102 protein-coding genes, 7 tRNA genes and 6 pseudogenes are annotated in these 114,323 nt (G+C 61.9%); 43 read left to right on the top strand and 72 right to left on the bottom strand.

The features are described from left to right. Positions 1-28 precede the first annotated feature (28 nt). From tcyN to REH34_RS22405, 4 genes and pseudogenes are all read right to left on the bottom strand, one after another. Positions 29-781 (bottom strand): L-cystine ABC transporter ATP-binding protein TcyN, encoded by a 753-nt coding sequence (gene tcyN, locus REH34_RS22420; protein ID WP_311969194.1) that lies wholly within the window; start codon positions 779-781, stop codon positions 29-31. 14 nt (positions 782-795) lie between these two features. Further along, positions 796-1,461, bottom strand: a pseudogene (gene tcyL, locus REH34_RS22415) (cystine ABC transporter permease). Then, complete coding sequence (gene tcyJ / locus REH34_RS22410) at positions 1,458-2,255, bottom strand: cystine ABC transporter substrate-binding protein (RefSeq protein ID WP_311969193.1); 798 nt, start codon at positions 2,253-2,255, stop codon at positions 1,458-1,460. The pseudogene tcyL and the gene tcyJ overlap by 4 nt, the downstream one beginning before the upstream one ends. Positions 2,256-2,350: 95 nt before the next feature. Continuing rightward, entirely contained in the window at positions 2,351-3,352 is a 1,002-nt protein-coding gene (locus tag REH34_RS22405; protein ID WP_311969192.1) for a D-cysteine desulfhydrase, read from the bottom strand. Positions 3,353-3,496: 144 nt separating this feature from the next. Here REH34_RS22405 and REH34_RS22400 point away from each other — a divergent pair, with 144 nt between their 5' ends. Beyond that, the gene (locus REH34_RS22400) at positions 3,497-4,717 is read left to right on the top strand and encodes a putative DNA modification/repair radical SAM protein (protein ID WP_311969191.1); all 1,221 of its coding nucleotides are present in this window, start codon (positions 3,497-3,499) and stop codon (positions 4,715-4,717) included. After that, entirely contained in the window at positions 4,714-5,598 is an 885-nt protein-coding gene (locus tag REH34_RS22395; protein WP_311969190.1) for a TIGR03915 family putative DNA repair protein, read from the top strand. Before REH34_RS22400 ends, REH34_RS22395 begins: the two co-directional genes overlap by 4 nt. A gap of 56 nt (positions 5,599-5,654) precedes the next feature. On the opposite strand, the pseudogene REH34_RS30335 reads toward REH34_RS22395, so the two are convergent. From REH34_RS30335 to REH34_RS22380, 4 genes and pseudogenes are all read right to left on the bottom strand, one after another. Beyond that, positions 5,655-6,203, bottom strand: a pseudogene (locus REH34_RS30335) (methyl-accepting chemotaxis protein); the annotation flags it as partial. Positions 6,204-6,512: 309 nt separating this feature from the next. Beyond that, positions 6,513-7,385 (bottom strand): annotated as a pseudogene (locus REH34_RS30330) (cache domain-containing protein); the annotation flags it as partial. 367 nt (positions 7,386-7,752) lie between these two features. Then, positions 7,753-9,783 carry a methyl-accepting chemotaxis protein gene (locus REH34_RS22385; protein WP_311969188.1) on the bottom strand — a complete coding sequence of 677 codons (2,031 nt, stop codon included), beginning with the start codon at positions 9,781-9,783 and terminating at the stop codon, positions 7,753-7,755. A 293-nt stretch (positions 9,784-10,076) separates the two neighbouring features. After that, positions 10,077-10,607 carry a DNA starvation/stationary phase protection protein gene (locus REH34_RS22380; RefSeq protein ID WP_311969187.1) on the bottom strand — a complete coding sequence of 177 codons (531 nt, stop codon included), beginning with the start codon at positions 10,605-10,607 and terminating at the stop codon, positions 10,077-10,079. Between the two features lie 253 nt (positions 10,608-10,860). On the opposite strand from REH34_RS22380, the gene REH34_RS22375 reads away from it, so the two are divergent. From REH34_RS22375 to REH34_RS22355, 5 genes are all read left to right on the top strand, one after another. Further along, entirely contained in the window at positions 10,861-11,076 is a 216-nt protein-coding gene (locus tag REH34_RS22375) for a YgdI/YgdR family lipoprotein (protein ID WP_226503423.1), read from the top strand. 255 nt (positions 11,077-11,331) lie between these two features. Continuing rightward, positions 11,332-13,128 carry a di-heme-cytochrome C peroxidase gene (locus REH34_RS22370; protein ID WP_311969186.1) on the top strand — a complete coding sequence of 599 codons (1,797 nt, stop codon included), beginning with the start codon at positions 11,332-11,334 and terminating at the stop codon, positions 13,126-13,128. 11 nt (positions 13,129-13,139) lie between these two features. Then, a complete protein-coding gene (locus REH34_RS22365; protein WP_311969185.1) occupies positions 13,140-14,315 on the top strand; it encodes a catalase family protein in 1,176 nt (391 codons plus the stop codon). Between the two features lie 88 nt (positions 14,316-14,403). Then, complete coding sequence (gene gcvA / locus REH34_RS22360) at positions 14,404-15,288, top strand: transcriptional regulator GcvA (protein ID WP_226503420.1); 885 nt, start codon at positions 14,404-14,406, stop codon at positions 15,286-15,288. Positions 15,289-15,362: 74 nt separating this feature from the next. Further along, a complete protein-coding gene (locus REH34_RS22355; RefSeq protein WP_226503419.1) occupies positions 15,363-15,827 on the top strand; it encodes an Lrp/AsnC family transcriptional regulator in 465 nt (154 codons plus the stop codon). A gap of 181 nt (positions 15,828-16,008) precedes the next feature. Here REH34_RS22355 and REH34_RS22350 read toward each other — a convergent pair. Both REH34_RS22350 and REH34_RS22345 read right to left on the bottom strand, forming a co-directional pair. Further along, positions 16,009-16,085: transfer RNA gene (locus tag REH34_RS22350), tRNA-Asp, on the bottom strand. Positions 16,086-16,104: 19 nt separating this feature from the next. Continuing rightward, a tRNA-Val gene (locus REH34_RS22345) sits at positions 16,105-16,180 on the bottom strand. Between the two features lie 161 nt (positions 16,181-16,341). Between REH34_RS22345 and rdgC the strand changes: the two genes are divergently transcribed. The 6 genes from rdgC (at position 16,342) to REH34_RS22315 (ending at position 20,703) form a co-directional block, all read left to right on the top strand. Beyond that, a complete protein-coding gene (gene rdgC / locus REH34_RS22340; protein WP_311969184.1) occupies positions 16,342-17,262 on the top strand; it encodes a recombination-associated protein RdgC in 921 nt (306 codons plus the stop codon). 83 nt (positions 17,263-17,345) lie between these two features. Further along, the gene (locus REH34_RS22335) at positions 17,346-18,317 is read left to right on the top strand and encodes a bile acid:sodium symporter family protein (RefSeq protein WP_311969183.1); all 972 of its coding nucleotides are present in this window, start codon (positions 17,346-17,348) and stop codon (positions 18,315-18,317) included. 115 nt (positions 18,318-18,432) lie between these two features. Then, entirely contained in the window at positions 18,433-18,747 is a 315-nt protein-coding gene (sugE, locus tag REH34_RS22330) for a quaternary ammonium compound efflux SMR transporter SugE (protein ID WP_226503416.1), read from the top strand. Between the two features lie 170 nt (positions 18,748-18,917). Then, complete coding sequence (locus REH34_RS22325) at positions 18,918-19,055, top strand: hypothetical protein (RefSeq protein WP_226503415.1); 138 nt, start codon at positions 18,918-18,920, stop codon at positions 19,053-19,055. A 108-nt stretch (positions 19,056-19,163) separates the two neighbouring features. After that, positions 19,164-19,352 (top strand): hypothetical protein, encoded by a 189-nt coding sequence (locus REH34_RS22320; RefSeq protein ID WP_226503414.1) that lies wholly within the window; start codon positions 19,164-19,166, stop codon positions 19,350-19,352. A 148-nt stretch (positions 19,353-19,500) separates the two neighbouring features. Beyond that, positions 19,501-20,703: an MFS transporter gene (locus REH34_RS22315; RefSeq protein WP_226503413.1), complete on the top strand. Its 1,203-nt coding sequence runs from the start codon at positions 19,501-19,503 to the stop codon at positions 20,701-20,703. On the opposite strand, the gene arfB is transcribed toward REH34_RS22315, so the two are convergent. From arfB to REH34_RS22280, 7 genes are all read right to left on the bottom strand, one after another. After that, positions 20,700-21,113, bottom strand: a complete 414-nt coding sequence (gene arfB, locus REH34_RS22310) for an alternative ribosome rescue aminoacyl-tRNA hydrolase ArfB (protein WP_226503412.1) — start codon at positions 21,111-21,113, stop codon at positions 20,700-20,702. The genes REH34_RS22315 and arfB overlap by 4 nt on opposite strands. A 108-nt stretch (positions 21,114-21,221) precedes the next feature. Beyond that, positions 21,222-22,514, bottom strand: coding sequence for a 23S rRNA pseudouridine(2605) synthase RluB (gene rluB / locus REH34_RS22305; protein ID WP_311969182.1), 1,293 nt, complete (start codon positions 22,512-22,514; stop codon positions 21,222-21,224). Positions 22,515-22,699: 185 nt separating this feature from the next. Beyond that, positions 22,700-22,894 carry a DUF1289 domain-containing protein gene (locus REH34_RS22300; RefSeq protein WP_226503410.1) on the bottom strand — a complete coding sequence of 65 codons (195 nt, stop codon included), beginning with the start codon at positions 22,892-22,894 and terminating at the stop codon, positions 22,700-22,702. 6 nt (positions 22,895-22,900) lie between these two features. After that, positions 22,901-23,968, bottom strand: coding sequence for an SMC-Scp complex subunit ScpB (scpB, locus tag REH34_RS22295; protein ID WP_226503409.1), 1,068 nt, complete (start codon positions 23,966-23,968; stop codon positions 22,901-22,903). A gap of 11 nt (positions 23,969-23,979) precedes the next feature. Beyond that, positions 23,980-24,678 carry a ScpA family protein gene (locus REH34_RS22290; protein WP_226503696.1) on the bottom strand — a complete coding sequence of 233 codons (699 nt, stop codon included), beginning with the start codon at positions 24,676-24,678 and terminating at the stop codon, positions 23,980-23,982. A gap of 122 nt (positions 24,679-24,800) precedes the next feature. Then, complete coding sequence (locus REH34_RS22285; protein ID WP_226503408.1) at positions 24,801-25,430, bottom strand: L-threonylcarbamoyladenylate synthase; 630 nt, start codon at positions 25,428-25,430, stop codon at positions 24,801-24,803. A 13-nt stretch (positions 25,431-25,443) separates the two neighbouring features. Then, positions 25,444-26,301: a PHP domain-containing protein gene (locus REH34_RS22280; RefSeq protein WP_311969181.1), complete on the bottom strand. Its 858-nt coding sequence runs from the start codon at positions 26,299-26,301 to the stop codon at positions 25,444-25,446. A 69-nt stretch (positions 26,302-26,370) separates the two neighbouring features. Here REH34_RS22280 and REH34_RS22275 point away from each other — a divergent pair, with 69 nt between their 5' ends. The 5 genes from REH34_RS22275 to REH34_RS22255 all read left to right on the top strand — a co-directional run bounded on the left by REH34_RS22275 (position 26,371) and on the right by REH34_RS22255 (position 30,111). Further along, positions 26,371-26,955, top strand: coding sequence for a septation protein A (locus REH34_RS22275; RefSeq protein WP_226503406.1), 585 nt, complete (start codon positions 26,371-26,373; stop codon positions 26,953-26,955). Position 26,956: 1 nt separating this feature from the next. Then, entirely contained in the window at positions 26,957-27,256 is a 300-nt protein-coding gene (locus REH34_RS22270) for a YciI family protein (RefSeq protein WP_226503405.1), read from the top strand. Between the two features lie 21 nt (positions 27,257-27,277). Beyond that, complete coding sequence (locus tag REH34_RS22265; protein ID WP_226503404.1) at positions 27,278-27,955, top strand: response regulator transcription factor; 678 nt, start codon at positions 27,278-27,280, stop codon at positions 27,953-27,955. Positions 27,956-28,224: 269 nt separating this feature from the next. Continuing rightward, positions 28,225-28,674 (top strand): LTXXQ domain protein, encoded by a 450-nt coding sequence (locus REH34_RS22260; RefSeq protein WP_226503403.1) that lies wholly within the window; start codon positions 28,225-28,227, stop codon positions 28,672-28,674. A 90-nt stretch (positions 28,675-28,764) separates the two neighbouring features. Further along, entirely contained in the window at positions 28,765-30,111 is a 1,347-nt protein-coding gene (locus REH34_RS22255; RefSeq protein WP_226503402.1) for a HAMP domain-containing sensor histidine kinase, read from the top strand. A gap of 19 nt (positions 30,112-30,130) precedes the next feature. On the opposite strand, the gene REH34_RS22250 is transcribed toward REH34_RS22255, so the two are convergent. Then, positions 30,131-30,685: a nitroreductase family protein gene (locus REH34_RS22250; protein ID WP_226503401.1), complete on the bottom strand. Its 555-nt coding sequence runs from the start codon at positions 30,683-30,685 to the stop codon at positions 30,131-30,133. 98 nt (positions 30,686-30,783) lie between these two features. Here REH34_RS22250 and REH34_RS22245 point away from each other — a divergent pair, with 98 nt between their 5' ends. After that, the gene (locus tag REH34_RS22245) at positions 30,784-32,238 is read left to right on the top strand and encodes a TrkH family potassium uptake protein (protein ID WP_311969180.1); all 1,455 of its coding nucleotides are present in this window, start codon (positions 30,784-30,786) and stop codon (positions 32,236-32,238) included. Here REH34_RS22245 and REH34_RS22240 read toward each other — a convergent pair. The 5 genes from REH34_RS22240 to recQ all read right to left on the bottom strand — a co-directional run bounded on the left by REH34_RS22240 (position 32,195) and on the right by recQ (position 39,062). After that, a complete protein-coding gene (locus REH34_RS22240; protein WP_311969179.1) occupies positions 32,195-33,259 on the bottom strand; it encodes an AraC family transcriptional regulator in 1,065 nt (354 codons plus the stop codon). The genes REH34_RS22245 and REH34_RS22240 overlap by 44 nt on opposite strands. Positions 33,260-33,341: 82 nt before the next feature. After that, positions 33,342-33,635 (bottom strand): SelT/SelW/SelH family protein, encoded by a 294-nt coding sequence (locus REH34_RS22235; protein WP_311969178.1) that lies wholly within the window; start codon positions 33,633-33,635, stop codon positions 33,342-33,344. Next, on the bottom strand, positions 33,635-36,268 hold the full coding sequence (locus REH34_RS22230; protein ID WP_311969177.1) for a FimV/HubP family polar landmark protein: 2,634 nt from the start codon (positions 36,266-36,268) through the stop codon (positions 33,635-33,637). Before REH34_RS22230 ends, REH34_RS22235 begins: the two co-directional genes overlap by 1 nt. 131 nt (positions 36,269-36,399) lie before the next feature. After that, positions 36,400-36,831: a MarR family transcriptional regulator gene (locus REH34_RS22225; RefSeq protein ID WP_226503396.1), complete on the bottom strand. Its 432-nt coding sequence runs from the start codon at positions 36,829-36,831 to the stop codon at positions 36,400-36,402. Positions 36,832-36,932: 101 nt separating this feature from the next. Continuing rightward, positions 36,933-39,062, bottom strand: coding sequence for a DNA helicase RecQ (gene recQ, locus REH34_RS22220; RefSeq protein WP_226503395.1), 2,130 nt, complete (start codon positions 39,060-39,062; stop codon positions 36,933-36,935). A gap of 255 nt (positions 39,063-39,317) precedes the next feature. Between recQ and REH34_RS22215 the strand changes: the two genes are divergently transcribed. The 3 genes from REH34_RS22215 to REH34_RS22205 all read left to right on the top strand — a co-directional run bounded on the left by REH34_RS22215 (position 39,318) and on the right by REH34_RS22205 (position 42,831). Continuing rightward, a complete protein-coding gene (locus tag REH34_RS22215) occupies positions 39,318-39,905 on the top strand; it encodes a YecA family protein (protein ID WP_226503394.1) in 588 nt (195 codons plus the stop codon). 287 nt (positions 39,906-40,192) lie between these two features. Further along, positions 40,193-40,783, top strand: coding sequence for a transglutaminase-like cysteine peptidase (locus REH34_RS22210; protein ID WP_226503695.1), 591 nt, complete (start codon positions 40,193-40,195; stop codon positions 40,781-40,783). Between the two features lie 89 nt (positions 40,784-40,872). Then, positions 40,873-42,831: an EAL domain-containing protein gene (locus tag REH34_RS22205; RefSeq protein ID WP_311969176.1), complete on the top strand. Its 1,959-nt coding sequence runs from the start codon at positions 40,873-40,875 to the stop codon at positions 42,829-42,831. A gap of 77 nt (positions 42,832-42,908) precedes the next feature. Here REH34_RS22205 and REH34_RS30325 read toward each other — a convergent pair. Further along, positions 42,909-45,698: pseudogene (locus tag REH34_RS30325) on the bottom strand (type I secretion C-terminal target domain-containing protein); the annotation flags it as partial. A 474-nt stretch (positions 45,699-46,172) separates the two neighbouring features. After that, positions 46,173-48,428 (bottom strand): annotated as a pseudogene (locus REH34_RS30320) (retention module-containing protein); the annotation flags it as partial. Between the two features lie 519 nt (positions 48,429-48,947). Here REH34_RS30320 and REH34_RS22195 point away from each other — a divergent pair. The 3 genes from REH34_RS22195 (at position 48,948) to REH34_RS22185 (ending at position 53,963) form a co-directional block, all read left to right on the top strand. Continuing rightward, positions 48,948-50,306: a TolC family outer membrane protein gene (locus REH34_RS22195; protein ID WP_226503391.1), complete on the top strand. Its 1,359-nt coding sequence runs from the start codon at positions 48,948-48,950 to the stop codon at positions 50,304-50,306. A gap of 109 nt (positions 50,307-50,415) precedes the next feature. Beyond that, positions 50,416-52,602 (top strand): type I secretion system permease/ATPase, encoded by a 2,187-nt coding sequence (locus REH34_RS22190; RefSeq protein ID WP_311972137.1) that lies wholly within the window; start codon positions 50,416-50,418, stop codon positions 52,600-52,602. A 2-nt stretch (positions 52,603-52,604) separates the two neighbouring features. After that, a complete protein-coding gene (locus REH34_RS22185; protein WP_226503390.1) occupies positions 52,605-53,963 on the top strand; it encodes an HlyD family type I secretion periplasmic adaptor subunit in 1,359 nt (452 codons plus the stop codon). A gap of 162 nt (positions 53,964-54,125) precedes the next feature. Here the strand turns inward: REH34_RS22185 and REH34_RS22180 are convergent, their stop codons facing one another. Next, positions 54,126-55,088 carry a zinc-binding dehydrogenase gene (locus tag REH34_RS22180; protein ID WP_311969174.1) on the bottom strand — a complete coding sequence of 321 codons (963 nt, stop codon included), beginning with the start codon at positions 55,086-55,088 and terminating at the stop codon, positions 54,126-54,128. Between the two features lie 139 nt (positions 55,089-55,227). Here REH34_RS22180 and REH34_RS22175 point away from each other — a divergent pair, with 139 nt between their 5' ends. Both REH34_RS22175 and REH34_RS22170 read left to right on the top strand, forming a co-directional pair. Beyond that, the gene (locus REH34_RS22175) at positions 55,228-57,309 is read left to right on the top strand and encodes a carboxy terminal-processing peptidase (protein ID WP_226503388.1); all 2,082 of its coding nucleotides are present in this window, start codon (positions 55,228-55,230) and stop codon (positions 57,307-57,309) included. 222 nt (positions 57,310-57,531) lie between these two features. After that, positions 57,532-59,292, top strand: coding sequence for a bifunctional diguanylate cyclase/phosphodiesterase (locus REH34_RS22170; RefSeq protein WP_311969173.1), 1,761 nt, complete (start codon positions 57,532-57,534; stop codon positions 59,290-59,292). 67 nt (positions 59,293-59,359) lie between these two features. Here the strand turns inward: REH34_RS22170 and REH34_RS22165 are convergent, their stop codons facing one another. The 16 genes from REH34_RS22165 to REH34_RS22090 form a co-directional block, all read right to left on the bottom strand. Next, positions 59,360-59,914, bottom strand: coding sequence for a DUF1285 domain-containing protein (locus tag REH34_RS22165; protein ID WP_311969172.1), 555 nt, complete (start codon positions 59,912-59,914; stop codon positions 59,360-59,362). Between the two features lie 73 nt (positions 59,915-59,987). Next, positions 59,988-60,590, bottom strand: a complete 603-nt coding sequence (locus REH34_RS22160; RefSeq protein ID WP_226503385.1) for a DUF4823 domain-containing protein — start codon at positions 60,588-60,590, stop codon at positions 59,988-59,990. Positions 60,591-60,722: 132 nt separating this feature from the next. After that, complete coding sequence (locus REH34_RS22155) at positions 60,723-61,358, bottom strand: TetR/AcrR family transcriptional regulator (RefSeq protein WP_226503384.1); 636 nt, start codon at positions 61,356-61,358, stop codon at positions 60,723-60,725. A gap of 360 nt (positions 61,359-61,718) precedes the next feature. Further along, the gene (locus REH34_RS22150) at positions 61,719-62,498 is read right to left on the bottom strand and encodes a TatD family hydrolase (protein WP_226503693.1); all 780 of its coding nucleotides are present in this window, start codon (positions 62,496-62,498) and stop codon (positions 61,719-61,721) included. 24 nt (positions 62,499-62,522) lie between these two features. After that, positions 62,523-62,879 carry a PilZ domain-containing protein gene (locus REH34_RS22145; RefSeq protein WP_226503383.1) on the bottom strand — a complete coding sequence of 119 codons (357 nt, stop codon included), beginning with the start codon at positions 62,877-62,879 and terminating at the stop codon, positions 62,523-62,525. 122 nt (positions 62,880-63,001) lie between these two features. After that, entirely contained in the window at positions 63,002-63,985 is a 984-nt protein-coding gene (locus REH34_RS22140) for a DNA polymerase III subunit delta' (RefSeq protein ID WP_311969171.1), read from the bottom strand. Beyond that, positions 63,978-64,610: a dTMP kinase gene (tmk, locus tag REH34_RS22135; protein WP_311969170.1), complete on the bottom strand. Its 633-nt coding sequence runs from the start codon at positions 64,608-64,610 to the stop codon at positions 63,978-63,980. Before tmk ends, REH34_RS22140 begins: the two co-directional genes overlap by 8 nt. Beyond that, positions 64,607-65,755, bottom strand: coding sequence for an endolytic transglycosylase MltG (mltG, locus tag REH34_RS22130; RefSeq protein ID WP_311969169.1), 1,149 nt, complete (start codon positions 65,753-65,755; stop codon positions 64,607-64,609). Before mltG ends, tmk begins: the two co-directional genes overlap by 4 nt. Positions 65,756-65,758: 3 nt before the next feature. Beyond that, positions 65,759-66,574, bottom strand: coding sequence for an aminodeoxychorismate lyase (gene pabC / locus REH34_RS22125; protein ID WP_311969168.1), 816 nt, complete (start codon positions 66,572-66,574; stop codon positions 65,759-65,761). After that, positions 66,574-67,818 carry a beta-ketoacyl-ACP synthase II gene (fabF, locus tag REH34_RS22120; RefSeq protein ID WP_226503378.1) on the bottom strand — a complete coding sequence of 415 codons (1,245 nt, stop codon included), beginning with the start codon at positions 67,816-67,818 and terminating at the stop codon, positions 66,574-66,576. The genes pabC and fabF overlap by 1 nt, the downstream gene beginning before the upstream one ends. A 113-nt stretch (positions 67,819-67,931) precedes the next feature. After that, complete coding sequence (gene acpP, locus REH34_RS22115; protein WP_016973676.1) at positions 67,932-68,168, bottom strand: acyl carrier protein; 237 nt, start codon at positions 68,166-68,168, stop codon at positions 67,932-67,934. Between the two features lie 196 nt (positions 68,169-68,364). Next, complete coding sequence (fabG, locus tag REH34_RS22110; RefSeq protein ID WP_226503377.1) at positions 68,365-69,105, bottom strand: 3-oxoacyl-ACP reductase FabG; 741 nt, start codon at positions 69,103-69,105, stop codon at positions 68,365-68,367. Positions 69,106-69,121: 16 nt separating this feature from the next. After that, the gene (gene fabD, locus REH34_RS22105; RefSeq protein ID WP_311969167.1) at positions 69,122-70,060 is read right to left on the bottom strand and encodes an ACP S-malonyltransferase; all 939 of its coding nucleotides are present in this window, start codon (positions 70,058-70,060) and stop codon (positions 69,122-69,124) included. A 127-nt stretch (positions 70,061-70,187) separates the two neighbouring features. Further along, the gene (gene plsX / locus REH34_RS22100; RefSeq protein ID WP_311969166.1) at positions 70,188-71,198 is read right to left on the bottom strand and encodes a phosphate acyltransferase PlsX; all 1,011 of its coding nucleotides are present in this window, start codon (positions 71,196-71,198) and stop codon (positions 70,188-70,190) included. Positions 71,199-71,202: 4 nt separating this feature from the next. Further along, positions 71,203-71,385 (bottom strand): 50S ribosomal protein L32, encoded by a 183-nt coding sequence (gene rpmF / locus REH34_RS22095; protein ID WP_003179396.1) that lies wholly within the window; start codon positions 71,383-71,385, stop codon positions 71,203-71,205. Positions 71,386-71,398: 13 nt separating this feature from the next. Next, positions 71,399-71,926 carry a YceD family protein gene (locus REH34_RS22090; protein ID WP_311969165.1) on the bottom strand — a complete coding sequence of 176 codons (528 nt, stop codon included), beginning with the start codon at positions 71,924-71,926 and terminating at the stop codon, positions 71,399-71,401. 95 nt (positions 71,927-72,021) lie between these two features. Between REH34_RS22090 and REH34_RS22085 the strand changes: the two genes are divergently transcribed. Then, on the top strand, positions 72,022-72,600 hold the full coding sequence (locus tag REH34_RS22085; RefSeq protein ID WP_311969164.1) for a nucleoside triphosphate pyrophosphatase: 579 nt from the start codon (positions 72,022-72,024) through the stop codon (positions 72,598-72,600). Positions 72,601-72,722: 122 nt separating this feature from the next. Here REH34_RS22085 and REH34_RS22080 read toward each other — a convergent pair whose 3' ends face one another. Genes REH34_RS22080 through rluC form a run of 3 tightly spaced genes read right to left on the bottom strand, consistent with a single transcriptional unit; the run spans position 72,723 to position 75,414 of the window. After that, on the bottom strand, positions 72,723-73,730 hold the full coding sequence (locus tag REH34_RS22080) for a S49 family peptidase (protein WP_311969163.1): 1,008 nt from the start codon (positions 73,728-73,730) through the stop codon (positions 72,723-72,725). A gap of 51 nt (positions 73,731-73,781) precedes the next feature. Next, the gene (locus tag REH34_RS22075; protein ID WP_311969162.1) at positions 73,782-74,468 is read right to left on the bottom strand and encodes an HAD-IA family hydrolase; all 687 of its coding nucleotides are present in this window, start codon (positions 74,466-74,468) and stop codon (positions 73,782-73,784) included. Continuing rightward, positions 74,458-75,414 carry a 23S rRNA pseudouridine(955/2504/2580) synthase RluC gene (gene rluC, locus REH34_RS22070; RefSeq protein ID WP_226503371.1) on the bottom strand — a complete coding sequence of 319 codons (957 nt, stop codon included), beginning with the start codon at positions 75,412-75,414 and terminating at the stop codon, positions 74,458-74,460. The genes REH34_RS22075 and rluC overlap by 11 nt, the downstream gene beginning before the upstream one ends. A gap of 747 nt (positions 75,415-76,161) precedes the next feature. On the opposite strand from rluC, the gene rne reads away from it, so the two are divergent. Continuing rightward, positions 76,162-79,566, top strand: coding sequence for a ribonuclease E (gene rne / locus REH34_RS22065; protein ID WP_311969161.1), 3,405 nt, complete (start codon positions 76,162-76,164; stop codon positions 79,564-79,566). A 62-nt stretch (positions 79,567-79,628) separates the two neighbouring features. Here the strand turns inward: rne and REH34_RS22060 are convergent, their stop codons facing one another. From REH34_RS22060 to REH34_RS22020, 9 genes are all read right to left on the bottom strand, one after another. Continuing rightward, complete coding sequence (locus REH34_RS22060; protein ID WP_311969160.1) at positions 79,629-80,210, bottom strand: NTP transferase domain-containing protein; 582 nt, start codon at positions 80,208-80,210, stop codon at positions 79,629-79,631. Between the two features lie 26 nt (positions 80,211-80,236). After that, on the bottom strand, positions 80,237-81,253 hold the full coding sequence (gene murB, locus REH34_RS22055; RefSeq protein WP_311969159.1) for a UDP-N-acetylmuramate dehydrogenase: 1,017 nt from the start codon (positions 81,251-81,253) through the stop codon (positions 80,237-80,239). Then, the gene (locus REH34_RS22050) at positions 81,250-81,714 is read right to left on the bottom strand and encodes a low molecular weight protein-tyrosine-phosphatase (protein WP_311969158.1); all 465 of its coding nucleotides are present in this window, start codon (positions 81,712-81,714) and stop codon (positions 81,250-81,252) included. The genes murB and REH34_RS22050 overlap by 4 nt, the downstream gene beginning before the upstream one ends. Beyond that, positions 81,714-82,478, bottom strand: a complete 765-nt coding sequence (gene kdsB / locus REH34_RS22045; RefSeq protein ID WP_311969157.1) for a 3-deoxy-manno-octulosonate cytidylyltransferase — start codon at positions 82,476-82,478, stop codon at positions 81,714-81,716. Before kdsB ends, REH34_RS22050 begins: the two co-directional genes overlap by 1 nt. Beyond that, on the bottom strand, positions 82,475-82,660 hold the full coding sequence (locus REH34_RS22040) for a Trm112 family protein (protein ID WP_226503365.1): 186 nt from the start codon (positions 82,658-82,660) through the stop codon (positions 82,475-82,477). Before REH34_RS22040 ends, kdsB begins: the two co-directional genes overlap by 4 nt. 33 nt (positions 82,661-82,693) lie before the next feature. Then, complete coding sequence (lpxK, locus tag REH34_RS22035; protein ID WP_311969156.1) at positions 82,694-83,704, bottom strand: tetraacyldisaccharide 4'-kinase; 1,011 nt, start codon at positions 83,702-83,704, stop codon at positions 82,694-82,696. Beyond that, on the bottom strand, positions 83,704-84,129 hold the full coding sequence (locus tag REH34_RS22030; RefSeq protein WP_311969155.1) for a biopolymer transporter ExbD: 426 nt from the start codon (positions 84,127-84,129) through the stop codon (positions 83,704-83,706). Before REH34_RS22030 ends, lpxK begins: the two co-directional genes overlap by 1 nt. After that, positions 84,126-84,749: a MotA/TolQ/ExbB proton channel family protein gene (locus tag REH34_RS22025; protein ID WP_409373159.1), complete on the bottom strand. Its 624-nt coding sequence runs from the start codon at positions 84,747-84,749 to the stop codon at positions 84,126-84,128. Before REH34_RS22025 ends, REH34_RS22030 begins: the two co-directional genes overlap by 4 nt. Before the next feature lie 81 nt (positions 84,750-84,830). Next, on the bottom strand, positions 84,831-87,059 hold the full coding sequence (locus REH34_RS22020; RefSeq protein WP_311969154.1) for a DNA internalization-related competence protein ComEC/Rec2: 2,229 nt from the start codon (positions 87,057-87,059) through the stop codon (positions 84,831-84,833). 152 nt (positions 87,060-87,211) lie between these two features. Between REH34_RS22020 and REH34_RS22015 the strand changes: the two genes are divergently transcribed. Further along, entirely contained in the window at positions 87,212-87,724 is a 513-nt protein-coding gene (locus REH34_RS22015) for a DUF2062 domain-containing protein (RefSeq protein WP_226503360.1), read from the top strand. Positions 87,725-87,761: 37 nt separating this feature from the next. Here REH34_RS22015 and REH34_RS22010 read toward each other — a convergent pair whose 3' ends face one another. The 3 genes from REH34_RS22010 to REH34_RS22000 all read right to left on the bottom strand — a co-directional run bounded on the left by REH34_RS22010 (position 87,762) and on the right by REH34_RS22000 (position 90,279). Beyond that, entirely contained in the window at positions 87,762-88,541 is a 780-nt protein-coding gene (locus tag REH34_RS22010; protein WP_311969153.1) for an ABC transporter permease, read from the bottom strand. Continuing rightward, the gene (locus tag REH34_RS22005; protein ID WP_226503358.1) at positions 88,538-89,470 is read right to left on the bottom strand and encodes an ABC transporter ATP-binding protein; all 933 of its coding nucleotides are present in this window, start codon (positions 89,468-89,470) and stop codon (positions 88,538-88,540) included. The genes REH34_RS22010 and REH34_RS22005 overlap by 4 nt, the downstream gene beginning before the upstream one ends. A gap of 185 nt (positions 89,471-89,655) precedes the next feature. Beyond that, positions 89,656-90,279 (bottom strand): glutathione S-transferase, encoded by a 624-nt coding sequence (locus REH34_RS22000; protein WP_311969152.1) that lies wholly within the window; start codon positions 90,277-90,279, stop codon positions 89,656-89,658. A 334-nt stretch (positions 90,280-90,613) separates the two neighbouring features. Between REH34_RS22000 and REH34_RS21995 the strand changes: the two genes are divergently transcribed. Together REH34_RS21995 and REH34_RS21990 are read left to right on the top strand one after the other, a co-directional pair. Beyond that, complete coding sequence (locus REH34_RS21995; protein WP_311969151.1) at positions 90,614-93,073, top strand: acyl-CoA dehydrogenase; 2,460 nt, start codon at positions 90,614-90,616, stop codon at positions 93,071-93,073. A 60-nt stretch (positions 93,074-93,133) separates the two neighbouring features. Continuing rightward, positions 93,134-93,544 (top strand): PA2817 family protein, encoded by a 411-nt coding sequence (locus REH34_RS21990; protein ID WP_311969150.1) that lies wholly within the window; start codon positions 93,134-93,136, stop codon positions 93,542-93,544. Positions 93,545-94,095: 551 nt separating this feature from the next. Here REH34_RS21990 and REH34_RS21985 read toward each other — a convergent pair. From REH34_RS21985 to REH34_RS21970, 4 genes are all read right to left on the bottom strand, one after another. After that, a tRNA-Gly gene (locus REH34_RS21985) sits at positions 94,096-94,171 on the bottom strand. 3 nt (positions 94,172-94,174) lie between these two features. Further along, positions 94,175-94,250 (bottom strand) — tRNA-Glu (locus REH34_RS21980). A 104-nt stretch (positions 94,251-94,354) separates the two neighbouring features. Then, a tRNA-Gly gene (locus tag REH34_RS21975) sits at positions 94,355-94,430 on the bottom strand. Positions 94,431-94,432: 2 nt separating this feature from the next. Beyond that, positions 94,433-94,508: transfer RNA gene (locus REH34_RS21970), tRNA-Glu, on the bottom strand. A gap of 319 nt (positions 94,509-94,827) precedes the next feature. Here REH34_RS21970 and REH34_RS21965 point away from each other — a divergent pair. Further along, complete coding sequence (locus REH34_RS21965; protein WP_226503354.1) at positions 94,828-95,601, top strand: hypothetical protein; 774 nt, start codon at positions 94,828-94,830, stop codon at positions 95,599-95,601. 55 nt (positions 95,602-95,656) lie between these two features. Here REH34_RS21965 and REH34_RS21960 read toward each other — a convergent pair whose 3' ends face one another. Together REH34_RS21960 and REH34_RS21955 are read right to left on the bottom strand one after the other, a co-directional pair. After that, positions 95,657-96,139, bottom strand: coding sequence for a GAF domain-containing protein (locus REH34_RS21960; RefSeq protein WP_226503353.1), 483 nt, complete (start codon positions 96,137-96,139; stop codon positions 95,657-95,659). Further along, complete coding sequence (locus REH34_RS21955; protein WP_226503352.1) at positions 96,139-97,026, bottom strand: ATP-binding protein; 888 nt, start codon at positions 97,024-97,026, stop codon at positions 96,139-96,141. The genes REH34_RS21960 and REH34_RS21955 overlap by 1 nt, the downstream gene beginning before the upstream one ends. Before the next feature lie 141 nt (positions 97,027-97,167). On the opposite strand from REH34_RS21955, the gene REH34_RS21950 reads away from it, so the two are divergent. Continuing rightward, complete coding sequence (locus REH34_RS21950) at positions 97,168-99,483, top strand: ATP-binding protein (RefSeq protein ID WP_311969149.1); 2,316 nt, start codon at positions 97,168-97,170, stop codon at positions 99,481-99,483. Positions 99,484-99,495: 12 nt separating this feature from the next. On the opposite strand, the gene REH34_RS21945 is transcribed toward REH34_RS21950, so the two are convergent. Together REH34_RS21945 and msrB are read right to left on the bottom strand one after the other, a co-directional pair. Continuing rightward, entirely contained in the window at positions 99,496-99,981 is a 486-nt protein-coding gene (locus REH34_RS21945) for a glutathione peroxidase (RefSeq protein ID WP_226503350.1), read from the bottom strand. Next, entirely contained in the window at positions 99,981-100,379 is a 399-nt protein-coding gene (gene msrB, locus REH34_RS21940) for a peptide-methionine (R)-S-oxide reductase MsrB (RefSeq protein WP_311969148.1), read from the bottom strand. Before msrB ends, REH34_RS21945 begins: the two co-directional genes overlap by 1 nt. Before the next feature lie 167 nt (positions 100,380-100,546). Between msrB and REH34_RS21935 the strand changes: the two genes are divergently transcribed. The 3 genes from REH34_RS21935 to REH34_RS21925 all read left to right on the top strand — a co-directional run bounded on the left by REH34_RS21935 (position 100,547) and on the right by REH34_RS21925 (position 103,786). After that, positions 100,547-101,758 (top strand): pyridoxal phosphate-dependent aminotransferase, encoded by a 1,212-nt coding sequence (locus REH34_RS21935; protein ID WP_226503348.1) that lies wholly within the window; start codon positions 100,547-100,549, stop codon positions 101,756-101,758. A gap of 172 nt (positions 101,759-101,930) precedes the next feature. Continuing rightward, on the top strand, positions 101,931-102,818 hold the full coding sequence (gene htpX, locus REH34_RS21930; protein WP_226503347.1) for a protease HtpX: 888 nt from the start codon (positions 101,931-101,933) through the stop codon (positions 102,816-102,818). 200 nt (positions 102,819-103,018) lie between these two features. Next, positions 103,019-103,786 carry a class III extradiol ring-cleavage dioxygenase gene (locus REH34_RS21925; protein ID WP_311969147.1) on the top strand — a complete coding sequence of 256 codons (768 nt, stop codon included), beginning with the start codon at positions 103,019-103,021 and terminating at the stop codon, positions 103,784-103,786. Between the two features lie 93 nt (positions 103,787-103,879). Here REH34_RS21925 and REH34_RS21920 read toward each other — a convergent pair. The 3 genes and pseudogenes from REH34_RS21920 to REH34_RS21910 form a co-directional block, all read right to left on the bottom strand. After that, positions 103,880-105,578, bottom strand: a pseudogene (locus tag REH34_RS21920) (DEAD/DEAH box helicase). 378 nt (positions 105,579-105,956) lie between these two features. Next, positions 105,957-106,658, bottom strand: coding sequence for a spermidine synthase (locus REH34_RS21915; protein ID WP_226503691.1), 702 nt, complete (start codon positions 106,656-106,658; stop codon positions 105,957-105,959). A 127-nt stretch (positions 106,659-106,785) separates the two neighbouring features. Beyond that, on the bottom strand, positions 106,786-107,022 hold the full coding sequence (locus tag REH34_RS21910) for a DUF1127 domain-containing protein (RefSeq protein ID WP_311969146.1): 237 nt from the start codon (positions 107,020-107,022) through the stop codon (positions 106,786-106,788). A gap of 93 nt (positions 107,023-107,115) precedes the next feature. Here REH34_RS21910 and REH34_RS21905 point away from each other — a divergent pair, with 93 nt between their 5' ends. The 3 genes from REH34_RS21905 (at position 107,116) to REH34_RS21895 (ending at position 109,191) form a co-directional block, all read left to right on the top strand. Further along, the gene (locus REH34_RS21905) at positions 107,116-107,970 is read left to right on the top strand and encodes a LysR substrate-binding domain-containing protein (protein WP_311969145.1); all 855 of its coding nucleotides are present in this window, start codon (positions 107,116-107,118) and stop codon (positions 107,968-107,970) included. Positions 107,971-108,160: 190 nt separating this feature from the next. Beyond that, positions 108,161-108,634, top strand: coding sequence for a MarR family winged helix-turn-helix transcriptional regulator (locus REH34_RS21900; protein ID WP_226503343.1), 474 nt, complete (start codon positions 108,161-108,163; stop codon positions 108,632-108,634). A 137-nt stretch (positions 108,635-108,771) separates the two neighbouring features. Continuing rightward, positions 108,772-109,191 (top strand): organic hydroperoxide resistance protein, encoded by a 420-nt coding sequence (locus tag REH34_RS21895; RefSeq protein ID WP_226503342.1) that lies wholly within the window; start codon positions 108,772-108,774, stop codon positions 109,189-109,191. A 95-nt stretch (positions 109,192-109,286) separates the two neighbouring features. On the opposite strand, the gene REH34_RS21890 is transcribed toward REH34_RS21895, so the two are convergent. Together REH34_RS21890 and earP are read right to left on the bottom strand one after the other, a co-directional pair. Further along, positions 109,287-109,856 (bottom strand): elongation factor P, encoded by a 570-nt coding sequence (locus REH34_RS21890; protein WP_226503341.1) that lies wholly within the window; start codon positions 109,854-109,856, stop codon positions 109,287-109,289. 47 nt (positions 109,857-109,903) lie between these two features. Further along, on the bottom strand, positions 109,904-111,037 hold the full coding sequence (gene earP, locus REH34_RS21885) for an elongation factor P maturation arginine rhamnosyltransferase EarP (protein WP_311969144.1): 1,134 nt from the start codon (positions 111,035-111,037) through the stop codon (positions 109,904-109,906). A 264-nt stretch (positions 111,038-111,301) separates the two neighbouring features. On the opposite strand from earP, the gene REH34_RS21880 reads away from it, so the two are divergent. Both REH34_RS21880 and REH34_RS21875 read left to right on the top strand, forming a co-directional pair. Beyond that, complete coding sequence (locus REH34_RS21880; protein ID WP_226503339.1) at positions 111,302-111,736, top strand: hypothetical protein; 435 nt, start codon at positions 111,302-111,304, stop codon at positions 111,734-111,736. Between the two features lie 2 nt (positions 111,737-111,738). Next, positions 111,739-112,221, top strand: coding sequence for a GreA/GreB family elongation factor (locus REH34_RS21875; protein ID WP_226503338.1), 483 nt, complete (start codon positions 111,739-111,741; stop codon positions 112,219-112,221). 5 nt (positions 112,222-112,226) lie between these two features. Here REH34_RS21875 and REH34_RS21870 read toward each other — a convergent pair whose 3' ends face one another. Further along, positions 112,227-113,150: a LysR family transcriptional regulator gene (locus tag REH34_RS21870; protein WP_311969141.1), complete on the bottom strand. Its 924-nt coding sequence runs from the start codon at positions 113,148-113,150 to the stop codon at positions 112,227-112,229. Positions 113,151-113,310: 160 nt separating this feature from the next. On the opposite strand from REH34_RS21870, the gene REH34_RS21865 reads away from it, so the two are divergent. Continuing rightward, a complete protein-coding gene (locus REH34_RS21865) occupies positions 113,311-114,051 on the top strand; it encodes a 3-oxoacyl-ACP reductase family protein (RefSeq protein ID WP_311969140.1) in 741 nt (246 codons plus the stop codon). A gap of 92 nt (positions 114,052-114,143) precedes the next feature. Here REH34_RS21865 and REH34_RS21860 read toward each other — a convergent pair. Then, positions 114,144-114,233, bottom strand: a tRNA-Ser gene (locus REH34_RS21860). Between the last annotated feature and the right edge of the window lie 90 nt (positions 114,234-114,323).

The following is a 114,323-nucleotide window of genomic DNA, read 5'->3' as shown; positions in this document are numbered from 1 at the left end:
TTCAGCGATGGCACAAACCCAGCCATCCTCAATGCGCATGCGCCAGAAACTTGCTCAAGAACTGCCGGGTCCGCTCTTCCTTCGGCGCGGCGAACAGCGCCTTCGCCTCACCCTGCTCGACTATCACGCCCTTGTCGAAAAACACCACACGGTTGGCCACATCGCGAGCGAATTGCATCTCGTGAGTGACAATGATCATCGTGCGTTTTTCTTCGGCCAGGCTGCGAATCGTGGCCAGCACCTCGCCGACCAGTTCGGGGTCGAGCGCCGAAGTGGGTTCGTCGAACAGAATCACCTGGGGCTCCATCGCCAAGGCGCGAGCGATTGCCACGCGCTGTTGCTGACCACCGGACATGCGCCGCGGCCAGGCCTCTTCCTTGCCGGCGAGGCCGACCTTGGTCAGTAGCCTGCGCCCCAGCTCAAGAGCATCGTCACGGGGGACTTTCTTCACCACGATAGGGCCTTCGACGACATTCTCCAGCGCCGTCCGGTGAGGGAACAGATTGAAGTTCTGGAACACGAACCCCACCTGCTGGCGCAACCGACGAATCAGCTCCTGCTGCCGCGCCAACGGCCTGCTGGCGTCGATCTCTATATCGCCGACCTGAATACGCCCGCTATCCGGGGTTTCCAGCAGGTTCAGACAGCGCAGGAAGGTGGTCTTGCCAGAACCGCTGGGGCCGATGATGGCGACCACCTCGCCAGGCTCGACGCGCAGGTCGATATTCTTGAGCACCGGGATGCCGTTGAAATGCTTGCTGAGCTTGTCCACCACAATCATCGCGTTGCTGCTCCTCACTGCTGGTCGTGGCGGTTGACCCGCAGTTCAAGACGATGTTGCAGGTGCGCCAAGGCGCTGGCGAGCACCCAGTAGATCAACGCGGCGCCGATGTACATGGTGAAGATTTCGAAGGTGCGCGCCGTGATCAACTGCGCCTGGCGGAACAGTTCAGGCACCTGGATAGTGGCCGCCAGCGAGGTGTCCTTGACCAACGAAATGAAGCTGTTGCCCAGTGGCGGCAAAGCCGTGCGGGCCGCTTGAGGCAGGATGGCGCGGCGCAACGTTTGCCCGCGGGTCATGCCGATACTGGCAGCGGCTTCCCATTGCCCGCGCTCGATGGAGCCGATGGCCGCACGCAGGATTTCACAAGCATAGGCGGCCATGTTCAGCGAGAAGCCGATCAACGCCGCCGGCAGCGGGTCCAGCTCGATGCCCAATTGCGGCAGGCCGTAATAGATCACGAACAACTGCACCAGCAGCGGCGTGCCGCGAACGAACGACACGTAGATCCGCGCGATCTAGCTCCAGGGCTTGAACGTCGACAGGCGCATCAACGCCAGACCAAAACCCAGCAACAGGCCGAAAAACATCCCGCCCAGGCTCAGAAAAACCGTGTAATAGGCGCCCTTGAGCAAAAAGGGCGCCGAGTCGAGCATCAGTTGCAGGCTGCTTTCGATCATTGCGTGACGTCAGCGCCGAAATACTTCTTCGACAAGGCCGCCAGGGTGCCATCCGCGCGCAGCTTGTCGATCGCCTGGTTGATTGCTGCGAGCAGTTCCGGCTCGCCCTTGCGCAGTGCTACGCCGGCTTCCTGACGGGAGAACGCAGGGCCGGCCAGGACCAACGTGTCACCGGTCTTCTTGATCAGCTCCAGCGCCGCCAGGCGGTCCACCAGAATCGCATCGATACGGCCGATGCGCAGGTCCTGATACTTGGTGGGGTCATCGTCGTAGGTCTTGACCACGGCTTGCGCCACGTTGTCGTGCAGCCATTGCTCGTAGTTGGAGCCCAGGCCTACGCCGACTTTCTTGCCGGCCAGGTCGGCGGGCTTCTCGTACTTGCCGGCGTCTTTCTTCTGGGCCAGCGCTTGAATACCCGAGACGGTATAGGGCTGGGAGAAGTCGTACTTCTGCTTGCGTGCTTCGGAGATGGTGACCTGATTGATCACTACGTCCAGGCGCTTGGAGTCCAGCGCGGCGAGCATGCCGTCCCACTTGGTTTCCTGGATCTTGACCTTGACCCCCAATTGCTTGGCCAGCGCCTGGGCGAATTCGACCTCGAAACCACTGAGCTTGCCGTTCTCGTCCTGGAAGCTGAACGGCGGATAGGTGCCCTCGACACCGACGCTGAACGAGCCGTTTTTCTGGATAGTCTGCAACTGATCACCGGCCACGGCCTGGCCCAGCATTGCCGAGCCGAGCACCACGCCCAGGCTGCCCAAGAGGAGGTTTCGACGCCAAGCGGAAAAAATCATTTACAGCCCCTTTTGTTGTGATGGGAGTCGATTTGCGGCGCCACTATAGGACGTGTCGCAAAGCACGCAAAAGAATAAAAAATTCGAGCCTTATGCTATTTATTCCAGACCTGTGGATAGGCGAAAAGTGCCGGAGCGCCGCCGGTGTGCAGGAAGATCACCGGCCCTTCTGGCAAGCGGCCTCGCTCGATGGCATCCAGCAAACCGGCCATGGCCTTGCCGGTGTAGACCGGATCGAGCAACAGGCCTTCCTGGCTCGCCAGGCACCTGATAGCCGCCAGGGTTCCAGCATTCGGCTCACCGTAACGCGGGCCGAAATACTCGTCCCACAGCTGTACATTGAAGTGCTCGGGCAAATCGACTTCCAGCAACTGGCAGGTCTGTTCGGCCAGGCGCTGAACCTTCGGGACCTGGGTCGCAGAGGGGCGCGAAACGGTCACACCGATGACCGGCAACTGCGGCAGGATTTCGCTCAGCCCCAACGCCAGGCCGCTGTGGGTACCAGCGCTGCCGGAGGCCAGCACCACAGCGGCAAAATCCAGCCCGCTGGCGCGGATCTGCTTGGCCAGCTCCAACCCGGCGCGCACATAGCCCAGGGCCCCCAGCGCATTGGAGCCGCCGATCGGCACGACATAAGGGCGCTTGCCCGCCGCACGCAGCCGATCGGCGGCGGCCAGCAATTGCGCATCGGCGGCGTCCAGGTTGTCGACGTTCTCGACCTCAGTGCCGAACAGGTCCAGCAACAAGCGATTGCCGTTGCCGAGGTAGTCGGCCCCTGCGGTATCGCCCAGGGCATTTTCCAGCAAGGCGTGGCAGCCCAGCCCGAGCTTCGCTGCCAATGCAGCCGTCTGGCGCACATGATTGGACTGCAGCGCGCCGGCAGTCACCAAGGTGTCGGCGCCCTGGGCCAAGGCATCAGCGGCCAGGTATTCGAGCTTGCGCACCTTGTTGCCGCCCATGGCCAGGGTGGTGGTGTCATCGCGCTTGATATAGACGTCGCGGCCGACCAGCGCCGAGAGGCGTTCGAGCTTTTCCAGCGCGGTGGGGGCGCCGACCAGTTCGAGGCGTGGAAAACGGGGAAGTGCTTGGCTGAGCATGGGCTGTCCAGGGTATTGATCGACGTGGGCTGCAGGCATCTGGACTATAGGCATCGGCGAGCGCTGCGGCAACTCCCGACCAGAGGCGTTGTGGGGCCCACAGCGATACTGTACTGTACATAAAAACAGTATACGGAAAATCCCATGCAGCTGATCGACAAGCTCAGCATCCTCGCCGATGCCGCCAAGTACGATGCCTCCTGCGCCAGCAGCGGCGCACCCAAGCGCAGCTCTGAAGGCAAGGCCGGGCTGGGCGCGACCGATGGCATGGGCATCTGTCACAGCTATACGCCGGATGGGCGCTGTGTGTCGTTGCTGAAAATCCTGCTGACCAACTTCTGCCTGTTTGACTGCCAATACTGCGTCAACCGACGCTCCAGCGATGTACCCCGAGCGCGCTTTACGCCTGAGGAAGTGGTGCGTCTGACGGTGGACTTCTATCGGCGTAACTGCATCAGCGGGCTGTTCCTCAGCTCCGGGATCATCCGTTCGGCGGACTACACCATGGAGCAATTGATTCGCGTGGCCAGACTGCTGCGAGAGGAGCACCAGTTCCGCGGTTATATCCACCTCAAGACCATTCCCGAGGCCGATCCGCTGCTGATCGAGGAGGCCGGCCGCTATGCCGATCGCCTGAGCGTCAATATCGAACTCCCCACGGATGCCAGCCTGCAGATTCTCGCGCCAGAAAAGGACGTGGGCTCGATCAAGCGGGCCATGGGCACCATCTACACCGGCCAGCAGACCGTGCTCAACGAGCCACGCGCGCCCCGTTTCACGCCGGCAGGGCAAAGCACGCAGATGATCGTCGGCGCCGACCTCACCGACGACAGCACCATCCTCCACAGCGCCGAATCGCTCTATGGCAATTACGGCTTGAAGCGGGTCTATTACTCGGCCTTCAGCCCCATCCCCAACAGCCCGAAAAGCGTGCCGCTGGCCGCCCCGCCGCTGTTGCGCGAACACCGCCTGTACCAGGCCGACTTTCTGTTGCGCAGCTACGGCTACCGCGCCGACGAGTTGCTCGCCGGACCGGGCGATCTGGCGCTGGACATCGACCCCAAACTGGCATGGGCGCTGGAGAACCGCAGTGTCTTCCCGCTGGACCTCAATCGCGCCGAACCGGCCCTGATCGCGCGGATTCCCGGCATCGGCATCCGCACCACCAAGCGCCTGGTCGAATTGCGCCGTCAGCGACGAATTCGCTACGAAGACCTGACCCGCCTGCGCTGCGTCCTGGCCAAGGCCAAGCCGTTTTTCATCACCAGCGACTATCACCCGCAGCAGGCGGAAACTTCCACCGTCCTGTTGCGCGAGCAGATGCGCGATCGCCCGCAGCCCCAGCAGTTGGGGCTGTGGGGATGATCAGCCTGGATTGCGATGACCTGTTCGACACTTGGCGGCAGCAGGCACGCTGGCTGCTGAGCCATCAGATCGATCCGGCCCAGGTGAGCTGGAGCACCGTGGCCGACCTGTTCGCCACCGACGAGGTGGTGCCGTCAACGCCCGGGCCCTATCAGGCGCGCATCCCGCTGGCGTTGATCGAGCTGTTGCAGACGGCAGCCCGCTATCGCGGCGACCAGCGCTGGAGTTTGCTTTACGAAGTGCTCTGGCGTGTCAGCCATGGCGACCGCACGGCCATGCTGGCGGGGGATGCACTGGGCAGTGAGTTGCATCGGCGCATCAAGCAGGTGACAAGGGAGTCCCATCACCTGCATGCGTTCCTGCGGTTTATCGAGTTGCCCCTTTCGCAGCCAGAGTCAGCTCCCACAGATCCACAGCCTATTACGGGAGCGGGCTCTGCCCACGCAACCCTTGGCCCCGAATACGTGGCCTGGCACGAGCCTGCCCACGACATTCTGGCCAGCGCCAGCGAGCACTTCATCGGGCGCATGGGGCAAAAGCGCTGGCTGATCGCAACACCTCAGGATGGCGTCTACTACGATGGCACCCAGCTCATCCACGAGCGCCGCTGCCCACCACCATGGCAGCAGTTGGCTCAGGGTGCCGAGGACCCACAGGGCGAATTGTGGCTGACCTACTACAGCCACATCTTCAACCCCGCGCGATTGAACCCCAAGGTCATGCAGGGGCACCTGCCGACACGATTCTGGAAGAATCTGCCCGAAGGCGCATTGATCCCCGGCTTGATCAGCGAGGCCCGCACCGGCAAACAACGAGACGGCCAGGCCCGGGCGATCGGGGCCCGCCAAGGCAAACGCATTGAGCGCAGCGGCAAGGGTTGAGCTGCAAGCTGCAGCCCGCAGGCTTTGAGCTCGCAGCTCGCATCAAAGCTGCGCGCTTAAAGCTTGAACTTGCGCACCACCGCAATCAGCTTGTCATTCGAAGCCGCCAGCGCCGCCGTACTTTGCTCATTCTGAGCGCCCCCGGCCACCAACTCCTCGACGATATGCCGCACCGCCACCATGTTGCGGTTGATCTCTTCACTCACTGCGCTCTGCTCCTCGGCTGCCGTGGCGATCTGGGTGCTGAGGTCATTGATGCGCACCACTGATTCGGCCATGCCGTCCAGGCCTTCATTGACTTTGGAGGTTTTGTCGACCGTCGCCTGGCAACGCTCCTTGGTGTTCTCCATGGCCACCACCGCAGCGCCTACACCTTGCTGCAGCTTGGTGAGCATTTCGTTGATTTCCGAAGTGCTGGCCTGGGTGCGCCCGGCCAAGGCTCGCACCTCATCGGCCACCACGGCAAAACCGCGCCCTTGTTCACCGGCACGCGCCGCCTCGATAGCGGCGTTGAGCGCCAGCAGGTTGGTCTGCCCGGCGATTTCGCCGATGACCCCGAGCACCGAGTTGATGCGCTGGGCATCCTGCTCCATCGCCCGCACCTTGCTGGTAGCCTCCTCCACTTCGGTGATCAGCTCGCGCACGCTGCTCGACGCGTCCTCGACCACGATCTTGGAGTGACGGGCCTTTTCGTTGGCGACCTGGGTCATGCTCGCCGTTTGCGCGGCGTTACGCGCCACGTCTTCGGCCGTAGAGCTCATCTCGGTGATGGCGGTAACGGCCTGGTCGGTCTCGCTGGCGTGCCGGGTGAGGATCCGGTTGGTGCCATGGGACTGACCACGCAACTGCTCGATGCCACCGGCGATCATCGAAGACGACTCGGACACCTCGGTGATCATCTTTTGCAGGTAGACGATAAAGCGGTTGACCGAATGCCCCACCGCGCCGACCTCGTCTTCGGCGCGGATGACGATACGCTTGGTCAGGTCGGCATCGCCCGCCGACAAGGTATCGATATTGGCCTTGAGCACCGCCAGACGCTTCATCAACTGGCCGAGGGCGAAGACGATCACCAGCAGCATCACGATCACCATAGGGATCTGCAGCATGGCCAAAGTCGTCAGCACCTTACTGCTCAGTGCCGCCAGCACCTCGGTAGGTTGCGCAACTGCCATCAGCCAAGGGGTGCCCTCGAGCGGCTGCACGAACAAGCTGTAGTCCTTGCCGTCACTGCCAGTGTAGGTGGTGTGGGTAGCGCCTGCCTTGGCGGGGGTTTTCAGGGCACTCTGCAGCGCTGCCGCAAAGGGGTACTGGCCAGCCAGGTCGCTGAGGTTCTTCAGCACGTTGTTACCCGGGATTTCCGGCTGGTTGCTGAGCACCTTGCCGTCGCTCTCGACGATCATCAGCTGGGCATGGATCTCCCGCTCTTTCTGGGCGATCAGATCGTTGAAAAAACCCAGGGTCACGTCGATGGTCGCGACGCCATAGGCGGCGCCGTCCTTGGTGATGGCCATGGCGCAGTTGGTGCGCGGCTCGGGGCTGGCGTCGTCGCGATAGGCCGCAGCCCAGTTGCACTGCCCGGCAGGCGTCTTGAGGCCACCGAGGTACCAGGACTGCTCGAAATAGTTCAGGGACTCAGGCGAGTTCCAGTGGGTGTTGACGATCAACTTGCCACTGGCATCGCGGTGGTAGAAGGTGCTGTGCTTGGCCCGGCCGGGGGTGCGTTTGTCAGGCAGTGGCCAGACGCCGCCGCCGAACACCTTCAGCTCGCCATACTGGTTGACCATGCTCGGCAACAGCCGGTCGATGCTGTCGCTGTCCAATTGCGGCACGGTTTCGGTGATGACCCGTTGCTGTGCTTGGACCCTGGCCAGCTCGGTCTTGATCACGGTGCTGACCTGCCCCGCTTCGTTGATCAGATGGCGCTCGTCGGTGGCAGTGAGGATGGGAGTGATGAACAGGTTGATGCCGACGCCCGTGAGCACGGCGATCAGCAGGACGAAACCCACGAAGGTGGCGGTATAGCGAGCTTGTATTGTTTTTAGCATGCTGGGGATATCCGCAGGATTGAAACTGTTGTCAGGTAGAGAGTGTATCGGCAACGCACGACGCTGCATGAGCGTAGCTGCCCATCAGCGCCGGACGATGCACTTCCTAGTGGCTGCCCCCGTGCGTCAGCCCTGTCAGGGTGTCGGCGATGCCCTTGGTCCGTTGCGCCGTACCGCCGGTCAGGCGGCTGGAGTCCTCCAGGGTGTCGAGCATTTCGCGCAGGGTGCCGACGGCCGTGGATTGATCCTCGATCTGTTGCGCCACCCGTTGAATCTCACTCGACAGCAGGTCGATATCGACGCCGATCTCGCCGGCATTCTTGCGGGTGATTTCCGCCAGCTTGCGCACCTCGTCGGCCACCACCGCAAAGCCCCGGCCCATCTCGCCGGCACGCGCTGCTTCGATGGCCGCGTTGAGCGCCAGCAGGTTGGTCTGCCCGGCTATCTGCTGAATGACCTGGACGATGGACTGGATACGCAAACTCGATTGCGCCAGTTCGCGCGCGCCGTTGACCGTATCGCCGGCCTGCGCCGACAGGCTCTCGACGGTGGCGCCGGCATCGGCCGCCACGCTGCTCTGGCGCTCGATGGTGCTGGTCAGGTCGTCCATCGACAAATGCAGTTCGCCCGAATAATGCTGCAGTTGATCGGCAATCTCCTGCTGTTGCTCGCTGGCCTGAGCCAGGACCCGGCCCAGGTCGGACAACCCGTTGAACACCGGCAGCACGTTTTCATCCATGCCGTGGGTATCCAGGTAGCTGGTGAAGTCCTTGCCGTTAAGCGCCCTGATCTGCTTGACCACCACGTGGTTGAGGCCGGCCAGTTTCTTGATCTGGCGGCGCAGGAAGAACGCCTTGAACTCGCCGTAATGGGCAATGAAATTGTCGACGTATTCGTCGGCGAAGCTTGCCGCCTTGGGCACCCGGAAGAAGAAAATCGCCGTCAGGGTCTGGTTGAGGTTAAGGCCCAGAATCTCGCCGAAGGTCGAGAAACCCGCCAGCGGCACGTCGCCGAAGATCCCGGTCATGCTGCCCAGGTCCTTGTCGTTGTTGAGCCGGCGCAGGATGCAGTCATTGAGGATCGCCGCCACAGGCTTGCCACCCTTGCCCTGCAAGAAGCGCTGGAAATCGCTGCGCGTCGCCTCGCGGATCGGGGTGCGCTTGACCATTACCAGCTCTTCACCCGGTGCCACGTCGCAGAACAGCTGCACCATCTGGCGGTCGTAGTCGATGCGCGCGATGGATCGCACGAACAGTTCTTCGCCTACGCGGATGGCGAACGAATATTCGGCCAGATGCCGCTCAAGAGCATCCGGCGTGCATTTGAAGGCCTCGCACAGGGCCTGCACCATGGTCTTGATATTGCCTTGGGCGTCGACGATCTGATGAATGGTGCGGTCCTCGACCGAGGCCGTCAGCACGTTGAAGCTCAGGCTCGATGCCTGGAAATTCTGGCTCTTGAACACCCCGAAGCGCACGTCGGCCGTGGTCTTGATAAAGACGATCTGCGCGTGATTCTCGTAGCTGCGCTGGCCGTCATGGATCAAGGTCTGCTTGAAGTCGCCCTTGCCACCCGCCGAACCACCGACAAACAGGCACGGGAAGCGGCCGGACTCGTACAGCGCCTCCATGAAAAACGATTCGGAGGCCGACAAGCCGTCGAAAACGATATAGGCCAGGGTGTCGCGATGATCGATGGCCGTCTGAATGCGCACGCGTTTGATATGGCCGATCAGCTTGGCGATACGTTCGCGCATGGCCAGGCGCTTGCCGCCACTGCGGATGTCTTCGCATTCGAGCGGCACCATCACCACCTCGGCCGAGGCAATCACGCTGCTGTCGAACAGTTGCAGCACCAGCCGGTCCCAACGCTCGCCGGTGGAGCAATAGAGCTGGCTGGCGCCGTTGCACAGCTCGCCCGAGGTGGTGCACAGGCTGATGACGGCGCTGGGGAAGCGTTGCTTGATGCGCCGCGCGACCTGATCAAGGTCGACGTGGGGCGAGACGAAGCCGGTGACCAGCACCGGCGTGAAGCGTAGCGCTTGCAGCTCGCGCTCCAGCTCGCCGGCGCTGCACACCACGCTGGTACTGCCCTGGGATGAGGCTTTGCTGCTGTTGAAAATATTTGAAAGCTTCATGGCCATGCTCAACGATGAAAAGGTTCGGCCCGACGAAATCGGGCCATTGACCTCTTTATCGACCTTGCATGACAGGGCTTAAGCACTGATGCAGGGTTTTATGACCTGAAGGGTGTCCGGTGCCTCTACGCCGCGATCAGTGGCCGCCTCGCGAGCAAGCTTTGCTTGCACAGCGTTGGCCGAACCTGAGCCGTACACGGGTGGCAGCCAGACTTGCTCGCAACGAACCCCGCACAACGTGCACAAAAAACCCCACTCGAAAGTGGGGTTCTTGTCATCACGCAACTACCGGATCAGATACCTACGGTCTGACCCAGGAACCACGCGCGCTCTTCAGCCTGGTCGATCCACTCTTCCAGCAGGCTGGTGGTGGACACGTCGTTGGCTTCGTCGGTGATGGTGTGGGTGGTGCGCATGAAGGCCGCCAGCGCCTGGTTGTCCTCGTGAAGCTCGGTGAGCATCTGCTCAGCGCTCAGGTCAGTGGCTTCGCTGCTGGCCAGACGCTTGATCTGTACCATCTGCTCCAGCGAACGAATGCTCGGCTGGCCGATCTTGCGTGCGCGCTCGGCGATCACGTCGGTAATGGCATAAAGCTGAGTGGCTTGCTCTTCCAGCAGCAGGTGGTAGTCGCGGAAATGCGAGCCGTGCATGTGCCAGTGGTAATTCTTGGTCTTGATGTACAGCGCGAATACATCCGCCAGCAGCACAGCGAGTTCCTTGCCAACTTCGGGTTGGTTCGAGAGGCGTGCGTCTTCGCCCTTCTCGGCTTTGTTTTTTACGGCGGACACGGTTTTCAGTTCACTTTTAACGTTGGCGACGGCCATGGTGGATCTCCAGTCGTTTGAACAAATGATGGGGAGTGATCGCGCAAGACGATCATCGCGGTCTGTAGAGTCGACCACGGCCCGAGTGAAAATGTTCAGCCGGATTTTTCTATGACGGGCATGAATTTGCGCTATGACCCTTGCCCCACCGGGGCTGGACCGGTCATCGGAGACGCTATGACGCGCTGACAGAATTATTTCTGCGCGCCGGGCTCGAATCATCTGAAAGGACATTCACCCACTGGAGCTCTTCATGAATCGCTACCTGATCCCCGCCCTGCTCGCCACCTTGGCCCTCGCCGGCTGCTCGACCCAAACCGTGGTGACCCTGCAAAACGGCAGCCAGTACCTCACCAAGGACATGCCCAAGACCAAGACCGCCGATGGTTTCTATGAATTCACCGATGTGGCCGGCAAAAAGGTACGCGTGCGCGCTGACGACGTGGCCACGGTCAAAGAAGAAGATTGATCCGGATGTGACGGCGCTCCGGTGACGTCATAGGTGGCAAAGGCCACCCATGCACGGCCGGAGCGGTCATCCGAGGTAAGAAAAGCCGCCACGGCTGAAACCCGCACTGCCCGTAAATGCGGCGATTGCAACCGGTACCAGACTCCCCCTACAGCAGCGTCGGAAAAAACCCTGCAAAAAGCAGAAAATAGCGACTTGCCACTACGACAGCACTGAGGCATAACAGCAGTTCGACTCATACAAGGATGTCTGAACTTGCACGTTATCTCCCGTGTCCTCCTGGCGCTTGGTGCGCTGGTGGTGCTGATCATCGGTGTGGTGGTCTACTACATCATCAACCCCAATCTGCCGACCTGGCAGCCCGCCGAACGCACCCGCTACCTGCCGCAGTGGAGCGCCGAGCAACGCGAGGCCTACTACTTCACCCCCCAAGGCACGCAGATCAAGGGCCTGCATTACGACTGGTTCACCCAGCTGGAAATGCCGTTTTCCGCAGAGCGCTTTACAGCCCCAGCGAATATGGGCCGCTTCGGCTTTCTGATCGATCCCCCGAGCGCCAGCAACCCGGCCCAACTGCCCGTGGGCTTTACCCGCCATCAGAATGCCAGCGACCCTGTGCAGTACCTGGACATCACCTGCGCCGCCTGCCATACCGGCGAGCTGCGCTATAAAGGTACCGCGCTGCGCATCGACGGTGGCCCGGCCCAACATGTATTGCCCTCCAGCGTGCCGACCCTGCGCGGTGGCGCCTTTGGCCAGGCGCTGGTCGCCAGCATGGCCGCCACCTACTACCTGCCCTGGAAATTCAACCGCTTCGCCCATGCGGTGCTGCAGGATCGCTACGAGGCCGAGCACGAGCAGCTGCGCAAGGATTTCAAGGTTTCCCTCGACACCTTCCTCAAGGTCGCCTGGAACGACACTCACCGGGGCCTCTACCCGACGCTCGAAGGCCCGGGCCGTACCGACGCCTTCGGACGTATCGCCAACGCCACCTTTGGTGACGCCATTTCACCCAGCAACTATCGCGTCGCCAACGCTCCGGTCGACTACCCCGAGTTGTGGGATATCTGGACGTTCGACTGGGTGCAATGGAACGGCTCGGCGCAGCAGCCCATGGCGCGCAATATCGGCGAATCGCTGGGCGTGGGCGCCACCTTGAAGTTCTTCGACGATCACGGCCAGCCACTGCGCGGCAACGATCGTTATCCTTCCAGCGTGCGCCTGGCCGACCTGCACCGTATCGAGCAGAGCCTGCAAAGCCTCAAGCCGCCGACCTGGCCCGAAGATCTGCTGGGCAAGATCGACCTGCCATTGGCCAGCCAAGGCCGGGCGCTGTTTCAGGAGAACTGCGCCGTCTGCCACGTGCCGGCGCTGGACCGCAGCGGACCGCGGCCTGTGCAAACGCTCAAGCTCCTGCCCGTGGACTACATCGGCACCGATGCCACCGCCGCCGACAACATTGCCGACTATCGTTACGACCTCAGCGCCCTGCAATGGGACAAGGCCGAGCTGGCCAAGCTGGACGTCCACCTGTACCCGGCCAACCCGACGCTGGACCTCAGCCAGCTGTCTTCGGCCAAGGGCCTGGCCTACGTGACCGCCTTTGTCGAGGACCGCGCCTATCGCGAAGCAGGCATCGACGCCGATCAGCGCAAGGTCATGGACGGCTTCGGCCTGCCCATCGGTGTACGCGAGGAGCGCGCCTACAAGGCCCGGCCACTGGATGGCGCCTGGGCCACCGCGCCGTTTCTGCACAACGGCTCAGTCCCCAACCTCTACCAGCTGCTGTCGCCGCAGGACGAGCGCGCCCGTACCTTCTACCGCGGTACCTTCGAGTTCGACCCGGCCCATGTCGGCTATCGCACCGAGGCCTTCCCTGGCGGTTTCCTGTTCGATACGCGCATCACCGGTAACCACAACAGCGGCCATGAATTCCGTGATGGCCCCCGTGGCCGCGGGGTGATCGGCCGCTTGCTTCAGCCCCAGGAACGGTGGGCGCTGCTCGAATACCTGAAAGTGCTGGGCGGGCCCCTGGAGAGCCAACTGCAATGAGAGAACGTCGGATGTTCACCCCCGCCCTGCCGAGCCCGCTGGCGCGCCTGTGGCTGCGAATCGGTCGATTGCTGATACGGCTGCTGCTGTGGCTGTTGGTGCTTGGTGCACTGGGCTGGCTGCTGGGTACGGCCTGGTACGCCTGGAAGTTTTCCGGGCCGGTGGCGGACCAGGAGCAGATCCCTGCTGACGAAGCCGCCATGACCCAGGACATCATCCAGACCGCCGTGCGCATCGTCGACCAGCACAAGGAGCAGACCCGCTACCTGCGCGACGCCCATGCCAAGGCCCACGGCTGCGTCAAGGCCGAAGTGACGGTGCCGCAGGACCTGCGCAACGACTTGCGCCAGGGTGTATTCGCCCAGCCGGGGCAGCACTGGAACGCCTGGATTCGCCTGTCCAACGGCAACGCCTACCCGCAATTCGACGCGATTCACGACGCCCGCGGCATGGCCATCAAGCTGCTCGACGTGCCCGGTACGCAACTGTTGCCCGATGCCACGGGCAGCGACGGCCAGCCGCTGCACGAGCAGGATTTTGTGATGTTCAGCCATGCCAACTTCTTCGTCAGCGACGTCGCCGAGTATCGTCAGAACATCGCTGCGCAGGCGGATGGCAAGCAGGCCATGGCGTTCTTCCCGAGCTGGGATCCGCGCACCTGGCAGCTGCGTCACCTGATGATTGCCAAGGCGACCCTGGCAGGCGCCCCGGCGAGCCCGACCTTGGCGACCTACTACTCGGTATCGCCGTACAAGTTCGGCAGTGCCAACGCCAAGTTCCGCGTTATCCCCGACCCCGCCAGCTGCCCGGCCTACAGCGTACCGGCGGAGAACACCGACCTGCCGAACTTCTTGCGCACTGCGCTGTTCCAGCAACTGTCGGCCGATCGCCAACCGGCGTGTTTCGCCTTGCAGATCCAGCGCCAGGACGCACGCCGCTATATGCCCATCGAAGACACCAGCATCGAATGGCGCGAGGCCGATGCCCCCTTCGAGACCGTCGCCCGCATCCGCGTGCCAGCGCAGGACTTCGATACCCCAGAGCAGAACCTCATGTGTGACAACCTGTCGTTCAACCCTTGGCACGGACTTGAAGCTCACCGCCCAATTGGTGGCATCAATCGCCTGCGCAAGGCGGTTTATCAAGCGGTCAGCGATTATCGCCATAGCCGCAACGCCGGTCAGTGAGCACTGGCCTTTACGCACAGGGTCATTCCGTGAGGGAATAGACCTCCAGACCCTGTAGCGAGGGGCCAGCCCCCGAAAGCGATCAACCATGTCCCGACGCCTGACCCCTTCCATGACCGCGCTGCAATGCTTCGAAGCGGCGGCGCGGCACCTGAGTTTCACCCGTGCTGCCCAGGAACTGCACTTGACCCAGAGCGCGGTGAGCAAGCAGGTGGCGCAGCTCGAAGAGATGCTCCAGCACCATCTGTTCCAACGCGTGCGCCGCCGCCTGCAGCTCACCCCGGCAGGCTCGCTGTACCTCACCGAGGTGGACAAGATCCTTACCCAGATCGACATGTCCAGCCGCTACATCCTGTCCTATGGCGCCGAGACCGAGGTGCTGCGTGTGGCCACGCAGCCGACGTTCGGCGCGCGCTGGCTGATCCCCAACCTCAAAGGCTTCGGCAAGCACTTCCCGCATATCCACCTGGATATCCGCAGCGAACTGGAGCCGTTCGACCTGTTGCAGGCGAAGGCGGATGTGGCGTTCTTTTTCGGCCAGGGCACCTGGCCGGGTGCAACCTGCCTGGAGCTATTCAGTGAAGATGTAGTGCCGGTGTGTTCCCCGGAGCTGCTGGCCGAGCGCCCGTTCGACAACCCTACGCAACTGGCCGAACAGGTGCTGCTGCAATGTACATCGCGACCCGAGGCCTGGCATGAGTGGTTCCTGGCCCAGAGCTTGAGTTCGCAGAACAGCTACCACGGGCCGCGTTTCGATACCTTCTATATGTGCATTCACGCGGCGCTGGCCGGCTGCGGCATCGCCCTGATCCCGCGCTATCTGGTCGCCGAGGAACTGCGTGAAGGTAAACTGGTGGTGCCCTTGAGCCACGTCACCCCAAGCAACGGCGCGCACTTCATGGCGTACTCCGAGCACGCGGCCGAGGTGCCGAAGGTGAAGGATTTCGTGCAGTGGATTCTGGCGCGCTGCTGAAGCCAGCCCGTGAATTGCGGCTCGAATGCGACGACGCAGCGTAAACTCTGCGCCTTAATCGATCAGGACGAACAATGGACAAATTCGATCGCGCCATCCTCGAAATCCTCCAGGATGACTGCACCCTCGCCATCGGCGCCCTCGCCGAACGCATCGGCCTGGGCACCACGGCCTGCTGGCGGCGCATTCAAAAGCTCGAAGAGGAAGGCATCCTGCGCAAACGCGTGGCGCTGCTCGATCGCTCGAAACTCAATATAGGCGTGACGGTTTTCGTGTCGATCAAGACCAATCAGCACAGTGCCGAATGGCTGCAGACCTTTCATGCGCGGGTAGCGGAGATCGTCGAGGTGGTGGAGTTGTACCGGATGGCCGGCGACACCGACTACCTGCTGAAGATGGCGGTGCCGGACATCGCCGGCTACGACGCAGTGTACAAGCAGTTGATCCAGATACCCGGGCTGTCGGATATCAGCTCCAGCTTTGCCATGGAGCAGATCAAATACACCACGGCCATGCCGCTGCGTTACCTACCCCTGTAGCGAGGAGGCTTGCCCCCGAAAATGTTGCCGACAACATCGCTGTTGCGGGCCTGCCTCTCGGGGGGCAAGCCGCCTCGCTACAGGTTCGGTGCAAAGGGAAAAAATCTGGATAAAAAAAAGCGACCGGTTAAGGTCGCTTGTTTTTTGCTTCAAGGAGTTCAGTGGGCCTTGAAGCGAGATATGGCGCAGCGGACGGGACTCGAACCCGCGACCCCCGGCGTGACAGGCCGGTATTCTAACCGACTGAACTACCGCTGCGCGATACACAAAGAGAGATTGGTGGGTGATGACGGGATCGAACCGCCGACCCTCTGCTTGTAAGGCAGATGCTCTCCCAGCTGAGCTAATCACCCTTTCACTCTCGGTGTGGCGCGCATTCTACGGACGCCCCCTACCTCTGGCAAGCACTTTTTAAAATATTTTTTTCAGGCCTTCCAAAGACTTAGAACCGGTTGGCCTGAGCGGCTACAGGGAGAATAATGCCCGCCTTGTGTATTAAGGAGAGATTCACCTCATGTGGTTCAAAAACCTGCTCGTCTACCGCCTCACCCAGGATATTCCGTTCGACGCCGAGGCGCTGGAAACCGCACTGGCCACCAAACTGGCGCGCCCTTGTGCAAGCCAGGAGTTGACCACTTACGGTTTCGTCGCCCCGTTCGGCAAGGGTGCAGATGCGCCACTGGTGCACGTCAGCCAGGACTTCATGCTGATCAGCGCCCGCAAGGAAGAGCGCATCCTGCCAGGCAGCGTCGTGCGTGACGCGGTCAAGGAAAAGGTCGAAGAGATCGAGGCCGAGCAGATGCGCAAGGTCTACAAGAAGGAACGCGACCAGATCAAGGACGAGATCATCCAGGCGTTCCTGCCCCGTGCCTTTATTCGTCGCTCGTCCACCTTTGCCGCCATCGCGCCGAAACTGGGCCTGATTCTGGTCAACTCGGCCAGCCCCAAGCGTGCCGAAGATCTGCTGTCCACCGTTCGCGAAGTGATCGGCTCGCTGCCAGTGCGACCGTTGGGCGTGAAGATCGCCCCGACCGCAGTGATGACCGATTGGGTCAAGACCCAGAAAGCCGCCGATGACTTCTATGTACTGGACGAGTGCGAGCTGCGCGACACCCACGAAGACGGCGGCATCGTCCGTTGCAAGCGCCAGGACCTGACCAGCGAAGAAATCCAGCTGCACTTGAGCACTGGCAAGCAGGTGACCCAGCTGTCGCTGGCCTGGCAGGACAAGATCTCCTTCGTGCTGGACGACAAACTGGTGGTCAAGCGCCTGCGCTTCGAGGAGTTGCTGACCAATGAAGCCGAAGAGAACGGCGGCGAAGACGATCTCGGGCAGCAGGACGCGAGCTTCACGCTGATGATGCTGACCTTCGGCGAGTTCCTCCCGGCGCTTTTCGAAGCACTGGGCGGGGAAGAGATTCCACAGGGTATCTGAAACAGACCTGACCTGTGGGAGCGGCCGGGGTCGCGCCCACATTTGAACGACCTGCTTCTATTATAAAAAGGACACACACCGCCATGCGTGCACTGGCCGCCTTGAGCCGCTTCGTCGGCAATACGTTCGCTTACTGGGTCTTGCTGTTCGCCGTATTGGCGTACTGCGAACCGACATGGTTCGTGGGCCTGAAAACCTGGATCGTACCGCTGCTGGGGCTGGTCATGTTCGGCATGGGCCTGACGCTCAAGCTGGATGATTTCGCCGCACTGTCTCGCCACCCGTGGCGGGTCGGCCTGGGCGTGGTCGCGCATTTCGTGATCATGCCGGGCGTGGCCTGGATTCTTTGCGAGCTGTTTCACCTGCCTGCGGAAATCGCCGTGGGGGTGATCCTGGTCGGCTGCTGCCCGAGCGGTACCTCGTCGAATGTCATGACCTGGCTGGCCAAAGGCGACCTCGCCTTGTCGGTGGCCATCGCGGCTGTGACCACGCTGCTGGCCCCGCTGCTCACGCCCGCGCTGATCTGGCTGCTGGCCTCGGCCTGGCTGCCGGTTTCATTTATGGACATGTTCGTGTCGATCCTGCAATTCGTGATGCTGCCGATCATCCTTGGCGTGGTCGCTCAACGTCTGCTGGGCGAGCGGGTCAAGCTGGCGGTGGAGGTATTGCCGCTGATTTCGGTGGTCAGCATCGTCATGATCGTGTGTGCGGTGGTTGCCCTGAGCCAGGCGAAAATCGCCGAGTCCGGGCTGTTGATCATGCTGGTGGTGATGCTGCACAACAGCTTCGGCTACTTGCTGGGCTACTTCACCGGCAAGCTGTGCAAGCTGCCATTGGCGCAACGCAAGTCACTGGCGCTGGAAGTCGGTATGCAGAACTCGGGGCTGGGCGCGGCCTTGGCCAGTGCGCACTTCTCACCGCTGGCGGCGGTGCCGAGCGCGCTGTTCAGCGTCTGGCACAATATTTCCGGAGCACTGCTGGCGACCTGGTTCCGCCGCATGGAGGACCCAAACGTGCCAAGCGAAAGCCTGGAGAACAAACCCGCCGCCCACTGAGGCAACTTGTCCCCGGAATCGATTTTAGGCACCATGGTCAGCACGAAGGACGACCTTCGTCGCCACAGACTTGAATCCGGGGACGACCCCATCTGCAAACGATGAGGTGTCTGTAATGTCCTGGATCATTCTGTTTTGTGCCGGCTTGCTGGAAGTCTGCTGGGCCGTCGGCCTGAAATACACCGACGGCTTTTCCCGCCCCCTCCCCACCGTACTCACCGTGTTGGCGATTATCTGCAGCGTCGGCCTGCTGGGCATCGCGGTGCGCGAACTGCCCGTTGGTACGGCCTATGCGGTATGGAGCGGGCTGGGCGCCGTGGGTACGGTCATCACCGGGGTGGTGCTGTTTGGCGAGTCGATGGCGCTGATCAAGCTGGCGAGCGTGGCCTTGATCGTGATCGGGCTGTTGGGTCTCAAGCTGGCGTCTTAGGGCCGCATGGGGGCTTGGCGCTCAATACGGCACCTCTTTCCCAGCCCTGCGGCAATTTGCCATCTAGCAGATTTAATCGACTTATAATCGCTCTGTCACATGCCCTGAGTTATCCTGTCGGCGCATTTTCGTAATATTCCGAACATTCCTTTCCCTGTGGAGCGCCCAAGATGCATGAAATCCCAAACCTCCCCTTCCCGAGCCTGCACCAGCCAGAACCCTCGGAATCCAAAGTCTCGGCCAGCCAGCAACAAGCAATGAATGCCGACTCTCGCGCTGAACCGCAGCCGGCCAAGCGCAAAGACTAGACGTCACCCTCTGGCGCAGTGTGATCCCCGGCAGCGCCTCCTGCTTTCCACTGCGCCGCAGACGCCTGCTATGCTGGTGGCTGTTTCCCAGCCTCGACAGAAATCGCCATGAACCCACCTATCGACGAACATCAGGCCGGCCTGATGATCGAGACCGCGCAACAGATGCTCGACGTCTGGCAGCGCTTGCCCGCCGCCAAGCAAAAAATCCTGCTGGCCCGCTTCGGCAGCCGCGACAAAGCGGTCGCCGCACTGGTTGCCACCCGCTTGCTGGCACCCTCGATCCCTGCGTCCTGAATCATCGCGGCGCCTGGACTGCGCCACCCGCTGACAGCGCTCGCTTAAAATAATCGTCACAAGGTGTCACTCACACCCTGCGCGACTTATCATAGCCACCTTGACAACCGCAGCTCTCCCCTTTCCGTGCAACAGAGTTGACCCCTACATGCCTGATTCCCAGCGGCCGATGCAGATCACGCTGCAAGTCGTCTCCATTGTTGTCTTCACCTTTATCGGCTACCTCAGCATCGGCATTCCGCTGGCGGTGTTGCCCGGCTATGTGCACACCGACCTTGGCTTCGGCGCGGTGATCGCCGGCCTGGTGATCAGCGTGCAGTACCTGGCGACCTTGATGAGCCGTTCGTTCGCCGGGCGCATCATCGACAATAAGGGCAGCAAACGCGCGGTATTGATCGGTCTTGGCGCCTGCGGGGTGAGCGGTGCGTGCATGCTGGTGTCGGCCTGGCTGCACAGTTTTCCCATGGCCAGCCTGGTCAGCCTGTTCTTTGGCCGGATCATTCTGGGCTTTGCCGAAAGCCTGGTGGGCTCGGGGGCGATTGGCTGGGGCATCGGCCGGGTCGGCGCCGCCCACACCGCCAAGGTGATCTCCTGGAACGGCATCGCCAACTACGGCGCGCTGGCCATCGGTGCACCAATGGGTGTGGTCATGGCCTCGCATCTGGGGCTATGGAGCGTGGGCATGAGCATTATCGTGCTGGCCGCCGTGGGGATTGCCTTCGCATGGAATCGGCCACCCGCGCCAATCGTGGTCGGCGAGCGTCTGCCGTTCATGCACGTACTCTGGAAAGTCTTCCCCCATGGCTGCGGCCTGGCCTTGGGCGGCGTGGGCTTCGGTACCATCGCGACCTTCATCACCCTGTATTTCGGCTCGCAGCATTGGGATAACGCCGCCCTGTCCTTGAGCCTGTTCGGCGGCAGTTTCATCCTTGCGCGACTGTTGTTCGGCAACCTCATCAACCGCATCGGCGGCTTTCGCGTGGCCATTGCCTGCCTCAGCGTCGAGACGTTGGGGCTATTGCTGCTGTGGCTTGCGCCCAACGCCGAACTGGCCATGGCCGGCGCGGCGTTGAGCGGTTTCGGGTTTTCGCTGGTATTTCCGGCGCTAGGCGTCGAGGCGGTCAACCTGGTGCCTGCCTCCAGTCGTGGTGCGGCCGTAGGGGCCTTTTCGCTGTTCGTGGATTTGTCCCTCGGCATCACCGGCCCGGTGGCGGGTGCGGTCGCCAGTGGCTTCGGCTTCGCCGCGATCTTTCTGGTCGCGGCAGTGGCAGCCTTGGCCGGCATGGTGCTAAGCCTGCGTTTGTTCCGTCAAAGCCAACAAGCGGCGCGCCATCCCGACGTCGCGCTCTAGAAATCCACCCGCCCGCGGCCAGCCTTGATCGCCCCGCGTTTGGTCTTGCCCTCCAGGCGGCGGGTCTTGGAGCCCAGCGTGGGCTTGGTCGGGCGACGCTTCTTCTCCACCTTGATGGCTCCCAGGATCAGCTCGCGCAGCCGCTCGAACGCATCGGCGCGATTCTGCTCTTGCGTGCGGTACTGCTGGGCCTTGAGAACGATCACCCCGTCGCTGGTGATGCGGCTATCACGCAGTGCCAGCAGGCGCTCCTTGTAGAACTCCGGCAATGATGACGCGCGAATATCGAAGCGCAGGTGCACCGCGCTGGAGACCTTGTTGACGTTCTGACCACCAGCGCCCTGGGCGCGGATGGCCGTCAGCTCGATCTCGGCATCGGGGAGGTGGACGTTGTTGGAGATTTCCAGCATGGGGGTCAGGGGCTCAGATCGCTTCAGGAAGACAGTTCGGAGTGCGTTCCACCTGCGCGCAAAAAAACGCCAGCGCTAAGGCTGGCGTTTTTTATCGCCACCCGCTGATTACTCGGGTTTCGGCTTGCGGCGGCCGAAGCCTGGGCGCTGGCCATCACCGGCGGCCGGGCCACGGCGCTTGCCCGACGGCGCGTCGGTCAGGCCGACACCGGGGCGCTTTGGCGCTGGCTTGGCAGGGCGCTTGGTGGTATCGCGTGGACGATCCGCAACCGGGGTACCACGGGTGGGTTTTTCACCACGCGGAGCCTCGGTGCGAGCCCGGTCGCCACGAGGGGCGTCAGTGCGGCTGCGATCGCCACGGGGAGCTTCGCTGCGTGCACGGTCGCCACGGGGGGCATCACCACGACCCGCATCGGTACGCCCGCGTTCACCACGCGGCGCTTCACCACCACGGGCTTGCTCGTCACGAGGCTGGCGGGCCGGACGCTCTGCAGGTGCAGCCCCATCGTGTGCCGGACGCAACTGGCGCACGCGCTCGCTACGGCCCATCGGCCGCGACGATTTGCGCTGCATACGGTCGAGCTTGTCCTTGATCTTGGTGCTGACGGTCGGCTGCAAGACTGGCGTCAGGCCGACTTCGGTGCTGAGCGTATCGACTTCGAACTGAGTCAGTTCGCGCCAGCGCCCCATCGGCAAATCGGAATTGAGGAACACCGGGCCGAAACGTACACGTTTCAGGCGGCTGACCATCAAGCCCTGAGATTCCCACAAGCGACGCACTTCGCGGTTGCGACCTTCCATCACCACGCAGTGATACCAATGGTTGAAACCATCGCCACCCGGTGCTTCCTGGATATCGGTGAAACGGGCAGGACCGTCTTCGAGGATCACGCCGTTCTTCAGGCGCAACAGCATGTCTTCGTCGACTTCGCCACGTACACGCACCGCATATTCACGGTCCATCTCGAACTTGGGGTGCATCAGGCGGTTGGCCAGCTCACCGTCAGTGGTGAACATCAACAAACCGGTGGTGTTGATGTCGAGACGGCCGACGTTGATCCAGCGACCCTCGCGCGGGCGCGGCAGGCGGTCGAACACGGTCGGACGGCCTTCTGGGTCGTCACGGGTGCAGATTTCGCCGTCGGGCTTGTTGTAGATGATCACGCGACGCACGGTCTCGGACGCTTCTTCGCGCTTGATGACCTTGCCGTCGACGGTAATCGCGTCGTGCAGGTCGACGCGCAGGCCCAAGGTGGCATCGCGGCCGTTGACCTTGATGCGGCCGGCGGCGATCCAGGCCTCGACGTCACGGCGTGAGCCTACGCCGATGCGTGCCAGCACTTTCTGCAGTTTTTCGCCGGCTGGACCGATTTCCTGATCTTGCTGATCGAGTTCACTCATCTTAAGCACCTCCCGGTGGGTCGAGTTCGGGCAGGTGCCCGAACAAAAAATCATGGTCTTGTGCGCTGCACCTGTGCAAGCAGGCTTTGCCCGCCCCACAGTGAAAAACGAAAGCGGTTTAGCACAAAAGGTCGCGAATCATACGCGCTTGAGCGGCGCTACGCATCCCAGCGTAGTGGAAATAGTCAGTGTTTCTTTTTTTTCCGCTGGCCGGTGGCCTTCATGTCGTTGAGACGGGCTATGGACAGTTCGTTCACCTCGCGGCGTTCGTCCTTTTCCATTTTCTTCCAGCCTTTACACTCGGCTTTGGTACGCCCGCAGCCGATGCAGACGTTTTCGTCGAATTTACAGATGTCGATACAGGGATTTTTAGCGTTCATGCAGTATCAGACTCGGGCCGGATCGTCCGGTTCATCTTCATCCTGATCGTCCTCGTCCTCGTCGGCAGACGACCGTTCAAGCGTCTGCTGGTACAACGCCTTGAGCGCTTCCCGTGCGGCGGCGACACTGGCCCGATGCTCGGCGAAGATCGCCGGGGAATCGCCGATCACGTTGACCGGCGCGCGGACTTCTGGCGGATCAGGCTCGACGTTGTTATCCGTGTCGGCGCCAGGCGCTCCTGCCAGGCCTGGCTCTTCAGCGCCCGGTTGGTCTGCGCGCCGTTCTTCAGCGCCTGAATCCTCAGGGTTTGGCTCGTCGGGGTTTGGCTCGTCAGGGTTTGCCTGAACCTCCTCCACACGTAAATCATCGAAATCGGTCTTGAGGCCCTGCTCCATCTCGTCCAGCTCAAGCAACAAGGTGCGGAAACTGGTTTCATCCCGCGGCGCCGCCTCGTCTTCATCCTCCAGGCTGGCATCGGCCAAGGCCTGCAAGTGTGCAGGAACGGGGGCGTCTTCGACGTCGGGCAGCGGCTCGGGCTCCATTTCGCGCAACGCGGCCAGCGGTGGCAGGTCGTCGAGATTCTTCAGGTTGAAGTGGTCGAGGAACGCCTTGGTGGTGGCGAACATGGCCGGTTTGCCGGGCACATCGCGATAGCCCACTACGCGGATCCACTCGCGTTCGAGCAGGGTCTTGACGATGTTGCTGTTGACCGCCACGCCACGTACGTCTTCGATCTCGCCCCGGGTGATGGGCTGGCGATAGGCGATCAACGCCAGGGTTTCGAGCATCGCTCGGGAATAGCGCTGCGGGCGTTCTTCCCACAAGCGGCCGACCCAGGGCGCGTATTTCTCACGAATCTGCAGCCGATAGCCGGACGCAACCTCGACCAGCTCGAACGCACGGTTGTCGCAACTCTTGCGCAGCAGGTCGAGGGCTTTCTTGAATACCGGCGGCTCGGGGCGCTCGCCTTCCTCGAAAAGTTCGTACAGGCGGTCAAGGCCCTGGGGCTTTCCCGAGGCAAGCAGAAAGGCTTCCAGCAGGGCGGCCAGTTCGCGGGGTTCATTGAGGTTCATGCATGTGCTCGTTATTCGGCTCGCGCGCGGACATGGATAGCGGCAAAAGGCTCATTCTGCACGAGTTCGATCAGCGATTCCTTCACCAGCTCGAGAATGGCCATAAAGGTCACCACTACCCCAAGCTTGCCTTCCTCTGCGGTGAACAGCGCGACGAACGGCACGAAGCCACCGCCCTTGAGGCGCTCGAGCACTTCGCTCATCCGCTCGCGGGTCGACAGCGCTTCGCGGCTTACCTGATGGCTTTCGAACAGATCGCCGCGGCGCAGCACTTCGGCCATGGACAGCAGCACTTCTTCGAGGCTGACCTCTGGCAACAGCTTGCGCGCCTTGGCTTCGGGGGCGTCGAGCTTGGGCACGATGATGTCACGACCGACGCGGCTGAGGGTGTCGATCCCTTCGGCGGCGGCTTTGAAGCGCTCGTACTCCAGCAAACGCCGCATCAGCTCGGCACGCGGGTCGCCCTCTTCTTCTTCGACAGCGGCGGAACGCGGCAGCAGCATCCGCGACTTGATCTCGGCCAGCATGGCGGCCATCACCAGGTATTCCGCCGCCAGCTCCAGGCGCACGTGCTGCATCAGCTCGACGTAGCCCATGTATTGGCGGGTGATCTCGGCCACCGGGATATCGAGGATGTCGATGTTCTGCTTGCGGATCAGGTAGAGCAGCAGGTCGAGGGGGCCTTCGAAGGCTTCGAGAAAGACCTCCAGGGCGTCGGGCGGGATGTACAGGTCGACCGGCATTTCGGTGACGGCCTGACCGTAGACCAACGCGAGTTGCAGCTGCTGGGGGATGTCTGTCAGCGATTCAGTGCTCGCCGAGGTGATATCGCTCATGCCTCGACCATGAACGGGGTCGGGTCGCCACAGCCCACGCGTACCACTTGCGGCTCGTCACCCGCCAGGTTGATCACCGTGGACGCGGACACCCCGCCGAAACCACCGTCGATAATCAGGTCGACGTGCTTCTCGAGCAACTGGCGCATTTCGTACGGGTCACTCATCGGCTCGGTTTCACCCGGCATGATCAGGCTGACGCTCATCAGCGGCTCGCCCAGTTCTTCGGTCAGCGCCAGCGCGATGGGATGCTCGGGCACCCGCAGGCCGATGGTACGGCGCTTGGGGTGCATCAACAGGCGTGGCACTTCCCGCGTGGCGTTGAGGATGAACGTATAAGGCCCGGGCGTATGCGCCTTGAGCAGACGAAACGCACCGGTGTCGACTTTGGCGAACAGTCCCAATTGCGAGAGATCGGCGCAGATCAAGGTGAAATTGTGCTTGTCATCGAGCTGGCGCAAGCGGCGCACGCGCTCGACCGCCGCCTTGTCGCCGATCTGGCAGCCCAAGGCGTAGGAGGAATCGGTGGGGAACACCACCACGCCGCCGCGACGGATGATCTCCGCAGCCTGTTTTATCAGGCGCGATTGGGGACTTTCCGGATGAATCTGGAAAAATTGGCTCACGTGCTCTTCCTGGTCAGACGACAAGTGGCTCATGTTTGAAACGCCCCAGTAACAGTGGGAGGTCTTCAGGTACTGGTCGGTAGACACCAATTTCGGCCCATTGATCCGGCGCGTGAAAATCACTGCCAGCGCTGACCAGCAGACCGAACTCCCGCGCCAGGATCGACAACACCCCGACCTGATCGGCCGGTTGCAGGCCATTGACCACTTCGATGGCATGACCACCGGCCTGAATGAACTCGGCCATCAGCCGGCGACGCTTGCTGCGGGTGAAATCATAATTCAGCGGATGGGCCAGGCTGACCCAGGCACCGGCCTCACGCAGGGTCGCCACGGTATCTTCCAGCGTCGGCCAGTGCAGCTTGACGTCGCCCAGCTTGCCGGCCCCCAACCACTTGCGAAACGCCTCGGCGCGATCCTTGACGTGACCGGCCTGGATCAGAAAATCCGCGAAATGCGGGCGTGCCGGCGCGTTGCCACTATCGCCCAGCGCTTGCTGGATGGCCCGCGCGCCTTCCATCGCCCCGGGCATGCCCTTGAGCGCCAACTTGCGGCTGATCTCTTCAGCCCGCAGCCAGCGGCCATGGTGGAGCTTGTCGATGGCGGCGACCAACGGCGGCGAGTCGAGGGAGAAGCCGTAGCCCAGCACGTGAATGGTCGCGCCGCCCCAGGTGCAGGACATTTCCACCCCACTGATCCACTGCATGCCCAGGCTGCGGGCAGCCTCGCGGGCCTCGACCAGCCCTTCGAGGGTGTCGTGGTCGGTCAGCGCCAGGCAGCGCACCCCCTTGTCGAAGGCACGGGCCACCACCGCAGCGGGCGCCAGGGCGCCATCGGAGGCAGTGCTGTGACAGTGCAGATCAACATTCATAGGTGGCGCGCTTTCTCGGTCATTGATGTTTGTTATTATGCCGCCACATCCTGGTTCTGGCTGCCTTCTGTGAAACAATTAATCGACTTCATTCCGCTGCTGCTGTTCTTCATCGTCTATAAGGTCCCGGCCCACACCCTTGAGGTAGCCGGCTACAGCCTGCAACTGGGTGATATCTACAGCGCCACCAAAGTACTGATCGCAAGCTCGGTGGTGGTCTATGGCGCGCTGTACCTCAAGCAGCGCAAGCTCGAGAAGGGCCAGTGGCTGACGCTGATCGCCTGTTTGGTGTTCGGCAGCCTGACTCTGGCCTTCCACAGCGAGACCTTCCTCAAATGGAAGGCACCGGCAGTCAACTGGATTTTCGCGCTGGTGTTTGCCGGCAGCCATTTCATCGGCGACCGCCTGCTGATCAAGCGCGTCATGGGCCATGCCCTGACCCTGCCTGAGCCGGTATGGACGCGCCTGAACATTGCCTGGATCGTGTTTTTCATCATCTGCGGCGCCGCCAATCTGTTCGTCGCCTTCACCTTCGAGCGCTTCTGGGTCGACTTCAAGGTATTCGGCAGCCTGGGCATGACCCTGCTGTTCCTGGTGGGCCAAGGTATCTACCTGTCCCGCTACCTCCATGACAAACCTGCATCCGAGGACTGACATGCTCTACGCCATTATCTCCACCGACGTTGCCGATTCCCTGGAAAAACGCCTGAGCGTGCGCCCTGCCCACCTCGAGCGCCTCAAACAACTGCAAAGCGAAGGTCGCCTGACGCTGGCCGGCCCGCACCCTGCGATCGAAAGCAACGATCCGGGCGAAGCGGGCTTTACCGGCAGCCTGATCGTCGCCGAGTTCGAGTCGTTGAAAGCTGCCCAGGCCTGGGCCGACGCCGATCCGTATATCGGTGCAGGGGTCTACCAGCAGGTGCTGGTCAAGCCGTTCAAACAAGTGCTGCCTTGAAGCCCTGCGCCTGAGTACCCCATGAGCGACCTGTTACTGATTGACGATGATGTCGAACTTTGCGAACTGCTGAGCAGTTGGTTGAGCCAGGAAGGCTTTCAGGTGCGTGCCTGCCACGACGGCGCCAGCGCCCGCAAGGCACTTGCCGAGCAGGAGCCGGACGCGGTGGTGCTGGACGTGATGCTGCCCGACGGCAGCGGCCTGGAGGTGCTCAAGCAGCTGCGCAGCGAGCATGCCGAGTTGCCGGTGGTGATGCTGTCGGCACGTGGCGAGCCGCTGGACCGGATTCTCGGCCTGGAGCTGGGCGCTGACGACTACCTGGCCAAGCCCTGTGATCCACGCGAACTTACCGCTCGCCTGCGCGCGGTGTTACGCCGCAGCCATCCGGCGGCGGCCACTGGGCAGCTGGAGCTGGGCGACCTGTGCTTCAGCCCGGCGCGTGGCGTGGTTACCATCAAGGAGCTCGACATCACCCTGACGATCTCCGAGAGCCGCCTGCTCGAAGCACTGTTGCGCCAGCCCGGCGAGCCCCTGGAGAAGCAGGAACTGGCGCAGATCGCTCTGGGGCGCAAGCTGACCCTGTACGACCGCAGCCTCGACATGCACGTCAGCAACCTGCGCAAGAAGATCGGCCCCCACGCCGATGGCCGTCCGCGTATCGTCGCCCTGCGCAGCCGCGGGTACTACTACGCGGAGTGATCGGCACCTGTCTGTCGGTGCGGGCTCTGCTCACGAATGCAGGACCTGGGCGAATACGGCGGATGCGTCCTGCCTGACACTTCACGCTGCCTGGCGATTCGCGGGCAGAGCCCGCTCCCATAGGGGGCTAGGTGGTCAGTCGTATTTGTCAGGGCTGGTCACGAGCCTCTTTACTCAAGCTTTACGCTCGCCTGACTGCTGCTGACCTTGATCTCCTTAAACTGGCCACATCCGGTACAGACACCGGCGACGAGACAAGGAGATACACCATGCGCAAGACCCTGATCGCTCTGATGTTCGCTACCGCACTGCCGACCATTGCCATGGCTGCCCCGGGTGATGGCCCGGACAAAGGCCCAGGCTTCGGCCCAGGTTTCGGTGGCCCAGGCATGGAGCATCATCGTGGCGAAGGCCCCTTCGACAAACTCGACCTGAGCCGCGACCAACGTGAGCAAATCGGTAAACTGATGGGTGAAGAGCGCCAGCACAGCCGCGAAATCGCAGACAAGTACCTGCAAAAATTGCCGGCAGCCGATCAAAAGGCCCTGAAGGACGAGATGGACGCCAACCGCACCAAGACCCAATCCGACGTGCGTGCAGTGCTCAAGCCCGACCAGCAGAAGACCTTCGACGACATGAAAAAGAAACAGGACGAACGTCGCGCCGAATGGGCCGAGTTCCAGGCCTGGAAAGCGCAGAAAGGCCAGAAGGCTCAGTAAGCGCTGACGCAAGGCTGCGCTCGGCCTTGCCCGGACATTAACCGCCCGGCCCGCTCACGCGGTGCCGGGCTTTGCTCATTGAGGTGCACCTTGCGTTCATTGTTCTGGCGCATTCTGGCCAGTTTCTGGCTTGCCATCGCGCTCGTCGCCGGCTTGTCGATACTGATGGGCTATCTGTTGAATCAGGATGCCTGGATCCTCAGCCGCCATCCGGCCATCCGCGACTTCGCCCAAACCTGGACGCAGACCTTCGAGGAGCAAGGCAAAGATGCCGCCCAGGCACTGCTGGAGCAACGCCGCCGGCAATTTCATATCAGCATCCAGGTGCTCAATGAATCCGGGGATCCGGTAGTGCCTGGCACCGTGCCGCCCCGCGCCGAGGCCATGGAAGCACGCCAGCGCAATGACAACCGAGCCGATGATCGCCCCCTCCCCTGGCGGCGCCTGGCCACCGAATACACCAGCCCGACCTCTGGCGACACCTATCTGCTGATTTACCGCATCCCCTTCCCGGAGCTGGACGAATGGCGCAAGCACAGCCTGTTCTGGCCGCTGTCGGCGTTGGCCATCTCGCTGGTGGTGCTGACCTTGTTCAGTCTGCTGGTGACGCTGTCGATCACCCGCCCGCTGAACCGCCTGCGCGGCGCCGTGCACGACCTTGGCCAGGCCAGCTACCAGCAGAACAGCCTGGCGCAACTGGCCAACCGGCGTGATGAGTTCGGCGTGCTGGCCACCGATTTCAACCGCATGGGCTCGCGCTTGCAGAGCCTGATTGGTAGCCAACGGCAATTGCTGCGTGATGTGTCCCACGAATTGCGTTCACCGCTGGCCCGCCTGCGCATCGCCCTGGCGCTGGCCGAGCGCGCCGAAGCGCAGCAGCGCGAAGCCCTGTGGCCACGACTGACCCGCGAATGCGACCGACTTGAAGATCTGATCAGCGAAATCCTCGCCTTGGCCCGGGTCGATGCCGAACACGCCAGCGCCGAAACCGTGGACGTCAATATGCTATTAGGCGGTGTGCGCAAGGATGCGCAATTGAGCGCCGCTGATATCGACGTCCGGATCGACGCTCAGCCTGGCCTGACGCTGCAAGGATGGCCGATGCTGGTGGAGCGCGCGGTGGACAATCTGCTGCGCAACGCCCTGCGCTTCAGCCCGGCGGACAGACCCGTCGAAATCAACGCCCGGCTGCGCAACGGACAGATCGAGATTACCGTTCGCGATCACGGGCCGGGGGTGCCGACCGAGCACCTGGCGCAACTGGGCGAGCCGTTTTTCCGGGCGCCCGGGCAGACATCGGCCGGACACGGCCTGGGCCTGGCGATTGCGCGACGGGCAGCGGAACGCCACGGCGGCAGCCTGCAACTGAGCAATCATCCGGCCGGGGGCTTCGTCGCGAAGCTGGAGTTGCCATTGGAGCCGCGGCCGGGGGTTTGATACGGGTGGCTTCAGCGTTCTACCAAGCCCGAACGAAGTCGCCGGTCGGCAACGGTTCCGGCACCCGCGCCGCCTTCATCGGCGTGCCCAGGTACAGGAACGCAATCAACTCCTCGCCCTCCCCCAGCCCCAGCGCCTCGGCGACATGCTCGGTATAGCCCAGCTCGCCGGTGCGCCACACCGCGCCGATCCCTTGGGCATAGGCCGCCAGCAAAATGCCATGGGCCGCGCAGGCCGCTGCCTGCAACTGCTCGTGCTTCGGCACCTTGGGATGCTCCTGCAAGCGGGCTATCACTACCACCACCAGCGGCGCGCGCAACGGCATGGCCCGGGCCTTGTCCAAGGCTGCCGGATTGACTTCACCGCCCTTGAGCGCCACCGCCTCGGCGAGTATTTCGCCCAACTGCTCGCGGCGATCCCCTTCGACGGTGAGAAACCGCCAAGGCCGCAACTGCCCGTGATCCGGCGCCCGCAACGCCGCCTGGAACAGTATTTCGCGCTGTTCGGCGCTAGGAGCGGGGGCTTCCAGACGGGGTATCGAGACCCGGTTGAGCAAAGCGTCGAGAGCTTCCATCGGTTACCTCCTGTGATCAATGAGCGGCTATTCTAACGTTTACATGGCCGGGCCCGCAGGTAGAATGGCCGCCTTTCTCCTATGCCCGAGCGGATTCAATGGCCTTGCCGACCCTCAGGATGATCGGTTTCATCATCGGTATCTTCCTTGTCACCCTGGCCATCAGCATGGTCATCCCGATGCTGACCCTGGTGATTTTCCACCGTTCCAGCGACATGCACTCGTTCCTCTGGGCCAGCCTGATCACCTTTGTCTGCGGGCTGGCGCTGGTCGCGCCCGGCCGGCCCGACAACGCGCAACTGCGTCCGCGCGACATGTACATGCTGACGGTGAGCAGTTGGGTGGTGGTGGCGGTCTTCGCCGCCCTGCCGTTTCTGCTGACCCAGCACATCAGCTACACCGACGCCTTCTTCGAAAGCATGTCCGGCATCACCGCCACCGGCTCCACTGTGCTCAGCGGCCTGGACACCATGTCGCCGGGCATCCTCATGTGGCGCTCGCTGCTGCACTGGCTGGGCGGCATCGGCTTTATCGGCATGGCCGTGGCGATCCTGCCGCTGCTGCGGATTGGCGGCATGCGCCTGTTCCAGACCGAATCATCTGATCGTTCCGACAAACTGATGCCTCGCTCCCACCGCGTCGCGCAGTACATCGTCATGGTCTACGTGGGCATCAGCGCCCTCGGTGCGCTGGCGTTCTGGCTGGCGGGCATGAGCCCGTTCGATGCGATCAACCACGCGATGTCGGCGATCTCCACGGGCGGCTTCTCGACCTCCGATCAATCCCTGGGCAAGTGGTCGCAACCGGCCGTGCACTGGGTCGCTGTGGTGGTGATGATCCTCGGCAGCGTGCCCTTCACCCTGTACGTCGCGACGCTGCGGGGCAATCGCTGGGCGCTGATCCGCGACGAGCAGGTGCAGGGTTTCCTCGGATTGCTGGTGGTGACCTGGCTGGTGCTCGGTACCTGGTACTGGTGGACTGCCAAGCTGCCATGGTGGGACGCCATCCGCCATGTCGCCCTCAACGTGACATCGGTGGTGACCACCACCGGCTTTGCGCTAGGCGATTACAGCATGTGGGGCAACTTTTCGCTGATGCTGTTCTTCTATCTGGGCTTTATTGGCGGGTGTTCTGGCTCCACAGCGGGCGGCATCAAGATCTTTCGCTTCCAGGTCGCCTACATTCTGCTCAAGGCCAGCCTCAATCAGCTGATCCATCCACGCGCGGTGATCAAGCAGAAGTACAACGGTCATCGCCTGGACGAAGAAATCGTCCGCTCGATCCTGACGTTTTCGTTCTTCTTCGCCATCACCATCTGCGGTATCGCCCTGGCGCTGTCACTGCTGGGCCTGGACTGGATGACGGCGCTCACCGGCGCGGCAAGCACGGTGTCCGGGGTCGGCCCAGGGCTGGGCGAAACCATTGGCCCGGCCGGCAACTTCTCCAGCCTGCCGGACACCGCCAAGTGGATCCTCTCCGGCGGCATGCTGCTGGGCCGCCTGGAGATCATCACCGTGCTGGTGTTGTGCATGCCGGCGTTCTGGCGTCACTGAGGGGAACCGGCGGTACTTGCCCAAGGCGCGCGCGGTATTCTCCTGGGGTGACATCGAACCAGCGGCGAAAGGCCCGGAAGAAATTGCTCGGGTCAGCGAAACCCAGCAGGTACGCGATTTCCAGCAGCGTCATGCGTGGTTGCCCGAGGTACTGCTCGGCCAGCTGCCGGCGCGTTTCATCGAGCAACGCCTGAAAACTCGTACCCTCCTCCTGCAATCGGCGCTGCAAGGTGCGCTGGGACAAGTGCAGGCTCTGTGCAACCTGTCCACGCTTGGGCTCGCCGTGAGGCATCATCCGGCACAACACCTGACGAGCCTTGTGGGTCACCTGACTCTCGGAAAACCGCGCCAGATACTCCCCTGCGAATCGATCGTGCAAGGTTGCCATGGCGGCGTTGGCGGTGGGCAGCGGTGCGTCCATGTCTTCATGACGAAACATCAGCGCATCATGGGCGGCGTTGAATTCCAGCGGCCCGTGAAACGCCTCGCGGTAGGGGCTCAGACCGACCGGTGCATCGCCCTGGATCAGCACTTTGATCGGGCGCAGCACTCGCCCGGTCAACCAGCCGCACAACGCCAGCGCCGTGGCCAGCGAGGCTTCGGCACTCTGGCGCGTGGGTGGTAACAGGTCGCCGTGTACAGTGAGGATCAGCAGGTAGCAGTCCGGCAGGCGACGAAAGATCACATCGGCCCCTTCGGCGATGATGCGCTGGTAACGCACCAGCCGCTCGAAACCGGTCGCCAGCGTGGGGCTCGACATCAGCACGTAACCGACCACATGAAACGACGCCGGGCGCACCACCTTGCCCATGTTCAGACCAATGGCCGGATTACCGGACTGCTCCACGGCCAACCGCCACAGGCGGGTCATGTCGTCCTGGGGAAAACGCGCGTCGGGGTCTTGTAGCGCGGCGAAATCCAGCCCCAATTGCTTGAACAGCGCTGCGCAATCCAGACCAGCCAGTTCCAAAGATTTGACGATGCCGGTTGCCCAGCTTGAAGAGGTCGTGCGCGCGGCCATGGGGTTTCTCTGCCGTGTCATTGCTTGGGTCTATACCGCAAACAGGGAACGGCACGCAAGGCAGCTTACTTATCGATAGAGGTCAAGTCACCTTGTCGTTATGGCCCAGATCCCGCTGCGGGTCGATTTGATCGCGCACACGCTGCTTCAGCACCTTGGCCTCGGGGAAACCGCCGTCGGCCTTGCGCTCCCAGATCTGCACGCCGTCGCAGGTGATGGCAAATGCGCCACCGCTGGCCGGCACCAGCGTCACACCGCCCAGGTCATCGGCGAAGGTACTTAACAGCTCCTGCGCCAGCCAGGCGGCACGCAGCAGCCATTGGCACTGCGTGCAGTAGGTGATGACCACCAGGGGCCTGGCGGTAGCGGTGGGCATCAGCTGATGCTCGACAGCAATTGTCGTGCAGCATGCTTGCAGGAGTCGTCACCCTCGCGCAGCAGCTCAAGCAGCAGGTCGCTGGCCTGGGAAAAATCGCCTTGCTCGATCAACCCTTGAGCTTGCTCGAGCTTTTCCGCCGATGCCTGCTGACGCTCCAGATCATCGAAGTCGACGGTCAAGGCGTCCAGTTCGGGCAGATCGGCATCGGTGATGAAACTGTCCAGAAAGGCGTTGTCCAAAGCGTCCTGATCGATCTGATGGGTGTCGGGTTGTTCATCCAGCTCGATACCCGCTTCAAGATCGACAGGCAGTTGCGGGTCGGCGAAATCGCTGAGGAACTGCTCGTCGGGCATCTCGAAGACTTCCGGCAGCTCTTTGAGATTGGAGGCGAAATCGTGATCGACTTCCGCCGGAGCGGCAGGCGCTTCAGGCGCGCTGGCCTTGGGACGCCCAGGGGTGTCGAACGGGCTGACCATGCCCCAATCGGCATCCAGTGACAGGTCGTCGAGGTTGAGCTGGAATTCATCGAAGGATTCAGGCACAGGGTCGGCGGCGGGTTCGAGCTCGGGGAGCTGGTCAAAATCGCCCAGGTCAGGGAAGTCATCGGCCAGAGCGTCGAAGCTGTGGGCGGTCGAAAGATCTGGCTCTGCAGCCGTTTCGGCGCTCGGCACCGGATCGGGGGCGTCGGCCCCCGGCGAAATACCTGCCTGCTCCTGGGCCTCGGCGGGCGGCGCAGGCTCGCGCTCCAGGGCTTGAGCCGCAGCGACACCTGCAGCAATGACCCCGGCAGCCAAAGCGGCTGTCGCGGGCGCAGGGTCCGCAGTGCTGTGGCCCGGTGCCGGTTGCGCAGGAGCCACCGGCGCCGGCGCCAGCTTGGGATAACGCGCGCGTGTCTGCTCCAGCGTGGACGCACTATAGCCACCCGCCAGCAGCAGCGCCTCCTGCTCGGCATAGCCCTGTGCATCGCCTTGCTGGCCCAGGACCTCGAGCATGCGCACGCGCAGGTCGGTGCGGTGGGGCTCGTTACTCAAGCCTTCGCGCAGGATGCCAAGGGCCTCATTGAAACGGCCATAAGCGATATAAATGCTCGCGCCATCCAGGGCGTCGGTGGCCGGACCGCTTTCGCGTCGCGCAGGCGCCTGCACGGCGGGCGTGGGAGCACCAGCCAGCGTCGGCTCGCTTTTGGTAGCACGCTCGCTGCCGTAGCGACCACCGTCGTGGAGTTGGGTTTCGGTCAGCGCCAGGACCGGCGTGCGAGCGGAGCGCACCACCACATCGTCGTTGACCGCAGCGGCCATCAGCTCGGGGGCGAGGATGGCCGATTGCTGCTGGCGGCGACGCCTTGCCAACAGCAATGCTGCCAGCAACAGCAGCACGGCGGCCAGCGCACCGGCAATCAGTAGCCAGGAGTCGTCGCTGTCCGGTACCACTGGCGCGGCAGGTGCCGGCACGGGCTTCGATACAGCGGGCCCCGGTGCGGCCTGATTGGCGCCGGGTGCAGGCTGCGCAGGAGGGGCACCCGCGGCACCTGCGGCGGACGCTGTACCTGAGACAGCGGGCGCACTCGGAGTCGCCGGCTGCGCCTGGCTGCCGGCGGGTGGTACAGCGCCTGGCGTAGCGCCTGCACGTGCCTGCAGATCAGCCAGCTGTTTATCCTTGAGCGCGTCTTGCTGTTGAATCGCCTGCAACCGGGCGTTGGCATCATCCAGGCTCTGTTGCAACTGCTGATTCTGCAGCACGGTCGCGGTCAGTTGCTCCGGTGTCTGCGCATTGGCCGCCGGCGCGCCAGGATTGCTCGGTGTAGCCCCGGCGCTGGCATCGCTGACAGGCGTGATCTGATCGGCGGGCGCGCCCGGCAATACCGCAGAATCCGGTACCCGCAAGCTTTGTCCCACTTTCAACGGGCCACGCGCCGGGTTCAGATCGCGCAGCTCCCGTACCAGCTGGTTGGGTGGTGTCGGTGTACCAGCAGCGGTCAGCTTCTTGCCGACGGTCCAGAGGGTATCGCCGGCGGCCACGGTGTAGCGCTTGTTTTCGCTGGTCGCCGGCAAGTTTGCTGCCGGCTTGGCGGCGGCCTTCGGCGGCGCAGGGGGCGGCGCCGAGGACGAGGCCGCTGCACGGGTGTAATCGGTGCCCTGGTCGGCCGAGGCAGCGCTGCCGGTCGGAATGCTCGCTGGGGTCAGGGGCACCGTACCCGCTGGGTCCAGCAGCACCGTGTAGTCCCGCAGCAATTGGCCGCCTGGCCGACTGACCTGCACCAGAAAGCTCAAATAAGGCTCGACCACCGGGCGCACGGAACTGACGTGAATGAACTTGCGATTACCCTGAAATACCGGGGTGAAACGCAGATCATTGAGAAAGAACACGCGATCGATACCAGCGCGGCTATATTCATCAGCGCTGGCCAGGCCAACGGCCAGGTCGCTGCGGTCCAGCCCTTGCGCATCGACCAGTTCGATATCGGCATTGAGCGGCTGATTCAGTGCCGAGTGCAAGCTGATCTCGCCTAGCCCCAACGCCGGCGCCAGCGCCGAATAGAACAGCGCCCCGGCAGCGACCATCGCGGCCAGAAGGGAAACCTTAGGAGCCGGAATGACCCGCCCGAAACCTGACGAAACGCGTTCTTGCATGGGAATCCCTTGAGGAAACTGCTTCCGATGACTCTTTTATAGCGTGCCGGCCTGTTTTCACCAAGCACAGAAGCCACTCAGGGCACAGGAGGCTGCCCAGGGCCAACACGACCCTGAGCGTTACTCAGGGATTACTTTTCCAGATTAGCGAGAATACGCGAATGCACACGCATCGCGATACGCAGCTCTTCTTCGTCCACGCCTTGAAACAATTCAATTCGCAGGTCGTTGGCGATGGCCTCGATCTGCTCGATGATCGGCAAGGCCGGGGGGCTCAGGGTGATCTTTTTCGCGCGACGGTCTTCGAGCACCGCCTGGCGGCTGACAAGTCCTTGACCTTCCAGGCTGTCGAGCAGCCGGGCCAGGGTCGGCCCTTCGACGCCAACGCTCTGTGCCAATTCGCGCTGGGTCGGCGCCTCGGTGAATCGCGCCAGGTGCAGCAGCACCAGCCAGCGCGCCTGGGACAGCCCCATGCCGATCAAACGCCGATCGAGCTCCGCCCGCCAGCCGCGCGACAGCTGCGCCAATTGCATTCCAAAACGATGTTGATCAGTCAACGGCATATTCGACTCACGTAGGAACATTACTAATAATTAGTGAGCTAAGCATGTCCGCAGGCATGACGCAATAGTCATACCGATATCCCTAAGCCAACCCGCCGTGATCAGACCTCGAATTCAGACTGTAGCGCGGCGCGCACACAGTACAAGACACCCTCCGGCACGCGTCCGGCAAAGAGCTCGGCGACCGCGGCCACCGGCGGCAACTCGCCTTCACCGTCGAGAAACGCATCCTGTACTTCTGCCATGAGATCTTCAGGCAAGTCCAGCGCCTGATCCAGCGACAGCTGCTGGGCGGCAATGGCTTCGGCCAGCAGGCTGTAGACGTTCTTTTCGGTGCATTTGAGCTGACCGGCAATCTGCGACGGCGTCATGCCCGCGCGGGCCAGACTGATGAGTTCGTGGCGAATGTCGGCAACCACCGGCGCCGCTTCGGCGGTGCCCCCGAGCACTTCGAGGAAGGCCTCGCCATAACGCTCCAGCTTGCGCGCGCCGACACCGCTGACGCGGGCCATGTCGGACATGCTCTGAGGTTGGCTGCGCAGCATTTCCAGCAAGGTAGAGTCCGGGAAGATGACGTATGGCGGTACACCGTGCTCTTCAGCCAGCTTGCGCCGCAACGCACGCAGAGCTTCCCACTGCTCGCGTTCGTCGGCACGCACCAGTTGGCTGGCCGGGCTGCCTCCGCCACTGCGGGCGACGGTCTGTGGCTTGAGCTCGCGACGCAGTTCAAGGGTCACCTCGCCGCGCAACAATGGCCGGCAGGTTTCACTCAGGCGCAGGCCGCCGTAGCCTTCGAGGTCGATGTCGGCCAGGCCACGTGCGACCAGCTGGCGGAACAGTGTGCGCCAATCGTGCTCGGAGCGGTCCTTGCCGACTCCCCAGACCGCCAGCTGCTGGTGACCGAAGCTGCGAATCTTCTCGTTGTCCTTGCCCAGCAGCACATCCACCAGATGGCCGACGCCATAGCGCTGGCCGGTACGGAACACCGCCGACAGCGCCTGACGCGCGGGCTCCGTAGCGTCCCAGGTCTGCACGCCGTCGACGCAGTTATCGCAGTGCCCGCAAGGGTTGGGCATGTCTTCGTCGAAATATTTGAGCAGTGCCTGGCGTCGGCAACGGGTCTCCTCGCAGAGTGCGAGCATGGCGTCGAGCTTGTGGTGCTCGACGCGCTTGTGGCGCTCGTCGCCTTCGGAGTTCTGCAGCATCTGCTTGAGCATCACCACGTCTTGCAGACCGTAGGCCATCCAGGCGTCGGCGGGCAAGCCGTCACGGCCGGCACGCCCGGTTTCCTGGTAATACGCCTCGAGCGACTTGGGCAGATCCATATGGGCAACGAAGCGTACGTTGGGCTTGTCGATGCCCATGCCGAAGGCGATGGTGGCAACCATGATCAGGCCTTCCTCGTTGAGAAAGCGCTTCTGGTTGGCCGCCCGCACATCCGACGGCAGCCCAGCGTGATAAGGCAAGGCCGGGAAGCCCTGCTCGCAGAGAAACGCTGCTACCTCGTCGACCTTCTTGCGCGACAGGCAATAGACGATACCGGCGTCGCTGCGCCGCTCGCTGAGGAACGCCAGCAATTGCTTGCGCGGCTGCTCCTTGGGGACGATGCGATAAAAAATGTTCGGCCGGTCGAAACTCGACAGGAACCGCTCGGCGTCCTGCAGGTGCAGGCGCGTGACGATTTCTTCGCGGGTGCGCTTGTCGGCGGTGGCGGTCAGGGCGATGCGCGGGACATCGGGAAACTGCTCGGCCAACTGACCGAGTTGCAGGTATTCGGGACGGAAATCATGGCCCCACTGGGACACGCAGTGCGCCTCGTCGATAGCGAACAAGGCGATCTGCAACTGGCCGAGGAACTCCAGCATGCGTGGCTGCACCAGGCGCTCGGGCGCGAGGTAGAGCATTTTCACTTCACCGCGGCGAATACGTGCGGCCAGCTCGCGCTGCTGTTCGGCACTCAGCGTGGAGTTGAGCGCGGCGGCCGATACGCCGAGTTCTTCAAGGGTGGCGACCTGGTCGTCCATCAATGCAATCAGCGGCGAAACCACCACCGCCAAGCCATCGCGCAACAGCCCCGGCACCTGGAAGCACAGGGACTTGCCACCACCGGTAGGCATCAGCACCAGAGCGTCGCCACCGTTGGCCACGCGTTCGATAATGGCACCCTGGCGACCGCGGAAGCTGTCGTAGCCGAAGATGTCCTTAAGAACCCGTTGAGCCTGTTCGAGCATGAAAAACTCCAGAAATCGCAGAACCATTCGGCCGTCAGGCTGAATGAAAAATCACCGCACTACACTAAAAAACACGTAAGCGAGCGTTACAGGAACACCGCCACGGTCACGAACCGCAGCAGTATACCCGACCCGTCCGCAGCGCAGGGCACCGCCCGCGTGACCGCTGGTAAGCCCATAGTTGGCCGCGCGGGTGGCGCGCGGGCCTTACAAAGCCTAGAATTCACCATCGTATATTCCCAAGGTAGTCATCCAATGTCCTTCGCTGAGCAACTCACCCGCCTGCAAGTCTTCCTCGACGCCGACGAGCTGCACGAAGAAGCGCTGGATTACGTGGCCGCGCATGGCTATTTGACTGCCCTGTCGATCTGCGCCGATGTGGTGCCCGATCGCGAGTGGATCGACGCCCTGTTCGCCGAAGAGCCACACTACGCCGACAACACCGAGCGCGATGCCATCGAGTCGACGCTGCTGGCCCTCAAGGCGCACATCGCCCGTCAACTGGCCAGCGACGAAGAGTTCGAGTTGCCTTGCGACCTGGATCTGGGCGACGACCCGGATGACTCCGACCTGCGCGGCTGGTGCATCGGCTTCATGGAAGGCGTGTTCCTGCGCGAAGCGGCCTGGTTCGAGACGGCGGAAGACGAAGTCAGCGAAATGCTCCTGCCGATCATGGTCGGTTCCGGGCTGTTCGACGAGCAACCCGAGTTTGCCGATATCGCCGCCGATGCCAATTTGATGGACGACATGATCGTGCAGATCCCGGAGGCGCTGACCGCGCTGTACCTGCTGTGCAACGCCCCGGACGAAAAACCGGCGATCCTCAAGCCGCGCCATCACTGATACAGCCCTTCACATATCCTGTGGGAGCGGGGTCTGCGCGCGAAGCTTGAAACGGCTTCGCCGCAGGACGCGCGCGCCCACTCCCACAAAGATCTCTCCCGAAACGCCTCCTGCCCTCCCCCGCCTGACCTAGACTCCTCTGATCTCGACCAAAGAGCGCATTCACCATGCCTCTTCACCCGCGACGGTTTTTTTCAGGAAGAAGGCTGCCGAACCGTCCCTTCGTTCGGCTCGTTGCCTTGTGCGTGGGTCTCGCTCTGTTCGGCCACCTGGCGGCCAACTGGGACATGGGCCGCATACTCGCCCTCGCCGAATCACACGGCGCCCTTGGCAGCGCTCAGGAGCGCCTGCAAGCCTGGGCGCAGCTGCTGCAAAACAGCAGCCGCCAGCCGGAGCAACAACAACTGGAAACGGTCAATCGCTTCTTCAATCAACAGCTGGGATTTCGAGATGATCTCAGCATCTGGGGCGTCGTCGACTACTGGGCAACACCGGTGGAAGCCCTGACCAAGGGCGCTGGTGATTGCGAAGATTTCGCCCTGGCCAAATATTTCAGCCTGCGCCAGCTGGGGGTGCCAGCCGAACGCCTGCGCATCACTTACGTCAAGTCGCTCAAGCTCAATCAGGCGCACATGGTACTCAGCTACTACATCAGCGACAGCAGCGATCCGTTGGTGCTCGACAACCTCATCGGCCAGATCCTCCCCGCCTCCCAGCGCCACGACCTGCTGCCGGTTTACGCCTTCAATGCGGAGGGGTTGTTTCTGATCGATCCGTTCACGGGCGCCATCACCCGCGGTGACCCCAAACAGTTATCGCGTTGGCAGGGGGTACTGAAAAAAATGCGCAATGAAGGTTTCAATATCGGTGAGGGCTGACCCCGCACCCGCAATACCGCTACAGGTTGTTCACCGTCGATGGCCGAATGCAGTCAGTGCCAGACACACCTTGCCCCGAGGAGGTATGAATGTCTTTGCTCAAACAACTGTTCCTGGCCATCTGCGTGTTTCTGGTGGTGGCGTTCAGTGGCAGTTTCATCGTCAGCCTGGAGACCTCGCGCTCGCAACTGACGGACCAGTTACGCGCCCACGCCCAGGATGCCGCCACGGCGCTGGGATTGACCCTTACTGCCAATATCGACGACCCGGCGATGGTCGAACTGATGGTCACGTCGATCTTCGACAGCGGTTACTACGCCAGCATCCGGGTGGTGAATATCAAGGATCACAAGGTCATGGTCGAACGCACCAGCGACCCCGACGATGACGACGGCGCGCCTGCCTGGTTCGCGCGCCTGGTGGACCTGCGCCCCGAGCAAGGCGCGGCGCTGATCATGCGTGGCTGGGAGCAGGCGGCCCAGGTGCAAGTGGCCAGCCATCCCAGGTTCGCCTTGGGACGATTATGGGACATGGCCCTGGGCAGCCTAGCCTGGCTCAGCGGTTGTGCCCTGCTCAGTGCGATTTTCGGCGGCTGGCTATTGCGCCGCCAGTTGCGCCCGCTGGACGACATGACGCGTCAGGCCGACGCCATCGCCCAGCGCGAGTTTCGCCTGCTCGACAACATTCCCCACACCCCGGAACTGCGCCGCGTGGTGCTGGCGATGAATCAGATGGTCGGCAAACTCAAGCAGCTGTTCGCCGAGCAGGCCGCGCGCAGCGATCGGCTGCAGGAGGAAGCCTTCCAGGACAGCCTCACAGGGCTGGCCAATCGGCGCCTGCTCGACGCGCGCCTGACCCAGGCCTTGCTGGTCACCGAGCACAACGGCCCAGGCTATATGCTGACCCTGCGCCTTGACGATCTGGCCGGGATCAATCAGCGTCTCGGCGGTCAGCACACCGATGGCCTCATACGTGCAGTCGGCGACCTGCTGCGCGAGCTGATGAGCTCCCCTCATCGCCAGCAATGGCTGCCGGCGCGCAATCGCGGTGGAGAATTCAGCCTGCTCATGCCGGGCATCACCGCTCAGGATGTCGAGCAGTTGGCCGCTGACCTGAGCCAACGGGTGGCGACCTTGTTCCCGACGGGTGCCAGCGATCACCAACCCGTGGCGCTCATAGGGATCACCGACTATCACCCGGGGCAGGCGCGGGATCAGATCATGCGCGAGCTGGACCAGGCACTTGCCATGGCCCAAGCCCAGCCACAACAGCCTTGGGCAGTGTCCAGCGATTATCTGTCCAGCGATTACCCCTATCCGCCGGCCTACTCCGCCCATGATTGGCGCGACTGGATCGATGCGGCACTCACCGAAGGCAGATTGCTGCTGTATTGCCAACCGGTGGTGGCGTGCACCGCCCCAGGCACCGTAGTGCACCGCAAGGTGCTGGCGCGGCTGCTGGACAACACCGGCGAAGCCATTGCCGCCGGGCGCTTTCTACCGTGGATTCAGCGCCTGGGCTGGTCGACCCGCCTGGATCGCCTGATGCTCGAGCATACCCTCGTGGCGTTGCAGCACCAGCCGCAACCCCTGGCCCTGAGCCTGTCCAGCAGCACCCTTAACGACCCGCTGGCGATGGCCGCCATCATCGAGACCCTCAATGCCCATCCGGCCCAGGCCCGCTGGCTGACGCTGGAAGCCGACGAGCGCAACCTGCCCGTCGCCGCCACGTTGCAGTTTCTGGCCCGGGGGATCATCGGCAGTGGATATGCGTTCGGTTTGCAGCACTTTGGCGGGCTGTTCAGCCAGATCGGCAATCTCAGCCACTTGGGGTTGGCGTACCTCAAGCTCGACGGCAGTTATATCCACGCCATCGATGTACAACCGGACAAACGCCTGTTCATCGACGCGGTACTGCGCACGACACGCAGCATCGATCTGCCGCTGATTGCGGAGATGGTGGAGAGTGCGCAGGAGTTCGAGGTGTTGCAGGAATTAGGCGTGTACGGCGCCATGGGCCGCTGGATCGGGGTGCCAGTGCCGCTTTGAAGCTGCAAGCTGCAAGCTGCAAGCTGCAAGCGTAAAGCCTGTGGCTCGCCGCTTGCAGCTTGCAGCCTGTTACTGGCCTAAACCGTATCAGCCTTCAACGAGTGATCATTCAACATGCCACTGATGATGGTCGCCGTGTCATGCCCGCTGGCAACCATCCCTCCAGCCCCGACCTGCACGCCATAATTACTGGCCACATCGACGTGCTCGAGCGAGATGGTCTGGGTGGTCTTGTCGTTGCCCAGGCTGCTGATCTCGATGGTCGACACCAATCCCTCACCGGTACCGGTCACCTTGAACTGCAGGAAATTATCCAGTGAACTGGCCACCGAGTTCTCGCCGTGCAGCAACTGCGACAGGTCCAGCGTGTCGCTGCCCAGCTTGAAGTCGGTCACCGTGTCGTGCCCGGTGTCGCCGTCCTGCCATTTGAAGGTGTCGTTGCCACCGCCGCCGGTCAAGGTATCGTTGCCCTTGCCGCCGGTGATGACGTTGTCGTGAAGATCGCCCACCAGCCAGTCGTTGTGATCCGAACCGATCAGGTTCTGAATATTCGACAGCGTGTCGCTGCCTGCCCCGACCGTATCCTGAGCGACGCCCACCTGGGTCAGATCGACATGCACGCCGGCCGTTGCCTTGGCATAGCTCGCGGTATTGTTGCCATCGCCGCCATCAAGGGTGTCGTCGCCCGCACCGCCGATCAGCAGATCGTTGCCATCATTGCCGTACAGATCATCGCCCTGGCTGCCAGCCACCAGCACGTCATCGCCCTTGCCGCCTTCCAGCAAGCTGTGGCCTTCACCGGCAATCAGTACATCATTGCCGTCGGTACCGACCAGATGGTTACCGGCCTGGTAATGAATCGCCAATGCGCCGGTGGCTGAATCGCCATGGCTGTCGGCAACGCTGTAGGTGTCGGTGTGCACCGGCGTGGTCGTGGCATGGCTGTAGTCGACGGTCAGAGTGAGTTGGTAGGTCTCAGCCTTGGTGCCTTCTGCGCCAGCCAGGTTGGTGACGTGAATCTTGTAGACGCCATCTTCGGTCGCAGTGAAATTGCCGTCCTTGCCAAGCACCGTGTAAGTACCGTCTGCGGCCGCCCAGGCCAGGCTGGCATGGCTGTCGTTGAGGCTGGACTGCAAGTGCAGCGTTTCGCCCTTTTTCAGCTCGACCGTGAGGGTGTCGGAGGCCAAAGCACTGCCCACCGCACCCAACTCGCCGAGCACGATCAACGCTGCAGTCATCGGCGCCGCATTGCGCACGGTGAACTCCGAGCGCTCGAGATCCAGCCGATTCGCCGTTGCACCGCGGAACGCCAGAGGCGTCGTCGAGGTACTGGTAAAGTCGGCTCCGCGCGCTGCGCCCCAGCCTGTATCGAAGGTTGTCGAGCTGGTCACCTGGGTGCCGGCCGCCGCATTGGCCAGCAACGCCGCCGCAGGCACGATGATGCTCGAATCGAGCACGTTGGTGATGATGGTTTCCGTCGGCGCGACCACTGGCGTATCGGCCAATACGTGCACCGTCAGGGCGTTGCTGGCCACATCGCCATTAGTATCGGTGAGGGTGAACAGCACCGTCTCGGTGAACGCTTGCGTGGCACCCACTGGTGGTGTGTAGGTATAGGCACCGGTGAGCAGATTGACCTGCAGCAAACCGCCATCCTGGGTGCTGACGGCCAACTCGTGGGCCGAGGCAATATACCGGTAGTTATCGGCCACCGCGCCGGCACCTGCGGTGACGGTATTGCTGCCATCGAAGCTGTACTTCACGCCGTCGACGCTGATCGATTTGACGAAGCCGCCGTCAGCACCGAAGCCGCCGCCATCGGTGAGCGAACCCACCACCGGCTGGCCTTGCACCGTGGCACCGAGAATATTGGGCAACTGCGTGACATCGCGCACCAGCTGTGGCGCGATGTCCTTGCCCGTGGTGCCATCGAAGGCGATCGGGTTCAGATAGTCGGCTTGAACGCTGTTGCCGATGCCGATGGCGACCGACTTGATGTCGTGCAGCTTGAGGAAATCGGTCCACACCGCCGCTTCATCGCTGTCGATGCCGTCGCCCAGATTGGGATTGGTCTGGTTGCCGGATTGCTCGCCAGTGACTTTAGGATTGTCGCTCGAGAGCGTCGGATTACCGTCGGAAACGAAGTAGGAAACGGTCTGCACGCCCGCCCCCACCAGCTTGCCATCCGCCGCGTAGGCCGTCTTCGCGCCGTCAAGCGCGTAGTCGTAGTTGGTGCCGCCGCCCGCGGTCAGGCCGTTGACAAGGCGGATGGCCTCGGCAACATCGACCCAACTGCAGCTGACCTGATGGGTCTGGTTGTTGAAGGTGGTGACTTGCACCTTCACATCGCCAATATCGGCGTATTGCAAAAGCATCTTGTCGACTGCCTGCTTGGCCAGATCCAGTCGGGTCAAGTCGGTGCCTTTGACGATATCGTTCATGCTGTTGGAAACATCGATTACCAGCAGCACATTGGCGCCAGTGGCACCGGAGGTGACGGTCGCCTCCTGAGCCACCGCGACCGGCACGGGATCGCTCTTCACGTCGATCACCAGATTGGCGGTGGTCGAGTCGCCGTCACCATCGGTCAAGGTGTAGGTGAAGGTTTCAGTCGCCGTCTGGCCACTCGCCAAGGCTTGATAAGCCGGCGAACTGGGGTCGAGGGTGTAGGTATATTTGCCGTCGGTGCCCATTTCCAGGGTGCCGAACTGGCCTTCGAGGCTGGTCACCACCTTGCCGCTTGCGTCCGTCAGCGTGACCGGATTGGCATTGGTGTCGGCGCCGACATGATCGTTGGTCAGCACGTCGCCGGCGATGCTCAGCAGCTTGGTGCTCAGGGTGCTGTCGCCCTGATCGTTGTTGGCGACGGGCGAGTCGTCCTTGATGGTGATATTGATCCAGGCCGAAGCGGTGTCGCCGTCGGTGTCGGTCGCGGTGAGCTTGAAATCGTCCGACAGCTGCGTTTCCGCCAGCGGATCAGCGCTGCCGGGGGCATTGTTGTGGCCCGGCTCGGCCAGGGTGTAGCTGTAGCTGAGCACGCCGGTGCTGGCGTTGTAACCTGTGATGGTCAGGTTGTTGCCCGACTCACCGGGCACCACCACCCCTTGGGAGTTGACCAGCACGCCATTGGCGACCACCAGCGTGGTCACGGTCTGGCCGTTGACGAGGGTGTCGATGCTCAAGTTGGCCAGGCCATCCTTGGCATCGATGTATACGCTGCTGTGGTCGGTAAGGAAGTTGGCTTTGTCGGATGCGGTATTGGTGCCGGCGGGCAGGTCGGCTTCCTTGAATTCCAGGTCGCCACCGGTGCTGCCCAGCCAGTTGAAAACCACTGCATGGTTGGCGCCGATATCGATGGTCAGGTTGGCGGTGGTGGAGTCGCCGTCGCCATCGGTCAGGGTGTACTTGAACACTTCCTTGTCGGTCAGCCCCGACGCCCTCAGCTCCTTGAACGCATCGCTACCGCTGTTCAATACATAGTCATAGGTGCCGTCGGCATGCAGAGTCAGCGTGCCGTATTTGCCCTCGACGACCTGACCATTGACGCTGAAGTCGGGATTGTCCGAGGCCTTGATAGTGACCGGGGTGGCGTTGCTATCGGCGCCGACCTTGTCGTTGGCCAGCACGGTGCCGGAGAGCTCCGGCGCCTTGTCGGTGACCAGGCTGGCGCCAACGTCGTTGCTGGCGATGGGCGCATCGTCCTTGATGGTGATGTTGATCCAGGCCGAACCGGTGTCACCATCGGTGTCGGTACCGACGAGCTTGAAGTCGTCCGACAGTTGCAGGTTGGCCAGATCGCCCGAAGCGGGCGGATTGTTCTGGACTGCCTCGGACAGCACATAGGTATAGCTGAGAATACCCGTGACTTTGTCGTAGCCGGTGACGGTCAGGATGTTGCCCGACTCACCAACGATCTGCACCGAGTTACTGACCAGATTGCCATTGGAGACCACCTGGGTGCTCTGCAACTGGCCGTCTCTATAGACCTCGATACTCAGGTTCGCCAGCCCGTCCTTGGCGTCGATGTAGACGCTGCTGTGGTCGGTCAGGAAGCTGGCCTTGTTCGGCTCGACGCTGGTGCCATTGGGCAGGTCGGCCTCGCTGAAGATCAGATCGCCGCCACTGGCATGCAGCCAGTTGAAGATCACTTCGTGGTTGGCGGCAATGTTGACGGTCAGGTTGGCGGTGGTCTTGTCGCCATCACCGTCGGTCAGGGTGTAGGTGAAGGTTTCCTTGGCCGCCAGGCCCGAGTCCTTGTACGCCTGGAATGCCTCGCTCTCAGGATTGAGGACGTAGGTATAGGTGCCGTCGGTACCCAAGGTCAGGGTGCCGTAGGTGCCGATGATGGTCTGCCCGGAAACGACGAAGCCAGGATTGAGCGCCGGGTCGATGCTGACCGGATTGGCATTGGTGTCGGCGCCGACGAAATCGTTGGCCACCACGTTGCCGGTGATCTCGGGGGATTGCTGAGTCACGGTACTGCCGACGTCATTATTGGCGATCGGGCTGTCGTCGGTGATGCGCACGTTCAGCCAGGCATCGCCAGCGTCGCCATCGGTATCGCTGGCCACCAGGTGGAAATCTTCCGACAGCTCGGTATTGCTGGTGGTTTGATTGTTCTGTTGATCGACCGAGAGCACGTAGGTGTAGTTGAACACGCCGGTGCTGGCGTTGTAGCCGGTGATGGTCAGGGTATTGCCCAACTGACCGACGATTTGCACCGTACCGTCGCCGGTGTTGCTGACCAGCACACCGTTACTGACCACTTGCACGCCATCGATGGTCAGCGAGGCCAGGCCGTCCGGCGCGACCACGCTGAACACGTCGGTGCGGGTCAGGTCGCCGCCTTTGCCTTGCGCAGTGTTGGTGCCGTTGGGCAGGTCGGCTTCGAATACCCGCTGCTCGCCGCCGTCGCGGTAGAGGTCGACGAAGGTGATGCCGTTGTCGGTAGGGGTGGTCACTGGCGGGGTATCGGGCGGGACTACCACCGGCGGCGTGACGGGCGGGACATCAGGCGGGACGATGACCGGCGGGACCACAGGCGTGGTAACGCCCGCATCGGCAGTCTGGAACAGGTCGCCCACGGGTTCTTGGGCGTTGAGCAAATCGAAGCCCAGACCAATGGTCGGGAAGCCGACGGTCGGCGAGACGCTGCCGCCGGTTTCGGTCAACAGCACGAAGCTGTGGCCGCCGCCGAGGTCGCCGGGGGGCGTGTTGGTGTATACCCCAGTGCCGGTCGGGCCGGCGGCGGTGGCTTCGAGGACTTGAGTCGGGTCGGCACCCGCAGCGATGGCTTGCTGGATCTGCTGCACTTCAGTCAGCTGCGATCCATCGGGTGCCGTAGCCTGATCATGAACGACGATGTTCGGCGGCTGGTCGCTCAACAACTGCTGGCTCAGCTGCAGGCTGCTGCCACGCCCGAGGGTGAGCTCGTTACCATTGGTCAGATGAACGGCCACTGCGCCCGCAGTGCCGGTGTCCAGTGTGTCGCCGGCGAAGAGGCGTTCGCCGTCGGCCACGGCCCGCCGCGAACCATCGCTATGAATCACGAACACCTGCCCGATCACACCTTTCACCACACCGATCAATACTGCCATTGCCATTCTCCGTTGCCACGCGCGCGTGGCAGTCAGGCTATGGGCAAGGACCGGGACAGACACAAGAGTGACAGGCACCACACGATGGCGGCCCTGTCAAAGAGTCTAACTACAGAACAAAATATGAATAAATTCAACGACATTCAGTTCAAAGATTCTTTGATCGGAATGTGCATGGCCTTACAAGAATCATGCCTCCCTGACAAAATCCTGTCGCCCTGCACTCCCTTCCCCTTCCTGGTCAGTTCCCCTGCCTTTTGCGCCACAAATATTATTGAACTTTCCAAGTTGCGCCCAACACCAAGCTGGGCGCAGTTATCAGCTGCGTCTTTGAGTTAACAATGTCGGTAAAGGTGCCGCACGTATAAGTTTATTTTCGCATAAGGCTTATTCTAATTTCGTCTTAGCGCTGGGAAAACTTGTTCTGCGATAGTGTGTTACAAGCTCCAATCAAATATCGATGGTTCTCAGTCAGATTTCTGACGCCCATTATAAGACCTTCACACGGAGAAGTACCCAATGCGCGTTTTGACCCCTCTGTGCAGCGCTATGTTGTTAGCGATGATGGGCGCCAATGTTCAAGCGATGAGCCTGCAGGAAGCGATTCAGACCACCATCGATTTCCACCCCGACCTGCAATCCAATATCCATAATCGATTGTCTGCCGACCAAGATGGCAAAGTCGCCAGCAGCGGCTACCTGCCCACGGTCGATCTGGTAGGCGGTTATGGGCGTGAACGCTCGGACAATCCAACCACCCGCTTCCAGGGCGGTCACCACACCGAAAGTCTGAATTACACCCAGTCGGAACTGCGCCTGCGTCAGATGCTTTTCGATGGTTTCAATACGCCTAACGAAAAGGCCCGCACTTCGGCCGTGTCTACCTCGCGCGCCTATTACGTACAAGGCAGCGCCGAAGACCTGGCCCTGCGCACCATCCAGGTGTACCTCGAAGTACTCAAGCAGCGCGAGCTGGTGACGCTGGCCAAAAACAACCTGCAAGCTCACTTGCGCATCAACGATCAGATCGGCTTGCGCAGCCAGCAAGGGATCGGCAGCACCGCCGACACCGACCAGTCCCGCGCCCGTCGCGCGCTGGCGGAAAACAATTTCTACACCGCGCAGGTCAACCTCTCCGATGCCGAGGCCAATTTCTACAGTGCCGTGGGGCGCATGCCCGACGAGCTGGAAACGCCCCCGTCGATCAAGGGCGAATTGCCCACCGATCTACAGGCCGCGCGCAAGGACATGATGAGCAACAACCCCTATCTGAAATCGGCGCAGGCCGACGTACAGGCGGCGGAGAGTCAATACGAAGTGGCCAAGTCACCGTTCTATCCGCGACTTGACGGCGAACTGGCGGTGGGTGCCAACAACAACATCTCGGGCGAAGAAGGCCACAACAACAGCTGGCGTGCCGGCGTGGTGGTCAATTACAACCTGTTTCGCGGCGGCGGCGACAAGGCCCGGCTGCAATCCGATGCCTACAAGATCAATCAGGCCATGGACATTCGCAACAACGCCCTGCGCCAACTCAACGAGAACATGTCGCTGAGCTGGAACGCCATGCTCAACGCCCGCCAGCAAACCCCTTATGCCCGCGAGTACGCCGAGACCACCACGCGCGTACGCGCCGCCTATCAGGATCAGTTCGGCCTCGGCCAGCGGACCCTGCTCGACTTGCTCGACAGCGAGAACGAGCTCTACACCGCCAATAGCCGTTATGTCGAAGTGCGCTATACCGAGGAATACGCGATGTACCGCGTGCTGGCCAACATGGGCGACCTGGTGGCCAAGACCCGCGTGGTATTGCCACCAGAGGCCATTGCACAGACCGAAATCAAAAGCGAAGCACAGCTCTTGCCGGAGATGCGTTGAGCGGCGCCTGTAGCGCCGCTGTAGCGAGTCGGTAGCGCCCCGCGGCGCCGCCGATTCGCGCAAAAGAAGTCCTGGCCGAAGTACCGCTGGAGTAGAACCGTTGACCACGATGCACAGCCCCACGCCCGACCCCACGCCTGAGCGTGTACCGACCGGCAGCGACCCGAGGCAGTCTTTCGACGATCCGCTGCTCGATGGCCTGCTGATTCTTTGCAAGTTGCACGGCTGCACGGTCAGCCGCGCCAGCCTCAGCGCGGGTCTGCCGCTGGCTCAGCAACGCCTGGGCAAGGATCTGCTGCCCCGCGCCGCCGCGCGCGCCAGCCTGCAGGCACGGGTGTTGCGCCGCGAGCTGGATACCATCAACGCGCTCAACCTGCCCGTACTGCTGCTGCTCAAGGAGGGCCGCTGCGCGGTACTGCGGCGCTGGGGCGAGGATGGCCGGGCGTTGATTCTGCCCAGCGAAGCCGAAGGCGGCGAACAGTGGTTGAGTCGCGACGAACTGGCCAGCGTCTACACCGGCGAGGCATTGTTCGCTCGCCCCCGACATGAACTCGAAGACCTGCGCACCCCGCTGATGCCGCGGGTCGATTCCTGGTTTCGCGACACCCTCAAGCTGTCGCGCTGGCTCTACAGCGACGCCTTGCTGGCCAGCCTGATGATCAACCTGCTGGGCCTGATGGTGCCGCTGTTCGTCATGCAGACCTACGACCGCGTGGTCCCCAATCAGGCCACCTCGACCCTGTGGGTACTGGCCGCGGGCCTGCTGGTGGGCACGTGCTTCGAGCTGATCCTGCGCGTCGTGCGTGCACACCTGCTGGACCAGGCCGGTAAAAAAACCGACCTGATCCTCTCCGCGACGCTGTTCGAGCGCATCACCGGCATGGCCATGAAGGCCCGCCCAGCCACCATCGGTGGCTTCGCTCAGAGCATCCATGACTTCCAGGGCCTGCGCGAGTTTCTCACTGCCGTGACCCTCACCAGCATCATCGACCTGCCGTTCGCGGTGCTGATGCTGGTGGTGATCGGCCTGCTGGGCGGCTGGCTGGTGATCATCCCGGTGCTGGCGTTTCCGATCACCATCATCTTCGCCTTGCTGATTCAGATCCGCCTGCGCGACACCGTGCAAAAAAGCCTGACGCTGGGCGCCGAACGCCAGGCCCTGCTGATCGAAACCCTCGGCGGCCTGGAAACCCTCAAGGCCTGCAATGCCGAGAGCGAGCGCCAGCATCACTGGGAGTCGACCCACGGCGCCCTCACCCGCCTCGACGGCCACGCCCGCGACCTCGCTGCGCTGGCCACCAATGGCACGCTGTTCATCCAGCAGTTCTGCGGCATGAGCACCATAGTCGCTGGGGTCTACAGCATCATCGCCGGCAACCTCAGCGTCGGCGCGCTGGTGGCCACCTACATGCTGGGCAGCCGCGTGCTTGCGCCGCTGGGCCAGATCGCCGGCTTGATCACCCGTTATCAACAAGCGCAGCTGACCATGCGCAGCACCGATCAGTTGATGGCCCTGCCGCAAGAACGGGACATCAAGCAACGCCCTCTCGATCGCACGCAATTGCAGGGCGGTGTCGGCCTCAGTCAGGTGGTGTTCAGCTATGCCGGGCAAAATACCCCGGCGCTCAGCGCTGTCAGTTTCAGCATCAAGCCCGGCGAACGGGTCGGCATCATCGGCCGCAGCGGCTCGGGCAAAAGCACCCTGGCGCGCCTGTTGATGGGCTTCTACGAGCCGACCGAAGGGCAGATCCTGCTCGACGGCCTCGACCTGCGCCAGCTTGATGTGGCCGACCTGCGCCAGCAGATCGGCTATGTCGCCCACGACTTGCCGCTGCTGGCGGGCAGCCTGCGTGACAACCTGACCCTGGGCGCGCGCTATGTGAGTGATGCGCGCATGCTCGAAGTCGCGCAACTGACTGGCGTCAGCGAGCTGGCTCGGCAGCACCCGCAAGGCTTCGACCGCCCAGTGGGTGAACGTGGCCAGCTGTTATCCGGCGGCCAGCGCCAGGCCGTGCTGCTGGCTCGGGCGATGCTGCTGGAGCCACCGATCATGGTCCTCGACGAACCCACCAGCCACATGGACAACAGCAGTGAAGACCTGCTGCGCCAGCGCCTGCATGCGTGGATACCGGGCAAGACTCTGCTGCTGGTCACCCACCGCACCACCATGCTCAGCCTGGTCGATCGGTTGATCGTGCTGGACAACGGCCGCATCGTCGCCGACGGCCCGAAAGAGACCGTCATCGAAGCGCTGCGCAAAGGTCGCGTCGGCACTGCACCCGCTCAGGAGGGCTGAACATGAGTCATTCAACAGGCGGCCTGCGCGGCTACCTCGACAGTTTCGGCAAGACCGGCGAACGGGAATTCATGCCCGAGCTGGCCAGCGCCGGCCTCAACGATTCGCCACGGCGCTCGCGACTCACCGTCTGGGTGGTGGCGGCGCTGATCGTTGCCGCACTGGTGTGGGCCAAGCTGGCGGTGATCGAGGAAGTCACCACGGGTGAAGGCAAGGCCATCCCTTCGAGCAAGGTGCAAGTGATCCAGAACCTGGAGGGCGGCATCGTTTCGGAAATCCTGGTGCGCGAAGGCCAGATGGTCGAAAAAGGCGACACCCTGCTACGTCTCGACGATACCCGCTACCTGTCCAACCGTGGTGAAAGCGAAGCCGATCGCTACACCTTGATGGCCCAGGTCGATCGCCTGGCGGCTGAAGCCACCGGCAAACCGTTCGTAGTGTCGGATGAAATCAAGACCAAGGCGCCGCAGGTGGCCGCTGACGAAATGGCTTTCTATACCTCGCGCCAGAGCAAGCTGGCCAGCGAACAGAACACCCTTAATCAGCAACTGGTGCAAAAGACTCAAGAGCTGGCCGAGTTCCGCTCCAAGCAGGCGCAGTACCGCAACAGCCTGGCCTTGCTGCAGCAGGAAATGGACATGTCGACGCCGCTGATCAAATCCGGCGCGGTCTCGCCGGTAGAGATCCTGCGCCTCAAGCGCAGCGCCGTGGAAGCCCGTGGACAGATGGATGCCACCAGCCTGGCGATCCCCCGCGCCGAGGCGGCCATCGCCGAGATCCGCAGCAAGGTGCAAGAGTCGACACTGGGCTTTCGCTCCGATGCCTCCAAGGACCTCAACGACAAGCGCACGGAGCTGGCCAAGATCACCGCCACCACCATCGCCATCGATGACCGCGTGACGCGCACCACGGTGGTGTCGCCGGTCAAAGGCATCATCAAGCAGATGAAGATCAACACCATCGGCGGCGTGGTTCAACCAGGCAGCGACATGCTCGAGATCGTGCCCATGGAAGACAATCTGCTGATCGAAGCCAAGGTACGGCCGCAAGACGTGGCCTTCCTCCACCCCGGCCAGAAAGCCATGGTCAAGTTCAGCGCGTACGACTACACGATTTATGGTGGGCTCAAGGCCAAGCTGGAACTGATCAGCGCCGATACCGTGACCGATGAAAAGGGCAACAGCTTCTACCTGATTCAGGTACGGACCGACCTCAATCATTTGGGCGGTGACAACAAGCCGCTGTTGATCATCCCCGGCATGACGGCGACGGTGGACATCATCACCGGCGAGAAAAGCGTGCTGGACTACGTGCTCAAGCCGGTACTCAAGGCGCGGACCGAATCGTTACGCGAGCGGTGAGTCAGCGGACTATTTTTGGCCGCCCCGGCCCTTTCGCGGGCAAGCCTTGCTCCCACAGTGCAAACAGCTCTTATGTCTTACACCTGTGGGAGCAAGGCTTGCCCGCGAATAGGCCAGCAAGACTGGCAAAAAACCCAGGTTTCATGAATCTTTCATGATCACCTAGATCAGCGTCTCATCGACGATCAACACCACCTTCCCGCTGATCTGATTACCGGCCAACTCATCGAAGGCGGTTTCGGCATCGACGATCGGGAAGGTTCGTACCACCTGCGGGCTCAAGCGCCCTTCCGTGAACAACGGCCACACATGCTGGCCCAGATCGCTGAGCAGATCGGCTTTGAACTGATCGCTGCGGCTGCGCAGCGTCGAGCCCAGCAGGTGAATGCGCTTGCCCAGCACCGCGCCCAGATCGACCTGCGCCTTGGTGCCGCCCATCAGGCCGATCATCACCCAGCGCGCATCCAGCGCCGCTACCTTGATATTCAGCTCGGCGTAGTTGCCGCCCACCGGATCGAGGATCACATCGAACGGCCCAAGGTCGCGCAACGCCTCCAGATCGACGCTGCGCACCACACCCCCTTGAGCGCCCAGAGCCTCGCAGTAGGCCAGCCGCTCGGCCGAACCGACGCTCACCCAGGTCGGGTTGCCGAACGCCTTGCACAGCTGGATCGCCGCCGAGCCGATACCGCTCGCACCGGCGTGCAGCAGCACTTTTTCGCCCGGCTTGAGCGCCGCCAGCTGGAACAGGTTGAGCCACACCGTGGCGTAGACCTCTGGAATCGCCGCCGCGTCGATCAGGCTTACGCCCTCCGGCACCGGCAACACGTGACGGCCATCGACCACCACTTCCTCGGCCATGCCACCACCGGCCAGCAACGTACAGACCCGATCACCCACCTGCCAGGACGACCCTGGCCCCACTTCGGCGATAATCCCCGAACACTCGAGTCCGAGAATATCGCTGGCGCCTGGCGGTGGCGGATAGTGACCCGCGCGCTGCAGCAGATCGGCACGATTGAGCCCCGCCGCGGCCACGCGAATCTTCACTTGACCTGCATCAAGGGTGGGGCTTGGACGCTCAACCCACTCGACATGTCCTTCAACGCCTTGCAATGCCTTCACAGTGCCTCCATAGTTGACTCATGACTGAGCCCGGCGCCTTGGCGCCGGGCTTTTCGCATTATGCGTCCGGCTTCAACGGAACCGGCGAATTCAAAGACGGCCTAATATGCGTTATCAATTGCCCCCGCGTCGAATCAGCATGAAGCATTTCTTACCCAGTTCCGCCCTCGCCCTGTGCATTGGCCTCGGCACCCTGTCGATGTCGGCCAATTCTTTTGCCGACAACAGCTGGGACAAGTTGCAGCCTGATCGCGATGAGGTAATCGCCAGTCTCAACGTCGTCGAACTCCTCAAACGCCACCACTACAGCAAGCCGCCCTTGGACGATGCCCGTTCGGTCATCATCTATGACAGCTACCTGAAGCTGCTTGATCCCTCGCGCAGCTACTTTCTGGCCAGCGATATCAGCGAATTCGACAAATGGAAAACCCAGTTTGACGATTTCCTGAAAAAGGGCGATCTGGACGCGGGCTTCACCATCTACAAACGCTACCTGGATCGCGTCAAGGGGCGTCTGGACTTTGCCTTGACGATCCTCGACAAGGGCGTCGACAAGATGGACTTCAACGGCAATCAGACCCTCGAAGTCGATCGCAAGAACGACCCGTGGCCCAAGGATCAGGCAGAACTCGACGACCTGTGGCGCAAACGCGTCATGGATGAAGTGCTGCGTTTGAAGATTGCCGGCAAAGACCCGAAAGCCATCCAGGACTTGCTGGTCAAGCGCTACAAGAATCAACTCGTGCGCCTGGACCAGACCCGCGCCGAGGATATCTTCCAGGCCTACATCAATACCTTCGCCCAGTCCTACGATCCGCACACCAACTACCTGTCGCCTGACAGCGCGGAAAACTTCGACATCAACATGAGCCTGTCGCTGGAAGGCATTGGCGCGGTGCTGCAGAGCGATAACGATCAGGTCAAGGTCGTGCGCCTGGTACCGGCCGGCCCTGCCGACAAGACCAAGCAACTGGCGCCGTCCGACAAGATCGTCGGCGTGGCCCAGGGCGACAAGGAAATGGTCGACGTGATCGGCTGGCGCCTGGACGAAGTGGTCAAGCTGATCCGCGGCGCCAAGGGCTCCGTGGTGCGCCTGGAAGTGATCCCGCATACCAATGCGCCGAACGACCAGACCAGCAAGATCGTGTCCATCACCCGCGAAGCGGTGAAGCTCGAAGAACAGGCCGCCAAGAAGTCGATCCTCAACCTCAAGCAGGATGGCAAAGACTACAAGCTCGGGGTGATCGAGATCCCGGCCTTCTACCTCGACTTCAAAGCTTTCCGCGCCGGCGATCCGGATTACAAGAGCACCACCCGCGACGTCAAGAAACTGCTGACCGAGCTGCAGAAGGAAAACGTCGACGGCGTGGTCATCGACCTGCGCAACAACGGCGGCGGTTCGCTGCAGGAAGCTACCGAGCTGACCAGCCTGTTCATCGAGAAAGGCCCGACCGTGCTAGTGCGCAACAGCGACGGCCGCGTCGATGTGCTCGAGGACGAGAGCCCAGGTGCCTTCTACAAAGGCCCGATGGCACTGCTGGTCAACCGCCTGTCCGCCTCGGCTTCGGAGATTTTCGCCGGCGCCATGCAGGACTATCACCGCGCGTTGATCATCGGTGGCCAGACCTTCGGCAAAGGCACGGTGCAGACCATCCAGCCGCTCAATCATGGCGAGCTGAAACTGACCCTGGCCAAGTTCTACCGGGTTTCCGGGCAGAGCACCCAGCATCAGGGCGTACTGCCGGACATTGCCTACCCGTCGATCATCGATACCAAGGAAATCGGCGAAAGCGCGCTGCCCGAAGCCATGCCGTGGGACACCATCCGCCCGGCGATCAAGCCCGAAACCGATCCGTTCAAGCCGTTCCTGGCCCAGCTCAAGGCGCTGCATGACAAGCGCACCGATAACGATCCGGAGTTCATCTTCATCCGCGATCGCCTGGCCCTGGCGCAGAAGCTGATGGAAGAAAAAACCGTCAGCCTCAACGAAGCGGTGCGTCGCAAGCAGCACACCGACATCGAGAACCAGCAGTTGGCCCTCGAAAACACCCGTCGCAAGGCCAAGGGCGAAGCGCCATTGACCGAGCTGAAAAAGGAAGACGAAGACGCCCCGGCGACGGATCCGAACGATTCCAAACCTGAGAACGACGCCTATCTGAGCGAAACCGGGCGTATCCTGCTGGACTACCTGCGCTTGAACACCACGGTGGCCAAGAAGTAGTGCGATGAAGCAAGCTAAATGATGGCGATCCGTCATCAAACAGTCATGAAGCTGTCGTGAAATAGCCGGGCGCCTAACAGGCGCCCGGTTTTTTTATGCCTGCAATCTCTACTTTAGACACACTCATAATCCCTGTGGGAGCGGGCTCTGCCCGTGAAGCTTCGTGGGCAGAGCCCACTCCTACATTTTTGGGAGTCGGTATCCCACATCAGTGAGGATTTCATGACCATTACCGAGCAGCTCAGCGCCTTGGGGACGATCCTGGCCCAAGGCAGCCTTCACAGCCTGTTCCAGCCCATCGTGTCCCTGTCCGAGCGGCGCATCCTCGGTTACGAAGCGCTGAGTCGCGGCCCTTCGAACAGCCCACTGCATTCGCCCATCAACCTGTTCGCCGCCGCCCGCCATGCCGGGCGCCTGAGCGAGCTGGAAATGGCCTGCCGTGAAAAAGCCTGCCGCAGCTTCAGCGAACAGCAACTCGACGCCAAGCTGTTCCTCAACGTCTCCCCCGAGTCGCTGCTCGAGCCCTTGCATCAATCAGGGCGTACCTTGTCGCTGCTGCAGCGCTACGGCATCTCGCCCAGCCAGGTGGTGATCGAGCTTACTGAACAAACCCCGACCGACGACTTCGACCTGCTCCACACGGCCCTACATCACTACCGCGCCATGGGCTTCTCGATCGCATTGGATGATCTGGGCGCGGGCTATTCGAGCCTGCGCCTGTGGTCAGAGCTGCGCCCCGATTACGTGAAGATCGACCGACACTTTATCGACGGCATCCATCAGGACGCAGTGAAGCGCGAGTTCGTCGGCTCCATTCTGCAGATGGCCCGTGCCTCACGTGCGGTGGTGATTGCCGAGGGCATAGAACTGGTCGAAGAGCTGGCTGTGCTCAGCGACATGGGTGTCGATCTGGTCCAGGGCTATTTGTTGTGCCGCCCGCAGGAAACGCCGCCCCGGGATGCCCGCAGCCTGCTGCCGCAACTGGACAGCGGCCCGCCCTCCTTGACCGAGGAGCGCCGCGACCTGTCCGACCTGCTGAACGATCAAGCGGCAGTGCCCAGCGACACGCCAACGCCCAAGGTGCTGGAGGCGTTTCGCCTGCAAGCCAACCTCAACTCGCTGGCGGTGCTCGACGACCAGCAGCGCCCGGTCGGTATCGTGCATCGGCATTCGCTGTCGGACGCGCTGCTCAAGCCCTTTGCCACCGAGCTGTATGCCCGCAAGCCGATCAGCCGGTTGATGACCGATGATTTCCTCGCCGTGGAGTTGAGTCATTCTCTGCAACAGGTGAGCCGCTTGATCACCAGCCGCGCGCGCCAGCGTATCGAAGAAGACTTCATCATCACCCAGAACGGGCGTTACCTGGGCCTCGGACGGGTGATCGACGTGCTCAAGTTGATCACCGAACTGAAGATCCAGCAGGCGCGCTATGCCAACCCGCTGACGCTGCTGCCTGGTAACGTGCCGATCCAGCAGTGCCTGACGCGGCTGTTGCAGCAAAACCAGACCGCCGCGATCTGCTATGTCGATATCGACAGCTTCAAACCCTACAACGACCTGTATGGCTACGCGCGCGGCGATGAAGTGCTGCTGTGCCTGGCGCACTGTCTGAGCGAGCGAATCGAACCCAGCCGCGATTTCGTCGGACACATCGGTGGTGACGATTTCATGCTGGTGCTCGGCTCCAGCGACTGGCGCAAGCGGTTAGGGCAGCTGTTCGAGGAGTTCCAGATGCAGTGCCGGCGGTTCTACCGCGCCGAGCACCTGGACGCGGGGTACTTCGTCAGCCATAACCGCCAGGGCGTGCGCGAGGAATTCCCGCTGCTGTCGCTGTCCATCGGTGTCGTCGATCTGCACGCTCACGATTGCCCCGAGCTGGATGCTCAGGTGCTGGCGGAAATGGCGTCGCAGGCCAAGCATCTGGCCAAGAAGGTGCCGGGATACAGCGTGCATGTGATTGACGCCGCGAGCGCTGTGGTTTGAGGCATTTGACACCGGTGCAATCTGTATATGCGCTGGCGGCGGCGAAGAGGCCCGTGAAAATTACAGATCAGTCAGGCTCTGGTCCGATAGGAAAGAACTGACCGTGGCTCCATACGCCAAGCCAGGACTGGCCGTCGATCCGACGTGTGACCGCCAGATCCACCAATTGGTAGAAGACGTTGCGATGAATCAACGCCTCCAGGTTGGTGCGCACCCGCACGTAGGGCGAAGGCTCCTGACTGGCGGCATCGATATGCACGCGTAGCGGGTGCTCGGCGTCGGCATCGCAGTGATCATCGACATTGGTGAAAAAACGCAGACATTGGTGCTCGCCCTGCCCTTCCACTTCCAGGCGGATTGCCACGAACGGCGCATCTTCGACCTGGATGCCGACTTTCTCCACCGGCGTCACCAGGAAGTAATCATCGCCGTCACGCCGCAGGATGGTGGAGAACAGCCGCACCATGGGCGCCCGGCCGATCGGCGTGCCCTGATAGAACCAGGTGCCGTCGCGGGCGATGCGCATGTCGATATCGCCGCAAAAATCCGGGTTCCACAGATGCACCGGTGCGGGCCCCTTGGCTGGGGGAATCTGCGCCAATAGATGGCTGGCGTCTGTCATCACTTGCTCCTCGAATACGCCGCTGGGGTAGTGCGCGTCATGGCCAGGGAGCAAGCGGATTGCCTGCCTTGGTCTAGCGCTCTACACCCAGCAAACGTCGAGCGTAATCGGTCAGGGGCGGCCCAAGCAAATCCTGCGGTTTTTTGTCGTACAACGTCAGAAAACCGCCTCGCAGACGAATGGTCGCGGTGTCGATCAGATAACGGGTACTGGTCTCGATCACCATCACCTGAATGACAGCGTGGTCGACGCCGAGGCGATCGACGGCTTCCTGGTCCTGCCATTCATCGGTGGTGCCGATGCGATCATCGGCATTGGCGAAGCGTGTATACAGCAGGTAGTGAGCGCCAGCTTCACGGGCCTCGTTCATGGCGTCGTCCAGGCCTTCAGGAGCACGGGCGCGACGGACCATGGGGAAGTACTGGATAAAGCCGTTGAAGGCTTCCTCCGCTACGACGTTAGGACGCGGGTAGGAGCCGCCAGGCGGTACGAAGGCGCCCTGGGCGATGAACATGAACGAGTCCGGTTGCAGACGGAAATTGGTCGAGCGCTTGGTTTCGCTGTGATCCAGCACCCCGGCATCGCTCAACTGATCGTGGGCGACCGTACCCATGTCGCTGACGCTCATACAACCGCCCAGCGCCGCGAGCGCCAGTACCAAGAGCAGATTACGCATCATTCCTCCAGAGACCGGCGACGAAAAACCGGCGAATAAGCGGCGTGATGCAGCTTTTGCGCCAGTCCGGGGAACAGAGAAGAATTTACGATGCTGCACTGGGCTCTTTTGCGCGTCAGGCCACTTTGCGCGTCAGGCCACCGGATCGCTATCGCGCTTGCGCTTGTTGCCCATGCGCACGCCGATGTCCATCAGGAACTGAAAGAATCCTTCCTGATCTTCCAGCACGTTGCTCCAGAACGGCGAGTGATACAGCGCCACCGCGCCATGCACCAGGGCCCAGGCGGCGCAATAGTGGAAATACGGCGGCACGTCTTCGAGCTTGCCTTCGTCGATGCGACCCTTGATCAGTTGGGTCAGATGCTCGAAGTTGGAGGCACGGATTGCGTGCAACTCCTCGACCATCTCCGGCACCTGATTGCCCTTCACGACTTTCTCTTCGAGGCGATCGAACAAGCGATAGCGCTGTGGATCACGCATGCGAAACTCGAAATAGGCGCGCGACAAGGACTCGCGGTCATTCTCCACGTCGGACGACAACAGCAGCTGGTTCAAATCACGCTCATAGTCGAGCATCAGCCGTAGATAGATCTCGGCCTTGGACTTGAAGTGCTTGTAGATCGTGCCTTTGCCGATACCCACAGCATCGGCGATCATTTCCACCGTGACGCTATCCTCCCCCTGCTCGAGGAAGAGCTTGAGGGCGGTATCGAGAATTTCCTGTTCGCGGCGTCGAAACTCGCGGACCTTGCGGGGTTCTTTCTGCATAAAGAAGGACTGGGTCAAAATCGAAGCGAAGTATTATGCCTGTCTGGCGTGAAATTGCACGGATCATCCGTTGATAGGAGCACTTTACGTGTGACTGGGGCGTTGGTGCTGAGCAGCAGCGCGCCTATTTCAAAATTGTTTAAAAAACGATCAATTACCACTGGCGCGGTGCCAAACCTCAACGATACTCAAGGGTGTTGACGCGTCATATCCCCCAAGTGATGTGGCAATAAAGGTGTCGATGGACCGCGCGCCTTTGTTTTACTCCTAATGGTCTTAACCCGGATTCACCCCCCAGAACCCGGGTTTTTTTTGCCTGATGGTTCGGTGTGATGGCCAACGGCTCTGCACGCGAAGCTTTTAAAGGTGCGCCAACGGGAACAGACGCTTGAAGTTCTCGGTGGTCTGCGCCGCGAAATCCTCGTAAGGCACACCTCTCAGCATGGCCAGGTACTCGGCCACCTCGCGCACGTACTGCGGCAGGTTGGGCTTGCCGCGGTACGGGATCGGCGCCAGATACGGCGAGTCGGTCTCGACCAGCAGACGATCGGCCGGCACCTGCCGCGCGACATCGCGCAGGGCGTCGGCATTGCGAAAGGTGACGATGCCGGACAACGAGATATAGAAGCCCAGGTCCAGCGCCGCCTTGGCCATGTCCCAATCTTCGGTAAAGCAGTGCAGCACACCGCCCTGTGGCAGCTGCGCTTCACGCAACAGGTGCAGGGTATCGGCGCGCGCGCCGCGGGTATGCACGATCACCGGCTTACCGGTGGCGTTGGCCGCTTGCAGGTGCAAGCGGAACGACGCCTGCTGCAGCTGCGCAGCTTCGGGCTCGTAGTGGTAATCCAGGCCGGTCTCGCCGATGGCGACGACCCGCGGGTGGTCCAGCTCGCGCAGCAGCCAGTCCAGCGCAGGGGCTTCGCCAGGTTTGAGGTCCAGCGGGTGAATGCCGACGGAGCAATCCACATCGTCATACTGATCGGCCAAGGCTTTCACCGCCGCAGCGTTGTCGGCACTCACCCCGATACAGAGGAAATGCTTCACACCTCGGGCCCGCGCGGCATCCAGCGCGCGGTCCAGCGAACCGTCGTGGGCGGTCAGGTCGAGGCGGTCGAGGTGGCAGTGGGAATCAACGAGCAAACGGCTATCGGCAGACATGGGCAACTACATCGTATGAGTGGGACGGTCGGACTTCAGCGCGCCGGCCAGGTAGGTTTCAATCTTGTTGCGCGCGGTGTCGTCGCCATCGTTGAACTGCACGCCGACACCGGCGGCGCGGTTGCCCTGGGCGCCCTTGGGGGTGATCCACGCGACCTTGCCGGCCACGGGGATCTTCTCGCCTTCATCCATCAGGTTGAGGAGCATGAACAGCTCGTCGCCCAGCTTGTAGCTCTTGCTGGTGGGGATGAACAGGCCGCCGTTCTTGATGAAAGGCATGTAGGCCGCATACAGCACGGCCTTGTCCTTGATGGTCAGGGACAGAATACCGTTGCGCGGGCCCGGATTGACTGGCTGGTTCATGCGGCTTCCTTCACTGCGGCCGGGCATCGAGGCCACGGACACGCTGGGTTGAATCGACTGAAGCAATAACGACAACTGATGGCACTTTGAATATCAGACCGCCAAAATACCACAATGCTCCGTTAGCCGTTGCCCGGCAACGCAGCCCAGGACACCAGCAGCGACTCCAGCAGCAGCACCCGATTGAGATTGGCCTTGGCGAGCACCTTCTGGCGCTGCAGCAGAATCCAGTCCTGCACGCTCAGCACCTTGTCCTGCGGGGTCTTCTGCGCCAGATACTGCACCACCTTGCGCATGTCCGCCAAGCCCAGGCCGGTTTCGTCCTCGGTCAGCTGATAACGCAGGATCAGGTTCGACCAATCGCAGAACCAGTCGAACAGCAACAACAGGGGCACCGCGTTCCAGCCTTCGGCCAGTTGCGTGGGCGAGGCCTGCTGTTTGAGCAGCTTCTTGACGCCCTCGACCACCAGTGCGCGCTGTTCGCGCACGCCCTGGGTCTGCAGATCGACAGCGGCAAGCGGCGAGCCTGCGGCCAAGGTGAGCAATTCGTCGCGCTCGTCCTGGCTCAGGGCCGGCAGCGCCTCGCCCAACCAGGCCAGGCTTTGCTCTCGGCCTGGGAGCGGGCAGGCCTGTTGCACGCAACGGCTCTTGATGGTCGGCAACAACCGGCTGGGTTGATGACTGACCAACAACAGCACGGTATTGCCGGAGGGTTCTTCGAGGCTTTTGAGCAAGGCGTTGGCGGCGTTGATGTTCATCGACTCCACCGGCTCGATGAGCACCACCTTGCGCCCGCCCAGTTGCGCGGTCTGCACCACGAAGCTGACCAGATCGCGGACCTGATCGACCTTGATGGCCTTGTCGGCCTCTTCAGGCTCCAGCACATAATTGTCGGGATGAGTACCCGCCGCCAGCAGCATGCAGGATTTGCAGGCACCGCAGGCGTCCTCGGGGAGCGGACGCTGGCACAGCAACAAGGCCATCAACCGTTCGGCCAGCGCGCGCTTGCCGATGCCCTTGGGGCCATGCAACAGATAGGCATGAGCGTGCTGGGCACGGCCCGCGAACTGCTGCCACAGCACCTGCTGCCAGGGGTATTCAGCCACGTGCCGACTCCAGCATGACCGGCACCAGGGCGTCCAGCGCCTGCTGCACCTCAGCCAGGGACTGCGAGGCATCGACGATGCGATAACGCTGGGTATCGGTCGCGGCGCGCGCCAGATAGGCGCTGCGCACGGCGTCGAAGAAGGCGCGGCCCTCTTGCTCGAAACGGTCCAGCCGGCCCCGCGCGCTCGCCCGCGCGAGGCCGACTTCGATAGGCAGGTCGAAGACCAGCGTCAGGTCGGGGTGCAGGTCGCCCTGCACGAACCGCTCAAGGGTCGCGATGCGCTCCACCGGCAAGCCACGGCCGCCACCCTGATAGGCATAGGTCGCATCGGTGAACCGATCACACAGCACTACCGCGCCGCGCTGCAGCGCCGGGCGAATCACCTGGGCAATATGCTGGGCACGGGCGGCGAACATCAGCAGCAGTTCAGCGTCGGCGTTCATCGGCTCGTCGCTGGGGGCCAGCAGCACCTCACGGATGCGCTCGGCCAACGGCGTGCCGCCGGGTTCTCGGGTCAGCACGACATCCAGGCCGGCAGCGCGCAGCTGCAGGGCAAGGTATTCGCGATTGGTGCTCTTGCCGGCCCCTTCAGGGCCTTCAAGGGTAATGAACAGACCGGTCACTTTGCGTCCTTATCTTGAGCAGTGGGGCCAGGCTCGGTGGCCTGGACTGGCAGCGCCGGGGGAGAGGCCTGATCGGCGGGCGCCTGCTCGGGTGTGGGTGCAGGCACCGGGATGGGTGCGGGGCTGGAGCGATAATCGGCACGGCGCTTGAGTTGAAACTCGCGCACGGCGTTGTTGTGGGCGTCGAGGTCGTCAGAGAACACGTGACTGCCGTCGCCACGCGCGACGAAATAGAGGCTGGTGCCGTCCTGCGGATTGAGCGCCGCATGAATCGCCTCGCGGCCTACCATGGCGATCGGGGTCGGTGGCATGCCAGCGTTGGTATAGGTGTTATAGGGCGTCGGCTGCTTGAGATCGGCGCGGCTGAGCTTGCCGGTGTAGCGCTCGCCCATGCCGTAGATCACGGTGGGGTCGGTCTGCAGCAGCATGCCGGCATGCAGGCGGCGGATGAATACGCCGGCGATCTCGGCACGCTCCTGGGGCACACCGGTTTCCTTCTCGACCATCGAGGCCATGATCAGCGCCTGGTAGGGCTCGCTGTAGGGCACATCATCGGCGCGCTGACTCCACTCCTGGGCCAACACCTCGTCGAGGCGCTTGTAGGCTTGAGTGAGGATTTCGGCATCGGTCATGCCACGGGTGAACTTGTAGGTGTCGGGGAAGAACCGCCCTTCTGGGAACACGCCAGGGTGGCCGAGCTTGTCCATCAACTCTGCATCGCTGAGGCCAGCGAGGGTCTGCTGGAGTTTTTCCTGCTTGGCCAGCGCGCTGCGCACCTGGCGGAAATTCCAGCCTTCCACCAGGGTCAGGCTGTACTGCACCACTTCCCCGCGCTGCCACACACCGAGCATGTCACGCACAGTCATGCCGGGGGTCAGGCGATACTCGCCGGTGTGCAGCGGCTGGCCTTCGAGATTGAAACGCCAATACAGGCGCAACCACCAGGCATCGCCGATCAAGCCGTCGGTTTCAAGGCGATTGAACATGCGCCCCGGCGTCGAGCCGCTCGGTACTTCCACCAGGGTTTCGTTGGCCATGACCAGACGCTGGTCCAGCGCATGGCGAGTTTTCCATGCCGCACCGCCCACCACCAATACCGCAACGATCAGCACGGTTTCGAGCAGCACCAAGAATTTACGTATCACAGATCACAGGTCCAATAGTGCACAGGCGAGGGTTTGCAGTTTACGGGTCACCGGGCCAGCCGACCAGCGAAGCGCATCGACGCCAAGCACAGGCCAGATCCCGTAGACACTGTTGCAGACGAAGACTTCGTCGGCAGCGGCGAGATCCTGCAACGTCAGGTCACACACTTTTACCTGGATACCTAGCGATTGCGCCTGCTCCAGCAGCTCGGCGCGCATAGTACCGGCAACGCCGCAGCGGGCCAGATCAGCCGTATACAGCACAGCGTCACGGATCAGGAACAGATTGCTGTAGACACCTTCGATCACACGGCCCTGCAGGTCGCACATCAGACCCTCGGCATAAGCGCTGCCCTGCCACTCATTGCGCGCCAGCACTTGCTCCAGCCGATTGAGATGCTTGAGCCCGGCCAGCAGCGGTTGTTCGGCAAGACGTGTACGACAGGGGAACAGCTGCACCCCTTCGGCACTATGGCTGGTAGGGTAACCGGGCAACGGGCTGGCTTGCAGGATGCGCCGGGCCGGCGCTTGAGGGTCGGCGGCATAGCCGCGCGGGCTGTCGCCACGGGTGAGTATCAGCTTGAGCACGCCCTCGCCCAGCGCCGCAGCGTAGGCGAGGACTTCGTCGCGCACCTGCCGCACATCGGCCACCAGTGCCAGGCGCTCACAGCCCCACTGCAAGCGCTGCAGGTGGCGGTCGAGCAGCAACGGCCGCCCGCCCCGCACGGCGATGGTCTCGAACAGACCATCACCATAGGCCAGCCCGCGGTTGTTCAGCCCGACCTGCGACTGCGCAACCCCGTCGACCCAGCTGTGCATCAACCGACGAACCGACGTAGCACCAGCGAGCCGTTGGTGCCACCGAATCCGAACGAGTTGGACAGCACCACGTCGATCGGCATTTTGCGCGCTTCGTGAGGAACGAAATCGAGGTCGCAGCCTTCGTCCGGCTCGTCGAGGTTGATGGTCGGCGGTGCGACCTGGTCGCGGATCGCCAGCACGCTGAAGATCGCCTCGACCGCGCCTGCAGCACCCAACAAGTGGCCGGTCATGGATTTGGTCGAGCTCACTGCCAGGCTGTGCGCATGCTCGCCGAATACCGACTTGATCGCTTGCACTTCCGCCAGGTCGCCGACCGGAGTCGAAGTACCGTGGGCGTTGATGTACTGCACCTCGTCCGGGCTGACCTTGGCATCGCGCAACGCGTTGGCCATGCAGCGCGCGGCACCGGCGCCGTCTTCGGGCGGCGAGGTCATGTGGAAAGCATCGCCGCTCATGCCGAAGCCGATCAGCTCGGCATAGATGGTCGCACCGCGAGCCTGAGCGTGCTCGAGCTCTTCAAGCACCAGGGCACCAGCACCGTCGGCCAGCACAAAGCCGTCACGGCCTTTGTCCCACGGGCGGCTGGCGCGTTGCGGCTCGTCGTTGCGCGTGGACATCGCCCGCGCCGCGCCGAAGCCGCCCATGCCCAAGCCGCAGGCGGCCATTTCGGCGCCGCCGGCAATCATCACATCGGCTTCACCATAGGCTATGTTGCGAAAGGCCATGCCGATGCAATGAGTACCGGTGGTGCACGCCGTGGCGATCGCGAAGTTGGGACCCTGTACACCCAGATGGATGGACAGAAATCCGGAAATCATGTTGATGATCGAGCCAGGCACGAAAAACGGCGAAATCCGTCGTGGGCCGGAATCATGCAAGGTGCGGCTGGTTTCTTCGATATTGGTGAGGCCACCAATACCCGAGCCCATGGCCACGCCGATACGCTCACGGTTGGCGTCGGTGACGACCAGGCCCGAATCGCGAACCGCCTGGAACCCGGCTGCCAAGCCGTATTGAATGAACAGATCGAGCTTGCGAGCCTCCTTGACCGAGAGATACTCCTCGACCTTGAAGTCCTTGACCGAGCCGCCGAAACGGGTCGAATAGGCAGAAAGATCCGTATGTTCGATCGGACCAATACCACTGCGGCCAGCCAGAATGCCCTGCCAGGTGCTCGACACGTCAGTGCCCAGCGGCGACAGCATACCTAAACCAGTGACCACGACGCGTCTACGCGACACAGCACTCTCCTTATTCTATTGACGACGGCGCGCCTGCCACCTAAAGAAAAAACCGCACGCCAGCAAAGGCAGTGCGGTTTTTCCGAGACAGCAAAGCGACGATTACAAAATCATTACGCCTGGTGGGCAGTAACGTAATCGATGGCCGCTTGTACAGTCGTGATCTTCTCGGCTTCTTCGTCTGGAATCTCGGTCTCGAATTCCTCTTCCAGAGCCATCACCAGCTCAACGGTATCAAGGGAATCGGCACCCAGGTCTTCTACGAAAGAAGCACTGTTGGTGACTTCTTCTTCTTTAACGCCCAGTTGCTCGGCAACGATTTTCTTGACGCGTTCTTCGATGGTGCTCATACCTTGTTTTCACTCCTAATGGACATAAGTCAGGCAGCTGGCCGGTGCGTAAGTTTATCGAAAGCGCTCGGCTTTTCAAACTGAAAGCGTCACAGCGATCTAACATTGGCCCGCTGCCCCGAATTGGGTTGCAGCTTTATAACGGATTTTTGCTCGACTCGTATGACATTTTTAGCGAAAAAATGTCGCACACAGCTTACATGTACATGCCGCCGTTCACCGGAATTGTAGCCCCGGTCACGTAACCTGCACCCTCGGAAGCCAGAAAAGCGACCACTTGCGCGATTTCCTCGGCCTGGCCCAGGCGGCCCAGCGGGATTTGCGTCAGCAGTGCTTCACGTTGTGCTTCAGGCAGCTCACGGGTCATGTCGGTGTCGATGAAACCAGGTGCCACCGAGTTGACCGTGATCGACCGGGAGCCCACTTCGCGCGCCAGAGCGCGGCTGAAACCTTCGAGCCCGGCTTTCGCGGCCGCGTAGTTTACTTGGCCTGCGTTGCCCATTGCACCCACTACCGAACCGATACTGATGATTCGGCCCCAACGCGCCTTGGTCATGCCGCGCAAAACAGCCTTGGACAGGCGGAACAGGCTGTTGAGGTTGGTGTCGATGACGTCATGCCATTCGTCGTCCTTCATGCGCATCATCAGGTTGTCGCGGGTGATACCGGCGTTGTTCACCAGAATCGCCGGTACGCCGAATTCAGCGGTGATCGCGGCCAGGGTCGCGGCAACCGACTCGTCGTTGGTGACGTTGAGTTCCAGCCCGGTACCGGTGATGCCATGCTCCTTGAGCGTGGCAGCGATGCGCTCGGCACCCGACGCAGACGTCGCGGTACCGATCACGGTGGCGCCCTGACGGCCCAGTTCAAGGGCGATGGCCTGGCCGATGCCACGGCTGGCGCCGGTGACCAGCGCAACTTTACCTTGCAAGCTCATGCAACTATCTCCTGCTTCAAGCCTGCGCCGCAACAGCGGCGGCGAAGGCGTCGGGGGTATCCAGATTGGTCGTGCTGACGCCTTCGGCGCAGCGCTTGTTGAGGCCCGCGAGCACTTTGCCCGGACCGCATTCGATCAGGTTGACGGCGCCCTGGCTGGCCAGGAACGCCACCGATTCGACCCAGCGAACCGGCATGTACAGCTGCTTGAGCAGATCGCTCTTGAGGGTCGCGACATCGGTGGCCACGCTGGCGCTGACGTTCTGCACCAGCGGGATGCTCGGCGCCTGCCAGTCGATGGCTTCGATCGAGGCGGCGAACTTTTCGGCCGCCGGGCGCATCAGCGCGCAATGCGACGGCACGCTGACCGGCAACGGCATGGCGCGCTTGGCACCGCGGGCCTTGCACAGTTCCATGGCACGTTCGACGGCGGTTTTCGAGCCCGCGATCACGACCTGTCCTGGCGAGTTGAAATTGACCGCACTGACCACTTCACCCTGGCCCGCTTCAGCGCAGGCTGCGATGACGGCGTCGTCCGGCAGACCGAGGATGGCCGCCATGCCGCCCATGCCCGCAGGCACGGCTTCTTGCATCAGCTGGCCGCGGGTTTCCACGAGTTTGACCGCATCGGCCAGACTGACGCTGCCTGCCGCGACCAGCGCACTGTATTCGCCCAGGCTGTGGCCGGCGACAAATGCCGGCTGCTGGCCGACTTCGGCCTGCCAGAGGCGCCACAGAGCCACAGAGGCAGTAAGAATCGCCGGCTGCGTCTTGTCGGTCTGGTTGAGCAACTCAACCGGACCTTGCTGGGTCAGCGCCCACAGGTCGTAACCCAAGGCCGCTGACGCTTCAGCGAACGTATCGACGACCAGCGAATGCTGGGCGCCCTGCTCGGCGAGCATGCCCAGGGACTGGGAACCTTGCCCAGGAAAGACGAATGCGAGGGATGCAGACATGAAACAAGCCCTTAATGATCGTGTCGTCACAGAGTGGACGGCCCAGCAGGCAGGCCGCGCGAAACTGACAATTGGATGGCAGTTGAAACCGGGTGGTCACATTTAAGCATTCCTTGGGCGATCATGCCTAAGGCAACCGGTCGGTGAGGCAGCCCTGGAGGCGTCGCGGCAGATCTTCGCGAATCTCCACCAAGGCGCGCTCGATGGCACTGCGAAAGCCTTCCGCACCGGCCGAGCCGTGGCTTTTGATGACTATCCCTTGCAGCCCGAGGAAACTGGCACCATTGTGCCGCGCCGGGGCCAATTCGCGGCGCAGGCGCTTGAGCAGCGGCAAGGCCACCGCCCCTGCCAGACGCGCAAACACGCCGGAACTGAACACCGCCTCGGTGCGTGCTGCAATCATGCTCGCCAAACCCTCGCTGGACTTGAGCAGCACATTACCGACGAATCCGTCACACACCACCACGTCGGCCTCGCCACGGTACAGGCCGTCGCCCTCGATATAGCCGATATAGTTGAGGCTCTGCGCGGCTTGCAGCAGCGCCGCCGCCTGCTTGACCTGCTGGTTGCCCTTGATGTCTTCGGTGCCAATATTCAGCAGTGCCACACGCGGCCGGGCAATGCCCAACGCCTGGGCCGCCACCGAGCCCATGACGGCAAACTGCAGCAATTGTTCGGCACTGCAATCAACGTTGGCGCCAAGGTCCAGCAGCTGGCAATGGCCAGTCAGGGTCGGCAGCGCCACCACCATGGCCGGGCGATCGATGCCCGGCACGGTCTTGAGTACGTGACGCGACAACGCCATCAACGCCCCGGTATTACCGGCGCTGACCATGGCCTGGACCTTGTCGTCACGCACCAGCTCCAGCGCCACTCGCATCGAGGAATCAGGCTTGCCCCGCAGCGCCACGGAAGGCTTGTCGTCCATGCCGACCACTTCGCTGGCCGCAGCAATCTGCAGACGCGAGCGATCCACACCACGGTGCTGGGTGAGCAACTGTTCAAGGAGTTGAGGTTGACCGACGAGGGTCAGGTACAGCGAGGGGTTTGCGGACAGGCAGGCGAGGCAGGCCTCGACAATGCTGCGGGGACCGAAGTCCCCGCCCATTGCGTCGATCGCGATGATCTGAGCGGACAAGTAATTACTCGTCAGCGCCCTTGTCGATCACTTTACGGCCACGGTATACGCCTTCTGGCGATACGTGGTGACGCAGGTGAACTTCACCGGTGGTTTTTTCTACAGACAGAGTGCTAGCCTCGAGAGCGTCGTGCGAACGGCGCATGTCGCGGGCAGAGCGGGATTTTTTGTTCTGCTGAACAGCCATAATTGATTAACTCCTAAACGTTTGGGTCACGCTTTAACTGCGCCAATACACTGAACGGGTTGGACCGCGTTACCTCGTCCTCGCTCGGCTCGGGCTCATCTGCTCCCGCCGGCTGCTGGCATTCTTCCGGATGATGAGCAGGCACAATGGGCAAGGCGAGCAGAAGCTCCTCCTCGATCAATGCCTGCAGATCCAAAGGATCTTCGCCCAGTTCCAGCACGTCATAGCCTGACGGCAACGACTGGGTATTCGCACCCTCCTTCACCACAGCGTAACTGCACTCGCTATGGATTGGCAGGGTGACCAGCTCAAGACAACGCTGGCAAACCATTTTGACTTCGGTGTCGATAAAGCTGTGGATGACCACGGCTTTACGTTCATCTCGTTCAAAAACGAATTTAGCCTGCACCGTACCGACATTGTCGGAAAGCGGGTCGCAGAGTCTCTCCAAATCGGCCAGCAGCAATTCACCTTGGAGGGTGGTGCCACGATCTGCCAATTTGCGCGGGTCAACGTGAGGTGGAATCGGGTCATTCAACATAGGCGCAGCATTCTAGGGACGACCCCCTCACCTGTCAAAGGAAATTCGGCCCAAGGCTGCATGCTAGAATGACCGCTCATCGTCAGGAGCCACGCATGCTGCCTTTATTACTCGCTTCCAGCTCACCTTATCGTCGCGAATTGCTCTCGCGGCTGCGCCTGCCATTCGTTTGCGCTTCGCCGGATGTCGATGAAAGCCGCCTGCCTGACGAGAACGCCAACGATCTGGTACGGCGCCTGGCGATGCTCAAGGCGCGGGCACTGGCCGCAGTCTATCCGGGGCATCTGATCATTGGCTCCGATCAGGTCGCGGTGCTCGGCGAGCAGATTCTGGGCAAGCCCCACAGCTTCGACAAGGCCTGCGAGCAACTGCTGGCCGCCAGTGGCACCAGCGTCACCTTCCTGACCGGCGTGGCGCTGCTCAACAGCCATAGTGGTGAATGCCAGGTCGACGTGGTGCCTTTCACGGTGCAGATGCGCGAGCTGGACTTGCCGCGCATCGAGCGCTACTTGCACGCCGAACAGCCGTACGACTGCGCAGGCAGCTTCAAGGCCGAGGGTCTAGGGGTGAGTTTGTTTCAGAGCACCCACGGTGCCGACGCCACCAGCCTGGTGGGGCTGCCGCTGATCCGGTTGGTGGATATGTTGCTAAAGGAAGGTGTGCAAGTGCCCTAAGGCTGGATTCAAAGCCCCTTCACGAGCAAGCCCTGCCCCCACAGCTGTAAGACTCAAGATCAGTCTGTGGGAGCGAGATTGCGCGTTCGGCAGCGAAGAAGCCAGCTCAGGCGACCGAGATCTCAGCGCAACGACGGACCGTCAAAGCCCATATACATCGCTACACGATCGGCAACGCTGGTACCGAGTTTTTTGGAGAAGCGATCGAAGGCGGAATCCTCGACGGTGAAGTCGACCATGTCCTTCTCGCCGATCACATCACGCGCCACCGAGCTGCTGCTGCCCAGACCGTCGATCAAGCCCAACTGCAATGCCTGCTCGCCCGACCAGATCAGCCCGGAAAACATGTCAGGGTTGTCCTTGTCCTTCAGGCGATCGCCGCGCCCCTGCTTGACCATCGCAATGAACTGGTTGTGCGTGGTGTCGAGCACGCCCTGCCAGAACTGCGTCTCGTCCGGCTTTTGCGGCTGGAACGGATCGAGGAACGACTTGTGCGCCCCCGAGGTATAGGCACGACGCTCCACGCCCAGCTTTTCCATGGTACCGACAAAGCCGTAGCCGGCCGCCGTCACCCCGATGGAACCTACCAGACTGGCCTTGTCGGCGTAGATATCATCGGCCGCGCTGGCGATGTAATACGCACCCGATGCGCCCAGGTCCGCGATCACCGCATAGACCTTGACCGTTGGATGCAAGCCGCGCAGACGACGAATCTCATCGTACACGTAGCCGGCCTGCACCGGACTGCCACCCGGGCTATTGATACGCAGGATCACGCCCTTGACCTTGGGATCATCGAACGCCGCGCGCAAGGCCCCGACCAGATTGTCGGCGCTGGCAGCCTCTTTGTCGGCAATCACGCCTTTTACATCGATGACTGCAGTGTAGTGGTCGCCCTTGCCTGCCGACTTTTCCATGCCACTGAACAGCGGCGTGAACATCGCCAGCACGCCCAGCAGATAGGCGAAGGTCAAAATCTTGAAGAAGATCCCCCAGCGCCGTGCCCGCCGCTGCTCCTGCACGCTGGCCAGCAGAGTTTTTTCCAGCAATTTCCAGCTGCGATCGTTTTCACGGCGTTCGCTTTGCGGCGACTGCTCATCGGCGTCGGGCGCCTTCCATTCGTCTGACATCTATCAACTACTCCTGCAGTCTTCGGGAATACGGGTACTGCGCAACGCCCTTCAGCGTTGCAATGGGAAGCATTGCCCTGGCTGCGGATCGTCGAGCCACTGCTCCAACTGGGCGAAGTGCTCGATGCTCACGGTCGGCTCGAACTCGCGCAGTGCCGATAACGGCAAGGCGCCATAGCCCACGGCAACCGAATCCATACCGGCATTGCGAGCCATTTGCAGGTCGAACGCCGAGTCGCCGATCATCAGCGCCTGATCGGCACTGACCTGGCAGTGAGCGAGGATCTCTTCCAGCATCAGAGGGTGCGGCTTGCCCCGGGTTTCATCGGCAGCGCGGGTAATATCGAAAAATTCAGTCCACTCGTTGGATTTCAACACGCGATCCAGGCCGCGACGCGCCTTGCCGGTGGCCACTGCCAGCTTGTAGCCCTGCCGACGAAAAGCTTGCAGCGACTCGCGGACCGCCGGAAACAGCGGCGACGGCTGCTCGTCCAGACGCTTGTAGACATCTGCATACTGCTGACGAAACGCCGCGACCTGCTCGGCATCCAGCGCCGGATACAGCACGCTGATGGCCTCGGACAACGACAGACCGATAATGCCTTTGACCGAGACCTCGTCCCGCTCGACATAGCCACAGGCAACGGCGGACAGATTCATCGCCTCGACGATACGGCCAATGGAATCGGCCAAGGTGCCGTCCCAATCGAAAATCAACAGCTGGTACTTACTCGGCACTCAAGCGCTCCACGGTCTTGGCCCAGACTTCATCCACCGGGGCCTGCAATTTCAGCTCACCACCATCGGGCAGCGGCACGGTCAGAGCATAGGCATGCAGGAACAGACGCTTGCCGCCGAGCTCGCGGATTTCGCGGCTGAAATTTTCTTCGCCATACTTGCTGTCGCCGGCGATGCAATGCCCGGCGTGCAAGGTGTGCACACGAATCTGATGGGTACGACCGGTGATCGGCCGAGCCTCGACGATGGTGGCGAAGTCGCTGAAGCGGCGCAGCACCTTGAACATCGTCAAGGCCTCCTTGCCCTCGGGATTGACCTCGACCATGCGCTCACCCGATCGCAGGTTGCTTTTGAGCAACGGCGCATCGACGCGCTTGAGCGCGGTCGGCCAATTGCCGCGCACCAGCGCCATGTAGCGCTTGTCGACGCCATCGCCGCGCAGGGCGGCATGCAGATGGCGCAACATGCTGCGTTTTTTGGCGATCATCAGCAGCCCGGAGGTGTCGCGGTCGAGGCGATGCACCAGTTCCAGCTCCTTGGCATCCGGGCGCATCTGCCGGAACGCCTCGATGACCCCGAACGTCAGGCCACTGCCACCGTGTACGGCAATGCCGGCCGGCTTGTTGAGCACGATCAGGGCCTTGTCTTCATAGACGATTGCGGCTTCAAGCCGTTGCAGCAGGCCCTGGGCCACCGGCACCGGTTCGTCACGCTCAGGCAGCCGGACGGGCGGCACGCGCACGATATCGCCGGCCTGCAGCTTGTATTCGGGCTTGATGCGCCCTTTGTTCACGCGCACTTCACCCTTGCGCAGGATCCGATAGACCAGAGTCTTGGGCACACCCTTGAGCGCAGTGATGAGGTAATTGTCTATGCGTTGGCCGGCATATTCCGGTGCAACCTCGATCAGGCGAACGCCGGAGGCTGGGGGATTTGTAGTCGTCATTTGCGGATGATAGCAATTTTTTAGGCAATTGAAGCACTTAATCAATGCTGCTATAGTCGCGAACGTCGCCAAAAGCGGCTGTGAAGTGGATAGGCGACATTTGATTGCCTCTTACCCACGCAGTTATCGAGGACGCGAGGCCGTCCGACGGGGCTTTCGCTTGTTTACGGGTGTCTTAGTAATCGCCAGTAGCGCACCGGAGAAGTCCGAAACACGATGGAAAACGCAGTGCAGGTTGCACGCCTTTCATCGGTATTTTCCGACGCCAGATCTTCCGCGCCGGCGTGGCCACCCGATCCAAGAGAATGTTTCGGAAACAGAGCCTTAGCCATGATGCGCCCGCTCCCGACAAGAGCGGGCGATAAAAGCCAACCCGTTGCGGATTCAGCGCACGGCAGCACCCGAATTATCAGGGATACGTGTAGGGTGGAGATGCACAACGTTCGGACCGTGTAGCACCGCGTCCCTGTCGGGAGTGGCCACAGGCCCTCCCTCATTGACCCGGGTCTTGATCAAGATGCCTGCGGGTATCCACGGCCAGAAGTTGATTCCTCCTCCTGACTGAGTGCTTTTGACACCACAGCAAGCAGGACGCGTCGTCGCACACCCTGGCCCACTGGACGTTCAGTACTGGCCAGGCCTGCCTGACACTGGAGTGGCCAACGCTCCTGACGCACCTGACACCGACCGTGAGAAGTCGTGTGTGCCGAACGCCGTTTCCGGCAGCCCGGAAACCGACGGTACTACATGAAAAGAATGCTGATTAACGCGACTCAACCCGAAGAGTTGCGTGTTGCCCTCGTAGACGGCCAGCGCCTCTACGACCTGGATATCGAATCCGGCGCCCGCGAGCAGAAAAAGGCCAACATCTACAAAGGCCGTATCACTCGCATCGAGCCGAGCCTTGAAGCCGCTTTCGTCGACTTCGGCTCCGAGCGGCACGGCTTCCTGCCCCTCAAGGAAATCTCCCGCGAGTATTTCAAGAAGGCGCCCGAAGGCCGTGTGAACATCAAGGAAGTCCTGAGCGAAGGCCAGGAAGTCATTGTTCAGGTCGAGAAAGAAGAGCGCGGCAACAAGGGTGCCGCCCTCACCACCTTCATCAGCCTGGCCGGTCGTTACCTGGTCCTGATGCCCAACAACCCCCGTGCCGGCGGTATCTCTCGCCGTATCGAAGGCGAAGAACGCAACGAACTGCGTGAAGCGCTGAACGGCCTGGTCGCCCCTGCCGACATGGGCCTGATCGTGCGCACTGCCGGCCTTGGCCGCAGCAGCGAAGAAATGCAGTGGGACCTCGATTACCTGCTGCAACTCTGGACCGCGATCAAGGAAGCCTCGCTGGATCGCTCCGCGCCGTTCCTGATCTACCAGGAAAGCAACGTCATCATCCGCGCCATCCGCGATTACCTGCGCCAGGACATCGGCGAAGTGCTGATCGACAGCGTCGAAGCCCAGGACGAAGCCCTGACCTTCATCCGCCAGGTGATGCCGCAGTACGCCAGCAAGATCAAGCTGTACGAAGACAGCGTGCCGCTGTTCAACCGTTTCCAGATCGAAAGCCAGATCGAGACCGCTTTCCAGCGCGTCGTTGAACTGCCTTCCGGTGGTTCCATCGTCATCGATCCGACCGAAGCCCTGGTGTCCATCGACATCAACTCGGCGCGCGCCACCAAAGGCAGCGACATCGAAGAAACCGCCCTGCAGACCAACCTTGAAGCCGCCGAAGAAATCGCCCGTCAGTTGCGCCTGCGCGACATCGGCGGCCTGATCGTCATCGACTTCATCGACATGACCCCGGCCAAGAACCAGCGCGCCGTCGAAGAAAAGGTCCGCGAAAGCCTCGAGGCCGACCGTGCCCGCGTCCAGGTCGGGCGCATCTCGCGCTTCGGCCTGCTGGAAATGTCCCGCCAGCGCCTGCGCCCATCGCTGGGTGAAAGCAGTGGCATCGTTTGCCCACGCTGCAACGGCACCGGCATCATCCGTGACGTCGAATCGCTGTCGCTGGCGATCCTGCGCCTGATCGAAGAAGAAGCCCTCAAGGACCGTACTGCCGAAGTACGTGCCCAGGTGCCGATCCCGGTCGCTGCGTTCCTGCTCAACGAAAAACGCAACTCGATCACCAAGATCGAAATGCGTACGCGCGCGCGCATCATCATCCTGCCGAACGATCATCTCGAAACGCCGCACTTCGAAGTGCAGCGCCTGCGTGATGACAGCCCGGAAGCGATGAACAATCAGTCCAGCTACGAAATCGCTGCCGCTGAAGTCGAAGAAGCCCCTGCTGCACCGGCATCGACCCGCACCCTGGTTCGTCAGGAAGCTGCGGTCAAGACCGCGCCAGCCCGCGGCAATGCGCCGGTACCGGTCGAAGAGGCCGCGCCAGTCGTCGCTGCCCCTGCTCCCGTCATCGCCGAGCCGAGCCTGTTCAAGGGCCTGGTGAAGTCGTTGGTCAGCCTGTTCGCTACCAAAGAAGAACCAGTGGCACCGGTCGTGGCTGAAAAGCCTGCCGCCGAGCCAGCTCCACGCCCTGCACGCAATGACGAGCGCCGTAACGGTCGCCAGCAGAGCCGTAGCCGCAACGGCCGTCGCGACGAAGAGCGCAAACCGCGCGAAGACCGCGCGCCACGTGAAGACCGCGCCCCGCGTGAAGAACGCGCACCTCGCGAAGATCGCGCCGCCCGTGAAGAGGCTCCGGCCGCTCCTCGCGAAGAACGCGCTCCCCGCCAGTCTCGTGCGCCGCGTGAAGAACGTCGTCCACGCGAAGAGCGTCCGGCTCGCGTACTGCGCGAGGCACTGGATGCCGAGCCCGCCGTGAGTGAAGAACGTCCTGAACGTGCACCGCGCGAAGAACGCGCACCTCGTGAAGAGCGTGCTCCTCGTGAAGAACGCGCACCACGCGAGCCACGTGAAGAGCGTGCCCCGCGCGAACCGCGCGAAGAGCGTGCGCCGCGTGACGAACGCGCCCCTCGTGAAGAACGTGCACCGCGCGTGCCTCGTGAAGAGCGCCAACCCCGCCCAGAGCAGACCGATGAGGTCGCTGGCGAGGAAGCACTGCCGAACGAAGAGTTGCTGCAGGACGAAAACCAGGACGGTACCGATGGCGAACGTCCTCGCCGCCGCTCCCGTGGTCAGCGTCGTCGCAGCAACCGTCGTGAGCGTCAACGTGATGCCAACGGTGATGTCATCGAAGGTTCCGAGGGCGCCGAAGAAGGTCAGGAAGAGCCAGAACGTAAGGAAGGCGAAGGCAACAACGTTGCTATCGCTGCCGCCGGCACCGCTGCTGCAGTCGTCATCGCCGAAGGCGTCATCAGCGCAAACGCCGAGGCGCAAGCGCATCAGCAGGCCGAACGTGCTACCGCCTCGACCCTGGAAAGCACCGAGCTGGCTGCGCCGGAAATCGTCGTGACGCCTACCACCGAAGTGCAGGAATCCTTTGCCTTCGCCCCGGTGGCCGACGTTCAGCCAGCAGCGGAATCCGTGACTGCCCAGCCTCAGGCTTCTTTCGAGCCTGTGGTCGAGCAGGCGCCAGTGGTTCAAACCCCTGCCGCCCCAGTACCGGTAGAGGCCGAGCCATTGGCCGATGCGGCTCCGGCCTTCGAAGCCGCTCCAGCCTTTGAACCTGCCCCGGTTCATGCGCCAGAGCCAGTGGTTGAAGCCCCGGCGGCAGAAGCTCCAGCCCGCGAGTCGTTTGCAGCCCCTGTGAGCGAAACTGTCGAAGCCCCTGCGGCCGAGCCAGTGGTGGTCGAGCCGGTGTCCGAAGTCAGCTTCACGCCGCAGGCTCAAGAGTCTGTCGTTGAAGCGCCAGCGGTCGAAGTGCACGCCAGCGAGCCCGTCGTCGAAGCCCCTGCGTTCAGCGCGCCGGCAGCTTTCGTCGAAGCCGAACCAGTGGCCCACGCCGCTGAGCCTGAAGCTATCGAGCCAGCCGCACCGGCCGCCGAGCCCGTAGTGGTCGAGCCTGAAGCTGTCGCACCGACGCCAGCCGTCGAACTGCCCAGCAATGGTCGTGCCCCAAATGACCCGCGCGAAGTACGTCGCCGCAAGCGCGAAGCTGAACTGGCCGCAGCCGCTGCCAATGAAGCCGAACAAGCAGTGACGCTCAACGCTGCGAAGGAACACGCCGAGGAAGAACGCCACGAACCTAAACCGTTCGGCTGATTTCAGGCGGTCAATGAAAACCCCCGCTACCGGAAGGTAGCGGGGGTTTTTTAATGAGCCGATTAAAGCAGATTGGCGGGAATGTCGACGTCTCGATAGATGCCAGGATCGGTGACTTGGACTTCGGTGACACACTCAGCGCTGAACAGCCGGCGGGCGCCCTGATCGCCGCGTAGCGTTTGCAACGACAGGCCAAACTTGCGGCCAAAACCAACCGGATGCCCATAGCCGGACTCCCCCGTCGCCACCGCGACACAGTCTTCGTTCATGGCCCTGGTGACCGCGTCCAGAGTCGCTGGCGCGATGAACGGCATGTCCCCCAATATCACCAGCCAACCGGACGCCTCGGCGCTGGCGGCCACCGCAGCCGCCAGGCTATCGCCCATCCCGGTCGAATCCAGCAGCAGCACTTCGCAGTCATAGGCGTGGGCTAAGGCGATGATGTCGAGATTGTGCGGGCGGGTGATGACGAGGCGACGCTCGATGCAATCACCGAGGTTGATGAGCACGTGTTCCAGGACGGGGCGCTCGATGTCGATCAAGCCGCGGCAGGGTGCCAACAGCTTGTCCTGATCATCCCCCGCCATGATGCGGAAGCGACTGCCCTGCCCGGCAGCCAGGATGATAGCGACGGGGTTGTTCATGGTTCACACCTATCATAGCGACGGGCCTAGTACAGATTAGGCTCCATCTCCAACTCGACACCAAAGCGCTCGGCGATGTCGGCCTGGATGCGCACCGCCAGCGACTGCACCTGCCGCCCGGTCGCGTGGCCGTAGTTGACCAGCACCAATGCCTGCAAGCGGTGCACTCCGGCGTCGCCCTCGCGAAAGCCTTTCCAGCCCGCCTGCTCGATCAGCCAACCAGCGGCCAACTTGACCTCATCGCCTTGGGGATAAGCGACCAGACCGGGGTAACGAACCTTCAATGCCTGCGCCTGGGCGGTCGGAATCACGGGATTCTTGAAGAAGCTGCCAGCATTGCCCAGCTCGGCGGGATTCGGCAGTTTTTCCAGGCGAATACTGCAAATCGCCTGGCTGACGTCCATGGCGGTCGGCTCGCTGATGCCTTGCTCCTGCAAACGCTGACGCACTGGACCGTAGTCCAGGTGCAACGCAGCCTCGCGGCTGAGGGCAAAGCGCACCCGCAAGATCAGCCAACGCCCCAGGTGCTGCTTGAACAAGCTGTCACGGTAGCCGAACGCGCATTCATGCCCGAGAAAGTCACGCACCTCGCCAGTCTGCCGGTCCAGCGCCGTGAGGCTATGGAACACATCCTTGATCTCGACTCCATAGGCACCGATATTCTGCATTGGCGCGGCCCCGACAGTGCCGGGGATGAGGCTGAGGTTTTCGAGCCCGACCAGCCCGAGCTCCAGGCAATGTACGACGAAGGGATGCCAAGGCTCACCCGCCTCCGCCTCGACCACCACCTGAGTGCCCTTTTCGCTGACGATTCGCACGCCGCGGCTGGCCATGCGCATCACCAGGCCTTCGCGATCACGGGTCAGCAGCAGATTGCTGCCGCCACCGATCACCAACAACGGCATCTGCCGCGCCTCGGCGTAGTGCAAGGCCTCGCGGATTTGCGCATCGTCGTGCACATCGACGAACTGCTCGGCACTCACGTCGATACCAAAGCTGTTATACGGCTTTAGGGAAAAATTATTGAGAAGCTGCAGGTTCATGACCGCCCCTGCAGTTCGCGGACCAGCCCACGGCAGCCATGCTCGATCAGATCCAGCACCTCGCTGAAACCGTCATCGCCACCGTAGTAAGGATCGGGGACTTCATCGACCGCCGCTTGATAGCGACGCAAAAACAGATCGACCTCGGCCTTGGCCCCAGCCGGTTGCAGGCGCTTGAGATTGCTCAAATTGCTCTCGTCCATGGCCAGGATGAGGTCGTACTCATGAAAGTCGTCGACACACACCTGCTGACCACGCAAGGCTGACAGATCGTAGCCACGCGCTGCGCCAGCCTGCTGTGCACGGCGATCCGGCGGCTTGCCGACATGCCAGTCACCGGTGCCGGCGGAGGCGACCTCGACGCGACGGTCGAGGCCCGTCGCCTGCAACTGGTGACGCAGCACGCCCTCGGCCGTAGGTGAACGGCAGATGTTGCCCAGGCACACGAACAGAACCCGCATCACGCCTCCAGCAAGCGCCGCACGCGCTCCAGGTCTTCAGGAGTATCGACGCCGGTGGGCGGCGCTTCGAGGGCATCGGCGACGTGAATGCGGGTGCCGTGCCAGAGCGCGCGCAGCTGCTCCAGGTTTTCGGTGTTTTCCAGCCAGCACGGACCCCAGGTCACGAAGTCCTGCAGGAACCCGGCGCGATAGGCGTAGATGCCGATGTGGCGGCGGTATGGCACATCCACCGGCAGCTCATCGCGGCTGCGCGCCAAGGCGTCGCGAGCCCAGGGCAAGGGCGCGCGGCTGAAGGTCAGCGCCAGGCCGTTCATATCGGCAGCCACCTTGACCACGTTGGGGTTGAACAGGCTGTCGATATGCTCGATGGGCTCGGCTAGCGTGGAGATTCCGGCTTCAGGATGCGTTGCCAGATTGAGTGCGACCTGGTCGATCACCGCTGGCGGAATCAGCGGCTCGTCGCCTTGCACATTGACCACGATGGCATCGGCGGCCAGACCCAGGGCCAAGGCCACTTCAGCGAGCCGATCGGTGCCCGAGTTGTGGTCGACCCGGGTCATCAGCACTTCGGCGCCGAAGCCCTGGCAAACCTCGAAGATCCGCACATCATCGGTGGCAATGACCACGCGTTCGGCACTGCTCTTGCGCGCCTGCTCCCAGACCCACTGGACCATGGGCTTGCCGGCGATGTCCTGCAACGGCTTGCCCGGCAGACGGCTTGAGGCGAAACGGGCCGGAATGACGACGGTGAAGGCAGTCGTCATTTGTCCAGGCGCTCGTCGTCGGTCAGGGTACGGGCTTCGGTCTCCAGCATCACGGCGATGCCGTCGCGAATCGGGTAGGCCAGGCCTGCGCCCTTGCTGATCAACTCGGTCTTGTCGGCGCTGAGTTTCAGCGGGCCCTTGGTGATGGGGCACGCCAGGATATCGAGAAGTTTGGTGTCCATGGAAGATCCTTGCAGGTGGGCCGCAGCCCGAAATCAGGGCGGTGTAAGGGGAGCACAGAGGCGCGACAGTTGCTGGTCGAACCAGTCGACGAAGGCCGGCGATGGCACCGCGTCGACCGCCAGGTACCACCAATCATGACCGGCGAAGGCACGACACTTGACCGCGTCCTTTTCCGTCATGACCAGTGGCAGCGCGGGCTCGAACGTCAGGGCCTGCTCGCTGAACACCGCGTGGTCGGCGAAGGCGTGTGCCAATGGGCGCCAGTGTAGCGCTTCCAGGGTATTGAAGAAACGTTGCGGATTGCCGATGCCCGCCACGGCGTGCAGTGCCTGGCCCGGTGCAAAATGGCTGAGGGGCTGGCGTTGCCCGTTGGCGACATGAACCAATGCCGTGGGCCTGAGGGTGAAGGCATAGCCGCCATCCCGATCGGCGGCCGCGCCGTTGTAGAGCACGGCATCGACGCTGTCCAGGCGCTCGCGGGGTTCGCGCAGCGGGCCGGCCGGCAGGCAGCGACCATTACCGAGGCCGCGGGCGTTATCGATCAGCACCAGTTCGAGGTCGCGGGCGAGACGGTAATGTTGCAGGCCGTCATCGCTGAGAATCAGATCCAGCGGCTCGGCGTCCAGCAAGGCTTGTACCGCTGCGCTGCGATCCGGGTCGATCACCAGCGGTACGCCGCTGCGCTGCACGATGAGCAGCGGTTCATCGCCACTCTGGTCGGCGCTGTGATCGGCGCGCACCCGCCAAGGCAACTGCGGCGGCTGGGCGCCATAACCGCGGCTCACCACGCCGACACGCAGGCCGCGCTGGCGGCAGTGCTCGATCATCCATAGGATCAGTGGTGTCTTGCCGGTGCCGCCGACGGTGATATTGCCCACCACCAGGACCGGCACCGGCGCCTTGTAGGATGGGCTCTGGCCGCTGAGAAAGCGCTCGCGCTTGCGACCGGTGATGCGCCGATAGAGGCATTCCAGTGGCCGCAGCAGCGCCAGGCCGGGATGGCCCTCGTACCAAGCGCGCAACAAGCGATCAGAAAAAGCCATCAGGGCGCGCTCTGCGCCTCGACTGTGGTCATGCTCAGGTGACTGAAACCCAGCTTGCCCGCAGCATCCATGGCGGTGATGACGGCCTGATGTGGGGCCTTGCCATCGGCACTGATGGACAGCGGCAGCGCGGTGTCGCCACCGGACTCTTTTTGCAACGCATTCATCAGCGTGCTCAGGTCGCTCTTGGGCAGCAGCTGGTTGTTCAGCGAATAGATACCGTCGGCGCTGATCGCGATGTCCAGACGCTTGCTGGCGTTGTCCGCCGGTGCGCCGGTGACGGCTTCAGGCAGATCGACCCGCAACTGGGTCTCGCGCGTGAAGGTCGTCGTCACCACAAAAAACAGCAGCAGCACGAACACCACGTCGATCAGTGAGATCAGGTTGAGCTCGATGTTCTCGCGGGAGCGGCGGCGGAATTTCACGCGTCATCCTCGTTGCGCTCGCCCTGCACCACCTCGACCAGCTTGATCGCCTCTTGCTCCATACCGACCACCAGGTCGTCGATGCGCCGTTGCAGCAGGCGGTGGAAGAACAGCGCCGGAATGGCCACGATCAAGCCCGAGGCGGTGGTGACCAGCGCCTTGGAAATCCCGCCAGCCATGACCGCCGGATTGGTCGCCATGTTGGTGCCCATGAACGAACTGAAGATGTCGATCATGCCCAGCACCGTCCCCAACAGGCCGAGCAATGGCGCCATGGCCGCGATGGTCCCGAGGGTGCTGATGTAACGCTCGAGTTCGTGAATGACCCGCGAGGCGGCCTCCTCGATGCTTTCTTTCATGATCTCGCGACCATGGCGAGAATTGGCCAGGCCAGCGGCGAGAATTTCACCCAGGGGCGAATCCTCGCGCAGCTCCTTGAGCTTGTCCTTGTTCAGTTGCTTGTCTTTCATCCAGCGCCATACCTGGCCGACCAGATGGGCCGGAGCTACGCGGCTGGCGCGCAAGGTCCAGAGGCGTTCGGCGGTGATAGCCAGGGCGACGATCGAGCTCAAAATGATCGGCAGCATCATCCAGCCACCGGACTTGACCAATTCCCACACAGTAACCACCCCCTCGAAAAAGTCCGCCACTCTATCATAGGGGGTCGTGGGGTCGAAGACCGGCACATCGCCATCGCTGCTTCAGTCATCGGTCGAGCCGCTGGGCGAGCGCCAGAATCGACGATTCTCGCGCCAGCCACGGGCGCCCGCGAAGCTCCCCAACGGCAGATGGATGGCTCCGTGCAAGGCGGTGTCATGGACTTCGAGGCCCAGTGCGGCGTAACGCGCCACGACTTCGCGATGGGGATGCCCGAAGGAATTGCCGTAGCCGCGAGGGATCAGTACGCCGCGCAATTGCAAAGCCTGCAGGAATGCCATGGAAGATGAAGTGCGGCTGCCGTGATGGGGTGCCTGCAGCCAGTGCGCCTGCAATTGTGGGCGTGTGCGCACCAGCTCGCGTTCAGCCGCAGCATCGATATCGCCGCTGAGCAATAGCCGCTCGCCGTTGGCCTCTACCAGCAGTACGCAGGAAGACGGGTTGCTCTCCCGCGCTCCCGGCCAGCGCCACAGGCTGAAGCTGACGCCATCCCACTGCCATTGCCGATCCGAGGTGCAGGCCTGAGCACCCGGTGTCTTGTCCGCCTCGCCGGCAATCACCTCGCCCACGGGCAAGCTTCGGCGCAGGCTGGCGGCGCCACCAGAGTGGTCGAGATGGGCATGGCTGATGAGCAGCTTGTCGAGCCGCTCGACGCCCAGCTTGCGCAAGGTCGGCAGGACCACGCGCTCGCCGGCGTCCATCTCTCCCAGCCGCGGCCCGGTGTCGTACAACAAGGTGTGCCCGCGAGTGCGCACCAGCACGGCGAGCCCCTGGCCAACATCCAGTTGCCAGACCTGCGCGCGACCATGGGCGATTCGCTCCGGCGGTGGCCATAGCGCCAGCAGCAGCAAAGGCACGCCCATGGGCCGCAACGGCACCCCGCTGGGCAACAACACCATCAGCGCGCCGAAGCACACCAGTGCCCAATGCCAACCCGAGACCAGCAGCGGCTGCCAGGCAGGCAGCCACTGCGCCATCCAGGCCAGCCACTGGAACAGGCCCTCGAGCAGGCCACCGGCCAGCCACAGCACCGGTTGGGCCAGCGCCGGGGCCGGCAACAGCACAGTGCCCAGCAAGGCCAGCGGCAGCACCAGCAGGCTGATCCACGGCACAGCCAGCAAGTTGGCCAGCGGCCCGCTGAGGCTGACCGGCAGCCCGAGAATCACCAACGCCGGCAACAAACCAACTGCTATCAGCCACTGCGCGCGGGTCCAGGTCTGCCACCAGGGCCAGCCCCCCAGCCGCCCCGAAAACACCAGCATCAATATCGTGACCGCCGTGAACGACAGCCAGAAGCCTGACTGCAGACTGGCCAATGGCTCGACCAGCAACACGCCATTGACCGCCACCAATAACGGCAACCCCAGGCCCAGATGCCGAAAGCGCCAGCGCCACAACAGCACCATGCCGATCATGATGCACGCCCGCCGCACCGGGACCTGGAAACCGGCCAGCAGCCCGTAGCTCAATGCCGCCATGAAAGCCAGGAGGCAGGCGCAAGGCAGCCACGGCAGGCGTTGCGGCCATAGCCCGAGCCGCGCCATTAAACTGATCAGTCCATACACCAGTCCTGCCAGCAAGCCAACGTGCTGGCCGGAAATCACCATCAAGTGCACGGTGCCGGTGTCCTGCAGGATCTGCCAATCGCTGCGCGGCACCGCCGAATCGTCACCCAGCACCAAGGCAGTCAGGCTGCCCTCCCGCCCTTGTGCGTCCACCGCCAACAGACGCTGACGTACCGTATCGCGCCAAGCGCCGGTGGCCGGTGCCAGGCGCTCGCCATCCTTGACGCTGCCCAGTGCGCCGATACGCCGCGCCAGCAACCAGGCCTCGAAGTCGTTGCCTCCCGGGTTGATCAACCCGCGCGGACGCTTGAGCTTGATCGCCAGTCGCCAACGCTCGCCACTCATCACCGGCGGGCCGTTGTACCAACTAACGCGCAACCGGGCGGGCAGTACATCGCGCCGCGACTGCAGCTGCTCGAGCTGGAAGCGCACCGTGCCGTTCTGGCTGCTGGGCAATCCGCTCACCCGGCCCTCGACCCATAGCGTGCGACCATCGAGGGCTGGCGACAACCGGTCATCCAGCGCCCATTGCGCCGAGGTGCAGGCCCAGGCGAAGCCCAACAAGGTGAAGCCCAGCCAATGCCCGTGCCTATAGACGAGCGCAAGGCCCACCAGTGCTATGACCGCGACCATCCAGATCGACGGCAGGACCGGCAGCCAGCGAATCGCCAGCAGTCCCGCCGCCATTGCGACCATCCTTGGGCGCATACGTTTGAACCTCGAGTAGCCGGTTTGAAAACTACGGGCAGCCTAAGCCAATAGCCTGTCATTGGCGCTTCAAGATTTGTCACAAAGTCTGAACCGAACCGAGCGCCGATGTGGGGCATACTGCGCGTCTTGTCACTCTCCAGGCTGCTGCCATGCCCCGCCAGTTGCTGAAACGTTACATGCCCGATCCCGCCAGCATCCGAGAGCACCCATCGCTACGCTTTCTGGGGCGCCTGCTGCACGACCAGAATCTCTGGCAGCTCAACCGTCGCTCCGTATCTCGTGCTATGGCCGTCGGCCTGTTTGCGGCGTTCATACCCATTCCCATGCAGATGCTGTTGTCCGCGAGCATGGCGATCATGGTGCGTGCACACCTGCCGATCGCCGCCGGGCTGGTGTGGATCACCAATCCGCTGACCATGGCGCCAGTGTTCTACTGCACCTATAAACTGGGAGCGTGGTTGCTGGATACGCCGCCACGACACCTGCCGGACACCTTGACCGCGGAGTGGATCAGCGGTCAATTCAGCAGCATGTGGCAGCCGTTCCTGCTGGGCTCGGTACTGACCGCTCTGGTGATGGGCGCGCTGGGATATGGGTTGACGCTGGGGTATTGGAGGTGGTGGGTGGGGCGACAGTGGCAGCGACGTCAGAGGCGGGACTAGCAGGCAAAGCCCCCTCGCCTGGGAGGGGGCTCAGGGATCAGGTCCGCATACCGCGTCCGCTCACCAACAGGCGTACGCAACCAAAATACAGCACCACCATGGCCACCAGCATAAAGGTCAACGCACTGCTGATCTTGATATCCGAGACCCCGAGGATCCCGTAGCGAAACGCGTTGACCATGTGCAACACCGGATTGGCCAGGGAGATCGTCTGCCAGATCGGCGGCAGCAAGGTGATGGAGTAGAACACCCCGCCCAGATAGGTCAGCGGCGTCAGCACGAAGGTTGGAATGATGGAGATATCATCGAAATTGCGCGCGTAAACGGCGTTGACGAAGCCGAGCAACGAAAAGATCGTCGCCGTCATGATGACCACCACGAGCGTTACCCCCAGGTGATGCACCTGCAGGTGGGTGAAGAACAGCGACAGCAGGGTCACAATGATGCCCACGATCAGACCGCGCAGCATCCCGCCCAGGGCGTACCCAATCAAGATCGTGTGTGGCGATACCGGCGACACCATCAATTCCTCGATGGAGCGCTGGAATTTGCTGCCGAAAAAACTCGAGACCACGTTGCCATAGGAGTTGGTGATCACCGACATCATGATCAGCCCCGGCACGATGTACTCCATGTATGTGAAGCCGTTCATGTCGCCGATCTGACGACCGATCAGGTTACCGAAGATGACGAAGTACAACACCATGGTGATCGCCGGGGGGAGCAGCGTCTGCGGCCAGATCCGCATGAAACGCCGAACCTCACGGTAAACAATGGTATTGAGCGCGACCACGTTGGCCGAGAATTCCGAACTCATATCGCTACCTTCGCCAGATTTTTTTCTACCAGGGAGACAAACAACTCTTCCAGGCGATTGGTTTTGTTTCGCAAGCTCGCGACTTCGATGTTCTGCACGGCCAGCTGGGCGAACAGCTCGGTGATACCAACGCTCTTGTCGACCTGCACCTCCAGTGTGTGCGGGTCCAGCAACTTGCACGGATAACCGTGCAATTGCGGGGCGACCGCAACATCCTGGCGCAGATCGAGCAAAAAGGTCTCGACATGCAGCTTGCCCAGCAGATTGCGCATGCTGGTGTTTTCGACGATGGTGCCGTGATCGATGATGCCGATGTTGCGGCACAGCTGTTCGGCTTCTTCGAGGTAATGAGTGGTGAGGATGATGGTGATACCTTTCTGGTTGAGCTCGGTCAGAAAAGTCCACATCGACCGCCGCAGCTCGATGTCGACACCCGCCGTGGGCTCGTCGAGGATCAACAACCGCGGTTCGTGTATCAGTGCCCGAGCGATCATCAAACGGCGTTTCATGCCCCCCGACAAAGACCGCGACGGCACATCGCGCTTGTCCCACAGCCCCAACTGGTTGAGATACTGCTCCGCGCGCTCCTTGGCGATCTTCGCGGGGATACCGTAATAACCGGCTTGGGTCACGACGATATCGAAGGTCTTCTCGAACTGGTTGAAGTTGAACTCCTGCGGCACCACGCCGATGGAGCGCTTGAGCGCCGCCGGCTGTTTATCCAGATCATGGCCAAAGATACTGACGCTGCCGCTGGTCTTGTTGACCAGGGTCGAGAGGATGCCGATGGTGGTCGATTTGCCGGCGCCGTTCGGGCCGAGGAGTGCGAAAAAGTCGCCTTCGGCTACATCGAGGTCAATGCCGCTGAGGGCCTGAAAACCGTTGCCGTAGGTCTTGGTAAGCTGCCGGATGGACAGAGCAGAACTCATAGAAAGTCTTTGCACCCTATTGATACAGAAGAATGACAAGGGGCTGCGCGTTAGCGATACAACCGCCGTGAAGAACGTTTCTTGTGTAGACCGAGCGACACGTTGCGCCCGGTAGATGTTGCCGAATAAGACAATGCTGACGTGGTCGACGCCACAAGTACAGTGACGCCTGTTAATAGTAGCTATCAGGTCAACGCGGTCATCACCGCCGAACGATAAGCCGGCCGGGCCTTTAGCCGCTCGTACCAAGCCTCCAGATATGGCATGGGCTTGCGCTCGATGGGCATTTCGAACCAGGCATAGGCAAAACTGCCCAGGGGAATATCGCCCATGCCGAACTCGCTGCCGGACAGATACGGCTGCGTCGACAGCGCCTGATCGACCATGGCCAGCAACTGCGTGCAAACGTCCTGCGCGGCATTGATCGCCGCCCAGTCCTGTTCGGCCGGCGGGGTCCGCAATAAACCCCAGAACACATCGCGAAACGGACCGGCGAGGGAAGAGGTCATCCAGTCCATCCAGCGATCGGCGCTGGCACGTTGGCGCAAATCGATAGGCAGCAACGCGCTGCCCTGGCCATCGCGATTCACCAGATAGCGCACAATGGCATTCGATTCCCAAAGCACAAAACCGTCATCTTCGATAACCGGTACGCGGCCATTGGGATTCATGGCTCGGTAATGTGGCTCATTGACCACTCCAAAGGCGCCCCCGGCATCGATCCGCTCGTAGGCCAACCCCAACTCTTCTGCGCACCACAGTACCTTGCGAACGTTACTGGAATTGGCGCGTCCCCAGACCTTGAGCATGCTGTTCTCCTTGTGAAGTGATCCGACCAGTGTACCCGGGTGGGGTTCAGAGAACATGCTGGGTGGCCGGCTTTCGTCTCAGCAATGCGGCGCGAACTGGTGACACTGCTGGCCGTCATCAGCCCTGGGCCTGATTTCGCATTGATCACCCGCAGAGGGTGTCATTGGCAGTGCATTGATGGCGCTGGGGGCAGTTTGCTGGTGCCTGAGGCCGTTTTGCTGATGTAGTCGGCGGTAAATACGCTCACCAGGACAAATCCCGAAACACTCGAACTCCCCGAAGCCCGCAGGGTCACTACACTGTCGCCATACCTGTCGTCACGGAGGAATGCATATGCTGCTGTTGTGGTTGGTCGTACTGGTCATCGGCCTTGCCTGGCTGGCCCATCGGCGGGTCGATACGGTGCCGGCACTGGGCATCGTCGCGGTCTATCTCATCGCTATGGGGATATTCACCCCCGGCCATAGCGCCATCCGCGCAGTGGTATTGGCGGTGCTGTGGATTCTGCTGATTGCTGCCGCAGCATTCGTATTGCTGCCCGATCTACGTCGCAAGCTTTTCAGCGCGCGGCTGTTCGCCTGGTTCCGCAAGACGCTACCACCGATGTCGGTCACCGAGCGCGAGGCGATCGACGCCGGCACCGTGTGGTGGGACGGCGAGTTGTTCAGCGGACGTCCGGACTGGCACCAACTGCTCAGCTATCCCAAGGTGCAGCTCACCGAGGAGGAACAGGCGTTTATAGATGGTCCGACAGAGGAGCTCTGCGCCATGGTCAGCGACTGGCAGATCGGCCAGGACATGGACCTGCCCCCCGAAGCATGGGCGCACATCAAGACCAACGGCTTTTTCGCCCTGATCATCCCCAAGGAATTTGGTGGTAAAGGTTTTTCGGCCTATGCCCATTCACAGGTGGCGATGAAACTCGCCACCCGCAGCGGCGACCTCGCTTCTACGGTAATGGTGCCCAACTCCCTCGGCCCGGCCGAACTGCTGTTGCATTACGGCACCGACGAACAGCGCAGCTATTATTTGCCGCGCTTGGCGCGGGGTGAAGATATCCCCTGCTTCGCACTCACGGGTCCACTGGCAGGTTCCGACGCCGGTGCAATGCCTGATACCGGCATCATCTGCAAAGGCCAATGGCAAGGCGAAAAGGTCGTCGGCCTGCGTCTGAACTGGGAGAAGCGCTACATCACCCTCGGACCGGTCGCCACCCTGCTCGGCCTGGCGTTCAAGGCCTACGACCCTGAACACCTGCTGGGCGAACAAGACGATCTCGGTATCAGCCTGGCGCTGATTCCGACCGATACACCCGGCGTGGAGATCGGCCGTCGGCACCTGCCCCTGGGTGCGGCTTTCATGAACGGCCCCAACTCGGGCAAGGATGTGTTCATCCCGCTGGAATACCTGATCGGTGGACAGGCCATGCTCGGCAAGGGCTGGATGATGCTGATGAACTGCCTGTCCGTGGGCCGCTCCATCTCGCTCCCCGCCGTAGGAACCGGTGCCGCCAAGTACACCAGTCTGGTGACCGGCCAATACGCTCGGGTACGGGAACAATTCAACGTGCCGCTGTCAGCCTTCGAAGGCATCCAGGAATCTCTGGCCCGCATCGGTGGCAACGCCTGGCTGATGGACAGCGCAAGGATGCTCACCGCCAACGCGGTCGATCTGGGCGAGAAGCCCTCGGTACTGTCGGCCATCCTCAAATACCACCTGACCGAGCGTGGCCGCGAGTGCATTACCCACGCCATGGATGTACACGGCGGCAAGGGCATAATAATGGGCCCCAACAACTACCTCGGCCGTAACTGGCAGGGCGCGCCGATTTTCATCACTGTCGAAGGGGCCAATATCCTCTCGCGAAACCTGATGATCTTCGGCCAAGGGGCCATTCGCTGCCATCCTTTCGTACTGAAGGAAATGGCGCTCGCATCTCGGGCCGATCAAGGCCAGGCGCTGGTGGAGTTCGATCAGCTGCTACTCAAGCATATCGGATTCGCCCTCAGTAACGCCGGGAGCACCGTTGCTCTGAACCTCGGCCTGGGGCACTTCGAACGACGCCCGGGCAATGCGATCAGCCAAGTGTATTTCCGCGCGCTCGATCGTCAGGCCGCTGCGTTCGCCATGCTCGCCGACCTGAGCATGATGCTGCTCGGCGGCGAACTCAAACGCCGCGAGCGCCTGTCAGCTCGTCTGGGCGATGTGCTGAGCTATCTCTACCTTGGCTCTGCGGCACTCAAGCGCTACCACGACCTCGGTTCCCCGCAGCACATGGAACCGCTACTGCGCTGGGCCATGGCAGAAAGCCTGGGCAAGGCTGAACACGCACTCGAGCAACTGATGCGCAACTTCCCAAGCCCAGTGCTGGGGTGGCTGCTGCGCCGGATCGTTTTCCCGTTCGGCCGTCGTCATACCGGCCCCACCGACAAAATGGATGCCGATGTAGCACAAGTGCTCGGCCGTGCCCCGGGTGATGCGACGCTGCAGGAACTGCTGACCGGCTGCTACCAACCGCAAGACCCGGAAGATGCCGTCGGCGCCTTGCACGATGCAGTGACGCAACTGAATGCCGCCCTGCCCCTGCACAAGAAGCTGCATCAGGCTGCCAAGGCCGGACAACTCAAGCCCGTACCGGGGCAATCGCTCATCGACACAGCTCTGGAGGCGGGCGTATTACAGGCCGCAGAAGCCCAGGCACTGCGCCTGGCGGAAGTCGCGCGGCGCAAAGTCATCGATGTCGACGACTTCAGCAAAGACGAGCTGCTCCCAACCGAAGGGCGGATTCGCTGACGACATCGGGCGCGCAGAGACTTATACTCCCGCGCCCGTTTTGCTCAAGAGGACCCCACCATGGCCACCCAAATCATCGAACACCACCTGGTGCTTCTGGATCACCTGCGTACCATTCTGGTCGCTCTGGGTGAAGCGGATCAGGTCCCGGAAGAGAGCCATGCGCTCTTCCTCGAACGCTACGACGAACTGCGCGCCCTGCTCCCGATTGATCCGATTGAAAGCCAATATCTGGGCCAGGATCTGATCTGTCAGGTGATTCAGCGTTATCCGCAGATTGCTCACTTGATCCCGCGGGATTTGCTCTGGTTCTTTGCAGGGGATTGCTTGCATTACATGCCGGATGAAGAGATCGCTTTGTATCAAGCGCTGGAAGAGCGTCGGTATGAGGCGGAGCAGGATGATGAGCCGTTTGATTGGAATCAGGAGAAGCAGCTGTTGGCGATGGCGGTGGATGGGAGCAAGCACTGACCTGCTTGTTAGTCACCCATAGCCCAGACCCTTGCGGGTGACTAACAAAAAGTGCCGCTGCGCAACGCAGCGCGCACGCTTCCAGCTATACCGCCCCTTTACTCCAGCGCTTCCTTACATGGCCCTGCTCCTGGATTAACCAGGCTGTACCAGCGGGCCAACTTCGGTAGCGGAGAATGGTCCCAGATCACGGCGGTCGTGTATGTCAGGCGAATCCTACAACTGGTTTTTTTGTAGGGCACATATGCCAAACGCTGGACACAACTGCCTTTAAACCCAACCAAGTATCTCGTCTTAAGCGCTAGGGGGGCCGGGGGGGTGGTGTATCACTCCTACCTCTGCTTTACGGCTCGAGCCAGGTATTGGCAGGCGCTCGTCGAGAGCATCACCGTGCTCGACGCCGAATCGGCTGGCCGTGTATGTAAAGAACTCGCAACTCCAAGCCACCAGCGTGACCACCACTGCCAAGCTGGTTGCCCTACGCGCAATGCCCCTTACCTGAAGCACAAACAAAAACGCCGCTCATTTCTGAGCGGCGTTTTCATTAAATATGGAGCGGGAAACGAGACTCGAACTCGCGACCCCGACCTTGGCAAGGTCGTGCTCTACCAACTGAGCTATTCCCGCAAATGGCGTCCCCTAGGGGACTCGAACCCCTGTTACCGCCGTGAAAGGGCGGTGTCCTAGGCCACTAGACGAAGGGGACACGCTAACTGTGACACATGGTGTGTGTCGCAGCGCCCAGATCCGCCTCCGAAGACTTGGTTCTGGTTTCACTCAACCCTGCCCGAGGGCAAGATTGTTTAAATATGGAGCGGGAAACGAGACTCGAACTCGCGACCCCGACCTTGGCAAGGTCGTGCTCTACCAACTGAGCTATTCCCGCAATGGCGTCCCCTAGGGGACTCGAACCCCTGTTACCGCCGTGAAAGGGCGGTGTCCTAGGCCACTAGACGAAGGGGACACACTACAACTTCACTTCCTGCTGCGCTTTGCTGTGTGCTTTACGCTGCAAGTGGCGCGCATTCTAGGGATGCTTGGGGAGGTCGTCAACCCCCTGTTATAAATTTATTTAAATCAATGACTTCGCCACGGTTTTAGGCATTATTCACGGGCAGGCCTGCCTCACCGTCCTCATACGTCGGACCAGCGGTCGCCAGCGGCATTGAGCCATTGGAACAACCAGCCGACACAGGAAGTATTAAAGCGTCCATAGACAGCGCTTTTCGGCCCACCGGCAAGCCACTACACTCAAGCCATACACACCTGACGAGGTACCAACGGTGACGCCATTAATGATCGCCCTGCTGATTCTGGCCGGGGTCGCCATTCTGATTGCCATCGGCTTTCTGAATAACGCCGTGGAAACCGCCAAGGTCGAGCGAGTGCGCCTCAAGATCGAGCTCACCGATCGCCTGCGTCGCTGTGGGCAGATAAGTGAAGCGTTCCCCGGGCAGTTCATGTCTGCGGACTTGAAGCTGCTGCTGACGCGACTGGAGCTCAATATCGTGCAGCGCAGCCTGGCGCTCGATAAAAAGAACGAGGCGCTGCTGGGTCGCCTGGAAGAACTGGAAGCAGAGATCGCCAAGGGCCCGGACATCACCATCACCAATGCCTCGCCGCCCATCATGACCGAGGCCCAGGCCAAGGAAGTCAATTATCACCTTGAGGGGTTGCACCATCAGGTGATCCGCGCGACGCAGGAAGGCTACCTGCAACAGACCGAATCACGTTTCTGGGTCAACCAGATTCGCCACGTGCTGGTGCTGTTGCACATCGAGTTCTTCAACAACCTGGGGCAACAGGCCTTTCAAGACGACCAACCAGGCCAGGCACGCCTAGCGTTCGAGCGCGGCGTGCAGTATCTGAAGAAGCAACCCGATCCGACCGCTTATAGCGAGCAGCTGGACTACATGAACAAGCTCCTCAAGCGCGCCAACAACATGGTGCTGACCAACACTCGCATACACGCCGACGACGCCAGCGAGCTGACGGCGGGCCTGAACGAACTGAATGCGGCCGAGGAGGAAGGCATGAAGAAGGTTATCTACGACTGATAATTGGGATGCACTGGACAGGGCCCGCCATCGGGCCCTTTTTCGTGAGCGGAACCTAGCAGTCGGTCAACCGCAGAAACACCTCAGCCAGCGCCTCGATACCCGCCTGATCTTCTGCGCTGAAACGCGATAGTTTCGGGCTGTCCAGATCCAGAACGCCAATCAGCCGCCCCTCCTTGACCAAGGGCACGACCAACTCACTGTTGGAAGCGCTGTCGCAGGCGATATGCCCGGGAAACTCATGCACGTCTTCGACCCGCTGAGTCTGCCGGGTCGCCGCTGCGGCACCGCAAACGCCACGACCAAAGGCAATACGCACACAAGCCACCTGCCCCTGAAACGGCCCGAGTACCAATTCTTCATTCTTGTTCAGATAGAAGCCGGCCCAATTCAAATCCTCTAGCTGGGAGTACAGAAACGCCGAGAATTGCGCGGCGTTGGCGATAAAGTCCCGCTCGTCGCTGAACAACGCCTCCAACTGCGCCTTCAGCAAGCCATAACCGGCGAGCCCCTGCCCTGCCGTATTCAAATCGATCATCAACGTTGCTCCAGCAATTGCAGGCCGACCCAGTAGCGGGCGAATTGATAGGCGCAGCGACCATTGCGGTTGCCGCGCCCGGTGGCCCAGCGCGCCGCCAGAATATCCAGTTGCTCGTCGCGTGCCCACTGCAGGCCGGCCTTTTGTGCCAGCTCGCTGATCCAGTGCTCGACCACGTTGAGGTAATGTTCCTGGGTAAACGGATAGAACGACAGCCACAGCCCGAAACGATCGGACAGCGCGATCTTGTCCTCAACCGCTTCGCTGGGGTGCAGTTCGCCATCGACATGCTTCCAGTTTTCGTTGTCGCTTTCTTTCTCCGGCACTAGATGGCGACGGTTGGATGTGGCGTACAGCAAGACGTTATCCGGGGCCTGCTCCAGCGAGCCATCGAGCACGCTCTTGAGCACTCGGTAATCACCCTCCCCAGACTCGAACGACAGGTCGTCACAGAACAGCACGAAACGCTGAGGCAGCCCTGCAAGCTGCTCGACCACCCGAGGGAGGTCAGCCAGGTGATCGCGCTCGATCTCGATCAGACGCAGGCCACTTTTGGCATGCTCCGCCAGCAGCGCGCGCACCAACGAGGACTTGCCGGTGCCGCGCGAGCCCCATAGCAATGCGTGGTTGGCGGGCATACCGGCGATGAATTGCTCGGTATTGCGCGTTAACTGCTCGCGCTGGCGATCGACACCGATCAAATCCGACAAGCGCATGTCCAAGCTAACGTCCAGCGGCAGCAGATAGCCAGTGCGCCCCTCGCGCTGCCAACGGGCCGCCAGGCATTGCTGCCAGTCGATCGACCCACGTAATGCGGGCAGCAGTGGCTCCAACCGCTCCAACACGCCTTCGGCGCGCTCCAGAAAAGCCATCAATCGAGCGTCCACACATTTTCCTCATGAAAAAAAACATATAAAAAAGCCGTTGGCACGCGCGCGCAGCGGTATTAAAAAGTCGCCGAAGCCGATATAAACTCGGTAACGGCGTAGCGCGTCTTACGCAACGGAATGGAAATCGGCTCATCCACCATGGATATTAAGTTCACCCAGCGCTTGTCTTACAAGCAGGCCAGACTGACCGTCGTCGTCGGCTTTATTCTGGGGACACTGCTCAGCTTTGCACAAATCGCTATCGATTATGCCAGCGTCAATCAGGCCATCAACCGCCAGATGCGCTCGTTTCTCGAGGTCAGCCACGATCCCGCCTCGCGCATTGCCTATACCATAGACGCTGAACTCGCCGAAGAACTGACCCGCGGCCTGCTGCGCTCCGAATCAGTGATCAACGCACGACTGGTCGACAATGATAACAATGTCCTGGCCGACGTCAGTCGCCCACGCCAGTCCACTGACTACCGGATGATCAGCGATTATCTGTTCGGCGCCGGCCTGCGCTTCGAAGAGCCGTTGTTTCTGGCCAGCATGCCGGATCAGCCGCTGGGAACGCTGTCGATCGAGGTCGACACCAATGCCATCGGCAACCGCTTCCTGACGCGCTCCGAGGTGACCCTGCTCAGCGGCTTCGTGCGCACGCTGATCCTCACCGCCATCTTGTTGGTGCTGTTCTACTTCATCCTTACCAAGCCGCTGGTCAAGGTCATCCAGGCCTTGAGCGAGAGCAATCCCCATGCGGGCAGGCCGAGCAAGCTGGAGTGCCCGCCGGGCCACCAGAATGATGAAATTGGCGTGCTGGTCAAGGTCGCCAATCAGCAGTTCGTGAGCATGACCACCGAGATCCAACAGCGCCGCGACGCCGAACAGCGCCTCACCGACTACCTCGCCGAGCTCGAAAATATCGTTTCGGCGCGCACTACCGAACTCAAGGCCAGCAACGTGCGCCTGAGCCAATCCAACGAAGAGCTCGAGCGCGCCCGCCGCACGGCGTTGGACATGGCCCAGGCGCGGGCGGCCTTCCTGGCCAACATGAGCCATGAGATTCGTACCCCGCTCAACGGCCTGCTGGGCATGATTGCGCTGTCGCTGGACAGCCCCTTGAACGCGGAGCAGCGCCAGCAACTGTCCATCGCCCACGACTCGGGCAAGGTGCTGGTGGAGCTGCTCAACGATATTCTCGACTTGTCCAAGTTCGACGCTGGGCAGCTGGAGCTTGAGCGCATCCCGTTCGACCTGGGCGCGCTGGTAGAGGACACCGCCAACCTGTTGTCCCAGAATGCCGCCCCTGGCGTCGAACTGACGTGCCTGATCCATCCGGACTTCCCGGCCCTGGTGCTGGGCGACCCTACGCGGGTTCGGCAGATCGTCAGCAATCTGTTGTCCAACGCCCTGAAGTTCACTCGTTTCGGCCGCGTCGACGTGTGCCTCACCGCGCAGGCCAGCGGTGTGCGCCTGGAGGTTCGCGATACCGGCATCGGCATCCCCCAGGAAGCCCAGATCAAGATATTCCAGCCATTCACTCAGGCTGGCGCCGGCATTACCCGACAATTCGGCGGTACCGGGCTGGGCCTGGCGCTCACCAACAACTTGTGCGAGGCCATGCACGGGCGCCTCACTATCAGCTCCGAATCCGGCTTCGGCAGTCAGTTCTGCGCCGAGCTGCCCCTGCCGACCCACACCCCGGCAACACGGCCTGCGCCGCTTGCGGGTAACGTTCTGGTCATCAGCGCGGCCGGAAGCGGACTGGCCGAGCTGCTGAACACCTTGCTGCCGCTGTGGGGCGTCAAGGTTACCCGTCAGGACCCCGATCAGAGCCTCAAGGACGTCAGCGCCGACCTGGTGATTACCGACAACCTCGATCATCTGTTCAGCCTGCGCCCTGTCCTGCGCGCGCAAATCCTGCTGGTGACCGCTTACGGCAACTTCCTGCCCACCGAGCAAGCCACTTCGCTGTCGCCGCTGCAGCAGCAAGCTCGGCCACTGGCGCGCAACGCCTTGTATCAAACCTTGCGTCGCACCTTGCTGGGCGATGAAGTGAGCGAGCCGGGCACGCGCGCAGGTCTGCCCGGGCCGCAACGCCGAGCCAATATCCTGCTGGTGGAAGACAACCCGGTGAACCAGCTGGTGGCCAAAGGCATGCTGAGCAAACTGGGCTGTGAGGTGATGGTCGCCGGGCACGGTGGCGAAGCGCTGGAGGCGCTGGAGCTGCACCACTTCGACCTGGTGCTGATGGATTGCAACATGCCGGTGATGGACGGCTACGAGGCCAGTCGGCGAATACGCCAGAGTGGCCGCTGGCCCAGGCTGCCGATCGTCGCCCTGACCGCCAACGCCATGCCCGAGGAGCGCGACCGCTGCCGCGCGGCGGGCATGAGCGACTACCTGGCCAAGCCGTTCAGGCGCGAAGAACTGATGACCCTGATCGACCAGTGGGTGCCGGACGCGTCCTGAATCCGTGGGCGATCAACGCAACAGCGCTTCGATCTCACTGGCGATTTTTTCCGGCTTGGTGGTCGGCGCAAAGCGCTTGACTCGCTGACCATCCGGCGCGATCAGGAACTTGGTGAAATTCCATTTGATGCGTTGGGTGCCCAGCAAACCGGGCGCCTGCGCCTTGAGCTTGACGAACAGCGGATGGGCCAGTTCACCGTTGACATCGATCTTGCGGAACATCGGAAAACTCACGCCGAAGTTTTTTTCACAGAATTGCGTGATATCGAGCGTATCGCCCGGTTCCTGGTGGCCGAACTGGTTGCAGGGAAAGCCCAGCACCACCAGGCCTTTGCTGCGGTAGGTCTGCCAGAGCTGCTCCAGGCCCTTGTATTGCGGGGTGAAGCCGCACTGGCTGGCGGTGTTGACCACCAGAATGGCCTTGCCGCGCCAGGCTTCCAGGGTCAGGTGCTGACCGTCCAGAGTAATGCACGGTACTTTCAACAGATCCGTGCTCATCAAGCCTCCCGCGGGACCAGGTTCAGGCACACCGAGTTGATGCAGTAGCGCAAGCCGGTGGGCGGCGGGCCATCAGGGAATACATGCCCCAGGTGCGCGTCGCAGGTGGAGCACTTGACCTCGGTGCGGATCATGCCGTGGCTGACGTCGCGGATTTCGGTCATGGCCTCGTTGCCGATCGGCGCGTAGAAGCTCGGCCAGCCGCAGCCTGAGTCGAACTTGGTCTTGGAATCGAACAGCGATGCGTCGCAGCAGATGCAGTGGTAGACGCCATCGGTCTTCTCATCATTGTATTTGCCGGTGAATGGACGCTCGGTCGCGCTGAGGCGACAGACGTTGTATTGCTCGGGGTCGAGCATGGCTTTCCATTCTTCGAGAGTCTTTTCAATCTTGCTCACAGGTACACCTCTGCAGTCGAAAAACCCGGATCTGTGTCTTTTCCACGGATCGGGTGGCACGTATGATTGCGCATCTATTGGACGTCAGTCTGTCACCCGCGTTTCACGCATTCAAATTTTCATTTTTCGGCGTCATCGCGGCGGTCTTTTCTTTTCGGGATCACATCATGCAGTTCAGCAAATCGAACAAGCTTGCCAACGTCTGCTACGACATTCGCGGCCCGGTGCTCAAGCACGCCAAGCGCCTGGAAGAAGAAGGCCACCGCATCCTCAAGCTGAACATCGGTAACCCGGCGCCGTTCGGCTTCGAAGCCCCCGAGGAAATCCTCCAGGACGTGATTCGCAACCTGCCCACCTCCCAGGGCTACAGCGACTCCAAGGGGCTGTTCAGCGCGCGTAAGGCGGTGATGCAGTACTACCAGCAGAAGCAGGTCGAAGGTGTCGGCATCGAAGACATCTACCTGGGCAACGGCGTCTCGGAACTGATCGTGATGTCCTTGCAGGCGCTGCTCAACAACGGTGACGAAGTCCTGATCCCGGCGCCGGACTACCCGCTGTGGACCGCTTCGGTGAGCCTGGCGGGCGGCAATGCCGTGCACTACCTGTGCGATGAGCAGGCCAACTGGTGGCCCGATCTGGATGACATCAAGGCCAAGATCACGCCGAACACCAAGGCCATGGTCATCATCAACCCCAACAACCCGACCGGGGCCGTGTACTCCAAAGAGGTGCTGCTGGGGATGCTGGAAATCGCCCGTCAGCACAATCTGGTGGTGTTCTCCGATGAAATCTACGACAAGATCCTCTACGACGACGCCGTGCACATCTGCACCGCCTCGCTGGCCCCGGATCTGCTCTGCCTGACTTTCAACGGCCTGTCCAAGTCTTACCGCGTCGCGGGCTTCCGCTCCGGCTGGATCGCCATCTCCGGCCCCAAGCACAACGCCCAGAGCTACATCGAAGGCATCGACATCCTGGCTAACATGCGCCTGTGCGCCAACGTACCCAGCCAGCACGCCATCCAGACGGCGCTGGGCGGCTACCAGAGCATCAACGATCTGGTGCTGCCTAACGGTCGCCTGCTGGAGCAGCGCAACCGTACCTGGGAGCTGCTCAACGATATCCCCGGTGTCAGCTGCGTGAAGCCTATGGGGGCGCTGTACGCCTTTCCGCGCATCGACCCCAAGGTGTGCCCGATCTTCAACGATGAAAAGTTCGTACTCGACCTGCTGCTCTCGGAAAAACTGCTGGTGGTGCAGGGTACGGCCTTCAACTGGCCATGGCCGGATCACTTCCGCGTGGTCACACTGCCGCGCGTCGACGACTTGGAACAAGCCATCGGTCGCATCGGCAATTTCCTCAAGTCGTATCGCCAGTAAGGCCCCGGAACAGCACCTGCAGCGGGCGCTACGCTTGTAGGAAACGTCCTCCAAAGGTGTAAGAAAATTCACCGGGACACAGTTTGAAATAGTCGGCTGGTTGAATCGTTCGGGTATCCGCCTTATATACCCGAGCACGCTACCTATTTTATCCGTGAGGAACGTAACAACCATGATGCGCATCCTGCTGTTCCTGGCCACCAACCTGGCGGTCGTGTTGATTGCCAACATCACCCTGAGCCTGTTCGGCTTCAACGGGGTGATGGCGGCTAACGGCGTTGACCTCAACCTCCATCAGCTGCTGATCTTCTGCGCTGTGTTCGGCTTCGCCGGCTCGCTGTTCTCGCTGTTCATCTCCAAGTGGATGGCGAAAATGAGCACGGGCACCCAGGTCATCAGCCAACCGCGCACGCGCCATGAACAATGGCTGCTGCAGACCGTCGAACAACTGTCGCGTGAAGCCGGGATCAAAATGCCCGAAGTCGGCATCTTTCCGGCCTACGAGGCCAATGCATTCGCCACCGGCTGGAACCGCAACGACGCACTGGTTGCGGTCAGCCAGGGCTTGCTTGAGCGGTTTTCGCCCGACGAAGTCAAGGCGGTGCTGGCGCACGAGATCGGCCATGTGGCCAACGGTGACATGGTCACCCTGGCGCTGGTGCAGGGGGTGGTCAACACCTTCGTCATGTTCTTCGCGCGCATCATCGGCAACTTCGTCGACAAGGTCATCTTCAAGAATGAAGAAGGCCGGGGCATGGCCTATTTCATCGCGACGATCTTCGCCGAACTGGTATTGGGCGTCCTGGCCAGCATCATCGTTATGTGGTTCTCGCGCAAACGCGAGTTCCGCGCCGACGAAGCCGGTGCCCGTCTCGCTGGCACGGCCGCAATGATCGGCGCCCTGCAGCGGCTGCGCGCCGAACAGGGGTTGCCAGTGACCATGCCCGATACCCTGACCGCCTTTGGCATCAACGGTGGCCTCAAGCATGGTCTGGCGGGGCTGTTCATGAGCCATCCCCCACTGGAAGAACGCATCGAGGCGCTGCGCCGCCGCGGTTGATACATCCCGGTGCGAGCGGGCCTGCCGCCGAAATCGTGTCAGCCACATTGATGTGGCTGACATACCGGATCGAGAGCAAACCTCCTCGTTACACAAGCGGTTGAATCGGATAATCCGATAGGACACTCGCAAAACTTATATTGGATTCTGATCAATCACCTGCGCCAAGATAGTCCTATCTCAACTCCAGGACCACGGCCATGCTACCCAGCCTGTTCATTTCCCACGGCTCACCTATGCTGGCGCTCGAACCGGGCGCCAGCGGCCCTGCCCTCGCAAAACTGGCCGCCGAGCTGCCGCGCCCGAAAGCGATCGTGCTGGTATCGGCGCATTGGGAAAGCCGCGAACTGCTGGTCGCCAGCGGCGAACACCCCGAGACCTGGCATGACTTCGGTGGCTTTCCACCCGCGCTGTTTGCAGTCCAGTATCCGGCGCCAGGGCAGCCAGCCTTGGCCGCCGAAGTCGCGCGGCTGCTCATCGACGCCGGCCTGCCTGCGCGCCTGGACCCTACCCGCCCCTTCGACCATGGCGCCTGGGTGCCGCTGTCGCTGATGTACCCCGACGCCGACATCCCAGTGGTTCAGGTGTCACTGCCTAGCCGTGAAGGCCCTGCGCTGCAGGCGCGGGTCGGGCAGATCCTCGCGCAGTTGCGTGATCAGGACGTATTGCTGATCGGCTCTGGCAGCATTACCCACAACCTGCGCGAGCTGAGCTGGCAGGCCGGCCCGGATCTGGCTACACCGTGGGCGCTGGAATTTCGCGACTGGATGGTCGACAAGCTCAATACCGAGGACCGTGAAGCCCTGCTGGATTATCGCCAGCGGGCCCCGCACGCGGTGCGCAATCACCCGAGCGACGAGCATCTGCTGCCCCTCTACTTCGCCTATGGTGCTGGTGAGCGCTTCAGCATCGCCCATCAAGGGTTCACCTTGGGCGCGCTGGGCATGGACATCTACCGCTTCGACTGACCGACGCTACACAGATAAACATCCAGGCATAAAAAAATCCCCGATCATCACTGATCGGGGATTTTTTGTTTCAGCTCACTGATTCACCAGGAATCAGTCTTCGCGATAACGGCGCAGCTTCAACTGCTTACCGGCAACACGAGTATCCTTGAGCTTGCTCAGTAGCTTCTCGAGGCCATCTTCCGGCAACTCGACCAGGCTGAAGCTATCGCGCACCTGGATGCGGCCGATCGCTTCGCGGGCCAGGCCGCCTTCGTTGAGGATGGCACCCAGCAGGTTCTTCGCGGCGATACCGTCGCGAGCACCCAGTGCGGTACGGCAACGTGCACGGCCTTCGCCCAAAGGCACAGGCGCGCGACGCTCACGATCACCACGCTCAGGACGATCACCCGAGGTGCGTTCGCGAGGAGCGCTGGTCGGAACCAGTGGCTGCTCCTTCTCGACTGCACCCAAGGTCAGCGCTTGGCCATTGGTGGCCTTGCGCAGCAGCGCAGCGGCCAAGGCACGCGGGCTGCAACCGATATCAGCGGTCAGACGATCGAGCAGATCACCGTGAGTCTCTTCAGCATCGGCAACCAGCGGCGCCAGGCTGTTGGTCAGTTTCTTGATGCGGGCATCGAGAACGGCCTGAGCATCTGGCAGGCGAACTTCGGCAACCTTTTGACCAGTTACACGCTCGATCACTTGCAGCATGCGGCGCTCACGTGGAGTCACCAGCAACAGAGCGCGACCTTCGCGACCGGCACGGCCAGTACGGCCGATACGGTGCACGTAGGACTCTGGATCGTACGGCATGTCGACGTTGAACACGTGAGTGATGCGCGGTACATCCAGACCACGGGCAGCGACGTCGGTAGCGACGACGATGTCCAGACGGCCATCCTTGAGGGATTCGATTACACGCTCACGTTGATTCTGGGCGATGTCACCGTTCAGCGCGGCAGCCTTGTAGCCTTTCGCTTCCAGCGCACTGGCGAGGTCAAGGGTGGCTTGCTTGGTGCGCACGAAGGCGATCAGCGCGTCGAATTCTTCCACTTCCAGCAAACGCAGGACAGCGGAGGTCTTCTGGTCAGCGTGAACCAACAGGTGAGCCTGCTCGATCGCGGTAACGGTTTGCGTCTTGGTCTGGATCTTGACGTGTTTCGGGTCTTTCAGGTGACGCTCGGCGATTGCACGGATCGACTGCGGCAAAGTTGCCGAGAACAGTACGGTCTGGCGAGTTTCAGGCATGGCCTTGAAGATGACTTCCAGGTCATCCATGAAGCCCAGCTTGAGCATTTCGTCGGCTTCGTCGAGGACCAGGTGATTAACCGTGGCCAGGACTTTTTCATCACGACGCAGGTGGTCACACAGACGACCCGGGGTCGCGACGACGATTTGCGCGCCGTTGCGGATGGCTTTCAACTGCGGGCCCATCGGGGCGCCGCCATATACTGCAACCACGGTTACGCCAGGCATCTGCTTGGCATAGGTTTCGAATGCGGTTGCTACTTGCAGCGCCAACTCGCGGGTCGGCGCCAGGATCAGGGCTTGCGGCTCGCGCTTGCTCGGGTCGATAAGGCTCAGAATAGGCAGAGCGAAGGCGGCAGTCTTGCCGGTACCTGTCTGTGCCTGGCCGATCATGTCATGACCGGCGAGAATGATCGGGATCGATTGATGCTGAATAGCCGAAGGCTCTTCGTAGCCAGTCGCGACGACGGCTGCAACAATAGTGGGGTGAAGTCCGAGACTGGCGAAGCCGCCGGTTTCCTGGGTCATGGGTCTGCCTCTAAGTGCATCCGCAAAGACCCATGCTCCAAAGCTGCGCATGCCGTGTAAGACTCGAGAGTCACCCTGGCAGCTTTGTCGGCGGGGATTTGCGAAAACGATTGAATGAAAGAATCGTCAGGGAGATGTTCGCAATGCGAACACAGCAAAAGCTGTGTGTCGGTGTATTGCGCTACCTGAACGCGGCCCTGTTAAAGACCGGCGCGCACTATACCTGAAATCGGCTGTTACGTGAGAGTTTTTTATTGCCGTCAGCGCCACGCGAATCTTGGCGAAGCCGGAGTGGCAATATCCCCTGCGGCGTCGAGGCCCTGAGCCGCCTGCTAGCGAGCTAAATCGTTTAAGCCGGCAACACCGACCGATCGTCGGCGGCCATCGTCACGCCCGCGAAGAGTGCCAGGGATCAGCTCGCCGGACGCACCGCATTGATCAGTCGATCCAGTGAATACCCCAACTGCGGCGCCAAGGCCGTCGCCCTCGCCCGCAACCCGTCGAAATCCAGGTGCTGCTCCAGATCGGCCGGGATGATCAGGATCACATTGCCCTCGGTCACCGGGCACTCCCAGTAATGCCGGTGATACAGGCCACGCAGCAGCGCCGCGCCCAGCGGCTTGCCGTCATCGCCCGCCCACTGATTGATGACCAGCCAGCCACCGGGGTTGAGGTGCTTCTGGCAATCTTCCAGAAACCGCCAGGCCAGATGCCCGACGCCTGGGCCATGGTCGGTGTACAGGTCGACGAAGATCAAATCCGCCGGCTCCGCGCTCGGCAGTAGCTCCAGGGCGTCGCCGACCCGCAGGTACAGCCGCGGATCATCGTCGAGCCCCAGATATTCCAGGGCAAGCCGCGGTACATCGGGGCGCAGTTCGATGCATTCGACGTCCTCGAGCGGCAGGAACTTCAGGCACGCCTGGGTCAAGGTGCCGGCGCCCAGGCCAAGGAACAGCGCGCTTTCCGGCGCCTGATGACAGAGTGCACCAATCAGCATGGCGCGCGTGTAGTCATATTCCAGCCAGCTGGGATCGGCGGTGAACACGCAACTTTGCTCGATGGCATCGCCGAATTCGAGGAAACGATAATCCTCGACTTCCAGCACGCGGATCATGCCATAGGCATCATGGACTTCGGCCAATACCCGCTCGATGCGCTCGCGCGGGGCTTGTTCAGGGATGTTTTCGGACTCAGGGATGTCTTCCACCAGCTCGCTCGGCACGATCAAAAAAACGATTGTGTCATTTTTTCAGCGGATCATCCCAGAACGGCCGCTCACTCTCATCATGAATATCGGCGCGACTCAGGCCAAGATCCTTCAGCGCGCTGTCGCTGAGGGCCGCCAGGGTGCGGCGCTGCTGGCCAAGCTGATACCAACGCGCCATGCGCTGGCAGAGCGCCTTCCAGCGGGATTGGCGCGGAACATCGCCGCACTCTCTGGTCTCGACCTGCACGAATCCACGTTGACCTTTCATCATTGCGCTCTCCTGTTGGGATGGCATCAGTGTCCGGCTGCGGATAAGATCAATCCAACGAATGTTTTTTATGCAATACATCTCGGAGATTGATCCATGTCCCAGTATCAGAGCATCGACTCCGAAGTGCTGCGCACCTTTGTGGCGATTGCCGATGAAGGCGGCTTTACCAAGGCCGGAGAAAAGGTCAATCGCACCCAGTCCGCCGTCAGCATGCAGATGAAGCGGCTGGAAGAAGACGTTCTGCAGCGCCAGTTATTCGAGCGCGATGGCCGCCAGCTACGCTTGACCGCCGAGGGCCAGATCCTCCTCGGCTACGCTCGACGCATTCTCAAGCTGCATAGCGAGGTGTTTACCACCCTGCGCGAACCGCACATGGTCGGCACCGTGCGCGTCGGCACGCCGGATGATTACGCCATGCGTTTTTTGCCCGGGATTTTGTCGGGGTTCGCTCAGGCCTACCCGTTGGTTCAGGTCGAAGTCCATTGCGAAACCTCGACACAGCTGCTCCAGCGCAACGATCTGGACCTGACCATCGTCACCCGCAGGCCAGGGAGCGAGATGGGTCAGTTACTGCGCCATGAGCGCTTTGTCTGGGCCGAGGCCAACGGCTTCGCCCCCCACGAACAGCAGCCGATGCCCCTGGCGATGTTCAACACCGACTGTTTTTGCCGCGAGTGGGCGTGCAATGCCCTGGATGCCGGCGACAAGCCCTACCGGATCGCCTACTCCAGCCCGAGTCTTTCGGCGATCATGGCCGTGGTCAGCGCTGGCCTGGCAGTGACTGCGCAGCTACAGAGCTTGATACCCGCAGACATGCGCATCCTCGGCGAACGTGAAGGCCTGCCCCTGCTGCCCACCGCCAACATCATGTTATTGCGCAACCCGGCGACTCAATCTCCCATGACCGAATGCCTGGCCGATCACATCGCCGAGGGCTTCAAGCTGTAGCGATCAGGGCATTGGGGGTGAGCATTTTCAGCGCGCCGGATAATGGCGCGCAAACTCGAACGAACTCTCACAGACTTTACGGTTCGAAATTTACAATCACCGCCCTAGACCCATGGCGGCGCTTTCAATGAGCTGCAACATTAAAACCAAGAACGCTAAATATGCGCGTACCACTGAAACAAGGATCCGTATGAGCGCGAACTCTCCTGCTGCACCCGAGACCTCGGCACCTTGCGAGGACCTGCTGCTCGACAACCAGTTGTGCTTCGCCCTGTATTCAACCTCGTTGCTGATGACCAAGGTCTACAAGCCCTTGTTGCAGGCACTGGGCCTCACCTACCCGCAATACCTGGCCATGATGGTGCTGTGGGAACAGGAAGGCCTCACCGTGGGTGAAATCAGCACCCGCCTGCTGACCGACCCTGGTTCGCTGACGCCGTTGCTCAAGCGCCTGGAATCCGAGGGCCTGCTGAGCCGCACTCGCAGCAAGGACGACGAGCGCGTGGTGATCGTCAAGCTTACTGAACAGGGACGCGCGTTGCAGACCCGCGCCCAGGAAGTGCCGCAGTGCATCCTCAGCGCCAGTGGCATGACCGTCGAGCAACTGCAAGCGTTGCAAAAGCAGCTGCTGGGGCTGCGTGGTCACCTGCAGGGCAGCCTGTAAACCTGTAAGAGAAGGCCGACCATTCGTCGGCAATCTTAATTTTTTATATTGCGCACTAAATATTAGTGCGATAAATTTGTTTCGTACCCAAGGGCGAGCCCGCCCTGAACCAGACACTCACGACTGAGGACTAATCCATGAAAACGCTCTATACCGCTACTGTAACCGCCACCGGTGGCCGCGACGGCCGTGCCGTTTCCAGCGACAGCATCCTTGACGTCAAACTGGCCACCCCCAAGGAACTGGGCGGTGCCGGCGGCGCGGCCACCAACCCTGAGCAGCTGTTCGCGGCGGGCTACTCGGCTTGCTTCATCGGCGCACTGAAGTTCGTTGCCGGTCAAACCAAAGCCGCTCTGCCGGCCGATACAGCAATCACCGCTGAAGTCGGCATCGGCCAGATCGAAGGCGGTTTCGGCCTCGACATCGATCTGCGCATCAGCCTGCCCGGCCTGACTCAAGACCAGGCGCAGAGCCTGGTGGACGCTGCCCACAAAGTGTGTCCGTACTCCAACGCCACCCGCGGCAATGTCGATGTACGCCTGCACGTCAGCGTCTGAGGTTCGGTTTTCAGCGCTCATAAAAAAACCCGACTCGCGTCGGGTTTTTTGTGTGCGCTGATTCGCCAAGGCGTTATCAGTCAACGGGTCCGCAATTACTTGGCGCGACCTTTGTACGAACCGCCTTCGCGGGTGTCGATCTCGATGCGGTCACCGATTTCGATGAAGTCGGCAACGCTCAGCTCAGTGCCGTTGGCCAGCTTGGCAGGCTTCATGACCTTGCCCGAAGTGTCGCCGCGAGCGGAGCCTTCGGTGTAGTCGACGACACGGACGATGGTGGTCGGCAGTTCGACGGATACCAGGCGGTCTTCGAAGAATACGGCTTCGCAGACGTCGGTCATGCCTTCTTCAACGAATGGCAGAACCGATTCGATGTCTTCGGCGTTCAGCTCGTACATGGTGTAGTCGGTGGTGTCCATGAACGTGTAGGTGTCACCGCTGATGAAAGACAGGGTGGCTTCCTTGCGGTCCAGGATCACGTCGTCCAGCTTGTCATCGGCGCTGTAGACGATTTCAGTCTTGTAGCCGGTCAGCAGGTTCTTCAGCTTGGTCTTCATGATCGCGCTGTTACGACCGGATTTGGTGAATTCGGCTTTCTGCACCAACCAAGGATCGTTTTCGAGACGGATCACGGTGCCGGGTTTCAGCTCTTTACCAGTTTTCATTACAAACTTCCGAATAGGGTGGGGATTACAAAATTCCAGGCCGCATATCATAGCCAATTTCGATGAAACTGCACCAGCGCCATGGCAAGATCCGCCTGGCGGGCCTTTTCATCGCTCCAGGCTTGAGCATGGGTCGTCAGCTCTGGCCAGTTGGCCAGCATCTGCCGCCAGCTCTCGGCGATGTCCTGTTCCATGTTCCAGGCCCGCCAGAAACTCAGCGTCGCGGCCTCGGCAGCGGGCCCAAGCCCTTGAGTGTAGAGGGCCAGAAAGGCTTCGAGCTTTTCCCAGTGGGCATACTCCTCCTGCTTGTAGATATGCCAGACCAGTGGTCGCCCCGCCCACTGCGCGCGAACGAAGGAATCTTCGCCGCGCACAGCATTGAAGTCGCAGCACCAGAGCAAGCGATCGTAGTCATTCTGACTGACGAACGGCATCAACTGCAGGGTCAGCGCCCCACATTGGCGGGGTTCGTCAAGCAGCAATGGCCCGTCGCCGAGCCAGCGCTCGACGTCACCCAGCACTCGCCCACGGGGTACCAGCAGATGGGTCGGCCGCGAATCCTCGGCCAGGGCCTGCAACCATCCGGGTATCTGGGGATGCTCGTAGGCAAACAACGACATCAATCGCGCCTCGGCGGCTACGTACACACCCCACTGTGCCAGGAAGGCCTGTCGCCTGGCCGGATCCTGCTGCCATTGGCGACGCTGGTCGAGCAAGCCCGCTTCGCGCAACAACCCGCCGGTATCGGCTTGAAACCCCGGGAAGAAAAAATACTTCTGGTAGCCAGCGGTTTTCAGCGACGGCAGTCCGTGGCAACCGCCCACCCACTCTTCGGCACTCAGGTAATCCAGATTGAGCCACAGGCGCACCGGGGTGGATCGGGCCATGGCATCGACATAATCCACCGGCAGCTTGCAGGCGAAGGCCTCGATCACCACGTCAGGCATCTCGACCCTCTGCCACACCGATGGCCACTGACGCACGTCGACGCCCGCCTGCCATTGCTGCGCCGCCTGCGGATCGGCCGTCGGACACAGGGGCACGAACGAGGCCAGATCATCCACCCAGAGGCGCACCCGCAGGTCATGTTCGGCCACCAACTGACGGGCCAGGCGCCAGGTCACGCCGATGTCTCCATAGTTATCGACGACGCTGCAAAAGATATCCCAGGAAGCTTTCATGTCAGACACCAATTATGCTGTTCCCTTGAGACGATCGATCGGCTCGGAAAATCGGCCCAGTAAGCCAAACCGCGCATTGTCCGCAGTTTTGCGTGTCGACAACAGCAGCAAAGCAGATAATCGAGCCGCCACCCGTGCAACAATGTTTTACGTCAACAGGTTTCATGCTGTATTCACCGAACTGCACGCCGGGCAGCGGGTCCACAGACGTAGCCCCGCACGCCGGTTCCAGCCTGCAATCCACGCCAACGCCAGGAGGCTGTCATGCCTGTTCTCAGCAAAAGCCGCGAGTTGCCTGTGCGCTCCAGACGCCCCCTGCGCCTGGTCCTGATCATCGCCCTGGGCATCTGGCTAGGCTTCATGGCCTTGGGCCTGAGTGCCTGGCTGATCTACAAGACCCTGTACACGCCGATCGAGGCGCCCGCCGCAATCAGCAACCTCACCACCCCGCAGAGCATTCGCCAGCCCCAGGCTCCGGCCCTGCCAGCCATCCCCAGCGATCCCGCCCTGGCCACTCAGAACCACATGTTCGAGCAGTATCAGGAGAACCTCAGCCGTCAGGAAACTTCTGATGCGGTGGAGCAGGCGCGGCGCAACCCGGATAATTTCGCCAACCCCAAGTGCCAGTTCTGGTTGCAGCAGGCGCAAACCGCGCCCAGCGACAAGAGCCGCGGCAACGTACTGATGTTTTGCAACTGACCATGGCTAAAACGCAACTGCTCGAACTGATCACCGCGACCCTGGCGCGCAACCTCGATATTGCTCAGCGCGCCGCGCAGACCGCCTACGAAACCGCCACGCACGAGGAAAACGTCGCCGAAAACAAATACGATACTTTGGGCCTCGAAGCCTCCTACCTGGCCACGGGGCAGGCGCGCCGCACCGAAGAAATCCGCCAGGCGCTGCTAAAGTATCAAGGCCTGACACTGCGCGACTACGACGCTGCGGTAGGTATCCAGGTCGGCGCGCTGATCGATCTGGAGAACACCCACGGCGAGCGCCAACAAGTCTTCCTCGGCCCCGACGCCGCCGGGCTCACGCTGAGGCTCGATGGCGCAATCGTGACCGTGATCACGCCCCTCGCGCCGTTGGGCATGGCGTTACTGGGCAAATTCGCGGGTGATGAGGTGAGTGTTCGCATCGGCAACAGTCTTCAGCATTCGGAAATCATCGGGATCTCCTGAGCGCCTTACACCGCGCTGAAGCGCTGATACAAGCCCTGCGCCTTGAACTGCTCGATGACAAAGTCGACGAAGGCGCGGGTCTTGCCGGGCAGCAGCTTGTGCTCGGCGTAGTACAGCGAGATGTTGCCATCGTCTACGTACCAATCCGGCAAGACCCTCACCAGGCTATGGCGCTCGAAGTAAGGCAAGGCGAACGGCATGCTTACCAAGGCGATGCCCAGCCCCTGCTCCGCCGCCGCGCAGGCCGCCTCGGAGTCGCTCATGGTCATGCGCGGGTTCAGGCGCAGCGGGCATTGCTCTTGAGTCCGGTGAGTCAGCGGCCAATTGCGCACCCGGCCGGTCTGCGGCGAACGGATGAGGATACCGTCGGCGGCGTGCAGGTCATCGGGATGCGTCAAGCCGCCATGGCGCTGCAAATACCTGGGGGCGGCAACCAGAATGCGATGCGCCGGCGCCAACTTGCGCGCCACGACGCCGGGTGGCAACTCGAAACCGCCACCGATGGCCGCATCGAAGCCCTGCCCGATCAAGTCGACCTGGCGGTTATCGAAATGCCAATCGGCGCTGATGCCCGGGTAGCGCTCCAGAAACGCCGCCAACAGCGGCACGATGTACAAACGCCCGAACACCAGGCCCATGCTGACCTTGAGGGTGCCCACCGGCTGCCCTTCGGCGCTCGCCAGGTTGGCCACGGCGTTCTGGATGATGGCAAAACTGCCACTCACTTCCGCCAGGAAACGTTGGCCGGCCTCGGTCAGGGTCAAGCGCCGGGTACTGCGCAGGAACAGGCGCACGCCAAGGCGCGCTTCCAGACCGGCGACGTTCTTGCCGACCGCCGCTGGCGTGAGGCTCAGCCGCCGCGCGGCCTCGGCAAAGCTGCCGGCTTCGGCGCTGCGAATGAAGCTTTCAATGCTGCCGAAGTTTTCCACGACTAGACTCCCAGTCCCAGGCAGCTTAGGGCTGCTCGCCGATTATAAACTTCAAGTTTACACAGAACATGCCAATCAGGGTCTACACGAGAGGTAATCCAGCACCGATACTCATCCACACACCAGGGCACCACGCCCTGCCCACTTCAGGAGACACATCATGTCCAGTCTTACCGGCAAGGTTGCATTGATCCAGGGCGGCTCCCGCGGCATTGGTACCGCGATCGTCAAACGCCTGGTAGCCGATGGCGCCAGCGTGGCCTTCACCTACGTCAGCTCGGCGGCCAAGGCCGAAGCGCTGCAGAACGAGCTCATCGCCGGCGGCGGCAAGGCCCTGGCCATTCAGGCCGACAGCGCCGACGCCCAAGCCGTGCAACGCGCAGTCGCCGCCACCGCTGAAGCCTTTGGTGGCCTGGACATTCTGGTCAACAACGCCGGCGTCCTGGCTCTGGGTTCGGTCGAAGACCTGTCCCTCGCCGAGTTCGACAAAACGTTGGCCATCAACGTGCGCAGCGTCTTCGTCGCCAGCCAGGCGGCCTTGCAGCACATGGGCAACGGCGGGCGCATCATCAACATCAGCAGCACCAACGCCGACCGCATGCCCTTCGCTGGCGGCGCCACCTATGCCATGAGCAAATCGGCCCTGACCGGGCTGGTCAAAGGCATGGCGCGCGACCTCGGTCCGCGCGGCATTACGGTCAACAACGTGCAACCGGGCCCAGTGGACACCGACATGAACCCGGCGGATGGCGAGATGGCTCCGGGGATGCTGGGGTTGATGGCGTTGGACCGTTACGGTACTGCTGAGGAAATCGCTGACTTCGTTGCCTACCTGGCGGGCCCGCAGGCGGGGTATATCACTGGCGCGAGCTTGACGATCGATGGGGGCTTCGGGGCCTGAGGCGGGGTTGAAACGGCCCTGCCCCAACCGACTCCAAAAACCAAAAACCCCCGGTAGCCAAGGCTTACCGGGGGTTTTGGTCGTATCGAATATGGCGGTGAAGAAGGGATTCGAACCCTTGATACAATTTCTTGTATACACACTTTCCAGGCGTGCTCCTTCAGCCACTCGGACACTTCACCGTATCTCGGCAAACCGTTAGGTCTGTCGAGGCGCGCTAATGTATTCGAAAGCCCCGCAGATGGCAAAGGTTTTTTGCAGAATTTTCATGT

The sequence above is a fragment of the Pseudomonas baltica genome (assembly GCF_031880315.1).
In the GTDB taxonomy this organism is placed as follows: Bacteria; Pseudomonadota; Gammaproteobacteria; order Pseudomonadales; family Pseudomonadaceae; genus Aquipseudomonas.
The sequence above is the reverse complement of the archived record's forward strand: the minus strand, read 5'-3'. Positions and strand labels throughout refer to the sequence as shown.

Excerpts from the sequence above, each read along its gene's own strand:
- REH34_RS21890 (WP_226503341.1), bottom strand. The coding sequence starts at position 109,856 with ATGAAAACTGGTAAAGAGCTGAAACCCGGCACCGTGATCCGTCTCGAA.
- REH34_RS22280 (WP_311969181.1), bottom strand. The coding sequence starts at position 26,301 with ATGAATGTTGATCTGCACTGTCACAGCACTGCCTCCGATGGCGCCCTG.
- REH34_RS22355 (WP_226503419.1), top strand. The coding sequence starts at position 15,363 with ATGGACAAATTCGATCGCGCCATCCTCGAAATCCTCCAGGATGACTGC.
- REH34_RS22245 (WP_311969180.1), top strand. The coding sequence starts at position 30,784 with ATGGCCTTGCCGACCCTCAGGATGATCGGTTTCATCATCGGTATCTTC.
- REH34_RS22320 (WP_226503414.1), top strand. The coding sequence starts at position 19,164 with ATGAACCCACCTATCGACGAACATCAGGCCGGCCTGATGATCGAGACC.
- REH34_RS22170 (WP_311969173.1), top strand. The coding sequence starts at position 57,532 with ATGACCATTACCGAGCAGCTCAGCGCCTTGGGGACGATCCTGGCCCAA.
- REH34_RS22400 (WP_311969191.1), top strand. The coding sequence starts at position 3,497 with ATGCAGCTGATCGACAAGCTCAGCATCCTCGCCGATGCCGCCAAGTAC.
- REH34_RS22060 (WP_311969160.1), bottom strand. The coding sequence starts at position 80,210 with ATGAACAACCCCGTCGCTATCATCCTGGCTGCCGGGCAGGGCAGTCGC.
- REH34_RS22385 (WP_311969188.1), bottom strand. The coding sequence starts at position 9,783 with ATGAAGCTTTCAAATATTTTCAACAGCAGCAAAGCCTCATCCCAGGGC.
- REH34_RS22230 (WP_311969177.1), bottom strand. The coding sequence starts at position 36,268 with ATGCAAGAACGCGTTTCGTCAGGTTTCGGGCGGGTCATTCCGGCTCCT.
- kdsB (WP_311969157.1), bottom strand. The coding sequence starts at position 82,478 with ATGACGACTGCCTTCACCGTCGTCATTCCGGCCCGTTTCGCCTCAAGC.
- REH34_RS22250 (WP_226503401.1), bottom strand. The coding sequence starts at position 30,685 with ATGGAAGCTCTCGACGCTTTGCTCAACCGGGTCTCGATACCCCGTCTG.
- recQ (WP_226503395.1), bottom strand. The coding sequence starts at position 39,062 with ATGCTCGAACAGGCTCAACGGGTTCTTAAGGACATCTTCGGCTACGAC.
- tcyJ (WP_311969193.1), bottom strand. The coding sequence starts at position 2,255 with ATGATTTTTTCCGCTTGGCGTCGAAACCTCCTCTTGGGCAGCCTGGGC.
- REH34_RS21875 (WP_226503338.1), top strand. The coding sequence starts at position 111,739 with ATGGCTAAAACGCAACTGCTCGAACTGATCACCGCGACCCTGGCGCGC.
- REH34_RS22210 (WP_226503695.1), top strand. The coding sequence starts at position 40,193 with ATGGGCCGCATACTCGCCCTCGCCGAATCACACGGCGCCCTTGGCAGC.
- tcyN (WP_311969194.1), bottom strand. The coding sequence starts at position 781 with ATGATTGTGGTGGACAAGCTCAGCAAGCATTTCAACGGCATCCCGGTG.
- REH34_RS22395 (WP_311969190.1), top strand. The coding sequence starts at position 4,714 with ATGATCAGCCTGGATTGCGATGACCTGTTCGACACTTGGCGGCAGCAG.
- murB (WP_311969159.1), bottom strand. The coding sequence starts at position 81,253 with ATGAACCTGCAGCTTCTCAATAATTTTTCCCTAAAGCCGTATAACAGC.
- REH34_RS22005 (WP_226503358.1), bottom strand. The coding sequence starts at position 89,470 with ATGAGTTCTGCTCTGTCCATCCGGCAGCTTACCAAGACCTACGGCAAC.
- arfB (WP_226503412.1), bottom strand. The coding sequence starts at position 21,113 with ATGCTGGAAATCTCCAACAACGTCCACCTCCCCGATGCCGAGATCGAG.
- sugE (WP_226503416.1), top strand. The coding sequence starts at position 18,433 with ATGTCCTGGATCATTCTGTTTTGTGCCGGCTTGCTGGAAGTCTGCTGG.
- rdgC (WP_311969184.1), top strand. The coding sequence starts at position 16,342 with ATGTGGTTCAAAAACCTGCTCGTCTACCGCCTCACCCAGGATATTCCG.
- REH34_RS22405 (WP_311969192.1), bottom strand. The coding sequence starts at position 3,352 with ATGCTCAGCCAAGCACTTCCCCGTTTTCCACGCCTCGAACTGGTCGGC.
- REH34_RS22325 (WP_226503415.1), top strand. The coding sequence starts at position 18,918 with ATGCATGAAATCCCAAACCTCCCCTTCCCGAGCCTGCACCAGCCAGAA.
- REH34_RS22260 (WP_226503403.1), top strand. The coding sequence starts at position 28,225 with ATGCGCAAGACCCTGATCGCTCTGATGTTCGCTACCGCACTGCCGACC.
- REH34_RS21900 (WP_226503343.1), top strand. The coding sequence starts at position 108,161 with ATGAGCGCGAACTCTCCTGCTGCACCCGAGACCTCGGCACCTTGCGAG.
- fabG (WP_226503377.1), bottom strand. The coding sequence starts at position 69,105 with ATGAGCTTGCAAGGTAAAGTTGCGCTGGTCACCGGCGCCAGCCGTGGC.
- REH34_RS21945 (WP_226503350.1), bottom strand. The coding sequence starts at position 99,981 with ATGAGCACGGATCTGTTGAAAGTACCGTGCATTACTCTGGACGGTCAG.
- REH34_RS22300 (WP_226503410.1), bottom strand. The coding sequence starts at position 22,894 with ATGAACGCTAAAAATCCCTGTATCGACATCTGTAAATTCGACGAAAAC.
- scpB (WP_226503409.1), bottom strand. The coding sequence starts at position 23,968 with ATGAACCTCAATGAACCCCGCGAACTGGCCGCCCTGCTGGAAGCCTTT.
- REH34_RS22165 (WP_311969172.1), bottom strand. The coding sequence starts at position 59,914 with ATGACAGACGCCAGCCATCTATTGGCGCAGATTCCCCCAGCCAAGGGG.
- REH34_RS22265 (WP_226503404.1), top strand. The coding sequence starts at position 27,278 with ATGAGCGACCTGTTACTGATTGACGATGATGTCGAACTTTGCGAACTG.
- REH34_RS22175 (WP_226503388.1), top strand. The coding sequence starts at position 55,228 with ATGAAGCATTTCTTACCCAGTTCCGCCCTCGCCCTGTGCATTGGCCTC.
- REH34_RS22240 (WP_311969179.1), bottom strand. The coding sequence starts at position 33,259 with ATGGCCGCGCGCACGACCTCTTCAAGCTGGGCAACCGGCATCGTCAAA.
- REH34_RS22160 (WP_226503385.1), bottom strand. The coding sequence starts at position 60,590 with ATGCGTAATCTGCTCTTGGTACTGGCGCTCGCGGCGCTGGGCGGTTGT.
- REH34_RS21950 (WP_311969149.1), top strand. The coding sequence starts at position 97,168 with ATGGATATTAAGTTCACCCAGCGCTTGTCTTACAAGCAGGCCAGACTG.
- REH34_RS21865 (WP_311969140.1), top strand. The coding sequence starts at position 113,311 with ATGTCCAGTCTTACCGGCAAGGTTGCATTGATCCAGGGCGGCTCCCGC.
- REH34_RS22185 (WP_226503390.1), top strand. The coding sequence starts at position 52,605 with ATGAGTCATTCAACAGGCGGCCTGCGCGGCTACCTCGACAGTTTCGGC.
- REH34_RS21925 (WP_311969147.1), top strand. The coding sequence starts at position 103,019 with ATGCTACCCAGCCTGTTCATTTCCCACGGCTCACCTATGCTGGCGCTC.
- REH34_RS22015 (WP_226503360.1), top strand. The coding sequence starts at position 87,212 with ATGCCCCGCCAGTTGCTGAAACGTTACATGCCCGATCCCGCCAGCATC.
- pabC (WP_311969168.1), bottom strand. The coding sequence starts at position 66,574 with ATGCACAGCTGGGTCGACGGGGTTGCGCAGTCGCAGGTCGGGCTGAAC.
- rluC (WP_226503371.1), bottom strand. The coding sequence starts at position 75,414 with ATGACGACTACAAATCCCCCAGCCTCCGGCGTTCGCCTGATCGAGGTT.
- REH34_RS21910 (WP_311969146.1), bottom strand. The coding sequence starts at position 107,022 with ATGATGAAAGGTCAACGTGGATTCGTGCAGGTCGAGACCAGAGAGTGC.
- rluB (WP_311969182.1), bottom strand. The coding sequence starts at position 22,514 with ATGAGTGAACTCGATCAGCAAGATCAGGAAATCGGTCCAGCCGGCGAA.
- REH34_RS21960 (WP_226503353.1), bottom strand. The coding sequence starts at position 96,139 with ATGATCGATTTGAATACGGCAGGGCAGGGGCTCGCCGGTTATGGCTTG.
- REH34_RS22215 (WP_226503394.1), top strand. The coding sequence starts at position 39,318 with ATGTCCTTCGCTGAGCAACTCACCCGCCTGCAAGTCTTCCTCGACGCC.
- REH34_RS22000 (WP_311969152.1), bottom strand. The coding sequence starts at position 90,279 with ATGCTCAAGGTCTGGGGACGCGCCAATTCCAGTAACGTTCGCAAGGTA.
- REH34_RS22040 (WP_226503365.1), bottom strand. The coding sequence starts at position 82,660 with ATGGACACCAAACTTCTCGATATCCTGGCGTGCCCCATCACCAAGGGC.
- REH34_RS21895 (WP_226503342.1), top strand. The coding sequence starts at position 108,772 with ATGAAAACGCTCTATACCGCTACTGTAACCGCCACCGGTGGCCGCGAC.
- htpX (WP_226503347.1), top strand. The coding sequence starts at position 101,931 with ATGATGCGCATCCTGCTGTTCCTGGCCACCAACCTGGCGGTCGTGTTG.
- REH34_RS22195 (WP_226503391.1), top strand. The coding sequence starts at position 48,948 with ATGCGCGTTTTGACCCCTCTGTGCAGCGCTATGTTGTTAGCGATGATG.
- REH34_RS22080 (WP_311969163.1), bottom strand. The coding sequence starts at position 73,730 with ATGTCAGACGAATGGAAGGCGCCCGACGCCGATGAGCAGTCGCCGCAA.
- REH34_RS22225 (WP_226503396.1), bottom strand. The coding sequence starts at position 36,831 with ATGCCGTTGACTGATCAACATCGTTTTGGAATGCAATTGGCGCAGCTG.
- gcvA (WP_226503420.1), top strand. The coding sequence starts at position 14,404 with ATGTCCCGACGCCTGACCCCTTCCATGACCGCGCTGCAATGCTTCGAA.
- REH34_RS21915 (WP_226503691.1), bottom strand. The coding sequence starts at position 106,658 with ATGATCCGCGTGCTGGAAGTCGAGGATTATCGTTTCCTCGAATTCGGC.
- REH34_RS22315 (WP_226503413.1), top strand. The coding sequence starts at position 19,501 with ATGCCTGATTCCCAGCGGCCGATGCAGATCACGCTGCAAGTCGTCTCC.
- REH34_RS22365 (WP_311969185.1), top strand. The coding sequence starts at position 13,140 with ATGTTCACCCCCGCCCTGCCGAGCCCGCTGGCGCGCCTGTGGCTGCGA.
- REH34_RS21905 (WP_311969145.1), top strand. The coding sequence starts at position 107,116 with ATGTCCCAGTATCAGAGCATCGACTCCGAAGTGCTGCGCACCTTTGTG.
- REH34_RS21990 (WP_311969150.1), top strand. The coding sequence starts at position 93,134 with ATGGCCACCCAAATCATCGAACACCACCTGGTGCTTCTGGATCACCTG.
- REH34_RS22335 (WP_311969183.1), top strand. The coding sequence starts at position 17,346 with ATGCGTGCACTGGCCGCCTTGAGCCGCTTCGTCGGCAATACGTTCGCT.
- fabD (WP_311969167.1), bottom strand. The coding sequence starts at position 70,060 with ATGTCTGCATCCCTCGCATTCGTCTTTCCTGGGCAAGGTTCCCAGTCC.
- REH34_RS22190 (WP_311972137.1), top strand. The coding sequence starts at position 50,416 with ATGCACAGCCCCACGCCCGACCCCACGCCTGAGCGTGTACCGACCGGC.
- REH34_RS22380 (WP_311969187.1), bottom strand. The coding sequence starts at position 10,607 with ATGGCCGTCGCCAACGTTAAAAGTGAACTGAAAACCGTGTCCGCCGTA.
- rpmF (WP_003179396.1), bottom strand. The coding sequence starts at position 71,385 with ATGGCTGTTCAGCAGAACAAAAAATCCCGCTCTGCCCGCGACATGCGC.
- rne (WP_311969161.1), top strand. The coding sequence starts at position 76,162 with ATGAAAAGAATGCTGATTAACGCGACTCAACCCGAAGAGTTGCGTGTT.
- earP (WP_311969144.1), bottom strand. The coding sequence starts at position 111,037 with ATGAAAGCTTCCTGGGATATCTTTTGCAGCGTCGTCGATAACTATGGA.
- REH34_RS22020 (WP_311969154.1), bottom strand. The coding sequence starts at position 87,059 with ATGCGCCCAAGGATGGTCGCAATGGCGGCGGGACTGCTGGCGATTCGC.
- REH34_RS22235 (WP_311969178.1), bottom strand. The coding sequence starts at position 33,635 with ATGCCCACCGCTACCGCCAGGCCCCTGGTGGTCATCACCTACTGCACG.
- REH34_RS22375 (WP_226503423.1), top strand. The coding sequence starts at position 10,861 with ATGAATCGCTACCTGATCCCCGCCCTGCTCGCCACCTTGGCCCTCGCC.
- REH34_RS22010 (WP_311969153.1), bottom strand. The coding sequence starts at position 88,541 with ATGAGTTCGGAATTCTCGGCCAACGTGGTCGCGCTCAATACCATTGTT.
- REH34_RS22205 (WP_311969176.1), top strand. The coding sequence starts at position 40,873 with ATGTCTTTGCTCAAACAACTGTTCCTGGCCATCTGCGTGTTTCTGGTG.
- REH34_RS22145 (WP_226503383.1), bottom strand. The coding sequence starts at position 62,879 with ATGAACCAGCCAGTCAATCCGGGCCCGCGCAACGGTATTCTGTCCCTG.
- REH34_RS21880 (WP_226503339.1), top strand. The coding sequence starts at position 111,302 with ATGCCTGTTCTCAGCAAAAGCCGCGAGTTGCCTGTGCGCTCCAGACGC.
- REH34_RS22085 (WP_311969164.1), top strand. The coding sequence starts at position 72,022 with ATGCTGCCTTTATTACTCGCTTCCAGCTCACCTTATCGTCGCGAATTG.
- REH34_RS22090 (WP_311969165.1), bottom strand. The coding sequence starts at position 71,926 with ATGTTGAATGACCCGATTCCACCTCACGTTGACCCGCGCAAATTGGCA.
- REH34_RS22050 (WP_311969158.1), bottom strand. The coding sequence starts at position 81,714 with ATGCGGGTTCTGTTCGTGTGCCTGGGCAACATCTGCCGTTCACCTACG.
- acpP (WP_016973676.1), bottom strand. The coding sequence starts at position 68,168 with ATGAGCACCATCGAAGAACGCGTCAAGAAAATCGTTGCCGAGCAACTG.
- REH34_RS21935 (WP_226503348.1), top strand. The coding sequence starts at position 100,547 with ATGCAGTTCAGCAAATCGAACAAGCTTGCCAACGTCTGCTACGACATT.
- REH34_RS22270 (WP_226503405.1), top strand. The coding sequence starts at position 26,957 with ATGCTCTACGCCATTATCTCCACCGACGTTGCCGATTCCCTGGAAAAA.
- REH34_RS22155 (WP_226503384.1), bottom strand. The coding sequence starts at position 61,358 with ATGCAGAAAGAACCCCGCAAGGTCCGCGAGTTTCGACGCCGCGAACAG.
- lpxK (WP_311969156.1), bottom strand. The coding sequence starts at position 83,704 with ATGGCTTTTTCTGATCGCTTGTTGCGCGCTTGGTACGAGGGCCATCCC.
- REH34_RS21995 (WP_311969151.1), top strand. The coding sequence starts at position 90,614 with ATGCTGCTGTTGTGGTTGGTCGTACTGGTCATCGGCCTTGCCTGGCTG.